84 protein-coding genes, 5 tRNA genes, 12 pseudogenes and 1 riboswitch are annotated in these 86,602 nt (G+C 49.1%); of the genes and pseudogenes, 91 read left to right on the forward strand and 10 right to left on the reverse strand.

Annotated features, from left to right (window positions below; all coding sequences use genetic code 11):
* Positions 1 to 117: 117 nt before the first annotated feature.
* The 3 genes and pseudogenes from ACGCCZ_RS09880 to secF form a co-directional block, all read left to right on the forward strand.
* Positions 118 to 1,116: pseudogene (locus tag ACGCCZ_RS09880) on the forward strand (aminotransferase class I/II-fold pyridoxal phosphate-dependent enzyme); the annotation flags it as partial.
* Between the two features lie 254 nt (positions 1,117 to 1,370).
* Positions 1,371 to 2,783, forward strand: coding sequence for a protein translocase subunit SecD (gene secD, locus ACGCCZ_RS09885; protein WP_085532879.1), 1,413 nt, complete (start codon positions 1,371 to 1,373; stop codon positions 2,781 to 2,783).
* Entirely contained in the window at positions 2,780 to 3,751 is a 972-nt protein-coding gene (gene secF, locus ACGCCZ_RS09890) for a protein translocase subunit SecF (RefSeq protein ID WP_411655925.1), read from the forward strand. The genes secD and secF overlap by 4 nt, the downstream gene beginning before the upstream one ends.
* Positions 3,752 to 3,931: 180 nt before the next feature.
* Here the strand turns inward: secF and ACGCCZ_RS09895 are convergent, their stop codons facing one another.
* The 3 genes from ACGCCZ_RS09895 to ACGCCZ_RS09905 form a co-directional block, all read right to left on the reverse strand.
* Positions 3,932 to 4,162, reverse strand: a complete 231-nt coding sequence (locus ACGCCZ_RS09895) for a hypothetical protein (RefSeq protein ID WP_054323392.1) — start codon at positions 4,160 to 4,162, stop codon at positions 3,932 to 3,934.
* 190 nt (positions 4,163 to 4,352) lie between these two features.
* Complete coding sequence (locus ACGCCZ_RS09900) at positions 4,353 to 5,735, reverse strand: sensor domain-containing diguanylate cyclase (RefSeq protein WP_054323391.1); 1,383 nt, start codon at positions 5,733 to 5,735, stop codon at positions 4,353 to 4,355.
* Positions 5,736 to 5,830: 95 nt separating this feature from the next.
* Positions 5,831 to 6,793, reverse strand: coding sequence for an RluA family pseudouridine synthase (locus tag ACGCCZ_RS09905; protein ID WP_411655926.1), 963 nt, complete (start codon positions 6,791 to 6,793; stop codon positions 5,831 to 5,833).
* A 241-nt stretch (positions 6,794 to 7,034) separates the two neighbouring features.
* Positions 7,035 to 7,135: riboswitch (TPP riboswitch) on the forward strand.
* Between the two features lie 92 nt (positions 7,136 to 7,227).
* Between ACGCCZ_RS09905 and thiD the strand changes: the two genes are divergently transcribed.
* The 27 genes and pseudogenes from thiD to ACGCCZ_RS10040 all read left to right on the forward strand — a co-directional run bounded on the left by thiD (position 7,228) and on the right by ACGCCZ_RS10040 (position 31,149).
* Positions 7,228 to 8,043 carry a bifunctional hydroxymethylpyrimidine kinase/phosphomethylpyrimidine kinase gene (gene thiD / locus ACGCCZ_RS09910; RefSeq protein ID WP_054323459.1) on the forward strand — a complete coding sequence of 272 codons (816 nt, stop codon included), beginning with the start codon at positions 7,228 to 7,230 and terminating at the stop codon, positions 8,041 to 8,043.
* A gap of 13 nt (positions 8,044 to 8,056) precedes the next feature.
* Positions 8,057 to 9,376: a phosphomethylpyrimidine synthase ThiC gene (gene thiC, locus ACGCCZ_RS09915; protein ID WP_054323390.1), complete on the forward strand. Its 1,320-nt coding sequence runs from the start codon at positions 8,057 to 8,059 to the stop codon at positions 9,374 to 9,376.
* Positions 9,373 to 10,023, forward strand: a complete 651-nt coding sequence (locus tag ACGCCZ_RS09920) for an HAD family hydrolase (protein WP_411655927.1) — start codon at positions 9,373 to 9,375, stop codon at positions 10,021 to 10,023. Before thiC ends, ACGCCZ_RS09920 begins: the two co-directional genes overlap by 4 nt.
* A 391-nt stretch (positions 10,024 to 10,414) precedes the next feature.
* Positions 10,415 to 11,293: a YicC/YloC family endoribonuclease gene (locus ACGCCZ_RS09925; protein ID WP_054323389.1), complete on the forward strand. Its 879-nt coding sequence runs from the start codon at positions 10,415 to 10,417 to the stop codon at positions 11,291 to 11,293.
* A 27-nt stretch (positions 11,294 to 11,320) separates the two neighbouring features.
* Positions 11,321 to 11,599 carry an extracellular matrix/biofilm regulator RemA gene (remA, locus tag ACGCCZ_RS09930; protein ID WP_054323388.1) on the forward strand — a complete coding sequence of 93 codons (279 nt, stop codon included), beginning with the start codon at positions 11,321 to 11,323 and terminating at the stop codon, positions 11,597 to 11,599.
* Positions 11,592 to 12,200: a guanylate kinase gene (gene gmk / locus ACGCCZ_RS09935; RefSeq protein WP_411655928.1), complete on the forward strand. Its 609-nt coding sequence runs from the start codon at positions 11,592 to 11,594 to the stop codon at positions 12,198 to 12,200. The genes remA and gmk overlap by 8 nt, the downstream gene beginning before the upstream one ends.
* Positions 12,193 to 12,414 carry a DNA-directed RNA polymerase subunit omega gene (locus ACGCCZ_RS09940; protein ID WP_054323386.1) on the forward strand — a complete coding sequence of 74 codons (222 nt, stop codon included), beginning with the start codon at positions 12,193 to 12,195 and terminating at the stop codon, positions 12,412 to 12,414. Before gmk ends, ACGCCZ_RS09940 begins: the two co-directional genes overlap by 8 nt.
* A complete protein-coding gene (priA, locus tag ACGCCZ_RS09945; protein ID WP_411655929.1) occupies positions 12,414 to 14,387 on the forward strand; it encodes a replication restart helicase PriA in 1,974 nt (657 codons plus the stop codon). The genes ACGCCZ_RS09940 and priA overlap by 1 nt, the downstream gene beginning before the upstream one ends.
* 5 nt (positions 14,388 to 14,392) lie before the next feature.
* Positions 14,393 to 14,863 carry a hypothetical protein gene (locus ACGCCZ_RS09950; protein WP_411655930.1) on the forward strand — a complete coding sequence of 157 codons (471 nt, stop codon included), beginning with the start codon at positions 14,393 to 14,395 and terminating at the stop codon, positions 14,861 to 14,863.
* A gap of 42 nt (positions 14,864 to 14,905) precedes the next feature.
* Positions 14,906 to 15,379, forward strand: coding sequence for a peptide deformylase (def, locus tag ACGCCZ_RS09955; protein ID WP_054323385.1), 474 nt, complete (start codon positions 14,906 to 14,908; stop codon positions 15,377 to 15,379).
* 26 nt (positions 15,380 to 15,405) lie between these two features.
* Positions 15,406 to 16,344 carry a methionyl-tRNA formyltransferase gene (gene fmt, locus ACGCCZ_RS09960; protein WP_411655931.1) on the forward strand — a complete coding sequence of 313 codons (939 nt, stop codon included), beginning with the start codon at positions 15,406 to 15,408 and terminating at the stop codon, positions 16,342 to 16,344.
* A 6-nt stretch (positions 16,345 to 16,350) separates the two neighbouring features.
* Positions 16,351 to 16,659 (forward strand): zinc metallopeptidase, encoded by a 309-nt coding sequence (locus tag ACGCCZ_RS09965; RefSeq protein ID WP_411655932.1) that lies wholly within the window; start codon positions 16,351 to 16,353, stop codon positions 16,657 to 16,659.
* Positions 16,646 to 17,056 carry a zinc metallopeptidase gene (locus ACGCCZ_RS09970; RefSeq protein ID WP_411655933.1) on the forward strand — a complete coding sequence of 137 codons (411 nt, stop codon included), beginning with the start codon at positions 16,646 to 16,648 and terminating at the stop codon, positions 17,054 to 17,056. The genes ACGCCZ_RS09965 and ACGCCZ_RS09970 overlap by 14 nt, the downstream gene beginning before the upstream one ends.
* Positions 17,056 to 18,390: a 16S rRNA (cytosine(967)-C(5))-methyltransferase RsmB gene (rsmB, locus tag ACGCCZ_RS09975; protein ID WP_411655934.1), complete on the forward strand. Its 1,335-nt coding sequence runs from the start codon at positions 17,056 to 17,058 to the stop codon at positions 18,388 to 18,390. The genes ACGCCZ_RS09970 and rsmB overlap by 1 nt, the downstream gene beginning before the upstream one ends.
* A gap of 114 nt (positions 18,391 to 18,504) precedes the next feature.
* Positions 18,505 to 19,544: pseudogene (rlmN, locus tag ACGCCZ_RS09980) on the forward strand (23S rRNA (adenine(2503)-C(2))-methyltransferase RlmN).
* Positions 19,519 to 20,250 (forward strand): Stp1/IreP family PP2C-type Ser/Thr phosphatase, encoded by a 732-nt coding sequence (locus ACGCCZ_RS09985; protein ID WP_242967276.1) that lies wholly within the window; start codon positions 19,519 to 19,521, stop codon positions 20,248 to 20,250. The pseudogene rlmN and the gene ACGCCZ_RS09985 overlap by 26 nt, the downstream one beginning before the upstream one ends.
* A gap of 21 nt (positions 20,251 to 20,271) precedes the next feature.
* Positions 20,272 to 22,344 carry a Stk1 family PASTA domain-containing Ser/Thr kinase gene (gene pknB / locus ACGCCZ_RS09990; protein WP_085532859.1) on the forward strand — a complete coding sequence of 691 codons (2,073 nt, stop codon included), beginning with the start codon at positions 20,272 to 20,274 and terminating at the stop codon, positions 22,342 to 22,344.
* Between the two features lie 4 nt (positions 22,345 to 22,348).
* Positions 22,349 to 23,239: a ribosome small subunit-dependent GTPase A gene (gene rsgA / locus ACGCCZ_RS09995; RefSeq protein ID WP_054323382.1), complete on the forward strand. Its 891-nt coding sequence runs from the start codon at positions 22,349 to 22,351 to the stop codon at positions 23,237 to 23,239.
* The gene (locus ACGCCZ_RS10000; protein ID WP_411655935.1) at positions 23,224 to 23,439 is read left to right on the forward strand and encodes a hypothetical protein; all 216 of its coding nucleotides are present in this window, start codon (positions 23,224 to 23,226) and stop codon (positions 23,437 to 23,439) included. The genes rsgA and ACGCCZ_RS10000 overlap by 16 nt, the downstream gene beginning before the upstream one ends.
* A 78-nt stretch (positions 23,440 to 23,517) precedes the next feature.
* Entirely contained in the window at positions 23,518 to 23,877 is a 360-nt protein-coding gene (locus tag ACGCCZ_RS10005; protein WP_411655936.1) for a hypothetical protein, read from the forward strand.
* A gap of 391 nt (positions 23,878 to 24,268) precedes the next feature.
* A complete protein-coding gene (locus ACGCCZ_RS10010) occupies positions 24,269 to 24,487 on the forward strand; it encodes a hypothetical protein (RefSeq protein WP_411655937.1) in 219 nt (72 codons plus the stop codon).
* A gap of 55 nt (positions 24,488 to 24,542) precedes the next feature.
* The gene (locus tag ACGCCZ_RS10015) at positions 24,543 to 25,844 is read left to right on the forward strand and encodes a DUF3794 domain-containing protein (RefSeq protein ID WP_411655938.1); all 1,302 of its coding nucleotides are present in this window, start codon (positions 24,543 to 24,545) and stop codon (positions 25,842 to 25,844) included.
* The gene (locus ACGCCZ_RS10020) at positions 25,781 to 26,080 is read left to right on the forward strand and encodes a LysM peptidoglycan-binding domain-containing protein (protein ID WP_411655939.1); all 300 of its coding nucleotides are present in this window, start codon (positions 25,781 to 25,783) and stop codon (positions 26,078 to 26,080) included. Before ACGCCZ_RS10015 ends, ACGCCZ_RS10020 begins: the two co-directional genes overlap by 64 nt.
* 57 nt (positions 26,081 to 26,137) lie before the next feature.
* Positions 26,138 to 27,616, forward strand: a complete 1,479-nt coding sequence (gene spoIVA, locus ACGCCZ_RS10025; RefSeq protein ID WP_054323378.1) for a stage IV sporulation protein A — start codon at positions 26,138 to 26,140, stop codon at positions 27,614 to 27,616.
* A gap of 275 nt (positions 27,617 to 27,891) precedes the next feature.
* Positions 27,892 to 28,739, forward strand: a pseudogene (locus ACGCCZ_RS10030) (sulfide/dihydroorotate dehydrogenase-like FAD/NAD-binding protein).
* Positions 28,732 to 30,129 (forward strand): NADPH-dependent glutamate synthase, encoded by a 1,398-nt coding sequence (gltA, locus tag ACGCCZ_RS10035; RefSeq protein ID WP_411655940.1) that lies wholly within the window; start codon positions 28,732 to 28,734, stop codon positions 30,127 to 30,129. Before ACGCCZ_RS10030 ends, gltA begins: the two are co-directional and overlap by 8 nt.
* Before the next feature lie 153 nt (positions 30,130 to 30,282).
* On the forward strand, positions 30,283 to 31,149 hold the full coding sequence (locus tag ACGCCZ_RS10040; RefSeq protein WP_411655941.1) for a VirB6/TrbL-like conjugal transfer protein, CD1112 family: 867 nt from the start codon (positions 30,283 to 30,285) through the stop codon (positions 31,147 to 31,149).
* A 53-nt stretch (positions 31,150 to 31,202) separates the two neighbouring features.
* Here ACGCCZ_RS10040 and ACGCCZ_RS10045 read toward each other — a convergent pair whose 3' ends face one another.
* The gene (locus ACGCCZ_RS10045) at positions 31,203 to 31,385 is read right to left on the reverse strand and encodes a YjzC family protein (protein ID WP_411655942.1); all 183 of its coding nucleotides are present in this window, start codon (positions 31,383 to 31,385) and stop codon (positions 31,203 to 31,205) included.
* A 121-nt stretch (positions 31,386 to 31,506) separates the two neighbouring features.
* On the opposite strand from ACGCCZ_RS10045, the gene ACGCCZ_RS10050 reads away from it, so the two are divergent.
* The 7 genes and pseudogenes from ACGCCZ_RS10050 (at position 31,507) to ACGCCZ_RS10080 (ending at position 36,724) form a co-directional block, all read left to right on the forward strand.
* Positions 31,507 to 31,818: a PrgI family protein gene (locus ACGCCZ_RS10050; protein WP_054323375.1), complete on the forward strand. Its 312-nt coding sequence runs from the start codon at positions 31,507 to 31,509 to the stop codon at positions 31,816 to 31,818.
* Positions 31,799 to 34,201, forward strand: a pseudogene (locus ACGCCZ_RS10055) (VirB4-like conjugal transfer ATPase, CD1110 family). Before ACGCCZ_RS10050 ends, ACGCCZ_RS10055 begins: the two are co-directional and overlap by 20 nt.
* A 25-nt stretch (positions 34,202 to 34,226) precedes the next feature.
* Positions 34,227 to 34,898: a hypothetical protein gene (locus tag ACGCCZ_RS10060; RefSeq protein WP_411655943.1), complete on the forward strand. Its 672-nt coding sequence runs from the start codon at positions 34,227 to 34,229 to the stop codon at positions 34,896 to 34,898.
* A 122-nt stretch (positions 34,899 to 35,020) separates the two neighbouring features.
* Complete coding sequence (locus ACGCCZ_RS10065) at positions 35,021 to 35,263, forward strand: hypothetical protein (protein WP_054323372.1); 243 nt, start codon at positions 35,021 to 35,023, stop codon at positions 35,261 to 35,263.
* A gap of 86 nt (positions 35,264 to 35,349) precedes the next feature.
* Positions 35,350 to 35,949, forward strand: coding sequence for a hypothetical protein (locus ACGCCZ_RS10070; RefSeq protein ID WP_152918303.1), 600 nt, complete (start codon positions 35,350 to 35,352; stop codon positions 35,947 to 35,949).
* Positions 35,950 to 36,014: 65 nt separating this feature from the next.
* Entirely contained in the window at positions 36,015 to 36,272 is a 258-nt protein-coding gene (locus tag ACGCCZ_RS10075) for a hypothetical protein (RefSeq protein WP_054323370.1), read from the forward strand.
* 50 nt (positions 36,273 to 36,322) lie between these two features.
* Entirely contained in the window at positions 36,323 to 36,724 is a 402-nt protein-coding gene (locus ACGCCZ_RS10080; RefSeq protein WP_411655944.1) for a hypothetical protein, read from the forward strand.
* Here the strand turns inward: ACGCCZ_RS10080 and ACGCCZ_RS10085 are convergent.
* On the reverse strand, positions 36,613 to 37,395 hold the full coding sequence (locus ACGCCZ_RS10085; RefSeq protein WP_054323369.1) for a hypothetical protein: 783 nt from the start codon (positions 37,393 to 37,395) through the stop codon (positions 36,613 to 36,615). The two genes, ACGCCZ_RS10080 and ACGCCZ_RS10085, sit on opposite strands and share 112 nt — an antisense overlap.
* Positions 37,396 to 37,467: 72 nt before the next feature.
* Between ACGCCZ_RS10085 and ACGCCZ_RS10090 the strand changes: the two are divergent.
* The 18 genes and pseudogenes from ACGCCZ_RS10090 (at position 37,468) to ACGCCZ_RS10175 (ending at position 51,829) form a co-directional block, all read left to right on the forward strand.
* Positions 37,468 to 38,450, forward strand: a pseudogene (locus ACGCCZ_RS10090) (DNA topoisomerase).
* Positions 38,451 to 38,634: 184 nt separating this feature from the next.
* Entirely contained in the window at positions 38,635 to 40,479 is a 1,845-nt protein-coding gene (locus ACGCCZ_RS10095; protein WP_016439436.1) for a recombinase family protein, read from the forward strand.
* A 399-nt stretch (positions 40,480 to 40,878) separates the two neighbouring features.
* Positions 40,879 to 41,157 (forward strand): hypothetical protein, encoded by a 279-nt coding sequence (locus ACGCCZ_RS10100; RefSeq protein ID WP_010708504.1) that lies wholly within the window; start codon positions 40,879 to 40,881, stop codon positions 41,155 to 41,157.
* A gap of 68 nt (positions 41,158 to 41,225) precedes the next feature.
* Positions 41,226 to 42,125, forward strand: coding sequence for an aminoglycoside O-phosphotransferase APH(2'')-IIa (gene aph(2'')-IIa, locus ACGCCZ_RS10105; RefSeq protein WP_016439437.1), 900 nt, complete (start codon positions 41,226 to 41,228; stop codon positions 42,123 to 42,125).
* Positions 42,126 to 42,168: 43 nt separating this feature from the next.
* Positions 42,169 to 42,705: an aminoglycoside N-acetyltransferase AAC(6')-Im gene (gene aac(6')-Im / locus ACGCCZ_RS10110; RefSeq protein ID WP_010708502.1), complete on the forward strand. Its 537-nt coding sequence runs from the start codon at positions 42,169 to 42,171 to the stop codon at positions 42,703 to 42,705.
* Positions 42,706 to 42,852: 147 nt separating this feature from the next.
* Positions 42,853 to 43,206 (forward strand): hypothetical protein, encoded by a 354-nt coding sequence (locus ACGCCZ_RS10115; protein ID WP_010708501.1) that lies wholly within the window; start codon positions 42,853 to 42,855, stop codon positions 43,204 to 43,206.
* Positions 43,207 to 43,229: 23 nt separating this feature from the next.
* Positions 43,230 to 43,475, forward strand: coding sequence for a hypothetical protein (locus tag ACGCCZ_RS10120; RefSeq protein WP_257268776.1), 246 nt, complete (start codon positions 43,230 to 43,232; stop codon positions 43,473 to 43,475).
* Between the two features lie 9 nt (positions 43,476 to 43,484).
* Positions 43,485 to 44,798, forward strand: a complete 1,314-nt coding sequence (locus ACGCCZ_RS10125; RefSeq protein WP_411655945.1) for a MobA/MobL family protein — start codon at positions 43,485 to 43,487, stop codon at positions 44,796 to 44,798.
* Positions 44,799 to 44,803: 5 nt separating this feature from the next.
* Positions 44,804 to 45,031, forward strand: a complete 228-nt coding sequence (locus ACGCCZ_RS10130; RefSeq protein WP_411655946.1) for a hypothetical protein — start codon at positions 44,804 to 44,806, stop codon at positions 45,029 to 45,031.
* Between the two features lie 64 nt (positions 45,032 to 45,095).
* On the forward strand, positions 45,096 to 45,254 hold the full coding sequence (locus ACGCCZ_RS10135; protein WP_080630487.1) for a transposon-encoded TnpW family protein: 159 nt from the start codon (positions 45,096 to 45,098) through the stop codon (positions 45,252 to 45,254).
* A gap of 26 nt (positions 45,255 to 45,280) precedes the next feature.
* Positions 45,281 to 45,945 (forward strand): annotated as a pseudogene (locus ACGCCZ_RS10140) (DNA topoisomerase); the annotation flags it as partial.
* 115 nt (positions 45,946 to 46,060) lie between these two features.
* Positions 46,061 to 46,207 (forward strand): hypothetical protein, encoded by a 147-nt coding sequence (locus ACGCCZ_RS10145; RefSeq protein ID WP_153802340.1) that lies wholly within the window; start codon positions 46,061 to 46,063, stop codon positions 46,205 to 46,207.
* A gap of 181 nt (positions 46,208 to 46,388) precedes the next feature.
* On the forward strand, positions 46,389 to 46,667 hold the full coding sequence (locus ACGCCZ_RS10150) for a hypothetical protein (protein WP_411655947.1): 279 nt from the start codon (positions 46,389 to 46,391) through the stop codon (positions 46,665 to 46,667).
* Between the two features lie 162 nt (positions 46,668 to 46,829).
* Complete coding sequence (locus ACGCCZ_RS10155; protein ID WP_411655948.1) at positions 46,830 to 47,330, forward strand: hypothetical protein; 501 nt, start codon at positions 46,830 to 46,832, stop codon at positions 47,328 to 47,330.
* Positions 47,327 to 47,470, forward strand: coding sequence for a hypothetical protein (locus ACGCCZ_RS10160; RefSeq protein WP_411655949.1), 144 nt, complete (start codon positions 47,327 to 47,329; stop codon positions 47,468 to 47,470). Before ACGCCZ_RS10155 ends, ACGCCZ_RS10160 begins: the two co-directional genes overlap by 4 nt.
* A 423-nt stretch (positions 47,471 to 47,893) precedes the next feature.
* Positions 47,894 to 48,454 (forward strand): hypothetical protein, encoded by a 561-nt coding sequence (locus ACGCCZ_RS10165; RefSeq protein ID WP_411655950.1) that lies wholly within the window; start codon positions 47,894 to 47,896, stop codon positions 48,452 to 48,454.
* The gene (locus ACGCCZ_RS10170) at positions 48,451 to 48,654 is read left to right on the forward strand and encodes a hypothetical protein (protein WP_411655951.1); all 204 of its coding nucleotides are present in this window, start codon (positions 48,451 to 48,453) and stop codon (positions 48,652 to 48,654) included. Before ACGCCZ_RS10165 ends, ACGCCZ_RS10170 begins: the two co-directional genes overlap by 4 nt.
* Before the next feature lie 73 nt (positions 48,655 to 48,727).
* Positions 48,728 to 51,829: an ABC transporter ATP-binding protein gene (locus tag ACGCCZ_RS10175; protein ID WP_411655952.1), complete on the forward strand. Its 3,102-nt coding sequence runs from the start codon at positions 48,728 to 48,730 to the stop codon at positions 51,827 to 51,829.
* Positions 51,830 to 52,048: 219 nt separating this feature from the next.
* Here the strand turns inward: ACGCCZ_RS10175 and ACGCCZ_RS10180 are convergent.
* The 3 genes and pseudogenes from ACGCCZ_RS10180 to ACGCCZ_RS10190 form a co-directional block, all read right to left on the reverse strand.
* A pseudogene (locus ACGCCZ_RS10180) lies at positions 52,049 to 53,391 on the reverse strand (relaxase/mobilization nuclease domain-containing protein).
* Positions 53,352 to 53,681 (reverse strand): plasmid mobilization protein, encoded by a 330-nt coding sequence (locus tag ACGCCZ_RS10185; RefSeq protein WP_054323454.1) that lies wholly within the window; start codon positions 53,679 to 53,681, stop codon positions 53,352 to 53,354. The pseudogene ACGCCZ_RS10180 and the gene ACGCCZ_RS10185 overlap by 40 nt, the downstream one beginning before the upstream one ends.
* A 241-nt stretch (positions 53,682 to 53,922) precedes the next feature.
* Positions 53,923 to 54,291, reverse strand: a pseudogene (locus ACGCCZ_RS10190) (helix-turn-helix transcriptional regulator).
* 188 nt (positions 54,292 to 54,479) lie between these two features.
* On the opposite strand from ACGCCZ_RS10190, the gene ACGCCZ_RS10195 reads away from it, so the two are divergent.
* From ACGCCZ_RS10195 to ACGCCZ_RS10235, 9 genes and pseudogenes are all read left to right on the forward strand, one after another.
* On the forward strand, positions 54,480 to 54,854 hold the full coding sequence (locus tag ACGCCZ_RS10195) for a GntR family transcriptional regulator (RefSeq protein WP_054323360.1): 375 nt from the start codon (positions 54,480 to 54,482) through the stop codon (positions 54,852 to 54,854).
* 1 nt (position 54,855) lies between these two features.
* Complete coding sequence (locus ACGCCZ_RS10200; RefSeq protein WP_054323359.1) at positions 54,856 to 55,716, forward strand: ABC transporter ATP-binding protein; 861 nt, start codon at positions 54,856 to 54,858, stop codon at positions 55,714 to 55,716.
* Complete coding sequence (locus tag ACGCCZ_RS10205; protein WP_411655953.1) at positions 55,713 to 56,357, forward strand: ABC-2 transporter permease; 645 nt, start codon at positions 55,713 to 55,715, stop codon at positions 56,355 to 56,357. The genes ACGCCZ_RS10200 and ACGCCZ_RS10205 overlap by 4 nt, the downstream gene beginning before the upstream one ends.
* A gap of 9 nt (positions 56,358 to 56,366) precedes the next feature.
* The gene (locus tag ACGCCZ_RS10210; protein ID WP_082402094.1) at positions 56,367 to 56,555 is read left to right on the forward strand and encodes a cysteine-rich KTR domain-containing protein; all 189 of its coding nucleotides are present in this window, start codon (positions 56,367 to 56,369) and stop codon (positions 56,553 to 56,555) included.
* 511 nt (positions 56,556 to 57,066) lie between these two features.
* Positions 57,067 to 57,342, forward strand: a complete 276-nt coding sequence (locus ACGCCZ_RS10215) for a hypothetical protein (RefSeq protein ID WP_411655954.1) — start codon at positions 57,067 to 57,069, stop codon at positions 57,340 to 57,342.
* Positions 57,343 to 57,567: 225 nt separating this feature from the next.
* A complete protein-coding gene (locus ACGCCZ_RS10220; protein WP_411655955.1) occupies positions 57,568 to 57,927 on the forward strand; it encodes a hypothetical protein in 360 nt (119 codons plus the stop codon).
* A gap of 69 nt (positions 57,928 to 57,996) precedes the next feature.
* Complete coding sequence (locus ACGCCZ_RS10225; protein ID WP_411655956.1) at positions 57,997 to 58,560, forward strand: site-2 protease family protein; 564 nt, start codon at positions 57,997 to 57,999, stop codon at positions 58,558 to 58,560.
* A 222-nt stretch (positions 58,561 to 58,782) separates the two neighbouring features.
* Positions 58,783 to 59,344 (forward strand): annotated as a pseudogene (gene ahpC, locus ACGCCZ_RS10230) (alkyl hydroperoxide reductase subunit C).
* 3 nt (positions 59,345 to 59,347) lie between these two features.
* Complete coding sequence (locus ACGCCZ_RS10235) at positions 59,348 to 60,988, forward strand: FAD-dependent oxidoreductase (RefSeq protein ID WP_411655957.1); 1,641 nt, start codon at positions 59,348 to 59,350, stop codon at positions 60,986 to 60,988.
* 522 nt (positions 60,989 to 61,510) lie between these two features.
* Here the strand turns inward: ACGCCZ_RS10235 and ACGCCZ_RS10240 are convergent.
* Together ACGCCZ_RS10240 and ACGCCZ_RS10245 are read right to left on the reverse strand one after the other, a co-directional pair.
* Positions 61,511 to 62,269, reverse strand: coding sequence for a succinylglutamate desuccinylase/aspartoacylase domain-containing protein (locus ACGCCZ_RS10240; protein ID WP_411655966.1), 759 nt, complete (start codon positions 62,267 to 62,269; stop codon positions 61,511 to 61,513).
* A complete protein-coding gene (locus ACGCCZ_RS10245; protein ID WP_411655958.1) occupies positions 62,152 to 62,472 on the reverse strand; it encodes a hypothetical protein in 321 nt (106 codons plus the stop codon). Before ACGCCZ_RS10245 ends, ACGCCZ_RS10240 begins: the two co-directional genes overlap by 118 nt.
* A gap of 277 nt (positions 62,473 to 62,749) precedes the next feature.
* On the opposite strand from ACGCCZ_RS10245, the gene ACGCCZ_RS10250 reads away from it, so the two are divergent.
* The 27 genes and pseudogenes from ACGCCZ_RS10250 (at position 62,750) to ACGCCZ_RS10380 (ending at position 86,590) form a co-directional block, all read left to right on the forward strand.
* A complete protein-coding gene (locus ACGCCZ_RS10250) occupies positions 62,750 to 63,085 on the forward strand; it encodes a metal-sensing transcriptional repressor (protein WP_411655959.1) in 336 nt (111 codons plus the stop codon).
* Between the two features lie 83 nt (positions 63,086 to 63,168).
* Positions 63,169 to 65,721 (forward strand): annotated as a pseudogene (locus ACGCCZ_RS10255) (cation transporter); the annotation flags it as partial.
* 577 nt (positions 65,722 to 66,298) lie between these two features.
* A pseudogene (locus tag ACGCCZ_RS10260) lies at positions 66,299 to 68,141 on the forward strand (TIGR03960 family B12-binding radical SAM protein).
* Positions 68,128 to 68,787 (forward strand): TIGR03936 family radical SAM-associated protein, encoded by a 660-nt coding sequence (locus ACGCCZ_RS10265; RefSeq protein WP_411655960.1) that lies wholly within the window; start codon positions 68,128 to 68,130, stop codon positions 68,785 to 68,787. Before ACGCCZ_RS10260 ends, ACGCCZ_RS10265 begins: the two are co-directional and overlap by 14 nt.
* A gap of 265 nt (positions 68,788 to 69,052) precedes the next feature.
* On the forward strand, positions 69,053 to 69,397 hold the full coding sequence (gene rplS, locus ACGCCZ_RS10270; protein ID WP_411655961.1) for a 50S ribosomal protein L19: 345 nt from the start codon (positions 69,053 to 69,055) through the stop codon (positions 69,395 to 69,397).
* Positions 69,398 to 69,490: 93 nt separating this feature from the next.
* On the forward strand, positions 69,491 to 69,817 hold the full coding sequence (locus tag ACGCCZ_RS10275) for a S26 family signal peptidase (protein WP_411655962.1): 327 nt from the start codon (positions 69,491 to 69,493) through the stop codon (positions 69,815 to 69,817).
* Positions 69,814 to 70,089 (forward strand): signal peptidase I, encoded by a 276-nt coding sequence (gene lepB / locus ACGCCZ_RS10280; protein WP_411655963.1) that lies wholly within the window; start codon positions 69,814 to 69,816, stop codon positions 70,087 to 70,089. The genes ACGCCZ_RS10275 and lepB (ACGCCZ_RS10280) overlap by 4 nt, the downstream gene beginning before the upstream one ends.
* Positions 70,090 to 70,113: 24 nt before the next feature.
* Complete coding sequence (gene lepB / locus ACGCCZ_RS10285; RefSeq protein ID WP_242967273.1) at positions 70,114 to 70,704, forward strand: signal peptidase I; 591 nt, start codon at positions 70,114 to 70,116, stop codon at positions 70,702 to 70,704.
* A gap of 23 nt (positions 70,705 to 70,727) precedes the next feature.
* Positions 70,728 to 71,609, forward strand: a complete 882-nt coding sequence (ylqF, locus tag ACGCCZ_RS10290) for a ribosome biogenesis GTPase YlqF (protein WP_054323351.1) — start codon at positions 70,728 to 70,730, stop codon at positions 71,607 to 71,609.
* 7 nt (positions 71,610 to 71,616) lie between these two features.
* Complete coding sequence (locus ACGCCZ_RS10295) at positions 71,617 to 72,234, forward strand: ribonuclease HII (protein ID WP_054323448.1); 618 nt, start codon at positions 71,617 to 71,619, stop codon at positions 72,232 to 72,234.
* Between the two features lie 100 nt (positions 72,235 to 72,334).
* Complete coding sequence (locus ACGCCZ_RS10300) at positions 72,335 to 72,592, forward strand: YraN family protein (protein ID WP_411655964.1); 258 nt, start codon at positions 72,335 to 72,337, stop codon at positions 72,590 to 72,592.
* Positions 72,579 to 73,505, forward strand: coding sequence for a dipeptidase (locus tag ACGCCZ_RS10305; protein ID WP_411655965.1), 927 nt, complete (start codon positions 72,579 to 72,581; stop codon positions 73,503 to 73,505). Before ACGCCZ_RS10300 ends, ACGCCZ_RS10305 begins: the two co-directional genes overlap by 14 nt.
* 130 nt (positions 73,506 to 73,635) lie before the next feature.
* Positions 73,636 to 75,147, forward strand: coding sequence for a threonine synthase (gene thrC, locus ACGCCZ_RS10310; protein ID WP_054323347.1), 1,512 nt, complete (start codon positions 73,636 to 73,638; stop codon positions 75,145 to 75,147).
* A gap of 46 nt (positions 75,148 to 75,193) precedes the next feature.
* Positions 75,194 to 75,889 carry a metallophosphoesterase gene (locus ACGCCZ_RS10315; RefSeq protein WP_054323346.1) on the forward strand — a complete coding sequence of 232 codons (696 nt, stop codon included), beginning with the start codon at positions 75,194 to 75,196 and terminating at the stop codon, positions 75,887 to 75,889.
* Positions 75,890 to 76,169: 280 nt separating this feature from the next.
* Positions 76,170 to 77,501 carry a trigger factor gene (tig, locus tag ACGCCZ_RS10320; RefSeq protein ID WP_054323345.1) on the forward strand — a complete coding sequence of 444 codons (1,332 nt, stop codon included), beginning with the start codon at positions 76,170 to 76,172 and terminating at the stop codon, positions 77,499 to 77,501.
* Between the two features lie 183 nt (positions 77,502 to 77,684).
* Positions 77,685 to 78,281 (forward strand): ATP-dependent Clp endopeptidase proteolytic subunit ClpP, encoded by a 597-nt coding sequence (gene clpP, locus ACGCCZ_RS10325; protein WP_411655967.1) that lies wholly within the window; start codon positions 77,685 to 77,687, stop codon positions 78,279 to 78,281.
* Between the two features lie 38 nt (positions 78,282 to 78,319).
* Positions 78,320 to 79,627, forward strand: coding sequence for an ATP-dependent Clp protease ATP-binding subunit ClpX (clpX, locus tag ACGCCZ_RS10330; RefSeq protein ID WP_054323344.1), 1,308 nt, complete (start codon positions 78,320 to 78,322; stop codon positions 79,625 to 79,627).
* A gap of 205 nt (positions 79,628 to 79,832) precedes the next feature.
* Positions 79,833 to 82,266: pseudogene (gene lon, locus ACGCCZ_RS10335) on the forward strand (endopeptidase La).
* A 39-nt stretch (positions 82,267 to 82,305) separates the two neighbouring features.
* A complete protein-coding gene (yihA, locus tag ACGCCZ_RS10340; RefSeq protein ID WP_085532814.1) occupies positions 82,306 to 82,905 on the forward strand; it encodes a ribosome biogenesis GTP-binding protein YihA/YsxC in 600 nt (199 codons plus the stop codon).
* Positions 82,906 to 83,111: 206 nt separating this feature from the next.
* Entirely contained in the window at positions 83,112 to 83,429 is a 318-nt protein-coding gene (locus ACGCCZ_RS10345; protein WP_054323342.1) for a YerC/YecD family TrpR-related protein, read from the forward strand.
* Positions 83,426 to 84,169, forward strand: a complete 744-nt coding sequence (locus ACGCCZ_RS10350; RefSeq protein WP_054323341.1) for a class I SAM-dependent DNA methyltransferase — start codon at positions 83,426 to 83,428, stop codon at positions 84,167 to 84,169. The genes ACGCCZ_RS10345 and ACGCCZ_RS10350 overlap by 4 nt, the downstream gene beginning before the upstream one ends.
* 15 nt (positions 84,170 to 84,184) lie before the next feature.
* On the forward strand, positions 84,185 to 85,072 hold the full coding sequence (gene hslO, locus ACGCCZ_RS10355; protein ID WP_054323340.1) for an Hsp33 family molecular chaperone HslO: 888 nt from the start codon (positions 84,185 to 84,187) through the stop codon (positions 85,070 to 85,072).
* A 1,114-nt stretch (positions 85,073 to 86,186) separates the two neighbouring features.
* Positions 86,187 to 86,263, forward strand: a tRNA-Val gene (locus ACGCCZ_RS10360).
* A gap of 6 nt (positions 86,264 to 86,269) precedes the next feature.
* Positions 86,270 to 86,346: transfer RNA gene (locus ACGCCZ_RS10365), tRNA-Asp, on the forward strand.
* Between the two features lie 5 nt (positions 86,347 to 86,351).
* Positions 86,352 to 86,427: transfer RNA gene (locus ACGCCZ_RS10370), tRNA-Phe, on the forward strand.
* A gap of 5 nt (positions 86,428 to 86,432) precedes the next feature.
* Positions 86,433 to 86,508: transfer RNA gene (locus tag ACGCCZ_RS10375), tRNA-Gly, on the forward strand.
* A gap of 7 nt (positions 86,509 to 86,515) precedes the next feature.
* A tRNA-Cys gene (locus tag ACGCCZ_RS10380) sits at positions 86,516 to 86,590 on the forward strand.
* The last annotated feature ends 12 nt before the right edge of the window (positions 86,591 to 86,602 follow it).

Here is an 86,602-nt window from a genome sequence, read left to right on the forward strand (position 1 = left end):
ATGTTATCATCTACTTCGTTGGTTGTCCAGCCGATATTAACCAGAAACGACTTCCATACTCGTGTGAGTTTTCGCATTTATAGTGAAATCGCTTGCGCATTTTCGTGCGCCGCTTGATTGTCGGGAAATTCGAGTTTGAACATGATGTTCGATGCGATCTCCTGTGCCATGACACACGGTTTTCCAGGTAGCAAGCCGTGGAGCCAACAGGGTCACTTGAAGTTCTTGTGCCCGTCCCCAGGATATGACCGGCACTTTGCCATTACAGAGTATTTTGGTTTTGAACTGGTCACGGTTCCCATGACATCGGAAGGCCCGGATATGGATGTCGTGGAGGAACTTGTTCAAAATGACCCGCACAATCAAAGGAATATGGTGTGTGCCAAAGTACTCCAACCCGACCGGTATCACATACTCCGATGAGACGGTTCGCCGGTTTGCAGCGTTGAAACCCGCAGCTCCGGATTTTAAAATCTTCTGGGACAATGCGTATTGTGTACATGATCTGACCGATACGCCCGACACCCTGCTAAACTTGTGGCATGAATGCCGCAAACAACACAGCATCGATATGCCCATCTTTTTTGCATCCACCAGCAAAATTACTTTCCCCGGCGCCGGCGTTGCAGCGATGGGAAGCCAGTGAACATAATTTGACTGTGTTCCGCGAGCATTACTCCTATCAGACGATCGGCCCGGATAAGTTGAACCAACTGCGCCATATCTACTTCTTTGGCAATTTGGACGGCGTAAAGTTGCAAATGGAAAAACATCGAGCGATCTTGGAACCGAAGTTCCAGGTGGTGCAGGAGAAGTTGGAAACAGAGCTCGGTGGAAAAAATGTTGCAGAATGGACCCAACCGAATGGAGGTTATTTTGTCAGCGTAGATGTATTGGATGGTTGCGCAAAGCGTGTGGTTTCGCTGTGTAAGGAAGCTGGTGTTACCTTGACAGGAGCGGGTGCGACCTTCCCCTATCAGAAAGACCCGAGGGATCGTGAATATCCGTGTGGCGCCCACCTATCCGCCCGTTTCTGAGTTGGAACTGGCGATGGACCTATTCTGCATTGCAGTACAGCTTGCTGCGGTAGAAAAGCTTCTTTCGGAAAGGGCATAAAGAAATGTATGAAAAAGCAGCGGAGGTGTTGTTGAACACATCTGCTGCTTTTTTTCGTTTTTTATTCATAAAGGGGAGGACCGACATATTCTGTTCATGTTTTCTGGTTGCTTTAGGCAAAAAAATGGACAAAAAATAATTTTATTGGCCGATTTGCACCAAATTCGTTGACTTTTTAGAATAAGAAATCTATAATAGTCTTTGTTACGTCTGCGGGGCAGCGCAGAAACCATAAGACATTGGAGGATTTACGCATGAAGCGAGTAGGAAAACCAGTATTTTTCATCGTCGCCCTCCTTATCTTGGTTTTTACCTATACCTCTTTATTTGGGGTACACGGTCAAAACGGAGATAACACCATCACCTACATAAAAGGTGCGAGCGACATTCGATGGGGAATCGACATCAACGGTGGCGTAGAGGCCACGTTCAGTCCGGATACCGAGGGCGTGAAAGCCACGGAGGACCAGCTGAATTCCGCAAAGGCGATCATTGAGCTTCGCATGGTCAACCAGAATATCACGGACTACGAGTTGTATGTGGACTATAATCAGGATCATATCATCGTTCGTTTCCCGTGGAAAAACGATGAGACGACCTTTGATCCGGAAGCCGCTATTGAAGAGCTCTCTGCAACCGCTATGCTGACGTTCCGTGAAGGCAACGAGTATGCGACGCAGGAGACGGATGCGGATGGCAATCCGGTCTATAAGACGCCGACGGGTACAACGGCCGACACGGTTATCTTGGAAGGCAGCGACGTCAAAAAGGCAGAGGCGCAGATGATTCAAGACCCGACTACTGGCGCAACCGAGTATGAGGTAGGCTTGGAGTTGAGCGATGAAGGCGCACAGAAGTTTGCAGAAGCGACGGAACGCCTACAGGGACAGATCATCTCCATTTGGATGGACGACGTGATGATTTCGTATCCGACCGTCAATGCCGTGATTTCGGATGGTAAGTGTTCCATTACGGGCGGCTTTACTGCTGCGGAAGCCTCCGATCTGGCGAATAAGATCAATGCCGGTGCGTTGCCCTTTAAGCTTGTTACAACCAATTTCAGCACGGTCAGCCCCACGCTGGGTGCTTCGGCTCTGAACGCAATGGAAATTGCTGGCATTATTGGATTTATTCTGGTGTGCCTGATTATGTTGATTGTCTACCGCCTGCCCGGCTTTGTAGCAATCATCGCATTGCTCGGACAGATCGGCCTCTGCTTTGCGGCTGTGTCCGGCTATTTCCCATTCCTCAACAGCTTTACGATGACCCTGCCCGGCATCGCAGGTATTATTCTATCGATTGGTATGGGCGTTGACGCGAACGTCATTACGGCGACCCGTATTAAAGAAGAAGTGAACTCCGGTAAGACGTTGGACGGCGCCATTCAAAAGGGTAATGCCAACAGCTTCTGGGCAATTTTTGATGGCAATATCACCACGATCATGGTGGCGCTTATTCTGATGATGGTCTTTGGACCGACCAATATCCTGTCTTGGATCTTCGGACCGTCTACGACGGGTTCTGTCTATTCCTTTGGTTACACGTTGCTGGTTGGCAACATCGGCAACTTCATCATGGGCGTCGGTGCTTCCCGCTTGATGTTGAAATCCATCTCCGGGTTCAAGTGCTTCCGCAATAAATGGTTATATGGAGGTGCCGCGAAATGAGAACGTTTCACATCAAATTCTGCGAAAAGAAAAAGATTTTCTTCGGAATTTCGCTGGCCATTCTAGTGATTGGCGTGATCTGCAACATTTTCCTCGGTACCAAGTTGGACATCCAGTTCACCGGTGGTGCGGTAATCCGTTATTCTTATAATGGCACCATCCAGCAGGAGGACGTGGAGCAGATTGTTAAGGATGCCAGTGGGAAGGATGTCTCTGTCCGTATTCATGAGGATATGTCGACGGTAAATGATCCAACCCAGGCGAACAACAGTGTATCCATCTCCTTTGCGGGGATCGATTCGATTTCCCTGGATCAGCAGCAGAGCATTGCAACCGCGCTGGATGAAAAGTATCCGGATGCAAATTTTGAAGTGGTCGAGTCGAACTCGGTGAACCCGACGATGGGCCAGAGCTTCTTGCTGAAGTGCGCGATTGCCGTGTTAATTGCATTTGTACTCTTGCTGATCTATGTTGGTTTCCGTTTCAGAAAGATTGGCGGTGTCACTGCGGGCCTGATGTCGATCGTTGCGCTGTTGCACGACGTATTGATTGTTTACTTTGTTTTCGTCGCCTTCCAGATGCCGATTAACGACAGCTTTATGGCGGTTGTATTGACAATTTTGGGATATTCGTTGAACAATACGATCATCATCTATGACCGTATTCGTGAAAATCGCCGCCTTATGGGACCGAAGATTTCCTATGCGGATCTGGTAGATACCAGCATTAATCAGACGTTGACCCGCTCCATTTATACATCTCTGACGACTTTTGTGGCGATCGCGGCTGTATTTGTGGTGGGAAGCATTTATGGCTTGACTTCTGTTACAACGTTTGCCCTTCCGATGATGGTGGGTATTGTAGCTGGATGCTATTCTTCCGTTTGCATCGCAGGACCGCTTTATGTAGCGTGGGAGGAGCGCAAGGAAAAGAAGAGCGCTCCGGCGGCTTCTGTCGAGAACAATTGAGTTGGTTTGAGGAGTCCGTCAGGGTTCCCTAAAACAACGCCGTTGAACGTAGATTCAACGGCGTTGTTTTTATATCGATGAATTTTCTGGTGGGGTATTCCCCAACAAATGATACGGAATGCAAGCATGAATAGGGCTGGGTTCTTTTTTACAAAAAGAACCCAGCCCTATTTTGCAAGTTTATTGGCCTTCAGAGTGGAATTGCGTTAGCCATTCCTTTGGCGTTTTTCCAGAAGCCTTGACCGCTGCATAGAGGGATTCCATTTCGGTCTTTTCAATGGCAGCGCAAAGTTTCTTTCGATGCACTTTTAGATTGGATAACTGTTGCTTATAATATGCAATACGGTCATCCACTTTCGTAAGCTCCTCCGTGAGATTCTCAAGCGTTTCTTTTTTTCTTCCGCGTGGCATTTATCTCCTCCTCTCGCATGCAGAATGGGATAGAGTTAGTATACGCGGAAAAAGAGAAGAAAACACGGGAAAATACGGACATGCGGAATTTATACATCTGCCGGTGATAGAAATATGAAGGACAGATTGCGCCGGATAGGGAGTTTCACCACAAAGGCTTTACTGGATGAACGCCACACGGGCCAATTTCCTACGCCTTTGGTTCCTGGCTCAAGGAGGAATCCCGTGGGCGACGGGTCAATGGATTTGGTGTAAGTGTTGTTTCATAAAAGCGTTGCTTGTCCTCGTACATGGCACGATCAGCTAATGTGATTAAATTTCTTAGGTTTTCGGCGCTTTCCTGCCACTGAGCACCTACGGCTACAGGAAGCTGTTCTTTTGCAAGAGAATCTTTTAGGGTACGGACCAGCTTTAAAAATTCCTCTTGGGATTTCTGTGAGGAGATAATTACAAACTCATCCCCGCCGGTTCGGTAGAGGTTTGCTTCCTCGAAAACCAAACGCATACACTCGGAACAACGTTTTAGAGCCTGGTCGCCATAATAGTGGCCGTAGCAATCATTGGTCTCCTTAAGTCCATTGAAATCCAAATAAACCACACCGATCGGCCCCCTGGATTTTGTGATCTCTGGAATATCCAGTGTATATTTATTGCGGTTATAAACCCCGGTCAATGTATCGTGGAGACTTAAATGCTGTAGCCGTTGTTCATCGGCATGTCGCTGAAAAGTAACCATGATGAAATACCGAAGCGTCTCCAGCAGGGAGACGATGTTTCGAATTTTTTCATGCGGCGGGTTGTCCACCCCAAAGTATCCATTGATCCGTCCGTTTTCCTCCAGAGGAGCAATCACCATATTTTGGATGTCCTGCGGGGAGAGAACATCATAGACCCGTTCTCCTTTAATATCTTCAATATCTTTCATGATGATGCACTGGTGATTGTCCAATTCATTTTGCCATGGAACAACAATGGACGGGTCCAGCCCCTGCAAGAAATCGATTTGCGGGAGGACGCCCTCACGACACCATTCGTAGGTATTGTCCATTTTGTCACCACGAATTTGAAAGATGTAAGCGCGGTCGGCTGAAAGATATTGTCCAATCATTTGCAGGACACAGTTGATCGCTTTGTCTAAATCTCGCTCCTGATAAAGAATTTTGATACAGTCCAAGACAATCTGTTGCGAGTCCAACGCATAGCGAAGCTCGTTCTTTTCCTTTTCATAGTTGGTTACATCAAAAGCAATTTCCAAACGGGCAAGACGTCCCTGCCATTCGATCAAGCGGTCTTTTAGAAAATAATGCCGGCCTGTAACCGGGTTTGTAAATTCCCAGCCATAACTTTTATCGGTATGTAACACTTGATTTGTACAAAATGGGCAGGGAGAATCACGCTTTTGGAGAACCTGATAACATTTTCCGCCGGCAGCCGCATTAGAAGAGAACGCTTTTCTTCCCGCTTTATTCATATATAAAAGATCGTATGTCTCCAGATCAGATACATAGATCAGCTCTGTAATCTCGTCAATTGAATTGAGAAGACCCGTGAAGTCCTCTGATTTATCCGCCATATCCCATTCTCCTCACAACAATATAAAGAAGCTACAACCTACTCCTCAAAATATCCGGTTAAACCGGACGAAATGCTTTACTAAGAGAAAGCCGCCTAGTCTGGCCAGCGATAGAAATCATCAAGGAACCAAATCTGTTTTGCTTCGAAGGTTTGCCCATTCAAATATTCCAGAATACCGGCAGGGGTTGAAAAATGAAAACGTAGTTTATAGGAATACAATGCTTGGTATTTAAAACCACAGTCTTTGTTGATGGCATTGGTTCCATATTTCCCATCGCCGGCAAGGGGATGCCCAATAGAAGCAAGATGCGCCCGAATTTGGTGCGTACGTCCAGTCAAAAGCTCAACCTCCAGCAGGCTATACCGCGCACGCTCGGCCAATACACGGTAGCGTGTCCGAATGCTTTTGGTATCGCTGGTAGGACGCCGGGATATATAGACTCGGTTTTGGCTCTCGTTTTTTTCTAAAAAACCTTCTAAGGTTTCCTCACGCTTAGGCATATGCCCATGGACAATGCAGAGGTACAGTTTTGTGAGTTCCCGTTGTTTGACCTTTTCGTTCATAATGCGCAAAGTTTCTGCGATTTCAGCCGCCATCACAATACCGCCGGTGTTGCGGTCGATTCGATTAATCAATGCAGGGGCAAAAGACGCTTCATTTTCCGGCTTAAATTCCCCTTTCTCATAGAGATAATGTTGCACCCGCGCAATCAAAGAATCGAAATGATAGTGCTCATCTGGATGCACAATCAGACCGGGTTTTTTATCCAACAGCATCAGATTTTCATCCTCATATAGAATGTTTAACTGATTGGGCGCTTTCAGAAAATCGTATTCTTTTGGTGCTTGTTGGAAAAATTCGTCTTTTAGATACATAGTTAGCACATCCCCCGCAGACAGCCGGGTGGATATTTCGCAGCGTTTTCCGTTGCACTTGATGTCCTTTTTTCGGATACTTTTGTACATCATGGATTGCGGCAAATTAGGATATGTTTTTGTTAGAAATTTATCAAGCCGTTGGCCTGCATCATTTAAGCCGATGGTCACCTGTTTCATAAATGTCCTCTTTCTGTGAAAGGATTGGAACTTGAGTTGAGGCTTCCGCGCCTAGGACGCGGGCTGCAAGAAAGGACAGAGGGATTCCGTAAAAAAGCATAAATTCCCCCTGATTCATCAATCCTTTCAAATGAAATATACATAGTTATTATAGCATGAAACTTGTCCTAAAGAAAGACCGCCTTTCATTGACAGAAACTGTCAGTGGTGCTATAATCTTTATCAAAAGAAAATGAAATATGGACGTTTGCGGGGGAACTGCTTTTGCGGTTGAGAAGGTAAAACCTGACCCTTAGAACCTGTCGGTTAATACTGTCGTAGGGAAGCAAAGCCAATGAAGATTGGAATGGGAGCGCTTGCCGGGAGGCAGGCGTTTTTTTGTGCCTGTTTTCACGAACAGGGGGCGAACGGCCGAAAGAAAGGAAGGATGTCTGTTGAAAAAAGCATTGACAATCGCCGGCTCGGATTGCAGTGGCGGCGCAGGAATTCAGGCGGACTTAAAGACTTTTTCCGCGCACGGTGTCTATGGGATGAGTGTGATCGTCTCCGTTGTAGCGGAGAATACCAGCCGTGTCATCGCCATTGAGGATGTGTCCCCGGATGTGATTCGCCAGCAGATCGATGCGGTGTTTGAGGATATCCGGCCGGATGCAGTCAAGGTGGGAATGCTTTCCCAGCCGCCGTGCATGGAAGCGGTGGCAGAAAAGCTACGGGAGTATCGGCCGGAACATGTGGTGATTGATCCTGTGATGTATGCCAAAAACGGATGTCCGCTCATGGACCCTTGTTCGGTAGATCGGCTAATTCAAACAGTCCTCCCGTTGGCTACACTTCTGACGCCGAACATTCCGGAAGCAGAAAAAATCGCAGGATGTTCCATCCGCTCTATCGAAGAGATGGAAGAGGCTGCCCGGCGAATTCAGGCGATGGGGCCGAAAGGGGTATTGGTCAAGGGCGGCCATGCACAGGGGGACGCGGTGGACGTGCTATTTGATGGAAAACAGATACACCACTATACCGCGGAACGAATTCCAACCAAGAACACCCATGGCACTGGATGTACCTATTCCTCCGCAATTGCCGCAAATCTAGCGTTGGGATTGGAGATGCCGGTCGCGGTAGAACGTGCAAAAGCTTATGTCACCATGGCGATTCGCCACGCGTTGTCTATTGGAAAGGGATATGGCCCCACCAACCATTTTTACGACGTCTATAGGAACGGTTTGACCAATGGCGCGGAGATTGAATAAAGGAGACAGAAACATGGAATATAAGACGCAAATGGAAGCAGCGAAAAAAGGAATTGTTACCAAAGAACTTTCTGTTGTAGCACAAAAAGAAGGGTATACGGAGGAAGAACTTCTTCCTCTGGTGGCGGCAGGGCGGGTAATCATTCCCGCAAATGTACGGCACAAGTCTCTGAACCCGAATGGAGTGGGCGAGGGGTTGCGGACAAAAATCAATGTGAATTTGGGGATTTCCGGCGATTGCGCCGACTATTGTGCAGAAATGCAGAAAGTTCAGCTGGCGGTGCAATTCGGTGCGGAAGCCATCATGGATTTGAGTAACTATGGGAAGACGCGTGAATTCCGCGAAAAACTGATCGAATATTCCCCTGCAATGATTGGGACCGTCCCGGTTTACGATGCCATTGGCTACCTGGAAAAGGACCTGATGGATATGACAGCGCAAGATTTTCTCAAGGTTGTGCGCGCCCATGCGGAAGAGGGGGTGGACTTTATGACCATCCACGCAGGCATCAATCGCCGTGCAGTGGAAGGTTTTGAGCGTTCCAAACGGAAGATGAATATCGTGTCTCGCGGCGGTTCCTTGTTGTTTGCCTGGATGAAGATGACTGGAAACGAAAACCCCTTCTATGAATACTACGACGAAGTGATGGATATCCTGCGGGAATACGACGTGACCATCAGTTTGGGGGATGCGCTTCGCCCCGGTTGCCTGGACGATGCGACCGATGCGGGGCAGATTGGCGAACTGATCGAATTGGGAAATCTGACCCAGCGCGCTTGGGAGAAAGACGTACAGGTGATGGTAGAGGGGCCAGGCCATATGGCCATGGATGAGATTGCAGCCAACATGAAGATGGAAAAACGCCTTTGCCACGGAGCCCCGTTCTATGTGTTGGGGCCGCTGGTGACCGATATTGCTCCGGGATACGATCATATTACATCGGCGATCGGCGGCGCGATTGCAGCAGCAAATGGGGCGGATTTTCTGTGTTATGTGACCCCGGCGGAACACCTGCGTTTGCCGGATCTCTCCGACGTGCGCGAGGGGATTGTCGCATCTAAGATTGCGGCTCATGCGGCGGACATCGCGAAAGGGGTACGCGGGGCGCGCAAGCAAGACGATGCTATGGCAGAAGCCCGCCAGCGCTTTAATTGGGAGGAGCAGTTCCGACTGGCAATCGATGGGGAGAAAGCCAAGGCCTATTATGAGAGTGTTCCGGCCTCCGATAAGCACAGCTGCTCGATGTGCGGCAAGATGTGTGCAGTCCGCACAACCAACCGCATTCTCAGCGGGGAGAGCGTTGAGATTCTGCAAAGCGAGATTAAGAAATGATGGGGATTGAAAACGTACAGGCAGCCATTTTCGATCTGGACGGGACTTTGCTCGATTCGCTGCATGTCTGGGAGGAAATCGACGAGGAGTTCTTGCAGAAGCGCGGCTTAACCGTACCGGATGGATATTGCGAGTGCATCGCTTCGATGGGGTTTCTCGATGCAGCGGCTTATGCCAAGGAGCGGTTTCACTTTCCGGAGACTCCGGAGGAAATTGTGGCAGAGTGGAACAGAATGGCGATCTATCGGTATGGAAATATTATCCAGATGAAACCTGGCGCACGGGACTACTTAGAGAAGTTGCGCGGGCAGGGGATTGTGCTGGCAATAGCGACGGCGCTGCCAAAAGAGCTTTATTGGCCCGCTTTGTGCCACCATGGAATTGAAGGATGGTTTGGTGCAATAGCATCGACGGAGGAAACCAGCAGGGGAAAGGGATTCCCCGATGTCTACTTATTGGCAGCGAAAAAATTGGATGTTTTGCCAGAAAGCTGTGTGGTATTTGAGGATATACTCCCCGGAATTCAGGGGGCACGCACAGCCGGCATGCATACGGTTGGCGTATACGATGCTTGTTCTGGAAGTACGCAAGGGGAATTGAAAAAGTTGGCGGACGTTTATATCCGTAGCTTTGAAGAACTCTTGTAGAGAGGCTACGGAATGGGCGCGCCATCGATCCTAGAGATGGTGTAAGAGTTCGATATGGAGAGTAAAAGCGGGAATCTTCTTTCTACAGAGGAAGTCCCGCTTTTTCTGTGTTTATGCGTCTTTTGCCATATGTAAACTTATATTGCCCATAAAAAAGAGAGGGAAGAATCTGTTCCCACAGGATATATGCAAAAGAAGAAATAGTAGTCATCCCTTCCCCGAACAGGCTGTTTTTATTTTGAGATTATGGCATGGCAAGAAGATTCCCAGTGTTTTCCTTGACAAGCTGATAGGGAAACTGTTAAAATAAGAATACTTATGAAAAAAGGCCTTCCGAGGCCGAAAAAACAAGAAAACGGCAGAGAATTGCCAGTTGAATTGAGATGATAATGTGATCAAAAGCATGACCGGCTACGGCCGGTTCGAAGGGGTCGTTGAGGGGCGGCAGATTACGGTGGAGATCAAATCGGTGAACCACCGTTATTTCGAATTCTCTTCCCGAATTACCCGTGGATATGGGTTTCTGGAAGAGCGGCTCAAGGGGTATTTGCAGGAACGGGTTTCGCGTGGGAAGGTGGATGTGTATGTATCCATCGAGACTTTGGAGGATGCAGATGCTCAGGTGCAGGTGAATCATTCCCTGGCGGCGGGATATGTCCATGCGCTGCATGAACTGGCGGAGCGCTATAACTTGCGGGATGATCTCTCGGTGAGTACGGTATCCCGATATTCAGAGATTTTTTCCGTGCATAAAGCGCCGGAGGACGAGGATGCGATATGGGCAGTGGTCCAAAAGGGGGCGGATTGTGCGATGGAGTCCTTCCTTGCCATGCGCGAGCGGGAAGGCCAACGCATGAAAGAAGACGTGATCTCCCATGCAGAGCGAATCCTTCGGTTGGTCGACCAGATCGAAGAACGCTCTCCACAGACGGTGTTGGAATACCAGCAAAAACTCCAGGCCCGGTTGGAGGAGATGTTGGCGGATGCCAAGATTGACGAGCAGCGGATTTTAACTGAGGCGGCGATTTTTGCGGATAAAGTTGCAGTAGCAGAAGAGACTGTCCGGCTGCGCAGCCATTTCGATCAAATGCACCAGATGTTGGAATCTGCCGAGCCGGTGGGCCGTAAGCTGGATTTCCTGGTGCAGGAGATGAACCGAGAGGCAAACACCATTGGGTCTAAGGCGGTGGATTCACAGATCGCCTATCTGGTGGTAGACATTAAAGCAGAGATCGAAAAAATCCGGGAACAGATTCAAAATATTGAATAAAGATTGGCGATAGGAGGCATTTTCAACATGAAGCTCATCAACATCGGCTTTGGCAATATGGTTTCTGCAAACCGGCTGGTTGCCATCGTCAGCCCTGAGTCTGCGCCAATCAAGCGTATCATTCAGGATGCCAAAGAGCGCGGCTCTTTGATTGACGCAACCTATGGACGCCGCACCCGTGCGGTGATTGTGACCGATAGCGACCATGTGATTCTTTCTGCGGTGCAGCCGGAGACGGTTGCAAACCGCCTGAATGACCGCGATGAGGACCTTGAGGACGAGGAGGAGCTCGACGAAGATGACTAAGGGATCGATGGTTGTACTTTCCGGCCCTTCGGGTGCAGGAAAGGACACGATTCTCCATATGCTTTTGCAGCGGGACCCGAGTATTAAGCTCTCCATCTCCGCCACGACACGCAAACCGCGTGAAGGGGAAGTGGATGGGCAACACTACTATTTTGTTACGCGGGAACAGTTCCTTGGTATGCGAGAGCGCGGTGAAGTGCTGGAAAGCGCTGAGTACTGTGGGAATTTTTACGGTACACCGGAGAAGCCGATCCGCGACTGGATGGAAGCAGGAAACGACGTGATCCTGGAAATTGAGGTTCAGGGTGGCGCACAGATCAAACAGAAGTGTCCGGATTGTGTGGGAATTTTTATTCTACCACCTTCGATTCGGGAATTGGAACGCCGCTTGCGCGATCGCGGAACAGAGAGTGAAGAGGCGATTCAAAAGCGTCTGGATGCAGCGCGTGGGGAGATCTTACACGCGAAAGAGTATGACTATGTGGTCATTAACGACACGGTTGAAAACGCCGTTGAGGCGATTCAGCAGATTCTCCGTGCGGAGAAATACAGCAAACGCAGAAATTTCGATACAATAGAAGGAGTCCTGAACCATGATTAAACCGATTGAAGATTCCAGCCTTGGCCCAAATCAGAGCCGCTATTCCTTTGTAGTGGGGATTGCAAAGCGCGCCCGCGAAATCGCTGGTGAAGCAGAAGAGAAGGGGGATATTTTAATCGAAAAACCCGTGGACCTTGCTCTGGAAGAGTATGCGGAACACAAATTTAAGATCGTCGAGACCCCGGAACCCAACGATGATGATCTGGAAATGTAATGTCCATTCTTTTTGCACGGGTGGCGGTAGAGAATACCGCTTATCACTTCGACAGAACGTTTGACTATCTCGTTCCAGAAGCACTTTTGGAGCAGGCGAAGCCAGGGTGTCGGGCGTTGGTGCCGTTTGGCGCGGGAAATTCCCAACGGCTGGCGATGATTTTAGAGATTTCCCCGGAAAAGAAAACCCAAAACGAGATGAAACAAGTGGTGGCGGTGCTGGATGAAGCGCCGCTTCTTACTAGTGAAGCGATTTCGTTGGTCTATTGGCTAAAGGATCGTTGTTTTTGTACGTTATTTGAGGCGGTGAAGCTACTGCTTCCTGCGGGAATCAATGTTCGCTTAAAGACCGAGTACACTTTGGTGCAAGGAAAAGCGCAGGAAATGGAGACGTTTTCTGTAGAAGAGCGAACCGTTCTGCAATATCTGGCAGGGTGTTCCAGGCCGGTTGAGCGGGAAAAACTATTGAAAGCAACGGGACTTCCGGTGGAGAGCACCGCTCCTGAAAAGCTCTTTAAACGTGGTTTTTTGCAAAAGACAGGTGCTGCTGTACGGCAGATTAAAGATGCGGCACAGAAGATGGTGCGCCTTACCGATGAAGAGCCTCTTTCTAAATTGACGCCCAAGCAAAGAGCAGTCTGCCGGATTTTACAGGAGGCCGGCAGTGCGTCTTTGAAGGAAGTCTGTTATTTTGCAGGGGTCACGCCTGCTGTGGTGAATACCCTGGTGACAAAAGGCGTGGCCTGTTATTACGAGACGGAGATTTACCGCAATCCATATGACCAAGTGCAAAATCCAGTGGTGCAGCAGGAGCTTCTTCTCTCAGATGAGCAACAGAGTGCTTATCAACACCTGTTGGCGCAGTACCGTTCAGGGATGGGCGGTGTTTCTCTGCTGTTTGGGGTGACTGGAAGCGGTAAGACCTCGGTCTTTATGCGGTTGATCGATGAGGTGCTTGCTGATGGAAAACAGGCCATCGTGATGGTGCCGGAGATTTCTTTGACTCCACAAAGTCTAGCGCGGTTTCATCAGCGATATGGACGGCGTGTAGCGGTGTTTCACAGCGGTCTATCGCTCTCTGAGCGGCTGGACGAGTGGAAACGCGTGCGTCGCGGAGAGGTTTCCATCGCGGTTGGAACGCGGTCCGCGGTTTTTGCACCATTTGATCACCTGGGTTTGGTCGTTATGGATGAAGAGCAGGAGCACACTTATAAATCGGAATCTTCGCCTCGTTACCATGCACGGGATGTTGCAAAATTTCGATGTGCATACCATAAGGCGCTTTTGGTGCTGGCTTCTGCGACGCCATCGATTGAGAGCTATTACTTTGCGCAGGTAGGGCGTTATACATTTAACCGGTTGCCCAGCCGCTATGGCGGTGCAAGGCTTCCTCAGGTTCGTTTTGTGGATATGAACCGGGAGCTTGAGGCTGGAAATGAGAGTATCTATAGCCGCGCTCTGTTGGCAGAATTGGAAAAAAATATAAAAATTCATAAGCAGTCCATCATTTTGTTAAACCGGCGTGGTTACAATACGTTTGTGTCCTGCAAATCATGTGGAAATGTAGTTACCTGTCCCAATTGCAGCATATCCTTGACTTATCATGCGGCTAATCAGCGCTTGATGTGCCATTACTGCGGGTACTCGGTGCCGTTTTCCACAGAGTGTCCAACCTGCCATGCGGACAAAGTTCATTACGCGGGATTCGGGACGCAGAGGGCGGAACAGCAATTGTTGGAACTTCTTCCGGAGGCACGTGTTTTGCGGCTTGATACCGATGTGGCGATGACGCGCTTTGCCTATGAGGAAAAGTTGCAGAGCTTTGCCCGTGGGGAATACGATGTGATTGTTGGCACGCAGATGGTAGCAAAAGGATTGGATTTTGAAAATGTGACACTGGTGGGCGTTCTCTCGCAGACCAGGCCCTTTATGGGGATGATTTCCGCAGCTATGAGCGCGCGTTTGATCTACTGACCGAAGTGGCCGGGCGGGCCGGGCGCGGTCAATATGCAGGGGAAGCCATCATCCAAACATTCACACCGGAAAATTCCGTGCTCGCCTTAGCCGCCCGGCAGGATTACCCTGCCTTTTACGAGGGGGAAATTGCCGTACGCAAGGGGATGCTGTATCCGCCGTTCGCCGACCTGTGTGTGGTGGGATTTGTCGGTATACATGAGGAAAAAGTGGCACGCGCAAGCGAAGCTTTTTTGCAAATGTTGCGTACTTTGGCCCAAGCAGAATATCCGCAGGAGCCGATGCGGGTTTTAAATCCTTCTCCCGCATTAATCGGCAAGGTCAGCAATAAATATAGGTATAAATTAATCGTGAAATGCCGGAACAGCCGGAGTTTCCGCCAGATGATTTCCCGGCTGTTGATTGCCTTTGCAAAAGAACGGACGTTTCGGGATGTGACCGCCTTTGCGGACATCAATCCGGATAGGATCTTATAAACGACGGCTCAAAAGCAAGAGTATGATATTGGAGGAATAAAAATGGCAATTCGTAATATTGTAAAAGATGGGGACGAAATCTTGACAAAAGTTTGCCGGCCCGTCGATAAATTCGACGAAAAATTGGGCATTCTGTTGGACGACATGATCGAGACCATGAAGTCCGCGGATGGAGTCGGCCTTGCAGCGCCTCAGGTGGGCATCCGCCGCCGCATAGTGGTGATCGACGTGGGGAGCGGGCCGATTGAGATGGTCAATCCGGAGATCGTCGAACAGAGCGGCGAACAGGAGTGCGTCGAAGGATGCCTGTCCTTCCCAGGACAATATGGGATCACAAAGCGCCCAATGCGTGTTTTGGTGCGCGCCCAAAATCGCGAGGGAAAAACGTTTGAACTGGAAGGGGAAGAACTGCTGGCGACCGCATGTTGCCACGAGATCGATCATCTCAATGGCGTGGTCTTTAAATCCCACGTTGTGCGGATGCTTTCCCCAGAGGAGCTGCAAAAGCTTCAGTAATCTCACCACGGATAGGATGATGAAAATTGCGGATTCTATTTATGGGAACGCCGGACTTTGCCGTTCCATGCTTGCAAAGTCTATTGGATGCAGGGCACGAGGTGTGCGCTGTGTTTACCCAGCCGGATAAGCCAAAAGGAAGAGGATATGCCATGACGCCGCCGCCGGTCAAGGTGCTGGCGCTTGCGCACAATCTGCCGGTTTATCAGCCAACAACATTGCGCACGCAGGAGGCAGCGCAGCAGATTCGAGAAATGCAGCCAGAGTGCATTGTAGTGGTAGCTTATGGGAAAATTCTTCCGAAAGAAATTTTAGAGATCCCGCCGTATGGCTGTATCAATGTGCATGCTTCTCTGCTCCCAAAGTATCGCGGAGCAGCCCCCATCCAATGGTCGGTGCTCAACGGCGACGCAGAGACCGGTGTCACCACAATGTATATGGCAGAAGGATTGGACACAGGCGATATGCTTTTGAAGGCCCGTACAGCCATTGGGCCTGAGGAGACAGCCGGGGAATTGCACGACCGCCTCGCAAAGATGGGGGCCGAATTGATTGTTGAAACCCTTAGGGCCGTTGCAGAAGGGACGATTCAACGTATACCGCAGGGGGATGCAGAAACCTGTTATGCCTCCATGTTGACCAAAGAGCTTGGAAAAATCGATTGGAATCGCCCGGCAAGAGAGCTGCACAACTTAGTGCGTGGGCTTTCCCCCTGGCCGGTTGCCGAAACCGTTTACCGTCAAAAACGCCTAAAGGTGCACCGGGCAACGGTTGTACCGGGGTTTGGCGGTGCACCAGGCGAAGTTGCCCGCAGGAAAGATCGTTTTGTGGTGGCCTGTGGGGACAACACCGCTTTGGAATTGGAGATTGTCCAATATGAGGGCGGAAAACGTATGGGTGGAAAAGAGTTCCTCTGTGGGCACCGGCTCGACCAGGGCGCAGTGCTCGGTGAGGCAAAGGAGTAACAATTTATGGGATTGTATTATTTTGATTACTCGTATTTCCTTTTTATGTTGCCAGCGCTGCTCATTACGATGTATGCGCAATTTCAGGTAAATTCCACGTTTCAAAAGTATTCGCGTGTGAACACCTACCGCAACATGACAGGAGCGGATGCGGCCATGCGCGTGATGCAGTATGGCGGCGCACAGGGTGTACAAATCCGTCACATCGGTGGGAATCTGACCGACAATTTCAACCCCTCCACTGGAATCATTAGCCTGTCTGACCCAGTGTATGCCGCGACGTCTGATTTCGGCAGTCGGTGTGGCTGCACATGAAGCGGGCCATGCGGTTCAGCATGCACAGGGGTATTTTCAAAACAAAATTCGAGCGGCGTTGGTGCCTGTGACACGGCTCGGCTCCAATCTGGCGATGCCTTTGATTTTGATTGGCCTGATTTTGCCGGTACAATACGACTTTGTCGTAAATATCGGAATTGGGCTGTATAGCCTGTGCGTATTGTTTCAGCTGGTTACTTTGCCAGTGGAGTTCAATGCGAGTGCGCGGGCTTTGCAGGCGTTGGATGCAACCGGAATTTTATATCCGGAGGAATTGGAAGGGGCCAAGAAGGTTTTGCGGGCTGCTGCAATGACCTATGTGGCGGCGACGTTCACGGCGTTGATGTCCCTTCTACGTCTGCTACTGATCTTTGGAAATCGGAGGAATGATCATTGATGGCGGATGCGAGAGCAGCCGCATTGGCGGCTTTGCTACATGTGGATGAAAACGAGGGCTTTTCCAATTTGGTGTTGGATAAAACCCTTGCCCAATTTGCCTTGGAGCCGCGCGATGCGGCCTTGGCATCCGCCATTTTTTATGGGGTTTTGGAACGCCGCCTGACCCTGGACTATTATATTGGACAATTTGCGAGTATCCCCATCCGTAAGATGTCGCCGCAGGTGCGGGAGATCCTGCGTATTGGCGCTTATCAGATTCTATATTTGGAAAAAGTTCCTCCAAGCGCTGCCGTAAATGTAGCTGTTGAGCTGGCAAAGCAGAATAGAGCTGTAAAGGCTTCGGGCTTTATCAATGCGGTGCTGCGGAATTTGCTCCGAAACCTGGAAAAGTTGCATCTTCCGGAGCAGGAGGCAGATCCGGTGCACTTCCTCAGCTTGAAATACTCCTGCCCTGAATGGCTGATTTTGCTATGGCAGAAGGCATATGGGCAGCAGTGTACAGCGGATCTGCTGGATTCCTTGTCCGAGCATCCTCCAATCTATGTTCGTCTGAATAATACGAAGGGCGATGAGGAATACTTACTGCGTCGGCTGATGGAAGAAAATGTAAAGGCAGAAGCCATTACATGGGTTCCGTGGGCTGCAAAAGTGGAGGTAGCCGGTTCGATATCGTCGTTGGGGGCTTTTCAAGAGGGGCTGTTCCATGTACAGGACCTTTCGTCGCAGTTGTGCGCGGCGTTTTTGGGGGCGAAGCCGGGGGAACGTGTGGTGGATGTCTGTGCTGCGCCCGGTGGAAAGACCTTTACCATTGCAGAACAGATGCAGAACACCGGCGAGGTCCTGGCTTTTGACCAATATAAAGGAAAAGTGCGCTTGATTCGCGACGGAGCCAGCCGGTTGGGTTTGACATGTGTACGCGCGGATCTGCGTGACGCGCAAAAGCCCACAAAGCCGTTAGAACCCGCAGATCGGGTCCTCTGCGATGCACCGTGTTCCGGTCTGGGAATTCTTCGGCGTAAACCGGAAATTCGATATAAATTGCCTTGTACCCTTGACAGTTTGCCGGATTTGCAGTACGGTATTCTGAGTAAAACCTCCGAATTGGTAAAAAGCGGGGGCGTTTTGTTGTACTCCACCTGCACGCTGAATCCGGCGGAAAATGGGGAGGTGGCGAGACGCTTTTTGAAAGAACATGCGGATTTTGTGCCGAGGGCATTGCCTGCGCCATTGGGGTTGCAGCATGCAATTGAGGAACCGGAGAACGAATGGACGTTCCTGCCGCATGCACATGGGACGGACGGATTTTTCGTCGCATCCTTTCAGCGGCGATAATTCGGAAGAAAGCAACAATCGGACAGAGGGAAAAAGCATTTGGAAGTTGGGGGCCTGCCCGATTTTCCGGATGGCTGGGAGAGTGTAAATTTGACTTTACAGGACATAAAATCGATGACGCTGGAAGAACTGCGTGCGGACTTTATTGCGCAGGGGCAAAAGCCCTTCCATGCGCTGCAGGTGTACCGTTGGCTTCACCGGGGGTACGTTCCTTTGCGGAGATGTCGGATCCGAATCGAAAGCTTTCCGCCAAACGCTTTCCGAGCGGTATTACATAGCTGTGGCGGAAATCGAACAGCGGCTGGTTTCCAAGTTGGACGGCACGGCCAAGTACCTGCTGCGTTTGCCGGACGGCGAACATGTGGAATGCGTGCTGATGGAGTACCACCACGGCTATTCCATCTGTATTTCCAGCCAAGTGGGCTGCAAAATGAATTGTTCTTTTTGTGCCACGGGCAAGAGCGGGTTTTCACGGAATCTAACCGCCTCCGAAATGTTGGCGCAAATCCAGACGGTCCAACAGGACCAAGGCATTCGCATTTCGAATGTGGTGTTGATGGGGATGGGGGAGCCGCTTGACAATTACCAAAATGTGCTCCGTTTTTTGGAATTGGTTTCCTCGGACGAGGGGATGAATATTGGAATGCGGCATATTTCTCTTTCCACCTGTGGGATTGTGGACAAAATTTACGACTTGGCAGAGAGGAAGCTCCAACTGACGCTGTCGGTTTCGTTGCATGCGCCGAACGATGCAATTCGCTCTCAAACTATGCCGGTCAATCACCGGTGGGGAGTAGACGAGCTTTTTGACCGCATGCCGCGCATATGCACAGGCAACCGGCCGAAGGATCTCCTTTGAGTACGCGATGATCAGCGGCGTTAACGATACTGCCGCTTGCGCGAAAGAATTGGCGATGCGGCTGCATGGGATGCTTTGCCATGTCAATTTGATCCCTGTGAACGAGGTCAAGGGGAATTCCTATCGGAAGAGTACCAATGAACAAATTCAGAAGTTTATCCGGATTCTCTCGGAAAAGGGAATCACTGCAACCGTGCGCCGGACGCTCGGTTCGGACATCAATGCTTCCTGCGGGCAGCTGCGGCGCAGGTATCAAGAGGAGGTGGCCAATGTTGCAGATTTACATGAAAACTGATATTGGCCTTGTGCGCCATTCCAACCAGGATGCGGTAAAGGCAGGCGTGCTCTCCGGAAATACCGCGTGGGCGGTTGTATGCGATGGAATGGGCGGCGCAAACGGTGGAAACATCGCCAGTGCGTTGGCGGTTGACTTGATCTCGGAGCAGATTCTCAGCTCTGGAAGCGAGCACATCACGGACCAATCCATCAAGAACTTGATGATTTCTGCAATCTACAACGCCAATGTGGCGATCTATGACCGCGCGGTTGCGGATGAATCTCTAACGGGGATGGGGACGACGGTGGTGGCGGCGATTGTTTCCGGTGGGGTCGCACATATTGCCCATGCAGGGGACAGCCGCGCCTATCTACTTACGCGGGATGGACTGCGGCAGATCACGACAGACCATTCGATGGTGCAGGAACTGGTAAACAGCGGGGACCTGACCTCACAGCAGGCCAGGCGCCATCCGCAAAAGAATATCATCACCCGCGCGCTGGGCGTGGAATCCGGCATCGAGATCGACTACTGCGAATGTAAATTTTCCGGCGATGACCTGTTGCTTCTCTGCACGGATGGTCTAACCAACTATGTGGAAGAAGAACAGATTGAGCGGCTCGCCCGGGAACTGGAAGTCCGGCTTTTGCCGGACCGGCTGATCGCTTTGGCAAAAAGCGGTGGCGGCGGGGACAATGTCACAGTCGCTGTTATCAGACACTAACGGTATTGGAGTTGATGTTTCATGGATAAGTATACAGGAAAACGGCTTGACGGGCGCTATGAGATTCACGAGCTGATCGGCGTGGGAGGCATGGCGTATGTGTACCGCGCTTACGACATTATCGATGACCGAACGGTAGCGATCAAAATACTCAAGGATGAATTTCTGGGGAATCAGGACTTTATCCGCCGCTTTAAGAACGAGTCCAAGGCCATTGCGGTCCTTTCCCATCCCAATATTGTGAAGGTATACGATGTTAGTTTTGGCGACCGCATCCAGTACATTGTGGAAGAATACATCGACGGTATCACCTTGAAGGAATATCTGGACCAGCAACGCGAACTCAAATGGAAAGAGGCTGTTCATTTTACCCTGCAAATTCTGCGTGCGCTGCACCATGCCCATAGCAAAGGTATTGTTCACCGGGATATTAAGCCGCAAAATATCATGCTGTTGCAGGATGGCACGATTAAGGTGACGGATTTCGGCATTGCCCGTTTCTCCCGCAGTGAAACGCGCACAATGACCGATAAGGCGATCGGTTCTGTACACTATATTGCTCCGGAGCAGGCGCGCGGCGAGGTAGCCGACGAGCGTGCAGACATTTATTCTGTGGGCGTAATGTTGTACGAGATGCTGACCGGTGCGCTGCCTTTTGAAGCGGACAATGCGGTTTCTGTTGCCATTATGCAGTTGCAGGCAGATCCCAAGCCGCCGCGCGACATCAACCCTGCCATTCCTGAGGGATTGGAAGAGATCACGATGCGGGCCATGCAAAAGAACCCAGACCAGCGGTATCAATCCGCGGCGGAAATGCTGGAAGATATTGAGGCGTTTCAACGCAATCCCAGCATCAGTTTCCAGTATAAATATTTTATCGATGAAAAGCCAACCAAATACGTAAATGCAATCAGTGCTGTGCGAAACGGCCGTGCCCCGTCTTATAACGATGGATACGACTACGACGATTACGAAGAGGAGCCTCCGCGCCGCCGTCAGAATGGCGGAGGAGGAAACAACAAAAAAACCATGATGGTGGTTCTGGGAATTTTGGCGGCCTTTTTGATCGTTGCATTGAGCATCGGAATTGCGGCCATTTTCCGCAGTTGCAATGCACAACCGGATGATACCATCGATATGCCGAACTTGGTTGGACAATTGTACACCGATGTCCAAAACAACGAGGAATACGAATTTAAATTCTCCGTGGAGACAAAAGAGGATTCCACGAAGGAGACGGGCATGATCCTGGATCAGAAACCAACCGCTGGTATGCCGGTTAAGAAGGACGGCGAGGTGTTGTTGGTGGTTAACAGCGGCGCACAGGCGATAACGGTGCCCGATGTGACCAATTATCTCCAAGCGGATGCAGAGCAGACGCTGAAAAATGCAGGCTTTGAGACCACCGTGATCGAGATTCCCGATGATGAGATTGCCGCTGGTTATGTCACCAGCACAGAGCCCAAGGGGAATGCAACCGCACCGCAGGGCAGTACGATCAAGATCTTGGTCAGCACTGGACCGGAAAACGAGCAGATCCCAGTGCCGAACGTCATTGACAAGAATATTGAAGCAGCAAAATCCGAGCTTGTGGCTGCAGGGCTCCAGGTAGGCGATGTCACGCTTCAGGATGATAGCGACAAGCCGGAAAACACCGTCATAGAGACAAATCCGTTGCCGGGCGTGCCGGTAGATAAGGACAGCAAGGTTAATATTGTGGTCAGCTCTGGAAAACAGTCCGAAAAGACCCTGGAAGCCAATATCCATCTGCCGCTGAACGTCTCACACGATATTCAACTCAAGGCATACTTGGATGGCACGGTCATGGAGGACGGTGTTCGGACTGTGAATCCGGCGTATAACAACCTTTGCACCATCAAAGTCACGGGGACCTCAGGCCAGAAGACACTGGTCATTGAGTTGGACGGCAGCAAGTACGCGGTGTTCATTATGGACTTTGACACTGGGAAGCCGAGCCAGGTGGAAAGTTATCCGTATGTCGACCCAGGGACGACTTCGGAACCTTCCGGGACCGACACAGAGGAAACTTGGGGAGATATTCCGACGGATCTTCCCATTACCCCGACGGAATGAGCATATGAAAGAGATACGAAACGGACGAATTATCAAGGGGATTGGCGGTTTCTACTACGTAGAGACAGAAGAACAGTTATATTCCTGTAAAGCGAGGGGCGTGTTCCGCAAAAAGGGGATCACGCCCCTTGCGGGTGATCTGGTGGAGATTCGCCTCGGAGAGGATGGGACTGGATATGTGGAGGAAATCCTCCCTCGTAAGAACTTTTTGACCCGCCCGCCGGTGGCAAACATCGATCAATTGATTGTGGTTACGTCAGTATGTGACCCATCCCCAAACACCTTGTTGATTGACGAAGCAATTGCAGCGGCCGAGGATAAGGAGATCGAGCCGGTAGTGGTGGTATCCAAGACAGATTTGGAAAGCGGCGAATGGTTGCGGGATATTTATGAAAAGGCCGGCATCCCCTTTTTTGCCGTGTCTTCGGTGACAGACGAAGGGATAGAGGCGGTCAAGTCGCTTCTGAAAGGGAAGGTTACCGCGTTTACCGGAAATTCCGGTGTGGGGAAGTCTTCCCTGTTGAACCGCATTGATCCGCGTCTGGCACTGGAAACGGGAGAGATCAGCCAGAAGCTCGGCCGGGGAAGGCATACCACCCGAAAGGTGGAGTTGTTAAAGCTGGGAGACGATACCTATGTGGCGGATACTCCGGGGTTTTCTTCGATCTCCCTGGAGCAGTGCGACTTAGTTCGAAAAGAAAACCTACAGTTCTGTTTCCGGGAATTTGAGCCGTACCGGAATCAGTGTAAATTTCCCTCCTGCTCGCACACATGCGAAAAGGGCTGTGCCGTGTTACAAGCAGTGCAGGAAGGGGAAATTCATTTATCCCGCCATACCAGTTACGTCGCCATGTACAACGAAGTAAAGGACCTGAAAGAATGGGAAATGAAATAAAGCGTTGTATCCTGTTGGGATCTGCTCCGGTAGAGGATGGCGCTGTTTTCGATGCTTTTGACGCGAAGAATGCGTATCGGATCTGCGCGGATGGCGGTCTGGATACCGCACGAAAATACGGCATCTTACCGGACTTGCTAATTGGGGACTTTGACTCGGTACGGGGGAGTTGCCGGAAGGCATCGAAACGATCCGCTTGAAGCCGGAAAAGGACGACACGGATCTGCTGGCCGCTGCTCGAGAAGGCCTTCGCCGCGGGTGTCGGGAATTTATTTTGCTTGGAGCACTGGGGGGAGCGGTTTGAGCACTCCTATGCCAATCTTTGTGTGCTGCAATTTTTGGCGCGCGAAGGATGCCGTGCGGTCATGGCAGAAAAGGGCACGCGGGTGTTTCTTCTGCAAGCGGGAGAGACGCAACCGCTTCTTCAAATGTGCGGTGCAATGTTTTCTGCATTCCCATTTGGTTGCCCAAGCTGTACAGTGAGTTATACAGGGATGCAATATCCCTTAAAGGAGTATCCGCTTCGTTCGGATTTTCCGCTCGGCGTGAGCAACCGCATTGTGACCGAAACAGCATCGGTGACGGTTCACACGGGCGAAATGCTCGGTGTATTGTACCAACCGCGTGCTGACTTGTAGCTGGTCTGAAATATCTGATCGCTGTGTCCCTAAACCGTGGAAATGGAAACCCGGTTTAGGGACGTTTTGTTTTATTTCTACCGTGGTTGGGTTGTATTTTTCCCGGAACCAAAACGCCCCTTCCCGTATATACTGGTACTACAGCGGGAATCCAAAAGGTTTCTGTTGGAACACATAGGGGAAACGAGGCGATGGAACATGCGTTGCAGAGGAAACTGCTGTAAAGGTGAATTCTGCTGTCGGGTGGGGCAATATGCCGTCACATTTGGCCTGGGCCTTGTTTGCTCTTGCTTCTGCCCGGTCGGTTTAATCATGTTTGTGGTGGCGGTCATACTGGTCGTACTGGGAATCGCGCTCCTACGGAGCGGAACATAACTGGGAGGTTTTCGTTATGAAAGTCGTCGTTGTAAAGGGTTCGAAATTCTGGGGCTTTGTCCTGCGCAAGATGTTCCATATCAAAAAAAGAAGCGTGACAGGCAATTTTGAGCAACTTATCAGAAAAAGCCAGCGGGGGATTCCCGCTGGCTTTTTTGCTGAAAAGGGATTGCTTGTTGGCAACCTTAGAAGACATGCAGAGGTTTTTCTCCTGTTTCTTTCAGCACAAGCATAAAATGGACAGGAACCTCATACCTATGGGATAGAAACAGGAAAAGGAGAGAGCCTGAATGGATTATATGCTTAACCGCGAGGCGCTGGCCGCCGGCGAGGTGCTCTATGACGGGTGCCAGGAACAGCCGGTGGACCTGGACATTAGCCTGCCGGATTACTGCCCGGACATACAGCGTATCCTGAAATGCCAAGTCTATCCCCGTATTACGGGACGGAACATCATGGGGGATCGCTTGGAACTGGAAGGAACGTACAGTGTCAAAGTCTTTTACCTGGACGCGGGCGGAACGGCGTTGCGCTGCTGTGAGAACAGCAGCTCCTTCTTTGCCGCAATTACATTGAAGCAACCGGCCGATGGTGCACATGTGTCTGCGTTTACTCGAGTGGAGTACATCAACTGCCGGGCTACTAGCCCGAGGCGCCTGGACATTCATGGGGCGTTTTCGGTGTGCGCAAAGGTTGTGGGGCGCACGGACAGTGAAGTTGTGTGCGGTATTGAGGGGGAGGAGATCGAGCAAAAACGGCAGGTTATGCCATACAGCCGCTTGGCTGGATTCTGTGGCCAGCAGTTTCCGTTAGAGGAAGTTTTGGAGCTGCCGGCGTCGAAACCGGGGGCGGACAATATCTTACGGACCACCGCCTTTGCCAGCCTTCAGGATAGCAAGACGGTGGCGGGTAAACTGATGGTGAAGGGCGAGGTCACGCTGAAAATCTTGTACACTTCCGTCCTTGATGAGACCATGCTGGAAACAATGGAATATGCGATTCCATTCAGCCAGATGCTGGACGGAAGTGATTTTACAGACGACTGCCTGTGCGAAGTAAGGCTTCAGATTGCGGGCCTGACCATTCAGGTGAAGAACGATTACTCCGGTGATAAGACCTTTTTTGATGTACAGATGAACCTCTATGCGGAGGCGGTAGCTTTCCAACCGGCTGAGATCACGGTGGTAACGGACGCATATTCGAAAGCCTATGAATTGGAGATCGGTTATCAGCAAAAGACCTTGGAACAGGTTGTCGAATTGTTGAACGACTCGGCCATTCAGAAGAGCAGTATTGCACTGGAAGGCGCTGGAATTTCCAAGGTATTTGACGTTTGGAACGAACTTTCCGCGGTAACCGCTGCAGAGCAGGATGGCCAGATCGTTTACAAAGGAAAATTCAATGTGTGCATCCTGGCGGCCAATAAGGAGAATCGTCCGTTTTACACCGAGCGTATGATCGACTTTGAATACGCCCATCCGTGGGGGCGGAGAAACCCAAAGGAGTCAAATGTACGTCATGGCTCTATGTGGCGGGGATCAGTTACCGCATCACCGGAGATGGCATCGAAATCAAGGCCGAACTGCGCCTAGAGGCCCAGGTCATCACACAGAGCAGTCTGAAGATTATTTCGGAGATTCGCGCGGACGAAGACCGGCCGCGCGCTAGGGATACCTCTGCCGCGCTCAGCATCTATTACGCAGACCCGGGCGAGAGCCTGTGGGACATCGCGCGGGCGTACTGCACCTCTGTGGACGCCATCCGGCAGGAAAACAATCTCGCCGGGGAGTTCGTGGAGAGCAGGGGGATGCTGTTGATCCCCATGTGACCGCCGGATTCCGCAACGGAGTAAACCCACAAATTCTCTGCCTGAGGGGGAGGTAAAATGGAAGAACGCAATATTTACCATGACATTTCGGAGCGCACCAATGGCGATATTTATATTGGGGTTGTCGGTCCGGTCAGAACCGGTAAATCCACCTTTATCAAGCGCTTCATGGACACCATTGTCATACCGAACATAGATGGGAACTACCGCCGGGACCGTGCCATCGATGAGATGCCGCAGTCTGCTGCGGGGCGCACCATCATGACCACCGAGCCGAAATTCGTGCCGGAACAGGCGGTCACAGTCAACATTGAGGGGAACGCCAGTTTTGCTGTCCGCATGATCGACTGCGTGGGATACATTGTGCCGAGCGCGCTGGGGTATGTGGAGGACGACATGCCCCGGATGGTGATGACGCCGTGGTATGATGAACCTATTCCGTTCAATATGGCGGCGGAGATTGGCACCAAGAAGGTCATCACGGAGCATTCCACCATCGGACTGGTGGTGACGACCGATGGCAGCATCAGTGACATTCCCCGTGCGGAATACGAGGAAGCGGAAGAGCGGGTGATCTCTGAACTCAAGGAGATCAACAAACCGTTCATTGTATTGTTGAACAGCACCTATCCGAGCTCGGAGGAGACACTTTCGCTTGCCCGTTCTATGCAGAAGAAATATGAGGTGCCAGTTCTGCCGGTCAACTGCCTGGAATTGGAGGAGGAGGAGATCCGCACCATCCTCTCAAAGATTCTCTTTGAGTTCCCTGTGAAGGAAATCAAGGTGGATATGCCGCATTGGGTTTCCTCACTGGAAAAGGATCACTGGCTGCGCACTTCGCTTTATACGACCATTCAGCAGGCGGCGGGAAAGATCACGCGAATCCGCGAGATCGAGAATGTAGTGAAAGAGGTAACCTCCTGCGAATATGTGTCTTTTGCAAAGACCTCCACGGTGGATCTCGGCACGGGCCACGCGCGTATCACGGTGGGGTTGCAGGCCAATTTGTTCTATAAAGTGTTGGGAGAAAAGACCGGCCTGTCCATTGAGGATGAAGGGGCTCTTCTCGACTGCATGATGCGCTTTGCAGAAATGCAGAAAAAATATGATAAGATCAAGGATGCCTATGAGGAAGTGCAGAGTACTGGGTATGGGATCGTGATGCCCGGCATCGAAGAACTTTCTTTGGAGGAACCGGAGATTATCAAGCAGGGAGGTAAGTATGGTATCCGCTTGAAAGCTGCTGCACCATCCATTCATATGATGAAGACGCGTATCACCACGGAAGTGACGCCGATAGTCGGTTCGGAGCAGCAGTCGCAAGAATTGGTGATGTATCTACTCAAAGAGTTCCAGGAAAACCCGGGAAAGATCTGGGAGTCAAACATCTTTGGCAAGAGCCTGCACGAGCTGGTCAACGAAGGCTTGCACAACAAGCTCTATCGGATGCCTGGAGATGCGCGTGACAAGGTACGGGAGACCATTGAGCGGATCATCAACGAAGGTTGCAATGGGCTGATTTGCATTATTCTTTAAATATGTGGCGTGGCCTGCAACGGGGGCCGCCGCAGAAAAGGTGGAGGGCACGGGCACTTCGCGTTCTGCGGCGGCTATGCGCTTTTCCAGTGGGAAAAGGTGGTCTTGCAGGAAAAACATGGATAGGCTGCATAAAATTTTTATTTCTGGGACTGTTTTTTCTGCGTTCTGTTTCGCGCTTTACTGCAAAAAATCTTGAAAAATGGAGATACATTCGATATAATGGTGCATGTACCTGTAGATTTATTGCTTTGTATAGGAAGTAGGGAAGTAACATGTTTTCGATTGTAGAAAAGCGCAGGCTGAACGACTCCATGACCCTAATGTCTGTGGAGGCGCCCTTTATCGCGAAAAAGGCGCAGGCGGGTCAGTTTATCATTTTGCGTGTAAACGAATATGGGGAACGAATCCCTCTGACGATTGCGGATTATGACCGCGAAAAGGGAACCGTTACCATCATTTATCAGAAGGTGGGCAAGACCACTTTGCTGTTGGATACGCTCGAAGTGGGCGATGCGATTCTTGACTTTATTGGACCTTTGGGGAAAGCCTCCGAGCTGGAAGGCCACAAGAAGGTGGCGGTTGTCGGCGGAGGTGCAGGCTGTGCAATTGCCTATCCGCAGGCAAAAGCGTTGCACAACATGGAGCCCAGGTGGATGTCATTGCAGGCTTCCGCAACAAGGACATCATCATTTTAGAGGATGAGATGCGCGCCGTGTGTGACCAGCTCTATCTGATGACGGATGATGGCTCCAATGGGCACAAGGGATTTGTGACCGCTGCATTGGAAGATAATATCAAGAATGGCGCGAATTATGACTTCGTAGTTGCCATTGGGCCTCTGCCGATGATGCGCGCTGTATGCAATCTGACTAAGGAATATAACATTGAAACGATGATTAGCATGAACCCGATCATGATCGACGGTACAGGAATGTGCGGCGGTTGCCGTTTGACCGTAGGTGGAAAGACTAAATTTGCATGTGTGGATGGCCCGGACTTCAATGGCCACGAGGTTGATTTTGATGAGGCAATGAAGCGTCTGCGCACCTATCGGGAACAGGAGCAGGAAGCCACGCGCGAGTTCAATTGCCGTTTGATGGAGGGTGCAAAAAATGCCTAATATGACACCAAAAAAGACGCCGATGCCAGAACAGGCGCCGGATGTCCGGAATAAGAATTTCGAAGAAGTTGCGTTGGGATATACCGACGAGATGGCTATAGAAGAGGCACAGCGCTGCCTTAATTGTAAGCACAAGCCCTGTGTAAACGGGTGCCCTGTAGGCGTGCCGATTCCAGATTTCATCGCTCATGTGGCTAAAGGGGAACTGGAGGAAGCATATCAAACCATAAAGACGATGAATTCCCTCCCAGCTATCTGTGGACGTGTTTGCCCGCAGGAGAATCAGTGCGAGCACAACTGTGTGCGCGGCATCAAGGGCGAGCCGGTTGGCATCGGCCGTTTGGAGCGCTATGTCGCAGACTGGCATATGCGCCACAGCAAGGAACAGGTGAAGAAGGTCCCCTCGAATGGGCACAAGGTTGCGGTGGTGGGCGCTGGCCCGGCTGGACTGACCTGTGCAGGTGATTTGAACGCAAAAGGTTATGAAGTGACGGTTTTTGAAGCGCTGCACACAGCTGGCGGCGTCTTAATGTATGGAATTCCACAGTTCCGTCTGCCCAAAGAAATTGTTCAGAAGGAGATTTCTGGCTTGGAAGAGCGCGGTGTGGAAATCAAAACCGATATGGTGATGGGAAAAGTTCTCTCCGTGGACGAGCTCTTTGAAATGGGGTATGAGGCGGTATTCATCGGTACCGGAGCAGGGCTGCCGAGCTTCATGAATATTCCGGGTGAAAGCCTCGTTGGTACATACTCTGCCAACGAATTTCTTACCCGTGTAAATCTGATGAAGGCGTATAAACCGGAATATGACACGCCGATCATCCGGCCGAAGGATGTGGCGGTTGTGGGTGGCGGAAACGTGGCGATGGATGCCGCGCGTACCGCAAAACGTCTGGGCGCGGAAAATGTATATATTGTATATCGCCGCGCAGAAGAACAGATGCCGGCGAGAAAAGAAGAAATTCATCACGCGAAGGAAGAAGGGATTCTTTTCCGTCTGCTTTGCAATCCGGTGGCGATCGATGGCGATGACGACGGGAAAGTGCGGGCCATCGAATGTATAGAGATGGAGCTAGGTGAGCCGGATGCGTCTGGGCGCCGGAAGCCGGTGCCGAAGGAAGGCTCCAACTTTGAGCTGCCGGTCGACTGTGTTATCATGGCTATCGGCAATAGCCCGAATCCATTGATCCGTTCGACAACTGAGGGATTGGAGGCCAACCAGAAGGGATGTATCATTGTGGATGATGCAACCAAGGCGACGACACGTGAGGGCGTCTATGCGGCTGGTGACGCGGTCAGCGGTGCCGCAACGGTCATCTTGGCTATGGGCGGAGGCAAAGAAGCTGCAGCCTCGATTGATACGTATATTCAGAATAAAGCAAAGAAATAATTCTGTTTCTTACAGGAGCAGAATGGGTCAGAACGCCGGTTCGGAAATTTTTCCGAACCGGCGTTCTGCATGATATGAGCCAAAAGAACTGATTTATTGCTCGGAACGGATTGGCAGTGCCCAATAGTTCTGCCGCTTAGGAGGTGATCTCCCTTGATATTGGATATGATCCAGGAGTGGTTCAAGGAACTGCTCATTGACGGTATCATTTCAAACCTGACCGGGATGTTTGATACCCTGAACACAAAGGTGGACGAGATCGCCGGGGAGGTCAGCATGACGCCCGCCGCCTGGAACAGCAGCATCTTCAACATGATCCGCAATCTCTCGGAGACGGTGATCGTCCCCATTACGGGCATCATTCTCACCTTCGTCATGTGCTACGAGCTGATCCAGCTCATCATCGAGAAGAACAACCTCCACGACTTCGACACCTGGATTTTCTTCAAGTGGATTTTCAAGACCTTTTGCGTCGTGCTGATCGTCACGAACACCTGGAACATCGTCATGGCGGCGTTCGATATGGCGCAGAATGTGGTCAGCCAGTCAGCGGGAGGCATCATCTCGGACGCGGGTATCGACATTTCCGACGTGGTTGGCGATCTGGAGATCCAGCTTGCCGACTGGAGCGTGGGCGCCCTGCTGGGGCTGTGGTTCCAGAGCGTGTTTGTGGGGCTGTGTACGCAGATTCTTTCCATCTGCATCTTCCTAGTGATCTACGGCAGAATGATTGAGGTGTATTTGGTCATATCAATAGGACCCATCCCCTTTGCCACGATGGTCAACTGGGAATGGGGCTCCACGGGGCAGAACTATCTTCGCTCTTTGCTGGCCCTGGGCTTCCAAGCCTTCCTCATTATGATCTGTGTGGGCATCTACGCGGTGCTGGTGGAGGGCATCTCCACATCCGGCGACAACATATCCGCGGCCATCTGGGGCTGCATGGGCTATACGGTCCTGCTGTGCTACACCCTATTCAAGACTGGCAGCCTTGCAAAATCCCTGTTCGGTGCCCATTAAATCAGCAAAGCCACCTCTTACGAGATGGCTCAGCTGGTTAGAAGTATTCAGTTTTAGGGACGGCCAGACTTGTTTTTCGTGGGGTCATTCATCACATAAGTCTGACCAGGTTTCTTGGTCGGAGGCATCGGTTCACCCTTCACAACGGTAACTTCATGGTCGATCTTACCGCCGCGGGGACCCACAACGCCGTACTGACCGGAAGCAGGCGCCTTTTGACCGGGTTTCAGTCCCATAGACATTCTCCTTTCTTGCGAATATATCACTTGCTAAGTTTAAGTGCTAAATCAGTGTAATACCAAATTTTGAAATTGTCAATAGGATAAACCACAATATATTGTGATTGGAGGCACAAAATTGGCTTATGTAACGATCCCGAAGGACCTGAGCCGGATACAGAGCAAGGTCCTGTTCAGGCTGACCAAACGACAAGTGATTTGTTTCGGAGCGGCGGCGCTGTGCATGATCCTGGTGATGCTGCCCTTTTTCCTGTTCGCCATGTACGAGAAGAACGGGCAACCGCTGGAAGTGTTCCTGGGTCATCTGATCCAGAACAAATTCATCCGGCCGAAGGTACGCATCTACCAGACCAACAATCTCTATTCCGCCCTGGTGCGACAATCTGAGCTAGAACAGGAGGTGAAGCGGATTGCGAGAAAAGGCAGATAAACCGGCAAAGCGTAAGCTTACCCGTGCCGAGCGCAAGCAGATCGAGGCGGTGATCCGGCAGGCAAAGGGCGACGGAAAAGCCCATACGGTGCAGGACAGCATCCCGTTTCAGAATATGTTTCCCGACGGCCTGTGCAGGCTGGAGGGCGGGACCTTCTCCAAGACCATTGCCTTCGAGGATGTGAATTACCGCCTGGCAGGGCCGGAGGATCAGCGGAGCATCTTTGAAAGCCTTTGCGATTTCGATAACGGCTATGACCCCTCCATCGGCGTCCGGGTCACTTTGGACAGCCGCAGCGGAGGCAGCGCCGCCGATGAAATGTTCGGTATCACCCGGCAGGGCAACGACCTGGACCCCATCCGGGACGAGGCGGTGGACATCTTGCGGATGCAGTACAAGCGGGGCAACAACGGCTATGTGAAAACCAAGTATGTGACCCTGACCATCGAGGCGGAGAACCTTCCCGCGGCGAGGGCCCGGTTTGCCCGCATTGAGACCGATACCCTCAACCGCTTCAAGGTCATGGGGGCGGCGGCTCATGTGCTGGACGGAAAGGAACGGCTGGAGCTGCTTTACAACATCCTCCACCCGGAAGGCGGGCAGTTCGCCTTTGAATGGGACTGGCTCCCGGCCAGCGGCCTTTCAGTGAAGGACTTCATCTCTCCGACCTCCTTCCACTTCGGGGAGACCCGCACCTTCCGCATTGGCAGGCGGTACGGGGCGGTGTCCTTCCTGCAGATTCTGGCGCCGGAGATGCACGACCGCATCCTCACCGACTTCATGGAGGCGGATGGGAATATCATGGTGACCATGCACATCCGGGGCATCAACCAGAACGAGGCCATCAAAATGGTCAAGCGGAAGATCACCGACCTGGACGCCATGAAGATACAGGAGCAGAAACGGGCGGTGCGCAGCGGCTACGATATGGATATTCTTCCTCCGACCTCTCCACCTACGGCGACGCGGCGAAGGATTTCTCACCGACCTGCAATCCCGCAACGAGAGAATGTTCAACATGACCTTCCTGGTGCTGCACACGGCGGAGACCCGGCAAAAGCTGGAGATTGCCGTGTCCCAGGCGGCCAGCGTCGCCCAGACCTACAACTGCCTTCTGACCCGGTTGGATTTCCAGCAGGAGGACGGGCTTATGAGCAGCCTTCCCCTGGGGCTCAACCGTATCAAGATCGAACGGAGCCTGACCACTTCGGCCCTGGCGGTGTTCGTCCCCTTTGTCACCCAGGAGGTATTCATGGGCAGCGACGCCATGTACTACGGCCTCAACGCCCTCTCCAACAACATGATCCTGCTGGATCGCAAGCAATCCCGTTGTCCCAACGGCCTTGTGTTCGGCACCCCCGGCAGCGGCAAATCCATGAGCTGCAAGCGGGAGATCACTTTTATCATGCTGATGACCCAGGACAATGTCATCATCTGCGACCCAGAGGACGAGTATTCGCCCCTGGTGAAGCGGCTGGGCGGTCAGGTGATTCGGCTGTCCCCGTCCAGCACCGACTATGCGAACCCCCTGGACATCAACCTCAACTACTCCGAGGAAGAAAACCCGCTGGCGCTGAAAAGCGACTTCGTGCTGTCCTTTTGCGAGCTCATCATGGGCAGCAAGACGGGGCTGGAGGCCATCGAGAAAACGGTCATCGACCGGGCGGTGCAGATGATCTATCAGCCCTACTTTGCCAACCCCCGGCCGGAGAATATGCCGATTTTGGGCGACCTGATGAACGCCCTGCTGTCCCAGCACATCCCGGAGGCTGACCGGGTGGCCCAGGCATTGGACCTCTATGTGAACGGTTCGCTGAACTTCTTCAACCACCGTACCACCGCGGACATCTCTAACCGCCTTGTCTGCTTTGACATCAAGGGCCTGGGCAAGAACCTGAAAAGCCTGGTATGCTCATTGTCCAGGACGCGGTGTGGAACACCGTCACCATCAACCGGGCCATTGGCAGATCTACTTGGTATTTCGTGGACGAGTTCCACCTTCTGCTGAAGGAGGAACAGACCGCGGCGTACAGCGCCGAGATTTGGAAACGCTTCCGCAAGTGGGGCGGTATCCCTACCGGGGCGATCCAGAACCCCAAAGACCTGCTTTCCTCCCCGGAGATTGAAAATATCCTGGAGAACAGCGATTTCATCTATATGCTCAACCAGGCGGCAGGCGACCGGAAGATACTGGCGGAGCGGCTAAACATTTCGTCGGAACAGCTTGCCTATGTGACCAACTCCGAGCCGGGCCACGGACTGCTGTTCTTCAATAACGTCATTCTGCCCTTTGCGGATGACTTCCCGAAGGATACCGAACTCTACAAACTGCTCACCACCAAGCCCAGCAAGGTGGAACATGACAAATCGGAAGGGAGATGATATACTTAAACTAGAGGTGAATGTAGTGGGTAAAAAGGATAAGTGCCAGAACTCCAAATTATCAATAATAAGAAGAAAAATAAGTGCAAGATGGCCGATATTTGTATGCCTTGGCATTTCATTTGCAATTGGTGTAGTATTGCTTCGTTTGGGTTTACAGTATGATAATGATAATTGCTTAAATTTAGGGATTTCTTTTTTGAGTGGCACAATAGTTGGAATATTTTGTAATATTTCTATAACCCAATACTATAGGGTGAAAGATAAAACTATTCAGGCAAACAACGAGCAACTGCTTGCTAAAAAAAGTGCCTATTTAGAACAAGTCGACTCATTAACTGCCTTTGTATCAATGTATGAAGATGTTATAGCAAGTCTCAATGCTTTTATATGTTCAAACCCTAATTTAACAGATGGCGAACGGGCTGATGGATACTACGATGTGTGTAAGTCTTTATGGTATTTACCAGATGCCATGCATCCAGATGAATCCATATTATCCCAAGAGCAAATTAAACTTATGGAAGAAGCTCGGTTTCACCTTATTACTATACGGAATCATATAGAAAAGAAAGAATATTCTCAGATTAAACTGACTGATGAGGCACTTTTTGCTACAAAGCTCTTTGGTGTATGTTTAACGATCAACGGTAGTATTAAGGTAAGGGTACGCGAACTTGAGGCGAAATTAAAATAATGACAAACCCGCCAATTGGGGCGGGTTTTCTTATGCCCAAAATTCAAGAAGGAGCATGAAATGGAACAGGAAAAGCTGTATGTCATCGAGGAAAAACCTACGAGGCGCACATTGACGAGGAAGTGTATCTCTACGGGCTACTCCACCAGCTGGCCTTCCTTGCCGGGAAGATCAAGGACCGCCGGGACATGGAGAACCTGATCGATACCGCCCGGCGGTACGGCGAAATTACCGACCAGATGTTTGACCGCTGGAGCATCCCCGACCACTACCTGGTGTTCGGAGACAAGGCCGACCTTGCCCGGCTGAAGGCCCTGGAGCTGTGCGAGCTGGACGCCTTCTATGTGGAACATGAGGACGAGTAGATAATAATATTTCTGCTTATGCCCTTTTATTAAGTACGAGGAGATGATATTATAAACAATAATGTTTGTATGAACGGTGGGATATTATGCCATGCATTAACTTTTGCGAAATACCCGAAGCTCATATTGCATCGGGTAATCAAGACTCATTTGAACTATTTGCTAGGGATTTCCTTACTGAAATCTTGAGTTTTGAAATTTTATCTGAACCAAGCCGTGGAGCAGACGGTGGCAAAGATATTCTTGCTGAGGAACGACAGCTTGGTACTCTCAGCGAAAATCGTACAATATGGCTGGTCAGTTGCAAGCATAAGGCTCATTCAGGGAAATCTGTTACGCCTGATGATGAAACTAATATATCGGATCGGTTAGGACAGTTTAAAGCTAATGGTTTTATCGGGTTTTATTCCACACTAGCAAGTAGTGGATTAAATGCTCGCCTTGATTCTTACAATGATCGATATAAAATTCAAATCTTTGATAAGGAAAAAATAGAGGCGTTTATACTAAATCATAAACGCTATGAACTATTTAGACGATATTTCCCGGTTTCGTATAAGGCTTGGCTTGAAACCGAAATACGCCCTCAAAAATACTGGCAATATATCAACCTCTTAATTGTGCTGTATGTGGACAAGATATACTGGATTCCAAGCACTCAGATCATGGTATCATCGGTTTTGTGATGGATCCCCATGCGCATAAGTGCGTTCACTGTTATGCTGCGTGTCGCGGAAATTGTGACTACAAAATGGAGGCCTTTTACGCTTCGCGTGGTACTTATACAGGATGGAATGATGTAAATGATTTGATGATACCAACGATCTATTTGCAGAAAAATATGGCAATAATTAACCAGCTACATAGCAATAATCTCGAGTTTGACGATCAAGGACTTGAGGAATACAAACAAATCTTGATTGCAATATCTCAGTATGTATTTAGACATCAATCTGAGGAGGAATTAGAAAGAGTAAGGCAACTGTCTATGCTACCCGAAGGCATATAAGAAAACCCGCTTCAAAATGAAGCGGGTTTTCTTATGCTCAAAATCAGGAGGTGAGATACAAAATCAATACCACATTGACCCACGTCAGCCTCTTTTCCGGCAGCGGCGGCGCCCTGGTGCTGATCCTGCTGCTGGCGGCCCTGGGCGGCGGAGCTTTCGCCTACATCAAGTTCATCAAGCCCAAACAGGGCGCAAAGGTCAGCGCCAACCCGGACGATTATGAGTTTGAGGACGAGGAATACGAAAACGAAAATGTTTCTGAAATTAGCAGAGAGGGGGACAAGAATAACAGCGAGAGCATGAAACCCGCCGTCCGTTTCGGACGGCGGGTTAGGTCTGTCTACTCGTTATTGAGGTATGTGGTGCGAATGTGTGACAAGGCAGCTATATCCAATGAGTATTCCAGAGAAATCAGTGTTTGTCGATTTTTGGATGCCGCTTTTGAAATATAATCGACTAGCAACTTTTCGCTGTTATTAAGAGCATCGCTGTCATCTTTTTCCCAGTTCAATTTATCTATACGCGCAATTACCTTTGCAAAATGTATAGGACAATGTAGGGTGTTGACGACTTGGTTTATAAGTTTTTGTTTCCATTCTGGTGTGTTTTTCAAAACAGTTTCAACATTGATGCTCTCTTCGAATTTTGCTTTGCATTTTCGAAGTTGTTCAAAGTCATGAGTTGTCATCTTTTTGAAAAATTCCACAGGGATGCACAATACTTGCGAAAAAGTCTTTATCCGTTTGGCCGGAGTACCAACACTCCGTGCACGATACATTACACCAAAAGTGACATTGAGCAAAACAGCTAAATCAACAAGACTCAAGCCATATATTTTCCGTATTGCATCAAATATATTGACTTCGATAGCCTCTCCAGCTGCATCAGCTTCAAATAGTTTTTCAAATGTTGAGTAGTCTATTCTAGAATCTCGATATGGCTCTCTAATATACCAGGGAGCATTTTTTGTTATCTCTGCAAAATAGTCAAACCCTACGCTCCAATCATCACAAGAGAGGGTATCATCTGAGATGGCTTCTCCATATTTGTATGTATTACCGTGTCCTGCACATATTCCAGAAAAATTAAATTCACATGTTTTGCACTGTTTGAGAACTTCCAAAACAAGCCCCCTTTCTATAATTTATATTATACCAAAAAATTCTCTGTAAAACAACACAGAGGAGGAGAAACTATGTTGCTTATAATCTGCGAAAAACTGAATGTAGCAAAGAGTATCGCGTCGGCCCTGGATGTCACATCCAGGGCCGACGGCTATTTTGAAGGAAATGGGTATCTCATTTCCTGGTGCATCGGGCATTTGGTGGGGCTGGCAGACGCGGCCGCCTACGATGACCGATATAAAAGTGGTGGTATGAGGACCTTCCCATTCTGCCCAACCCCTTCCGCTATGTGGTGTCCGAGGAAAAGGCCACCCAATTCCACATTTTCCGATCCCCGATGGAACGCCCCGATGTGACGGAGCTGGTCAACGCCTGCGACGCGGGGCGCTAGGGCGAGCTGATCTTCCGGCTCGTCTATGAAGCCGCCGGATGTTCCAAGTCTTTCTCCCGCCTCTGGATTTCTTCGATGGAGGATGCGGCGATCCGGGAGGGCTTTGCCGACCTGCGCCCCGGCGGGGACTATGACCCGCTGTATCAGTCGGCGCTCTGCCGCCAAAAGGCAGACTGGCTCATCGGCATCAATGCGAGCCGCTTGTTTTCCGTCCTCTACCACCGCACCCTGGCGATGCTGGCCGACCAGGACAGTAAGATCGTCCTGGTCCGCAAGGAGAAATACCATCATGTGCGCTTGGCGCTGGAGGGGGCTGAGGCGGTCAGCGACCGCATTGTTTCCCCGGAGAACGCCCAGGCCATCCGGGACGCCTGCTCGGAGTTTTTCCCCGATGTTGCGGCGCGGGTGAACGATAAGGAGGTATCCGACCACCATGCGATCTTGCCGACGCTGGAACTGGAGAAAGCGGATGTGCCGGGGCTGCCTGTGGGCGAGCGTAATATCCTTCTGTTGGTCTGCTGTAAGCTGCTGTGTGCGGCGGAACCCTTTGTGTACGAGACGGTCACGGCCGCCTTTGACTGCGGCGGACATACCTTCACAGCAAAGGGAAAGCAGGTGCTTTCCCAGGGCTGGCCATCCCGGAGATATTCCGTTCCTCCCTGAAGGAGAAACCGGAGGATGAAGATACCGAGAGTGTCCTCCCGGCCTTGACGGATGGGCAGGTTTTTGAACCGGTCTCCGCCTCCATCACCGAACACTTCACTTCGCTCCCAAAACCCTACACGGATGTAATACACTTTGAGAGTAGGCAGTGGAAATATTCAAAATGCAAAGGAGCAGGATAGCAATGAAAATCAAGGATAAGAGATTTAAAATCACAGCTTTATATGAGCGACTTTCAAAGGATGATGAAGTGCAGGGAGAGTCAAACAGTATCGTCAATCAGAAGCGTATGCTGACACAGTATGCGGAACAGCATGGATATGAGAATATCGAGCATTACACAGATGATGGATGGACTGGCACTAATTTTGACAGACCCGACTGGAAGAGAATGCTTGCGGATATTGAAGCTGGCAAGGTAGGAACTGTCATTGTAAAGGACATGAGCCGTATCGGTAGAGATTATTTGCAAGTAGGATTTTACACAGAAGTCATGTTTCGGGAAAAGGGAGTACATTTTATAGCAATCTCCAATGGTGTTGACAGCGAACGTAGAGAGAGTGCAGAATTTGCTCCATTCTTGAACATTATGAACGAGTGGTATGTGCGTGATACCAGTCGAAAGATAACAGCGGTATTAAAGACGAGAGGAATGAGTGGCAAGGCACACACAAACAATCGTTGTTGCTATGGTTATAAAAAGAGTGCTGACAATCCCGATAAGTGGGAGATTGACGAAGAAGCAGCCGAAGTTGTCCGCAGAATATTTAATATGTGTCTGAATGGAAAAGGACCTTACCAGATTGCAAGGGAACTGGCAGAGGACAAGGTGGAAAGACCTGAGTATTATTTGGGTATGCGTGGCAGGGGAGCTAATGTAAAATCTTTCGACATGGAACATCCCTATGCGTGGAGAGGCGGTACAGTTAAGACCATTTTGACGAGAATGGAATACATCGGGTGTACTGTCAATTTCAGAACAAAAAAGGAGTCATACAAGGATAAGCGACCTACTAAAGTGGACTCATCCGAGTGGGTAATCTTTGAAAATACCCAAGAGCCAATTATTGATAAACATACATGGGAAACAGTGCAGAAATTGTTAGATACACCGAGAAGAATAGGAGTATTTGAGGAAAGCAATCCTCTTACCGGCAAGGTGTTTTGTGCTGATTGTGGAGCAAAAATGTATAATCACAGACACTCAAAAGGGGTATGGAAGAAAAACTATTTTAAGGCAGGGGAAATGGTATATCATGCTCCCGAGGACAGATACTCTTGTTCTAATAATGCGTTGGGAAAACAGATGTATGAGAAAGTGTGTTCCAGCCATAGCATTTCTACAAAGGCATTGAAAACGCTTGTGTTGGAAACCATAAAAAGAACTTGTGATTATGCAGTGGAGAATGAAGCAGAGTTTAGGGAAAAGGTATGTAGTATTTCCGAAGAACAGCAGGGAGAGTTATCAGTCAGACTGGAGAAAAGGCTTGCCAAAAAGCAGAAACGAGTGAGTGAAATCAATCGTCTGATAAGGAAGCTGTATGAGGACAATATCAGCGGTAAATTGAACGATAAACGCTTCAATGCAATGCTTAGTGATTACGAGTTGGAGCTTGAAGCATTAGAAGCGGATATTGACAGAGATAATGCTGAATTAGAGGGCATGAGTGCAAAGAAAACGGATGTGGATGTGTTCATGGAGCTTGTAAAAAAGCATACGACATTCGAGGAACTGACACCAGCCATATTGAACGAATTTGTTGATAAAATTATGGTTTATAAGGCAGTTGGAAGTGGTGCAAACAGAACGCAGGATGTAGATATTTATTTGAATTATATCGGCAGATTTGTAGTTCCCGAAGTGGTTGTGGAGCTGACGGAAGAAGAGAAGCTGGCAGAAGCTAAAAGGCAGGAAAAACTGGAGAAAAAGCGAGCAAGCAACCGCAAATATATGGCACGAAAAAGAGAAGAAGCGAGGAAAGCGTGGGCAGAAATAGAAGCGGAGAAAGCAAAGGCAGTAGGGCAATAATTATCGTGAATTTGCGATTGTGAAAATGGCAGACGAGGAAATTATCAAGTGAATAATAAGGAATGGTTTTGCTACGATATTTAACGAGCAAAATCAGAATAAAAAGGCATTCAAAACGGACAGTGAATATGTTTGTTGCGGATGTCTTTTTTGATGGTCTCGGCAGTGCAACCTTCCCTTCCCCTTCCTTCTCTTCCTCTTCCTAGAGAAAAAGAGAAAAAGAAAAGCAGAAAAGAAAGAACCAAAGAAAAGAATAAAATAAAAAGATAAAAAAGAGATATACCATCTCTATCTTATCCTATCCTATCCGCCTGCCTACGGCAGGCTTTATTATTTGCCCGTCAAAAGTACGAGTCTAGAGTCGCCCAAAATACGAGTCAGAGAGAAAGGAGTGGTTTAATGGGCAGTTTATCCAAGTATGAGCAGGAAACGGTCATCAATTTTAATGCAGGGGAGCAGACAGCAGTTGTTTATACCCGAGATAAGGCAGTTATGAGAAAACTTGACGCATTAGTTATCGCATTCCCAGAGGTTTATAAGCTGGTAGGCGAAACAGATATTGATAAGACCTATTCCATGCCTAAATCATGCGTTAGTTATCGTAAGCCGAGAAAACTGGATGATAAATACAGAGAACAAAAAAGAAGGCAAATGGCACAGTATAATATGCAAAGGTAAATCGTTGAAAAAATGTATGTTCAATGATATAATTCTCTCTACTGAAGGTATGTGTAAAGGAGACTAAAATGGTTAACTTGGACGCTGAGATATATGAGCACTTAAATAAACAGATAAAAATAAATGAACTCCGTTATTTATCGTCCGGCGATGATAGTGATACTTTTTTGTGTAATGAACAATATGTTGTGAAAGTTCCTAAACGAGATTCTGTTAGAATTTCTCAGAAACGAGAGTTTGAATTGTATCGTTTTTTAGAAAACTGTAAGCTATCTTATCAAATCCCTGCGGTAGTGTATCAAAGTGACCGATTTAATATTATGAAATATATTAAAGGGGAACGTATTACTTATGAGCAGTATCATAAGTTGAGTGAAAAGGAAAAGGATGCCCTTGCATATGATGAAGCGACGTTTTTGAAAGAGTTACATTCCATAGAGATTGATTGTTCTGTCAGTTTGTTTTCAGATGCTCTGGTGAATAAGAAAGATAAGTTTTTGCAAGATAAAAAATTACTTATAAGTATTCTGGAAAAGGAGCAGCTGTTAACTGATGAGATGTTGGAACATATCGAAACAATATATGAAAACATATTAAACAATGCTGTTTTATTTAAATATACCCCTTGTTTGGTACATAATGATTTCAGTGCAAATAACATGATTTTTAGAAATAATAGACTGTTTGGAGTTATTGATTTTGGCGATTTTAATGTAGGTGACCCGGATAATGATTTTTTGTGCTTGCTGGATTGTAGTACAGATGATTTCGGGAAAGAATTTGGCAGGAAGGTATTAAAATACTATCAGCATAAGGCGCCGGAAGTAGCAGAAAGAAAAGCAGAGCTTAATGATGTATATTGGTCGATAGACCAAATTATTTATGGTTATGAAAGAAAAGATAGGGAAATGTTGATTAAGGGTGTTTCTGAATTGCTACAAACACAAGCAGAGATGTTTATATTTTAGCAGGAAAAGATGATGTGAAATTATATTATGGAAGAGGTGAATTATGTTGGAAAAAAAGCGAGTTTCCTTTCGCCCGATGAATGAGGATGATTTAGTTCTAATGCTAAAATGGCTGACAGATGACCGTGTTCTTGAATTCTACGACGGTAGAGATAAAAAACATACACAGAAAACGATTCGTGAGCATTATACAGAGCAATGGGCGGATGAGATTTATCGAGTCATCATTGAATATGATACAATTCCTATCGGTTACGCACAAATATATAGAATTCAGGGGGAACTTTTCGACGAATATAATTACCATGAGACGGAAGAAAAGATTTATGCGATGGACCAATTTATCGGTGAGCCGGAATATTGGAATATGGGAATCGGTGCAGAATATTGCAGAGTAGTATGCCAATATCTACGAACGGAAATGGATGCCGATGCGGTGATTCTTGACCCACGAAAAAATAATCTACGAGCAGTACGAGCATATCAGAAGGCAGGATTTAAAATTATTAAGGAACTTCCCGAACATGAGCTACACGAGGGGAAAAAGGAAGATTGTGTGCTGATGGAATGGAGAGTGTAATGCTAAAAGATTCCCGCTTATGTAGGGTTAAATTTTCAGTTCCATAAAGCAGTTTATTTAAATATCGAACACCCAAAGGTGGCATGGAAATTAAAACCATGACCACCTTTTTTATTATACAAAATCAAGGAAAAGGAGATTGAAAATATGTTACAGAACAATGAAAAATCAGCAGAGGTTTTAAAAGCAGAGAAGATTGTGGAGCAGGCTAAGGCAAGACTGGCAGAAGCCAAGAGAAAGGCAAGTCAGCAGAAGCGAAAAGAGGAAAATCAGCACAAGTACATGATGGGTGGCATTGTTCACAAATATTTCCCAGAGTGTTATCAGTTTGATGAGCAGGAGCTGAACAGAATTATTGCTTCGGGGATGAAGTCGGAGCAGTGCCAGCGCATTATTGAAATCGTGAAAAAGGAAAGTGCTGACAAGCGTGAGAATGCAGTTGTAAAAGCTGAAAGTGAGGTGGCAGGGGATGAAGGTACTGGCAAAAGTGAAAATGCCTAAGACCAGTCAACGAGATTTTCTCGTTGCGCACAGATATACCATCTGCGATGGTATGTGCGCTCTCCGAGGGGTCTTGCAGACAGCTGTTGCCTGCCGAAGGCAGTCAAAAGGGAACACTGCGTTTTCCCTTCGGTGCAGAGGGCGCACCTACCCATTTGCATACTTTGCGTTCAGTGAAGCTCCAAAGAGCGGAGCTGCACTGCCCACAAAGTCAACCGATACCGCACAATCCACAGTATCGGTCTGCCACAGCCTATGCAGGAGAGTGAGGTGTGGCTATGGCAGTTAAAAACCTAAGTACCCGAGTTGCCATTATCGGAAGAGGTGCAAAGTGCAGAGGTGGTTCATCCGCAGTTGACAAGTCTGCATATATCAGCCGTACCACCATGTACTCTGAATATGACGGAACAACCTATTACCCGAAGTATACCGAGGATTTGGTGCATAATGAGGTCATGCTTCCGGTCAATGCACCAGCAGAATATTCAGACCCATCGGTGCTATGGAACTCCGTTGAAATGAGGGAGAGTAAATCTGCCAAAGCACAGCTGGCGAGGTCATATAAAATCAATCTGCCGAATGAGTGGAGTTATGAGCTTGCCATAGAGGTAATGAGGGATTATGTGAAAAGGAATTTTGTGGATGATGGAATGTGTGCGCAGTTTGCCATCCATGACTCCGAAAACCCGAATACGCACCAGCGCAATCTTCACTGTCATATTATGCTTACCATGCGCCCGATTTTGGAAGATGGTTCATGGGGAGATAAGCAGAAGAAGATTTATGCACTGGACGCAGACGGAAACAAGATAAGAAAAAAGAATGGGCAATATAAATGCACCACGCAGGATGTGACTGGATGGAACAGCAGGGAGAATGCCAGGAAGTGGCGCAAGGATTTAGCTGACACCATAAATGCGGTCAATGATAAAAACGGATTAAGGGAGAATTTTTGGGAGCATAGGTCATTTGCGGAGCAGGGGCTTGATACCATACCACAGATACATTTGGGAGAGAAAGCCAGTGCGCTGGAAAGGGCAGGAATACAGACAGAGAGAGGGAATGTCAACCGCAGGATAATGGAGCAGAATAAGGCTATTCTTACTGCAAAAATGCTTGTGGCAAAAGCAGAGGAACAGTTGCAGAAGCTTGTTAATTCCAAGCCAGTTGAAGCAGTACGCAATACTGCAAATGAAGTCCTTGATATGATTAGGGCAGTTGTCGGCAAAAAGGGCAGACTGGAATTGCCAGTAATCAAGAGCAAATATTTGAGGAAGATTTCTCAAAGACAGGCATTGCAGGAGCAGGAGAGAATGGAGCGTTTTGTTGTGGTAAATCAGATTGAGAGCTTTGAGCAGTTGCAGGAGTTTAAGGAACAGCGAGAGCCAGCCTATGAGAAGCTGTCAGCGGAGCGACAGCAGATTGCAGAGCAGATAGCAAGACTGGAGCAGTTGCTTGTGGCATACAGCGAGTATGAGCCTTATATCGTGTATCATAAGACAAGTAATTCGCTGAAAGGATTTGCCAAGCGTAAATATGATAAGGAGCATGAAACAGAGCTAGAGAATACGACAGTTATCGTGCGAAATTAAAGAAAATGCTGTCCTCTGATGAGAAGATTACACCGAAGAAATGGACAGCGGAAAAGACGAAGCTGGAAGAACGATTGCAGGAGAGCAATCCCGACTATGCAAGAGTGGTTACGGAGCTTGCGTCAACAGAGGTTATTGAGCATAACCGTAAAATGCTTGCAATGACCCGAGAAGCCGAGCAAAATCAACGCAGTCAGATACACAGCAGGAAGAAAAATGAACAGTCATTATAACAGCGAGAGGGCAGTTTACAAGCAATGGTTTGTAGCTGTCCTTTTTGCGTGAAGGGAGAAGAACATGGAAGAAAGCAAGAAAGTGAATACAGAGCATTTCAAGAAAAAGATAGGTAATACCACTTATCGGGTAAGAGTGCATTTTCCGCAGAATACCAAGCGGACTTTTACGGACAGCGTGAATACGCTGATTATGAATGAATGTACCAGCAAAAAGAAATAATCCACATCCTACCTTGACAAATCCTCACAGAGGACACCCTTTTGTCGGCCATGGAGAACGCAGGCAAAGAAGATATGCCGGACGAGGCAGAGCGCAAGGGCCTGGGCACCCCGGCGACCAGGGCAGCCATCATTGAAAAGCTGGTATCCGGCGGATTTGTGGAATGCAAGGGCAAGAACCTGATCCCCACAAAGGCAGGTGTCAACCTGGTCACGGTGCTGCCGGAACTGCTGACCTCTCCCAAACTCACAGCGGATTGGGAGCAGCGATTGAATGAGGTGGCAAAGGGCCAGGCGTCGCCGGAGGACTTCATGGACGGGATCGAGGCGATGGCGGCGGAGCTGGTGCGGGAAATACTCCCACATTTCCGAGGATGGGCAAAAGCTGTTCCAGCCGGAGAAGGAGATGGTGGGCCTCTGCCCCCGCTGCGGCAAGCCGGTCTATGAGGGCAAGAAAAACTTCGCCTGTTCGGACCGGGCCTGTCAGTTTGTCATGTAGAAGAATGACCGCTTTTTCGAGCAGCGTGGGAAGGCATTTACTACTAAAATCGCCGCCGCTTTGCTCAAAGATGGAAAGGCAAAGGTCAAAGGGGCTGCGATCCCTGCGTACCGGGAAACTCTATGACGGGACAATCGTTCTGACCGACACTGGCGGGAAGTATGTGAATTACCACATCGAGAAACAGGGTTGATAAACATCTGCTGGTCATCCTCATCCATGGATTCGACAAGTTTACAATTTATCTGTTTCAAAAGCCGGAACCTACAAGTATAATAAAACTGAACATTTGCAGGGGGTGGCCGTAAATGGATCAGTATATTGAACGGTTGGAAAAAGGGTTCTCGCAAGTATCCAATGGCTTCAAAAATGGAGAACAGAGAGCCAAGACCGATTTTGATACCAATGACAAATCCTATATAAAAGAACTGGCTTACGCAGCTTATCGGTCTTAGGTCTATCAGGTCAGAATGTATGGTGTCTTTCTTTTTGGACATTTATCAGAGGATGTAGAAATCCTGAATTTTATGTGGGAGAGTGTATCCAAAGACGAAAATTGGAGGGTTCAAGAGGTTTTAGCAAAGGCCTTTGATGAATTCTGCAAAAGGACCGGATTTGAAAAGTCCCTTCCAGTGATTGACTCATGACTGCAAGACAAAAATCCCAATACCAGAAGGCTTGAGAATATGGAACTCAAGGCCATATTTCAAGGAAAATCCCGAAGAAGCAATTCGAAGATTAGCTGATCTGAAAAATGATCCCAGTGAGTATGTCAGAAAATCAGTCGGTAATGCCTTGCGGGATATAAGTAAAAAACATGGTGCGTTGGTTGGAGCGGAATTAAGCGCATGGGACTTGTCATCAAAAGAGATTCACCAAGTTTATAAACTGGCAAGCAAATTTATTGAGAAATAGACCTTCCAACCAATTACTCTTCTATCAGCGATTCAAAATTATCAGCCGCTTCCCAGCGGCAACATCGAGCAGGAAACCTTTCCGGGTTTCCTGCTTTTCTTTTATCCATTTTCAGAAAGGATGATGTCTTTGAGAAACACCGAACCCAATTTCATGGAACATTTGAAATCACTGCTCCCCGCAGGCGGTAACGCAAGCGAACTGGAGGCAGCGGCCCAAGCGCTTGCCGGACTTTCCCCGGAGGACCGTGACCTCCTGGCCGCTGTCCAGGGAGTCGCCCTATCGTTTGACCACCCTAGAGCAGTTCTGGGAGTTTCCCGCAAACACCGAGTATTTTGTCCTGGAGCCCAACATCCGCAAGGTGGAGGATGTGGGCTGGCGCAGCATTTGGATGTCCTTCTGCCCTCGGAGCTGTTGGATGCCAGTGATCCCGTTCCCTTCGGCAACCACGCCATGCGGGAGGAACAGGACTGTTTTACGAGCCGAGGCTATCTCACTCTCTCCGGCGACGAGTGGGAGCACGAGCGCCCTAGGGAGAGGCAGACGGAGAAAGCTCTCCATCCGGGAGCGGCTGGAGGACGCAAAGCGGGAGTGCGCGGAACGGAAAGGCCCGGACAAGTCCACCCCGCAGCAGAACCCCCCCCGGAGCTGAGCGACTTATGAGCCGTAGCAAGAAATGGCGTTTGGAATGGGCGTTCTTCCTGGGCGAGAACGGCAGGCGCCAGTACAACAAGCTCTGCAAAGGATGCGTCCATCCCTGCAAGCAAAGTTTCCGGGCAGTGGTGGTGTCCTGTCCGCACTAACTTTCCCGCCGCTCCAAAAAGTGCAGGAATTAGGGTTCAAAATGGGCAAAGAAACCGCCTGTGGCGGCTTTTCCGTGTAGGGGCAGTATGATTTCCCGTGTGGAGCGGCAGGGCGTTTCTGCATAGGGGAAATGCCGAATTTTCACCTTTTGCAAATAAAACGAAAGCGCCATCATCGGATGTTGTCCGGTGGTGGCGCTCCTTTTTTGTTAGCTGTGAACTACGGTATACGGTAATGAAAACACCTCTTTTATTGTGTCAGTGCGGAGGAAGAGATATAATATACGAAAGATTATCTTACAAACTAAATTGCAAAACCCTTGTTCAATGTAGATTTATATAACATGTTAGAAATAGTGTATAATTTACGGTTTTCAAATTTATAGGGCGTCTTCAACGAAAAGCAAAAAAGAGGTTATCAACATGGGAAAGAAAAAGAAAGAAAGAACAAATAAGAAGCTTGCTGCTAAAGTTAATCTTCAGGAATTGCAAGAATCAAGAAACGGAGGTCAAGCTGCATTGAGGGGCTATTCTTATCAATTCTTGTATTCGTGCAATTTGATATTATCTTCTGACGCTGATACAGTTTTTATTCTCGAAGGAATTGAAGATGTCGATGCTATAAAATGCAGTGATGGCCGTAAAACAATTACACACATCCAGGTAAAATACTCTACTCAGCACCAGGATGCCAGCTTTATGGATAGTGTGTTGAAAAACTATCTCGAGGCATATCTAATTGATAAGGATAGATATTTTAAATTAGTGTATGATTTTTCGGTTGCATCCGGAAATTTAAGGAAACTGTTTTTGGGAAATCTTGATAAAAACTCAAAAGAGTTTTGGAAGACTAAAATTGATAATATTAAAAATGAAACTGCTTCATGGAATTGGAGTGATTTCAATTTCGAAGATTTTATGCATCGGTTATCTTTCATAAATGTTAAAAAGGACTCTCTGAGAAAAGTATTGAGGATTTTTTGATAAAGAATTTTGAAATTGAAACCGATAATATTTCTTTGTTTGCCAATGGCATCAAATTGCTGTGCCTTGACAAAATGGAGAGCCGTGCCAAAGTAACACGTAGTGAGATAACTCAATGCATAGAAAAAATAAAATTTGATGTAAGTAAAGGACCACAAAATCCAGCTCTACGCTTGGATTCAAAGGCTTCAATTTTCTAGATCTGATGAATATTCTTCAGAATACTATGAAGGTAAAAAAGCCACCCCTTCAGATATTGCAAACAATCTACCGGTGATGCGCCCAGTTGTCGAAAATGAAATTATTGATTCTATCGCAAAAAATACAATCACTATTATAAAAACATCTAGCGGTCAAGGTAAAACCACGCTTGCGTTGAGGGCAATGTCCTTGTTAACTGGAGAATACACACCATATCAAATTACAAGGTGTAACGAAGATGCGGAGTTAGGGCATATCGTTGAGTATTTTCGTATGCGTACACGAATAGGTGAAAAGCCACTTATTTTACTTGATAATCTTGATGCCCATTTAAGCGAGTGGAATTTGTTAGCTCAACTCATGCAAACAAGCGTCACCTACCATTATAAACTCCTCGTTACTTCTCGTGAAAATGACTGGTACAATTATGGCGGTGACATAAGCACTCTTCGTCATTTGCAAGTTATTAAGCCTATTCTAAGCGAAAAAGAGGCCGAGGACATATATAATACTCTCAAAAAAGAGAAAAAGCTTCATGAAGATATTGCAGATTGGGAAAAAGCGTGGTCAAAGATCGGAGATCGCCGCCTTCTCATTGAATATGTATATCTTTTGACTCACGGTGAAATGATTGCTGAACGAATCTCTGCGCAAATGAAACAGATTGGCAACTCATCGGCAGGAGGCACGAAACTTGAAATTTTAAGAAAAGTTTGCTTTGCTGATATTTGCGGTATTAAACTTGAAACCAAGTCTCTAATTAGCAGCATAACATCTAAAACAGACTCGGATATTGGTGAAATACTTAAAAGCTTAGCTGATGAATTTCTAGTACATATTAGCTCGGAGGGTGACTATATCGAGGGATTGCATCCTGTACGCTCGCAGCATATTATTAATCGATTGCATGAATATATTTCTCTCGATGAAACAGCTCTTTCTATCGCAAAGATTGCATCTGTTTCAGACATATCAGTTTTGTTTTCTCACTATCCGGAGTTCGATTTAGACAAGGATAGATTTTACGCTAACATTGTTGATATGTGGCTGTATGGACCAGATTTATCACGCTTCGTTCAAGCAATTCGAGGTGCTTTTTCGGGAAGTGTAATGCAGTATTTTCAAACTCACAAGGCATTATTTGATGACGCATATGAGCACGGCGGATTAATGCTTGTAGCAACAGATCTTTGCCCCTTTACAAAATTTAAAGACTATGAACATGAACTGAATACACTTGAAAAAATGTCCGAAATGATGCCGGATAATACTAATATCCAGCACATGATTAAACTATGTGATTCGATTCCGAAATTTAGAGCTTCAAAAACTGACATCTATTGCTTGTGCTCTGCCCTATATTTTAAATTAAAGGAAATTGATTTTACACACATCAGAGATTTTGAATCATATGCAGTTATTGTGGATTGGCTTTACAATATTGATCCCTCAATGAATTTATCATCAAAAATTTCTCTGAATGATCTTTGGACCCAGGCCGAAAACCACTCTATTAAAACTGTATCATCATTAATGTATTCATCTTTTTGTGGAAATGAAAAAGAATACAGCAAGTTTGTTAAAAACAATTTTCCGAGAATCATTAGCTATCTCAAACATAAAACCAACTCTCACAAGATTCAAGTAAGTGACGATAATAAAGAAATAAAGGTCGAGTATTTACTTAGAGCAAGCGATCTTACAAAAGGCAATAATGAAAGTGTTACGAGGCTGACCGATATATGTCGTGCCCTTCCCATCTTTGAAACGTATTGTTCAGACGCAATCAAACCGCAAATCGATTTATTGGCAAGCTATCAAATTCCAAATGATACACATAAAGAAATGCCAAAAAGAAACATAATTATAACGTTCCATCAAGAGTTTAATGGTCTATGGTTAAGAACTATAGAAAGCAATTATGAGTTTGACACAGTATATGCATGGATTGATCATTGGCTTGATGTTCGTAAATATGCGTGTGATTTAATGGCTGCGAGTTCCGCATGTTTACACAAATTATTGGGTAAACGGAAACTTGGTGATACTGCTAGTCTATTTGACACCTTACATAATCGCTATAACAGTATAATGGTCGCACATTTGTCATATCCTAGAGAGCACCGCCCGTTTGAAAAGGAACCGGAATTACCGACATTGTTTAATAAAGCAAAATGGAATTACTTTGATGGGATTCAAAATTTTGCAAACCAATTAATTGGTTTTATTAAAAAAGAGGAAAATGCGAAGCGCCTGGCAATTTATAATTTAAAAACAGCATTAGTGGCACTATATAATGTTCAGAAATTTTTTAATGATATTACACTGGATAGCGACCTTCAAAGTAAACATATAGAACTATGTGCCCATGAAGAAAAAGTCATTTTTGAGACTTATATGTGTTGTGAATACTATTTATCTCATATACCTGATGCCAATTATAATAAATATCAAGTTAAAAGTTGGTTTTCATCATCCCGAAAAGCAGAAGTAGAGAAAGTGAATAGTGCTATGACAGATTTAATGGTATCATACGATGCCGTTCTACCTATAAGCGCATATCATGACAATATATTTGCGTGCTATCCAATATTGCTAAAAAATTTTGATCCAACAGATGAGGAGATGATAAACGATTTCTTAATTACCGCTATTCCATTTGCGAAATCTCCTTATGATTATTTGCTTTTATTGATGATAAACGATACTGGTGAAGTTATTCCGAATGCAATCAAGTTTCCCAAAAAGGCATTTCAATATCTCTACAATGCCATAAACTTAGGTCTCGAAGAAAAAATGGATCCTTTAGCTTCGCCATATCCTGTCGAGGTGACTCAAGAACTAGTAAAATGTTTCGATGGAGAGTACATACTTCAAGAAAAACAACCAACAAATATCGGGCTTAGTTGTATAGCTGATATGGGTGAAGAATTGTGGATGTATTCGAAAAATCGGGAGCTTCTTGTTGACGAAGAAGACAAGCAATATCTTTCCGAAAACCTCAATGAAATAAAAAAGCGAATTGATGTAATGATAAAATACATAGAAACAAATGCAAGTGCAGATATATTATCAGTGGCGAAAAAACTGTGCTCTACTGTTTATCATGGTGATTCATTTGATGATGAAAAATACAATGAATTGATATCCTATATTCAAACAGTAGGTTCCTGATTACATGCACGCAATGTCAAATTGTTCATACCCCTATGTGGTAAGATAGTTGTCAGTTCTCCAAAAACGAAATATTATGATATTCTATAGAAAAGAAGGGGATGCAGAAATGCGATATATTATTTAGCCGTGAAACTTCTCGTTATGTCCATAATATATGTCTACGGAACTACACTACCCCTAGATTTATCTCTGAAAAAGTGTGCCAGCTTTTCGATTTTATTCTCGTTCGAATTCTTTTTCCGCTTTTCTAATTTGATTCTCATTGCACAACATATTTATATTTTTTCGGAGTTTATCATACTCACTTTCCTCCCGCTGTATCTTCCGAAGTTCCGCTTGCAAGGCAGTCTTGCGGGCAGAGAGTCCGTCCAGTTCCGCTTTCAGCTTTTCGGAGGAAGGAAGTTTAGTGAGCCCGGCCTTCTTGATCTCCCTGGCTGCTGCCTCGAACAAGATGATCTCACTCTCAAACCCACGCAGGAATTTTTCCTTGTCCCTTGAGGTCTTATAGCGATCATAGACGGGCTTCAGCTTTCGGTAGGTGTCGATCTGCTTTCCCAGGAGGGCAAGGTCGGCAATCCGTTGTTCCGTATCCCGCAGGCTTTCCCTGGTACGGATGGAGGCGGTGGAAACGGCGTCGCATCGTTCCACCAATTCCTCATAGCTGCCGATGCCGTGTTCGGTGAGAAAATTCATAGTGGCGGCCGCCCGTTTCAGATTCTCAATGGTCGTCCACCGCTGGTATCCGGCGCTCTGCCGGGCCTTGATATTGTTCTGAATGTCAATGAGCAGGCTAATCTTCCCGTTGCGCTGCCGGGCTGTCTGGATGGCCTGGGGCCTCCGGCGATGCGAGAGGCAACGGCTTCTTCCGTGTAATCGGCGCCCAGAGTTTTGAGCCGGGTAAACCGCTCCTGATCTGGCGCCCTGGCGGAGACATACTTTCCCCGCTTGATTTCATATCCTTCCCGCTGTAACCGGGCAAGCAAATCATCCAGGCTGGAGGACACGGGGATCAGCCGGTTGATGGCGGCTTTCAGCTTTGCCTTGTAGCTGGTACCGTTCTGTGCGGCCTGATGCTCAATGTAGCTCTTGCCCTTGTCCCGGCCTAGGACGATGACGGACAGGCCGTGTTCTCGACACAGCCGGTCACTGGCCCGGCGTATCTCGTGGTAGCTGCGCTTGTTGGAATGGTAGTGTTTGTGGTCGGTAAAACTGACCGCATTGAAAATCAGACGGTTATGAATATGCCCCTTATCAATATGGGTGGTAAGTACAAACTCGTACTTGCCACCCAATATTTCTTTTGCCAGTTGTATCCCAATCTCATGGGCTTTCTCTGGCGACACCTCCCCAGGCTCAAAGGCTTGTATCACATGGCGGCCCAGGTGCGTGCCCTTGTCGATGGCATGGCGGCGCGTCCAGCTAAACTCAATGTCGGCGGTTTCGGCGGCGCAGCCAAAAGAGGACACCAGCAGCTTCCCGTCCGTCTTGTCAGGGTTGCAGATATAGTCAATGGCCGCTTTCAGCGTTGACTTAATAGGATGCGTCTTTGTAACTGCCATATCTGATCCAGCCTTTCCCGGATTTCCTCCATGTCGGCCTGATAGGTGGGGCCTCTGGCGTTGACCCGCTTGGCGATCTGATTGATGTTCCGGCCAATGGCGGACAGGAGTTTGTTCATCTCCTTGATGTCCCTGGTGTCCACATAGATGATATATCCGTCAATCGCCATCTTCCGTAGGTAGGCACTGATCCGCTTTGTCTGGAGCTGGACCATCTTCTGTTCAATCAGGCTTCGTTCTTCTGCCGTCACCGGACAGCGCAGGATGATGGAGCGTTTGCGATTTGCCATAGGGCGGCACCGTCCTTTCTGTATAAGGGTTTGGGAGCATCCCAACAAGCAATTTTGTGTTTAGGGGCAAGGGGCGCCCAAAAGTCAAAATTCGCAAGTATGGCCACACTTGCTGTGCTTGCTCTACGCTCCTTCCCCCGTAAATACAATGCCGGAAACACCTTCATCCGCCCACAAAATCCCGGATTTTCAAAAAGAAAAGGGCAGCATAGCTGCCCTAAAAACGAAAACGGAGGATGCTTTACGCACCCTCCGTTTCATCCGCTGATTCTTTAGTTTTCAGCGCCCCGTCAAGCGCACCCTCGATGGCGGTCAAATACTGCTCCGGACAGAGTTTCAGTTTGTGGCTGATACGCTGCCGCTGTGCACTTCCCTCCCGCATGACCTCTGGATTGAAGTACCGTTCTACGGGAAGTCCACATACTTTGATAAGCTGTATGATAACCGGCAAGCTGGGGATCGTACCCTCGTTCTCGATATTTGCGAGCTACCGGGAGTCGATGTTGACGATCTCCGCCAATGTCCTGCGCGATAGATGCTTTGCGCTCCGTGCAGCTTTTACATCGGCACCGAAAGTTTCAAAACCAGGGCAATCTTTGATATTCGCCATATTGCATCACCCACTTACATTGTATAGTTCATATTTTGTCCGTGGAATGTTGCTATATGCTATAATTCTACATTTTATAATTCGTTATTTTGGCCGCAAGAGAAGCAGGCGAGGCATTGACTTTATTGTGATGATAGTGTATAGTGTGTATTATAGAACAGCACATAAGAACAGGAGGTGATAGTCCTGTGAAGATCGTAATCTCAAATACTTCTGATACCCCCCTATACCAGCAAATCAAAGATCAGATTAAAGATGCTATTTTGAAAGAGGAATTGGTGGAAGGTGATCCTCTTCCGTCCATCCGCACCTTTGCGAATGACCTGTCTGTAAGCGTTCTAACAATACGACGGGTTTACGAAGAACTGGAGCAAGAGGGATTTGTAACCAGCCAAGTTGGTATAGGAACCTTCATATCAACAAGCAATCTTGAGTTGTTGCGGGATTCCAAACGCCGACTCGTGGAACAGAAGATGCAGGATATGATTCAAACAGCGAAATCACTTAAAATCACAAAAGAAGAACTGAACATGATGATGGATATTTTGTATGAGGAGGTCTAATATGCAGCCGCTTTTAGAGGTGGAAGGTCTTAAAAAGACATATCCCGGTTTTCAGTTGAATGGAGTGTCCTTTTCAATTTATGAAGATTGTATCACAGGTTTTATCGGTGCAAACGGCGCTGGAAAAACTACTACCATACGCTCCATTCTTCACCTAATCTCACATGAGGCTGGCACCATAAAATTTAAGGGTAAAGACATATCGAAAACAGAAAAATCTTTCAAAGATTCTATTGGAGTCGTCTTTGATGAGGGATTCTTCTATGATGAATTAACCTTGACCCAGATGAAGAACTTGATTGCTTCTTCCTACTCCCATTGGGACAACGGGGCATATACGCATTACTTAGATGCTTTTTCTCTTAGGCCCGATCAGACCATTTCTTCTCTCTCTCGTGGCATGAAAATGAAGTTCTCATTGGCATTGGCGCTGTCCCACCATGCAGAGCTGCTGATTATGGACGAACCCACAAGTGGCCTTGACCCTCTGGTGAGAAAGCAATTCATTGAAATCTTGAAAGAATTCATGGATCAGGGCGGAAAGGCTGTATTCTATTCCACGCACAACACTTCTGATTTGGATAAAGCTGCGGATATGCTGGTGATGATCGACAACGGCAAAATTCTGTTCGAAGAAGATAAAGATATGCTGTTGGAAACCCATCGGCTCGTAAAAGGAAAGGGCCTGTTGCCCGCCGAAACCGAAAAGCTGTTCTTGAAAGTGGAGCAAACGAAATACGGTTTTACGGGAGTTACCAACCAAGTGGAAGAAGCAAGGAGGATATTCCCGGATGCTGTATTTGAACGAGTGACGGTCGAGGACATCATGCTTTCTCACATGAAGGAGGGTGAACCCGCATGATTTTACAACTGTTGAAGAAGGATTGCATTATTGCAAAGAACTATGTGGCTGCGGTTATTCTCATTGGGGTGGGCCTGCCGGTGCTCTTGGTCTGGAAACAACCTCAAATGCTTGAAGTGTTTGCACTTCCGGGAGCTGTCTTTATCTCTTCTGTTGCGTTCAATCTTGCGGTTTCCGAAAAGGAAAATATGTACCCTAAAGCAACGGCGCTGCTTTGTGCCACCCCTTATAACAGAGAAAAACTTGTAGAGGAAAAGTATCTGCTCTACTTTTTAATTTACCTTTATTGCTGTGTGGTATTCCGGATCGAAATGCAAGTTATTCCCCAGCTGTCTGCTGTCGATTTCGTGCGGTCTGTTGTCGTTGTTTTTTGGATTCAGGTTATTTGTATGGGCATATTTCTTCCCATTCAATACCAATTCGGATATGAAAAAACAAAACTGTTAGCGATGCTGCTGGTTGTTGCTGGTCCTGTACTTATGAGCGTGGCTAATTCTGTCGTAGTACCGGCCACAGTTACCCAATCGTTCTCTGCCGTTCCTGGTGCAATGTATATCGTGCTCTGGATGATCGGGGGCGCACTTTGGCTTTTCTCGATGTTTGTATCCAAGAAAATCTTTTCAAGTATTGATCTGTTTTGAGGGTTTGGCATGGGTGAAACTCAATGGATTATGTGTCCCGTGTGCGGCAGTAAAACACGACTGCGTATTCGATATGACACGGTGCTTGAACGGTTTCCGCTGTATTGTCCGAAATGTAAACAGGAAACGCTAATCAGTGTACGACAACAAAATATTTCAGTTATTAAAGAGCCAGACGCTAAGACGCAGAGCCGATAACGCTGAGGTAAAACCTCGTAAGTTATCGGCTCTGTTTTTATATTCTCCATGATCTGTCCGGCGGCAGAAAAGAAAAAACCGCCACGGGGCAGTCGGTTTTCTGCGCGCAAAAGCACTTTCTTCACGGCGCTTCGATTCGAGCCGCCGTTTTTTCTTTGTCCTGACAGCTTCCACGGCGGCATAGAAGGAGGATGCCGCTATGCTGCGCCGGATACTATCCCCGCCTGATCTGACAAGGACTAACCGCTCAAAAAAAGCCCGTTCCAGTCGGCGGAGATGTTCGGCCATGAGTATGAACTATACCATGTAAACAATTTACTATTGCGCCCGGTGGGTCTGTGACCTGCCGGGCGCTTTTTGTCGTTTCCTGCGGTCGGGATAGCTGGCCGTTGCTTTTCCCAAATTTTCTTCAAAAGGAGGCGTTTAGCGGGCAGAACACGCTCTCGCAGGATTGGTAGTAGCGGAAAGGGAGAGAACTACCTGATCCTCCCATAGAAAAGGGGTGAAACTGATGGAATCTAACCCCCGCGACTATGGCGAGCAATGCCGGTTCGATGCTTTTTGCAAGAAGGTATTGCGAAACGAGGCCAGGGCCTACCTGCGGAACATGAAACGCCAAAGAGAGCGTGAAGCCTTCTTTAGCGACTTGTCCCAGGCGGAACTGGACAAGCTCTGCGTCGTGGATCGTTACCCCAGCGACAGCATTGTGTCCTCGTCGCACGGCTACGATCTACATATCGACAACAAGATTGCTAATAAATCACAGAAAATAAAACTTTCCTTTTAAGATAGTGGAGTTTTTACTATTTGTCCCGTCCAAGCAGACGGATCATTCTATAGTATTAGGAGTATTAGGGGCTAGAGCGATCATCTTGATATATCTCAACGTGTTGGAGGAGTACCTATTATGCAGAAGATTAACGCGTAAACAGGGGGATAAATGGCCTATGTTCTTTTTTGATCCCTGTCCGCATATAAGTGTACAGGCAATCAAAAACAGGGGGATGGGAGAATGGATGAATTTTATTATGATGAAGAATATCAAAGGGATCTACACGATGTTGGACAGACATCGGAAGAGCGAGGGCTATACGATTCCTTGGAAGAATCACCGAAGAAAAAAGCGAAACGTGCCAGTTCTTGGCTATTGACCGTTGTACAAGTGTCTGTATGTGGAGGATTAGTTGTGGCGGCATTGGTACTGAAGGTATTTGGTGGGGAACTATATACCAATGTGCGAGATTGGTATGTTAAAAATATTAACAATTCGATTGTAGCAGAGGAGCAGGCGGAATCAATTCCGAACCAAGGTGTTGGAATTTATGCCGAAGGCATCCTCTGCACCGGAATCATCGGAAGTGGAGAGCAATGAGGTCTCCGAAACGGAGAGTACATGACCTTTTCAATTGGAGGATGTCGCGTAACAATTAGCTTTCTTTTTGTGGCGGTGCTTGCTTTTTTTCTATTGTTGGATACCAACGGAATGGCTATTCCAGGAATTGTAGCTGCAGCTCTGCACGAGGGTGGACACCTGGCTGTCCTGTTAGCAGTCAGGTGTCCACCTAAGGCAATCCGACTGACTCCTTTTGGGGCAGAAATTGTACGCCAGGGAGAACCACGCGGTTATTTAAGAGAGGCAGCCGTAGACCTCGCTGGACCCTGTGCCAATCTGATGACTTTGGGAGGATGCTTGTTGGCAGGTGCTGGTACAGGGAAATTTGCGGCGGCCAATCTTTTGATCGGCTCCATGAATCTTATGCCAGTGGACCCACTCGATGGAGGGCAAGCATTACACGCCATACTCTGCTTGCGGTTGCAGGAGGAAACTGCTGAACGTCTGGTGACGGTTATTTCGATCTGTACATTACTTCCGCTAGCGGTGGCTGGATTCCTGTTGCTGCTTCGTTCGCGTTATAATTTCTCGCTGTTACTGGTGGGATGTTATCTGATGCTGTTGCTTTTACTTAAGAAGCACCGTTTTTGCGGCTTAAGTAATTTACGATGATTTTGTGTTATCCTGTGGATGGCGCTGCAATGAATAACGCAGTTGCTGTCCACAGGCTGTAACAGAACGATCAACCCGCTATACGCTCTAGTAGAAAATTTTTGTGTATAGGTTTATATATCGCGGTATAGATCTTGACAAATATTCCAAAAATACGTATAATGTTCTATAAGGTTAGCGATTGCTAACTCTAAAACAATAAATCATAAAGGAGGCTTTTATATGTCCATGATCCAAAAGGAAGTCACGACTTTCGGTGCAAGCGTACCAAAATAATGCATTTCATACGGTGACAAAACAAGATATTCTCGGGAAGTGGAGCGTCTTTTTCTTCTATCCTGCAGATTTTACCTTTGTTTGCCCTACGGAACTGGAAGATTTGGCGAACAAATATGAGGAGTTTAAAGCTGTGGGCTGTGAAATATACTCGGTCTCCTGTGATACTCATTTTGTACACAAGGCTTGGCACGATGCCTCTGACCGTATCAAGAAGATTCAGTATCCTATGTTGGCCGATCCGACGCATGCTTTGGCAAAGGATTTTGAAGTATATATTGATGCAGATGGCGTTGCAGAACGCGGTAGCTTTATTGTAAATCCAGAGGGAAAGGTTGTAGCGTATGAAGTGATTGCGGGCAATGTTGGCCGTAATGCGGACGAGCTGTTCCGCCGCGTACAGGCGAGTCAGTTTGTCGCGGAACATGGAGACGAGGTTTGTCCGGCAAAGTGGCAACCTGGTGCAGAAACGCTCAAGCCGAGCCTGGATTTGGTAGGGCAACTGTAAATTATGGCAGAGATGAATATAGACAATCTGTATGACGTTGTTGTCATTGGCGGCGGTCCTGCTGGATTGACGGCCGCTCTGTATTTGGCCCGCGCCCGATACCGTGTGTTGGTGATTGAAAAGGAACGTTTTGGTGGACAGATTACCATCACTTCCGAGGTGGTCAATTACCCCGGCGTGGCACGCACCAGTGGAACAGAGCTCACAGAGACGATGCGTAAGCAAGCGCAAAGCTTTGGAGCAGAGTTTTTATTGGCTGAGGTAGAGCGTTTGGAATTGGATGGCGATGTCAAAACCGTCCAGACAAGCCGCGGAGCACAGAAGTGTTTTGGAGTTCTCTTGGCCACTGGCGCACATCCCCGCATGGTTGGGTTTGCGGGTGAAGAGGAATTCCGCGGGCATGGTGTGGCTTACTGCGCGACGTGTGACGGAGAATTTTTCACGGGAAAAGAAGTCTTTGTAGTGGGGGGCGGATTTGCCGCTGCTGAAGAGAGCGTTTTTCTTACGAAATATGCGCGGCATGTCACAATCCTGATCCGTGAGGAAGATTTTACCTGCGCCAAAGCGACGGCAGATGCGGCGAGAAGCAATGAAAAAATTACGGTCCTGACAAACACACAGGTGGAATCAGTATCCGGAGACGCCTCTCTGCGGATTCTTCGCTATCGTAATTCCAAAACGGGAGAGGTAACAGAGTACCGGTCCCCGGAAGGGGAGACCTTTGGCGTATTTGTATTCGCCGGGTACGAACCCTCCACAAGTCTGGTTAAGGGGATAGCCGAACTGAATGAGCAGGGATATGTGGTCACCGATTCACAACAAAAGACCAATGTGGATGGCCTCTATGCGGCGGGAGATGTATGCATCAAAAGCCTGCGTCAAGTTGTCACTGCAGTAGGTGATGGAGCTCTTGCCGCAACGGAGTTGGAAAAGTATGTGGCAGCAATGCAGCGAAAGACGGACCTGCATCCAGTTCCTCCGGTGACAAGAGTTTCGAAGGCAGAGCCGGAGAAAAAAGGACCTGCAAAGGACGAAGGCCTGTTTTCTGAAGAGATTCGAGTACAGTTGGATGCTGTGTTTTCAAAGATGGCCCAACCGCTGCTCTTGAAACTCTATCTGGATGAGCGTCCAGTTTCAAAAGAACTGGAGCAATATATGACGGCCATGGCAGCGTTGACGGACAAGCTTTCTGTGGAAACAGACCGGCAGGCGGATACTGCGCAAGAGCGCCCCTGTGTCCGTGTCTGCAAAGCGGATGGAACAGAAACTGGATTGGCATTCCATGGAGTGCCTGGAGGCCATGAGTTTACCTCGTTTGTTTTGGGATTGTACAATGCTGCTGGTCCAGGACAGGCGCTAAATCCGGAGACCAAGGAAGAAATCCAAGCAATCTCTCAACCGGTTTCTATGAAAGTTTTGGTCTCCCTTTCCTGCACAATGTGTCCAGAACTGGTCACTGCGGCTCAAAGAATCGCCTCTTTACACCCTCAGGTGACCGCTGAAGTATATGACCTTAACCATTTTTCGGAGTTAAAGGACCGTTATCAGGTGATGAGTGTGCCTTGCCTGGTTGTTAATGACACGCAGGTGTCGTTTGGAAAGAAAAATATCCGCCAGTTATTGGAGCTCCTACAAGAGAAATAATCTATATGGTCAATGGACTTTTGCATAGTGCCGCCTGGCCCCGTAAATCTGGGGTTGGGCAGCCCTTTTAGCCTCCAATCCGTTTTTCATGACCCTTGTTGAAAAAAGGTGCGGCCATAGAAGCGAGAAATATGTAGATTTTACGCCCGTGTGGCATTCGCTTCTGCGAAGGCTGCTTGGACAAACGGGCGGCTTAACAGTACACCACTTCTGCTACGTTTTTTGCTACTTTTGAACGCCAAGTGAGGCTCTGAAATGCCGGGTTATGCGGGGTGTCTTCCGAAACGCAAAATGCCGGAACTGCTTGATATTCCAAGCAGTTCCGGCCATTGCGAAGATTCGAAAAGATAATTAGAAATCGGGAAAACTTTTTATAGAAAATATAGGTCAGTAGAAAGATTTCGAATCCTTCTCGCTCTGCTGTGCAGGAGGACAACAGAAAATGATGATATTTTGATGGGTCATTTGGCTTTTTTGTCGTAAACCCAAGAGCAACTGCCTTTGTCTGGGGAAAGGAATCGATTATACATGGTATGGTTTTCCATAGGCGATCAATGCGCCACCCTTTTGGACCCCAAGGGAATGGGTAAAATATAGGACAACGCCATCAAAGTTTGCGCGGTAGTCGATGGTTTTACCATACCGGTCTACCAATTTTCCCAGCAGCTCTCCGCGGCGGCATGGAGAATCAGGCGTTTTGTAACAATACCAAAATCCATCTTCCGGCGCTTCTTCATAACGCACCTGTTCCAGTTCGACGGAGGGGGAGGTTATCGGAGAGGCAGGACCTATTCCCAGGAACCCCATAAGCTCATAGATGTTCTGTTTACAAGCCGCCACTTCATCCGAATGCCAGGTTCCCCCGCCGCCGCGTTCCACCAAGAGGGAAGGAATCTGTAGCTGCGCCGCGTAGCTGTAGAGGCCGTTTTTGGCAACAGATGGAACCCGATAAGACAGCGAAAGACAGGAAGCAGCACGGCGGGCCTCTCTTTCTATTTTTTTGCCGGCTCCAACCGGAAAGAACACCAGAGGAGTCATAGACTCACCACTTCCACCGCCGTGCAGATCGAGTAGAAAGTCCGCTTCCTTATAGAGAACCTGTTCCAAAGCATAAGCCATTCGCTGGGTGACGCCCCCCTGAGCAGAACCCGGAAAACAGCGGTTCAGATTGTTTCTGTCTGCGGGAACCAAGTCTGTTCCGGCATAAAATCCCGCTGCGTTAACAAGGGGAACGAGCAGAACGCGGCCGAAAAGTTCCTGGGGCCGGAGTTCTTGAAGGATTTCTGTACAGCTTGAATGCCGACGTATTCACAGCCGTGGACCCCAGCTGTAACGACAAGCGTTTTTCCGGGGAAAGCCCCCTGTACAATCACCGCTTCGATAGCATCCGCGTCGGGGACAGGAATCAAAAAATGTTTCTGTTCCCCAGGGGAACAGTTGAGAGAAAAATCCATAGTGGTTTCCTTTCCAGCACACAGGAACATAAAGAACTAACGCGCTTTTGCAATTGAGTTTGTTTTTGCTAACCAAAGGATAGCATAGCGGATTTTGGTGGAAAACGCAAGAGATTGAATTCCTATGCGGATCGATCTTTTTCGCAAAAGGATGCGTATGAGAGCTTAGTTCGTTTTAACAGGAAGGATGGTGCGAATCCAAATGAAAGAAAAATCTTCAAAAAGGGCTTGAAAATACCCTAAGGGGGTATTATAATAGAGGTAAATTCAAAATACCTGTAGGGGGTATTTGAAAGGGGAGATTTCCATGGACCGTCAACAAGGTTCTTTGCAACCACCCAACGAAACGATGGAATGTGGTTGTCATTATAAAGCAACGCCTCGTGGGGATATGGAATTACGCCAACTGCAAAACCGTCTAAAACGAATGATTGGGCAGCTCAATGGAATTGGAAAGATGCTAGAGGATAACCGTTACTGCGGTGATATTCTGGTACAGGTTGCAGCAGTTGAAAGTGCTCTTCAGGCGTTTGGTTATCTTGTTTTGCAAGATCATCTGGAAACCTGTGTAGTAGAAGAAATTCGCAAGGGCAATACACAGGTGGTGGATGAAGCGTTGGAATTAATCAAAAAGCTGAAATAGTGAAGGGAGGAAGAACCTGTGAAAACAGAAAAATATACCGTCACCGGTATGACCTGTGCTGCTTGCCAGGCAAACGTGACCCGGTGTGTGCAAAAACTGGAAGGCGTCGAGGATGTGAATGTCAGTTTGCTGGCAAACCAGATGACTGTCATCTACGACGAAGCCCAGCTAGAACCGAATGAGATCATTTCGGCTGTTCAAAAGATCGGTTATGGTGCGGCGTTGCCAGAGCAGGCAGGCGCAAAAGATAACAGCTTCCGGAGTGAATGGCAGGCCAGGAAAGACCGGGCGGAGGAGAATCGAAAAAGCATGAAGCGCCGGTTGGTGTCTTCGATTGTTTTATTGATTCCATTGATGTATATTGCGATGGGACCGATGATGTATCTGCCGGTTCCCAGCATTTTTGTTGGAATGGACAATGCCCTAATTTCGGCTCTGACACAGTTGTTGATTACCATTCCGATTCTTTTTATCAACCGGCATTTTTTCCAGAATGGGCTGAAGTCACTGTTCCACAGAGCCCCCAATATGGATTCTTTGGTAGCGATTGGTTCAGGGGCGTCCCTTGTCTACGGTATTTTTGCCATGTTCCGTATGGCCTATGGTTTTGGTCATGGGGATATGGCAGTAGTACATGAATACGCGCATGCGCTGTATTTCGAATCTGCCGCGATGATTTTAACCTTGGTGACAGTTGGAAAATATTTGGAAGCAAAATCCAAGTCCAAGACCTCGGATGCGCTTGGAAAACTGGTGGATCTTGCGCCCAAAAATGCTGTGGTTATCCGCGGCGGCGTGGAACAGACGATCCCTGCGGAACAGGTCATCGCGGGAGATATCGTAGTCATCCGACCGGGTGAAGGGATTCCTGTAGATGGGGTTGTGACCGAGGGGCACGGCTATGTGGATCAAGCGGCGATCACGGAGAGAGTATTCCAGTTGAGAAAAATCCCGGCGATCCGGTGATCTCAGCAACCATCAACAAGAATGGAACCTTTCGCTTTCAAGCGTCCAAGGTGGGAGAGGACACGACATTATCGCAGATAATCCGCCTAGTTGATGAGGCGGGGAATTCCAAGGCGCCGATTGCGCGTCTGGCGGATAAGGTCAGTGGTGTATTTGTGCCAACCGTGATTGGAATTGCCATAGTAACGGCCATTGTCTGGCTCCTCATGGGTCAGAATTTTGAATTTGCGCTATCAAATGCTATTTCTGTCTTGGTGATCTCCTGCCCCTGCGCATTGGGGTTAGCTACGCCGGTTGCCATCATGGTCGGGACTGGAAAGGCTGCTGAGATGGGAATTTTGATTAAATCTGCGGAAAGCCTGGAAAATCTTCATGCGGTGGATACAATCGTGCTGGACAAAACAGGAACCATCACCTCCGGACACCCGTCGGTCACCGATGTGGTTGTCATAGATTCCCATATAACGGAACAGACTTTGTTGGAGGAGGCAGCAGCGGTCGAGACCGGTAGCGAACATCCTTTGGCGCAGGCAATTGTGGAATATGCCAAGCAAGTGGGAATATCCATCCCGAAAGCAGAGACCTTTGAAGCACAGGCTGGACGTGGAGTCAAGGCAACGGTCCGCGGGCATGCCTATCTTGCAGGAAACACGGCATTTATGGAAGAAAGCCACCTCTTGGCAGCGGATGTCCGTGCCCAAAAAGTTCGGGATGCAGTGAAAAAACTGGCAGAGGAGGGGAAAACCCCACTCCTTTTTGCAAGAGACGGGACGATCGTGGGAATTTTCGCCGTGGCAGATACCATCCGTGCATCCAGCCGTGCTGCAATTCAGCAGTTCTCAAAGATGGGGCTGCATGTCGTTATGTTGACCGGGGACAATCGTGTGACGGCAGAAGCGATTCGCCGGGAACTCGGAATTGAAAAAGCCATTTCAGACGTACTTCCCACCGAAAAGGAGGCCAATATTCGCGCTTTGCAGGAACAAGGGCATAAGGTCGCTATGGTTGGCGATGGTATCAACGACGCTCCAGCGTTGACACGCGCTGATATTGGCATCGCAATCGGCGCTGGAACGGATATTGCCATTGAATCAGCCGATGTAGTGCTGATGAAGGATTCCTTAGAGGATGTGGCCACGGCGATTGATCTGAGCCGGGCGGTGGTTCGGAATATTCATATGAACCTATTTTGGGCGTTTTTTTACAATATTTTGGGGATTCCAGTTGCAGCCGGCGTCTTATTCCCGGCGTTCGGCCTGCGTCTAAGCCCGATGATTGGCTCAGCGGCCATGAGTTTGAGTTCGGTCTGTGTGGTTACCAACGCTCTGCGGCTCCGTTTCTTTAAGCAGAAGGGGAAGGAGCAGCACAGCGCGGAACATCTGGCGGCTTTGCCAGAGATAAAAGAAACTCCGGTTCCTGCGGAACAGGGCCCGGTAGAACAGAAAGGAACGATTTTGATGAAAAAAGTATTGATTGTAGACGGTATGATGTGCGCACATTGCCAGATGCATGTGCAAAAGGCTTTGGAAGGCGTGGACGGCGTACAAGAGGCAGTGGTTGACCTGGAAAAGAAACAGGCGACCGTTTCCCTCTCGAAGGAAGTATCCGATCAGGTATTGATGGACGCTGTGCAGGAGGCAGGTTACACGCCGGTCAGTTGCGCGAAAGAATAAGAAGGCTGTAAAAGGCTCCGGAGAAAAGAATATCCGGGGCCTTTTACAATCAAAAAAGAACAGGAAGTTAAAAGGTTCTTATGCCAGTTTCCATCCAATTGCCTCTTTATGAGCATGGAGGAAATCCGTATATAGGCCGGACTGCTGGGAAGAGCTCCTCATGGGTTCCCTTTTGTACAATATGACCGCCGTCCAGCACGAGGATTTGACCCGTTAGAAAGGGATTTGTGCCGGTTTTGTTACCGGGCGAAAAGAGGCTGTCGGGTGGAAACTTCGCGTTTTGCAGAAAAAAAGCAAATAAACGCTTGACTTTTTCCCGCATGAACTTTAAAATCAGTTTAAACTAAGGAAGAGCGAATAGAGGATCTTTTGAAGGTCCAAACAAGAAGGGCGTTCCTGTCGCACAGTTGGCGGAGGAACGCCCTTCTTGCCGATTGAGGTTGAACTCTCAACTTCCTTGCGGATACGGCTGGTGCGCAGCGGATTAAACATTGCATTGCAAGCAGAAGTACAGTATAATAAAAATTCGAGATTGCGATATAGTTGTAAATGCGATAGAACGGGAGAAAATGGAATGAATCCAGAGCTTGAAAAATTATTGATGAAGGTGCAGAAGCCGGGAAGATATACCGGCGGCGAGCTAAACAGCGTTGTAAAGGACAAGCGTGCGGTGGATGTTCGTTTTGCGTTTTGCTTTCCAGATACATACGAGGTCGGGATGTCCCATCTGGGCATGAAGATTCTGTATGGATTGCTCAACGAGCGGGAGTATATCTGGTGTGAGCGCGTGTTTGCCCCTTGGGTGGATATGGAGGAGCAGATGCGCAAAAGCGGGATGGAGCTCTTTGCCCTAGAGAGCGGAGACAGCATCCACGACTTTGATATGCTCGGGTTTACGCTCCAATACGAATTGAGTTACAGCAATGTCCTGAACATGCTGGATTTGGCGAATATTCCGCTGCGGAGCGCGGACCGGAAGGGGCTGTCGCCGCTCGTTGTGGCGGGGGGGCCCTGCGCCTGCAACCCGGAACCATTGGCCGATTTTGTCGATCTGTTCTTCCTCGGCGAGGGAGAAGAAGTCGATCTGGAAGTGATCGACTTGTACCGCGCTTACAAAAAGGAAGGGCGCTCCAAAGAGGAATTCCTGCGGGCGGCAGCCCAGATCGAGGGGGTGTACGTGCCATCCCTGTACACGGTCGCCTACAATGAGGACCACACCATAGCTGCCATAACACCGGAGCCGGGGATTCCCGCCACGGTGAAAAAGCGCCTGATGCTCGACATGGATCATTCCTATTTCCCGGACAAATTTGTCGTACCTTATATTGAAATTGTCCATGACCGGACTGTGGGGGAAGTATTCCGGGGCTGTATCCGAGGATGCCGGTTCTGTCAGGCCGGTTTTATCTATCGTCCGGTGCGGGAGAAGTCTGTGGAGGTTGTGGACCGGCAGTGCCATACGCTTTGTGACAATACCGGATACAACGAGATCTCACTTTCATCCCTGAGTACCAGCGACTATACAAAGATCGATGCGCTCTTGGAGCAGCTTTTGAGCTGGGCGCGGGATGAAAAGACCAGCGTATCCCTGCCGTCGTTGCGTGTGGATGGCTTTTCCAATGAGCTGATGACCAAAATCAAATCCGTGCGTAAAAGCGGCCTTACCTTTGCGCCAGAGGCCGGTACGCAGCGCCTGCGTGATGTAATCAACAAAAATGTCAAAGAGGAAGAGCTGATGAAGACCGTCAACATGGCGTTCTCCGGAGGTTGGAATACCATCAAGCTTTATTTTATGATCGGCCTGCCAACTGAGACGTTGGACGATGTGGCGGGGATCGCGGAGTTGGGGCAGAAGGTGGTCAACGCCTACTATTCCAATCCCAACAAGCCGAAGGGGCGCGGGGTGTCGGTGACATTGAGCGCGTCCTCTTTTGTTCCGAAACCCTTTACACCCTTTCAGTGGGAACCACAGGACCCGATCCCGCTGCTGCATGAAAAGCAGCGCCATCTGCTGCATTCGGTCACTACGCGGAAGATCACTTGTAACTATCACGACGCAGATACCAGCTTTTTAGAGGCGGTCTTTGCGCGCGGAGACCGGCGGCTCTGCGCTGTGTTGGAAGAAGCGCATCGGATGGGGTGCAAATTTGACGGCTGGAACGATTATTTCTCCCTTCCCCGCTGGTTGGAAGCCTTTGAGTCCTGTGGGGTCGATCCAGCTTTTTTATGCAAACCGGCGCAGGGGCTTTGATGAAGTGTTGCCCTGGGATCATCTGGACTATGGGATCCGCAAAGAATTTTTGATTCGAGAGTGCCAGCGGGCATATGCCGATACCACGACGCCGAATTGCCGCGAAGCGTGTTCGGCTTGCGGTGCAGCCTGTTTTAAGGGAGGAATCTGCTATGAGGACCGTTAGAATTTGGTTTCAAAAGATCGGCACCGCACGGTTTATCTCCCACTTGGACCTGACACGCTGTATGTCGCGCGCCATTCACCGGGCTAAAATTCCACTGTGGTATACACAGGGCTTTAATCCTCGGGCGTTTTTGACCTTTGCTCTGCCGCTGTCCCTTGGCGTGGCGGGCGAGCGCGAGAGCGTCGACATCAAATTGGAGGACGACGGCCCGTCCAATGAAGAATTGGTTGTGCGGCTGAATGAGGCATTGCCGAACGATTTGCCGGTGCTTGCTGTGACAGAACCGGTGATGAAGCCGGGAAAGATCGCGTACGCATCCTTTGTGATGTTGATAGATCCCGAGGGAAGGGACGCCGATACATTGGCTAAGGAAGTGACCGGGTTGTTCCGTCGCGAATCGCTTGTGGTCCCCAAGCATACAAAAAGCGGCTTTGTCGATTTTGATATCCGGCCCTACTTGGACCGCGTAGAGGTACTGCCCATCGAGGGAAAGGTGGAGATTCGCGCGGTGCTTCCCGCGGGCAGTGAAATGAATATCAATCCGCATCTGCTGCTGGAGGCAGTCCAGCGGGAGTTGGGGTTGGAATTGTATGCACAGATCCGCCGTACCAACCTCTACGATGGACAGTTCCATGAGTTCCAGTGAGGGAAGCCGGACGGGCTCATATCTGTGTAGAAAAAAGAGGCATATTGCTTTGCAATCCAATGGGAAAAACATAGAGAGGCTGCAAGAAAATTGAAAAAATCCTTGCACCTTTTGGCGGATTGTGGTATGCTATATAAGCATTTGGAAACCGCACGCACTCTTTCGGTGGGGTTCAGTGCCCGGATGATTCCGTGACATTGAAGCGGACAGTCCTCTGCCATGGTTCTCGTGGCATGAATGTCTGAAAAATTTAGGAGGATCTAACATGGACGCATTGAAATTGATTGCTCAGGATTCCGTGAAGGCGGAAATTCCCCAGTTTGAGGTGGGCGATACCATCCGCATCGACGTAAACATTCGTGAAGGTGACCGCGAGAGAATCCAGGTCTTTGAGGGCACAGTGATTGCACGCAAGGGTTCCGGTATCTCCGAGACATTTACCGTTCGCCGTGTTTCCTATGGCGTCGGCGTGGAGAGAGTTCTCCCGCTGCATTCCCCCAACGTCAAGGGCATCAAGATTGTTCGCAAGGGCCGTGTGCGCCGCGCGAAGTTGTATTTCCTGCGCGACAGAGTCGGCAAGGCTGCGAAGGTCAAGGAACAAATCAGATAAGCATTGGATTGGAAAAGGGACAGATGATGTCCCTTTTTCTTATCGCGCGGGCGTGTTGCGGCCCGTAAGAGTCGAGAAAGCAGGTGATTGGCTTTGGAGCGGCAAAATTTATCCTTCCCAGAGGAGGAGCGCACCGGGGACGAGGGCCCTCTGCAGGGAAAAGCGGTCAAAGGTTGCTACGAATGGATGGAGGCGATCATCCCCGCCTTGATCCTTATTATGGTGTTCTTTACATTTGTCATCCGCAGCATTACAGTTTCCGGGCCGTCGATGGAACCCACGCTGATGGATCAATATAAAGTGTGGGTATCCTGTATAGGTTACGCTCCGCAGGCGGGGGGATATTGTTGTTGTAGATGGTTCTGGTACAGCGCTCGACGAGGTGATTGTCAAGCGTATCATTGCTACAGAAGGAGATGACCGTAGACATTGACTTTGATAACGGCTATGTTTATGTGGATGGCCAGCAGCTTGACGAAAGTGCGTACATTCAGAATGGAATCACGCGGGATCAGTACGATGTGGAATTTCCACAGACGGTGCCGGAAGGGCATGTGTTTGTGCTGGGCGATAACCGCATTGTTTCCAAGGACAGCCGTGACTCTGAAGTCGGTATGATCGACCAGCGCTGCATCATTGGAAAAGTGCAGATGATCTATCAGCCGTTTTCTGCGTTCGGATGGGTAGCATAATGAAAAAAGGAGCTCTGGTCCCTGTTGAATGATCGGGAGGAATTGGGATATTCTGGCGGCCCACGCCATATTGCATCGCCGGCGACACGGTTGGTGACGCACTGCTACGAGTGGTTGGAGGCTCTGTCCTCTTCGCTGATCGTAGTGGTGCTTCTATTCACGCTGTTATTTCGTATTGTCAATGTGAGCGGGCCATCGATGCTGCCGACGTTACAAGATAACGACCGCGTTTTGTTGACCAGTTATTTTTACCGTCCACAGCCCGGTGATGTGGTGGTGATTACCCACACTGCGAAGCTGCAAGAGCCCATTATCAAACGTGTGATTGCCCTTGAGAATCAGACGGTCGATATCGATTTCGAGACCGGTACGGTCTACGTGGATGGACAGGCGCTGGATGAAAGCGCCTACATTGCGAATGGGATTACGACGCAGCCGTCCGACTACACATATCCGTTGACGGTTCCAGAGGGGCACCTCTTTGTACTGGGAGACAATCGTGCGGTCTCTAAGGACAGCCGCAACAGTTCTGTGGGAATGATCGACGAGCGCTATGTTTTGGGAAAGGCGGAACTCGTTGTATTTCCCTTTAGCCGTTTTGGAAAGATTTTATAAGAAAGCCCGACAGGAGGGATTTTATGAGCGAAGCACAGTCGATTCAGTGGTTCCCCGGTCATATGACGCGGACCAAACGGCAAATTGAAAAGAGCCTCAAGTTGGTGGACGCAGTGGCGGAGATCATCGATGCGCGCGTGCCGGTCAGCAGCCGGAATCCGGTCTTGGATAAGCTGATTCAAAACAAACCGCGCGTTATTTTGATGAATAAGTGCGATATGGCAGATCCCGTGCAGACGGCTCGCTGGATCGCTTATTTCCAGTCGCAAGGAATCCCGGCGATTGCCATCGACTGCAAGACCAACCGAGGTCTGAATGGTTTTATTCCATTGGTTAAGGAAGTCCTAAAAGAGCGCATTGCGGCTTGGGAGGCCAAGGGAATGGTGTGCCGTCAAATTCGTGTGATGGTGGTGGGGATTCCCAATGTGGGGAAAAGTTCCCTGATTAACCGCCTTTCCAAGGGTGGAAAGGCAAACGTGGAGGATCGCCCAGGCGTTACGCGCTCCAATCAGTGGTTTTCCATTGCCAAGGGGTTTGAACTCCTGGATACCCCCGGCGTGTTGTGGCCAAAGTTCGAGGACAAGGAGGTCGGTGAACGCTTGGCCTTTACGGGGGCGGTCAAGGACGAGGTGGTGGATACCGAACATCTTGCTTCCCGCCTGCTGGAGGTCTTGCGCGACCAGTATGCGGATGCGGTTAAACAGCGGTATAAGCTGGGCGATATGGACCTTTCTGGGATGAAGGGTTATGAAATTCTGGAATGGATCGGCAAAAAGCGCGGTATGTTGATCTCTGGTGGCGAGATCGACACAGAACGCGCCTCCATCGCCGTGCTGGATGAATTCCGTGGCGCGAAGATGGGGCGGATTACGCTGGAGGCGGCCCCCGCCCCGGCGAGAAAATGAGGTGCGTATGGAACAGATCGACTGGTTTGCATACGAGTCGGCGGCGCATCGGCGGGGCTTTGTACAGGTATGCGGCATCGACGAAGCGGGACGTGGCCCTCTGGCCGGCCCGGTGTTCGCTGCCGCTGTTCTTTTGCCCGTGGGTGCAGAGATCGAAGGCCTAAACGACTCAAAGAAATTGACGGAAAAGAAACGGGAACAGCTTTTTGATGTGATCCAAAAGACCGCATTGAGCTACTCGATCGCGTTTGCCACCGAGCAGGAGATCGATACGATCAATATTTTACAGGCAACTTTTTTGGCGATGCGCCGTGCCTGCGAAGGGCTTTCGGTTCGTCCGGATTATGTTTTGGTCGACGGCAACCGGATGCCGCCGCTGGACATTCCAGGGGAGACGATTGTCAAGGGGGATGCTTGTTCTGCGAACATTGCTGCCGCTTCTATCCTGGCAAAGGTAAGCAGGGACCGCTTGATGCTCGAATTGGACAAGCTGTATCCGGAATATCAATTTGCCAAGCATAAGGGATATGGAACGAAACTGCACCGGGAATGCCTTTTACAGTATGGTCCGTGCCCTATCCACCGGCGTTCTTTTTTAAAGAAGATTTTGGGGGAGACCTTTTGAACCGCGGGGCCTATGGCGAAGAACAGGTCGCCGGCCTTCTGCGGGGAAAGGGTGGAAGCTTCTGGAACAGAACTATCACAGCCGCTACGGCGAGATTGACATGATTGCTGTGGATGGTCCGTATATTGTTTTTATAGAGGTTAAAACCCGTGCGCAGGATGCGGGGACCGGTCCTTTGGAAGCGGTGACACCGGCTAAGCAGAGACGGATCATCCAAACGGCCCTTTGTTATTTACAGGAGCATCCATCCCGTTTGCAACCGCGTTTTGATGTAGCTGCCGTTGTAGTCGGAGAGGAAGGACTGGCGATTGAATACCTCAAAGATGCATTTGATGGAGGCGGGTATGAACTATTTTGATCTGCATTGCGATACCATCGCAGAGTGCTGGAAACAGGGCAAGGATCTTTGGGACAACGACCTGCACCTTTGCTTGAAACGCGGGGCGGCCTACCATCCGTGGTTTCAATGCTTTGCGGTTTGGATTCCCGATGAACTGCGCGGAGAAGAGGCATACCGCTACTACGAGGCGGTGTACCGTGAGCTTTTGCGGCAGGAACAACTACACAGCGACAAGTTGAAGATCTGCCGGTGCGCATCGGATTTTCAGGAGGTACAGCCGTCCGGCAAATGCGGCGCACTTTTTACCGTAGAGGGTGGAGCGGCGCTCGGTGGGAAGGTAGAGCGTGTAGCCCGGTTAAAAGCGTGCGGTGTGAAAGCGGTCACCCTTACCTGGAACGCTTCCTGTGAGATTGGAGATGGCGCAGAGGTGGTTCACCCAAAAGGATTGACGCCGTTTGGGCGCGAGGTGGTGCGCGAACTGGAGCGCAACCGCATTGCCGTGGATGTTTCCCATGCGAGCGAACCTCTTTTTTGGGATGTGGCCGAGCAGATCGAGGGGCCGTTCCTTGCCACGCACTCCGACTCCCGTAAGCTTTGTGGGAGTTTACGGAACCTGACGGATGAGCAGTTCTGCACCATCCGTGACCGGGGTGGTGTAGTTGGCGTGACCTTTGTGCGCCGGTTCTTGGATGATTCCTGGCAAGCGGGCATCGAGGACGTCATGCGGCATATTGAACACTTTTTGGCATTGGGCGGCGAAAACACCGTAGCCATCGGTGGGGATTTCGACGGAACGGATTTGCCGGATGGAATGACGGGTGTGGAGTCCGTTGAAGCGTTGGCAGAATGTTTGTTGCGTCATAATTACCCAGAAACCTTGGTTCAGGCGATCTTTTTTGACAATGCGTACCGTTTTTTCACTTCTCTTTGACAACTGTAGATTTCTATTATAAAATAGAACGGCGACAAGAGCGCGGCTGAAATTCGTCAAGTGCTCCCGCGTCTGCTTGGGGGCTTTCAATCGCGCTTTGGGACGGCGGAAAACAGAAGGAGGAAACAACATGAACTATCAATGCACAAGGAACAGCGCCGAACAGGTCTCCGCGGCGCAGGCCATTGCGCAGGGAATCAGCGGGGATGGAGGCCTTTTTGTGCCTGAAAATTTGCCGCAGTACGACTCCTCCGTGCTGGAGGAGTTAAGAGATGGCACCTATCTCCAGCGCGCAGAGCGGATTCTCGGCGACTTTTTGACAGACTTTACCGCAGAAGAAATCCGTGAGTGTGTGGAAAAGGCCTATGGTGGAGAAAAATTTTCCGGTGGGCATCCCGCGCCCCTGGTGGAGCTGCCAAATTGCCCGGCTCCCGTCTATTTGCTGGAATTGTGGCACGGGCCGACCTGTGCATTTAAGGACATGGCGCTCCAAATTCTGCCGCACCTGTTGACAAAATCGCTGAAAAAGATCCACTCGGATAAGACGGCGGTGATTCTGGTGGCGACTTCCGGAGATACCGGCAAGGCCGCGCTGGAGGGCTTCCGCGATGTGGAGGGGACGAAAATCCTGGTATTTTATCCGCAAAACGGTGTAAGCGCCATGCAAAAGACGCAGATGACCACTCAGGAGGGCGGCAATGTAGCGGTATGTGCCATTGAGGGGAATTTCGACGATGCACAAACCGGTGTGAAGCGTATCTTCACCGATCCAATTATGAAGGAAAAGCTGGAGGAAAACGGTATGATGTTCTCCAGCGCAAATTCGATCAATTGGGGACGCTTGCTGCCGCAGATCGTCTACTATTTCTCTGCGTACAGCGATCTTCTGAAAGAAGGAAAGATACAGCTGGGTCAGGAAATCAATATCGTGGTTCCCACGGGCAACTTTGGCAATATCCTGGCTGCCTATTATGCAAAGAAAATGGGGCTGCCAGTTCATAAGCTGATCTGCGCCTCCAATGCGAACAATGTACTGACGGAGTTCCTGCGCACGGGTGTATATGACCGCAACCGTCAGTTCTTCACAACGATCTCGCCGTCCATGGATATTTTGGTATCCAGCAATCTGGAACGCCTGCTGTACGATCTTACCGACCGGGACAGCGCGCGTGTGGCAGGTTGGATGAAACAGCTCTCTGAAACCGGGCGTTATGAAGTGGGGCCGGAGATCCTGCAGAAGCTGCATGAAATCTTCCACGCAGGTTTTTGCGACGATACGCAGACAGGCGAGGCAATCGCTGAAGTTTATCATATGTCCCACTATGTGTGCGATACCCACACGGCGGTAGCGGTACAGGTGTATCGTCATTATCTGGCGGAGACACAGGATGAAAAGACGCCCACGGTAGTCGCATCTACAGCAAACCCATACAAATTTGCAACCAGCGTTTTGTTGTCCATCGATTCGAAAAAAGGGGACAGCAGCGACCTGGAAAATGTGCATACCCTCGAAGCGCTCACCGGCGCGCCGGTACCGGCGCCGATCTCTGCTTTGGAGGGTAAACCCGTCCGCTTTACACAGTGTTGTACGCCAGATCATATGAGCGATATGGTGCTCAGCGGATTGGGAATTTCCAGATAAAGCAAGCAGCAGGCCCTCGCGGCCTTCCATAGAAAGGACGATTACAATAGCGGTATTTGCAATTGCGGACCTGCACCTTTCCTTGGGGACGGATAAGCCAATGGATGTCTTTGAAGGTTGGCAGGGTTACGTAAAAAAACTGGAAAAGAACTGGCGTGCCGTTGTCTCGGAGACAGATACCGTCGTGATTGCTGGAGACATCTCTTGGGCGATGCGGCTGGAGGAGACAGAAAAGGACTTTGCGTTCATTCACTCGCTCCCGGGCAGGAAATGGCTTTTGAAGGGAAACCACGACTATTGGTGGTCTACCCGCAAGAAGATCGAAACTTTCCTAGCAGAAAAAGGTTTTGACAGCATCGGCGTGATTCATAATTCGGCGGTTCTCGCGAATGGTATGGCACTCTGCGGCACGCGCGGATGGCTTTATAACGCAGAGAGTGAAGAGGATGTCAAAATTGTCAATCGCGAAGTTGGACGATTGAACGCTTCTATCGACGATGGAATTCGCCAGGGAGGTGAACCGGTGGTGTTTTTGCACTATCCGCCGGTGTATGATGGTGCAGAATGCCGGGAAATCCTCGACACGCTGGTCAAGCGTGGAATCAAGACCTGTTATTTTGGGCATATCCACGGCAGCCAGGCGGCGCGGCGCGCCATCACCGGCGAGTATGCCGGCATCAAGATGGTGTTGATTTCGTGCGATCATTTAGGGTTTATGCCACTGCTTGTACGAGGGGCGTAGACTTTCTTGAAAGAGGTCCCACGGATCTGTAAAGCGAAGAAACCGTGTATGCACAAAGGTGCTCTGTGTTTCTCGCAGAAATATCTCCTTTCATGTCTCATTGGGAGACGCCTGCAGGAGAAGGGCCATCTACCGGCTTTGGCTGTTTTTTCGGATGGCCTGTGTTCTGCCTTCCATGTAGCCGTGAATAAATTTTGAATATTTTTACAATGGGTGGAATATCCTGAACTGTTGTGCTATAATAACTAAGATAATTTGCAATTTTGCAGGAGGAATAAAAATGGCTCTGAAATCAAGCAACAAGGTTGACACCAACCGTTACCAGCTGGAAGTAGAAATCGACGGCGCATCCTTTGAAAAAGCGGTGGATCAAGCATATCGCAAACAGAATAAGAAGATCATGATCCCCGGTTTCCGCAAGGGCAAGGCTCCGCGTGCTTTTGTGGAAAAGTACTATGGGGCAGAGGTCTTCTATGAGGATGCCATCAATGCGCTCTATCCGGACGCGCTGGAAGCGGCTGTCAACGAAGCGAAGCTTGACATGATTGAAGATAAAATTGATTTTGATCTCGTTTCTGCCGGCAAGGATGGCCTGGTATTCAAGGCTACCATTACCACGAAGCCGGAGGTACAGATCGAAGGCTATAAGGGCATTGAGGCGAAGAAGGCCAAGGTCGCTGTGACCGATGAGGCCGTTGACGCTGAAATTGCAAAGGTACAGGACCGCAATTCCCGTATGGTGACGGTTGAGGACCGCGCTGCACAGAACGATGACATTGCAGTGATCGATTTTGAGGGTTTTGTGGACGGCGTTGCATTTGAAGGCGGTAAGGCGGAAAACTTCAGCCTGACACTCGGTTCTGGACAGTTTATCCCTGGTTTTGAAGAGCAGGTGGTCGGCCATACCACGGGTGAAGAGTTCGACGTGAACGTGACGTTCCCGGAGGATTACCAGGCAAAAGAGCTCGCCGGTAAAGAGGCGGTCTTTAAGATCAAGCTGCATGAGATCAAGGTGAAGGAACTGCCGGAGGTCGACGACGATTTTGTGAAAGATGTCAGCGACTTTGATACGCTCGATGAGTACAAGGCCGATGTTCGCAAGAAGCTGGAAGATGCTGCGGAAGCACAGGCGAAGGACGGTGTGGAAAATCAGCTGATTGATAAGCTCGTAGAGCTGGTCCAGGCAGAGATTCCAGAGGCGATGTATACCAACCGCATCAACGACGATGTGCGCGATTTTGCCTATCGTTTGCAGTCTCAGGGTTTGAACCTGAATACATACCTGCAGTACACGGGTATGAATATGGATGGGCTGCGTCAGTCCTTCCGCCCGCAGGCAGAGCGCCAGGTCAAGGTTCGCCTTGCGTTGGAGAAGATTGCTGAACTTGAAAACATTCAGCCAACAGATGCTGATCTGGAAGCAGAGTATGAGAAGCTTGCTAAAAACTACGAGCTCGAGGTTGATAAGGTGAAGTCCTTTATTCCGAAGGAAGAGCTTGTGAAGGATATTGCGGTTGAGAAGGCCATCCAGGTCGTGCGCGATACTGCCGTTGTGACAGAGGCCGATGAGGCGAAGGAAGCAAAGGCAGAGGAGGCCAAGGACGCAGAATAAAATTTTTGTATAACCGGCGGAAAAGCGGCCAAAGCTCTGTACGTGTTTGTCATCAAGGGGCGTGAGCCTTTCTGCCGGAGAGGCCGCCGTGCTTCCCACGCGGAACACGGCGGTAGTCCTATATCGATTTTCGCGTGGAGAACCGAGGATTCTAGGATGATTTTTGGAAATAGCTATACCGATATGAGCTTGGTCCCCTATGTGGTGGAGCAGACGAGCCGCGGCGAGCGTTCCTACGATATTTTTTCCCGCTTGCTCAATGACCGCATCATCATGTTGACAGAAGAGGTAAATGATACCACTTCCAGCCTGGTGGTCGCGCAGCTGCTCTATCTGGAGGGGCAGGACCCAAGCAAGGATATTTCTCTATATATCAATAGCCCCGGCGGATCGGTGACCGCTGGCCTGGCGATCTACGACACAATGCAGTATATCAAATGCGATGTGTCCACCATCTGCATGGGCATGGCAGCCAGTATGGGGGCGTTTCTTCTGGCGGCCGGTGCAAAAGGCAAGCGCCTTGCTCTGCCAAACAGTGACATCATGATCCATCAGCCGAGCGGCGGCGCCCAAGGCCAGGCGACGGATATCCAGATTCACACAAACCACATTCTACAGACCAAAAAGCGCTTGAACCGAATTTTGGCGGAACGCACGGGCCAGCCGCTGGAAGTCATTGAGCGGGATACAGAACGCGACAATTTCATGACCGCAGAACAGGCGATGGAATATGGCTTGATCGACAAGGTCATTGAACACCGCTTACCCCTTGCCATGTAGACAAAACCTTTTTTGAATGAGATAGGTTGGTGATACGAATGCCCAATAACGACGACATCAAAGAGAGAGGCATTTGCTGTTCCTTTTGTGGGAAGCCGCAGAGCGAGGCGCGCCGGCTGATCGCCGGACCCGGCGTCTATATCTGCGATGAGTGTATCGAGCTGTGTATGTCCATTTTGGAGGATGAAAACAGCCTGAACGCCCGCAAGAGCAGTTACAGCGAGACCTCCGCCGTGCTGCCAAAGCCGCAGGAAGTCAAAAAACAGCTTGACGAATATGTGATTGGGCAGGACGAGGCCAAGATCGCGCTGTCTGTGGCGGTTTACAACCATTATAAGCGCATTTATTATGGAAAAGACGATGTGGAACTCACCAAGAGCAATGTGCTTTTGTTGGGGCCTACGGGTGTGGGAAAGACGCTTCTCGCACAGACGCTGGCCAAGATTCTGGATGTGCCGTTTGCCATCGCGGATGCTACCACACTGACAGAGGCCGGTTATGTGGGTGAGGACGTGGAAAACATCCTTTTGCGCCTGATTCAGGCGGCAGATTATGACATTGAACGCGCTGAACGCGGGATCATCTATATTGATGAGATCGACAAGATCGCCCGCAAGTCGGAAAATCCCTCGATCACTCGCGACGTGAGTGGCGAGGGGGTCCAGCAGGCGTTGTTGAAGATTTTGGAGGGGACCGTCTCCAATGTACCACCACAAGGCGGACGTAAGCATCCTCAGCAGGAGTTCTTGCAGATCGATACCTCCAACATTCTGTTCATCTGCGGTGGAGCCTTTGACGGTTTGGAAAAGGTCGTGGAGAAGCGCACTGCCTCCTCTTCGATGGGGTTTGGCGCAGAAGTGCGCAGTAAAAAGGACTTGGATACCACGGCATGGATGCAGGATGTAATTCCGCACGATTTGGTAAAATTCGGCTTGATCCCCGAGTTGGTGGGCCGTTTGCCGGTCATTGCCGCGTTGAACGGCTTGGACGAGGATTCGTTGGTGCGGATTCTCACAGAGCCGCGGAACAGTCTGCTGAACCAGTATAAAAAGCTGTTCCAGCTTGACAAGGTGAATTTGGAATTTCAGCCGGAGGCCCTGCGGGCGGTTGCGCGCAAGACGATTGAGCGTAAAACCGGTGCACGCGGGTTGCGGAGTATTATGGAGGAGATACTAACCCCGCTGATGTACGAGGTTCCCTCGGACTATACAGTGGAGCAAGTGACCATTACACCGGAGACAGTGGAAAAGGGCGAACCGCCTCTGCTCACTTATAATCCGGACCGCAAGCCCGTCAAGATCAAGATTACAACGTCGAGAAAACGCGGTAGAAAAGATACCGCATGATGCGCAGCCGGGGACGGTTTAGCGCAGTCGATTCGAAAAACGATGGCTGTTGCAGCGGGGCGGCTGAGAAGCCCTCCGCCTTGCGGCAGCCATTTCTGCTAGGCGTGGCTCCGGAGCCATCGATATCTGGAGACCAACGCCTTCATAAGCGCCAAAGGCAACCGCATTTTTCGGGATGCTTTTGCGCACTTGGAGGGATACACACATGAGTACAACACAGTTGGCAAATAAACGAGAGGAAAATATGGTGCTGCCGGTGCTGGCCCTGCGCGGGCTGGTGGTGTTCCCGGGGATGATGCTTCAATTCGACGTGGGCAGGAAGAAGTCCATTCTGGCGCTCTCTAAGGCGATGGACGAAAATCAGATGATCTTTCTGGTGGCGCAAAAGGATCTCGGCGACAACGAGCCAAAGCTACAGGGACTGTACCGTATCGGCGTGGTAGCAAAGATCAAGCAGGTGGTGCGCCATCCAGAGGATGGGGTACGAGTATTTGTGGAGGGCTTGTACCGTGCGGAATTGGCCAGCCTACAGGAAAGCGATCCATTCCTGGTGGGAGAGATTTTGCCGGTGCGGACCCGTGCCTATCGCAGAACCCAGCGCAGCGAAGCCTTGATCCGCTTCACGCAGACGTTATTCGAGCAGTATCTGCAAAATTATAGCCGTGTGCCTCCGGACATTGTGGTGGGCGTGGTGCAGAAGAAGGACTGCGGGGAACTGGCGGACTTTATTGCAGCCAACATCATGTTCGATTATGAGCAGAAGCAGCGTGTTTTGGAAGAACTCTCCCCGGTTAAACGCCTGAATAAGTTGGTAGAGATCTTACAGCGTGAAGTACAGGTGCTTGAGATCGAGAGCCAGATCAGCGAGAAGGCCAAGGAGCAGATCGACCAAAACCAACGGGAATATTTTCTGCGCGAACAGATGAAAGCAATCTCCTACGAGTTGGGTGAGGACGACAACCCGCAGGAGGAAGCGGACGAGTTCCGCGACCGCATCGCTAAACTGCAGTTGCCGGAATTGCAAGAAAAAAAGCTCCTCAAGGAGTGTGACCGGCTGGCTAAGTTGCCGGATGGTTCCCATGAGGCGGGCGTGATTGTCGGCTATTTGGAAACCTGTTTGGATCTGCCATGGAATACCGTCAGCAAGGAGCACATCGACTTGGAAAAGGCCCGCAAGATCTTGGACCGGGATCACTACGGCCTGAAGAAAGTCAAAGAGCGCATTTTAGAAGTGTTGGCAGTCAAAAAGCTTTCCCCAGACATCAAGGGGCAGATCATCTGTCTGGTCGGCCCGCCGGGCGTCGGCAAGACCTCCATCGCGCGGTCAATCGCTGAAGCCATCGGGCGGAAGTACGTGCGGGTGTCCCTTGGCGGCGTGCGGGATGAGTCCGACATCGTTGGCCATCGCAAGACGTATGTGGGAGCGATGGCCGGCCGCATTATTTCAGCCGTCAAGCAGGCGGGCACCAAAAATCCACTGCTTTTGCTCGATGAGATCGACAAACTCAGCCACGATTTCCGAGGAGACCCGGCCTCTGCTCTTTTGGAAGTGCTCGATTCCGAGCAAAATGCCACCTTTTACGACCATTATATCGACATGCCGTTCGATCTGAGCGATGTGATGTTTATCACAACAGCGAATGATTACAGCACGATTCCAGAACCGCTGGCAGACCGCATGGATGTGATTACCCTGGAAGCTACACCCACGAGGAAAAATTCCAGATTGCGACCAAGCATCTGATTCCCAAGCAGATGAAAAAGCATGGGATTCCCAACAAGCAGGTACGTATCCAGTCCGCCGCTGTACATGCACTGATCGACGGCTATACCAGAGAGGCCGGCGTACGCAACCTGGAACGCCAGGTTGCCGCCCTGTGCCGTAAGTGCGCGGTCAAACTCGTGGAGGATGGGGAGGCAAAGATCACCATCGCCCCGAAGGATTTGGAGGGGTTGCTCGGCCCGGCCAAATTCAAAAATGACGATCTGCATAAAACGGACGAGGTAGGGCTGGTCAACGGATTGGCGTGGACAAGCGTCGGCGGCGAATTGTTGCCGATCGAAGTTGCCGTTATGGAGGGAACTGGAAAGATCGAACTGACGGGTTCTCTGGGCGATGTGATGAAGGAATCGGCGCGCACAGCGATTAGTTGTATCCGGACACGCGCGTCCTTGTTGGGGATTGATCACGATTTCCATGCAAAATACGACATCCATATCCACGCACCGGAGGGGCGATCCCCAAAGACGGCCCTTCCGCTGGAACTGCGATGGCTACCGCGATCACTTCGGCGCTATGCAATATCCCGATCCGCCATGATGTGGCGATGACCGGGGAAATCACGCTGCTGGGCCGTGTTTTGCCGATCGGCGGCCTCAAAGAGAAAACCATGGCGGCTTATCGTGCGGGTATTAAGACCGTGATAATCCCGTCGGACAATGTTCCAGATCTCGCAGAGGTGGACGATGTGGTCAAGAACAGCGTTCATTTTCTGCCGGTTCAGAAGGTGGACCAGGTATTAGAGGCGGCGTTGGTATGTATGCCGGAGCCAAAGCCTGAATCTGCACATGCCCCGTCGGGAATCCTGTCCACTGCGGCGGGACAAGCTGCCGCTACAGCGCCGCAACTTCCGCAGTAATGGCGGTGGGTATCAAACCAGTTGAAAGGGGAATCCCAAATGAATTTCCAAAATGCCGTGTTTGAGTCTGCCTCGGGCCGCGTAGAGCAGCTTCCCCCTTCCAGCGTGCCGGAGATTGTCTTCTCCGGCCGCTCCAACGTGGGGAAAAGCTCGCTCATTAATAAACTGCTGAACCGCAAATCGCTGGCGCGTGTCAGTGCAAAACCGGGAAAGACAGGAACGGTCAACTTTTATCGCCTGCCGGATTGCCGCTTGGTGGATTTGCCGGGGTACGGTTATGCCAAGGTTTCTGCTTCAGAGAAATTGCGCTGGGCAGAACTGGTGGAAGGATACTTAAATGCGGGGCGTAACATCCGTTTAGTGGTGCAAATTGTGGACTTTCGCCACATGCCCACCCGCGATGACCTTCATATGATCGAGTTTTTGGCCCAGGCAGGGTTGCCCTTTCTAGTGGTGGCTACAAAGAGCGACAAACTCAATAAGACGCAGCGAACCCAGCAGATGGATGCTTATTGCGCACTTTTTGAAGAACTGCCGGATACCATGTTGATCCCTTTTTCGGCTGTGAACGGTGAAGGGGTGGAGGACATGCGTCATCAAATTGAGTTGGCTTGTGCAAATACTGTGCAAAATTTATAAAATTTTTATAAGATCACTTGCTTCCCTAGGGAGTATGCTGCTTGCCTCTTTACTTTTTGACTTTTATATGCTAAAATCTTATCTTACTAATAGTGGTTTCATAAGGGCAGAGGAAAGTCTGAATTTTAAAATGGAACGGCTTTTTATGAGGATTTTGTCGGTTTACTTTGTGAGATTGCTAAAAATACGATAGGGAAGTGACTTTTTTGAACTCTAAAATCAAAGATGAGAGTGTTGATTTTCTGTTTGAGGCGATTCTTTCTCTAAAAACGGTAGATGAGTGCTATAATTTCTTTGAGGATCTCTGTACCGTTCCAGAGATCAAGGCGATGTCGCAGCGCTTGCTGGTGGCCCATATGTTGAGTACGAAGCGCGTCTATAGCGACATTGTGGCGGAAACAGGGGCCTCTACAGCCACTATCAGCCGTGTCAATCGCTCTCTCAACTATGGCTGTGACGGGTACGCCCTGGTCTTTGACCGCCTAGATCAGAAAAATGGCGATCATAAGGAAGCGGACAAATGAGTTACGCTTCCTTTGCACAATATTATGACAGTCTGACACAAAACGTCGAATACGCCCGCCGTGCGGAATACTTATGCGCACTGATGGAACATCTGGGGCATAGGCCGGGTCTGACGCTTGACCTTGCCTGCGGCACTGGCAGCCTGACGATTGCACTGGCAGAACGGGGAATCGATGTTTACGGGATTGACGGGTCCGCGGACATGCTCTCCGTTGCAAGGCAAAAAGCAGCTGAGAGCGGCCTGGACCTGTTGTTTCTGTGTCAAAAAATGCAAAAACTTGACCTCTATGGCACGGTGGATACGGTGATCTGTGCCCTTGACAGCATCAATCATTTGACGTTAGAGAAGGATGTACAGGCCGCGTTTGATCGGGTTTCCTTGTTCCTGAACCCTGGCGGGTGGTTCCTCTTCGATGTCAATACTGTGTACAAACATCGCTATGTGTTAGCCAACAATGTATTTCTTTATGATACGGATGAGGTCTACTGTGTTTGGCAGAACCACTATGAGGAGAAGAATGATCGTGTTGGCATTCAACTCGACTTTTTTGGCCGGGAGGGGAGTCTCTATCGAAGAAGCGGCGAACACTTCTATGAACGCGCCTATCCACCGGAACAACTGCTCCACATGTTGGAAGAGGCGGGGTTCGACAAAGTTTACCGCTTTGGCGACTTGAGTTTACAGGAGCCGGGCGAGCGAGAGGAACGTGTGGTCTATGCTGCACGCAAAATGAAATAGGATGGTTTCGATTGTATGGATAGAATGATCAGATGTATCACCTCGAATGGGGCAATTATGGCTGCAGCAGTAGATTCCACGGTTCTTGTGGCGACAGCTCAACAGGTACATGATACCAGCCCTGTAGCGACAGCGGCGCTTGGACGCTTACTGACGGGCGCCTCGATCATGGGAGGCATGCTCAAAAAGGATGACGCCTCGTTGACCTTGAAGATCAACGGTGGAGGGCCATTGGGGTCGGTTGTGGCGATTGCAGATAGCCGCGGGAATTGCCGTGGTTGGGTGGAACATCCTGGGGTGGATTTGCCCCTCAAGCCGAATGGAAAGCTCGATGTCGGCGGTGCAGTGGGGCGTGACGGCCTGTTCGGCGTGTTGCGCGATTTTGGCTCTGGGCAGCCTTACATTGGGCAGGTAGAGATTGTTTCTGGCGAGATTGCAGAGGATATTACCAACTATTATGCAGTCAGTGAGCAGATCCCCACGGTCTGTGCTCTGGGGGTGTTGGTCGATAAGGCCGATCACAAACTCCTTTTGGCTGGCGGCATGTTGGTGCAGGTGCTCCCTGGAGCGACCGATGCGGACATCAGCCAATTGGAAAGGAATGTCGCGGTGTTGGAGCCGGTGACGACCATGCTTGCCAAGGGAATGTCAATTGAAGAGATGTGTAAAACAGTTCTCCAAGGTTTTGAAATGGAGATCTTAGACGAATTCCCGGTAGCATATGCCTGCAATTGCAGCAAGGAGCGTGTATCAAACGCATTGGCAACTCTCCGTCCGGAGGAGATTCGCACATTGGCGTTGGAGGATGGTTTTATGGAAGCGAAGTGCCAGTATTGTAATCGTGCATATCGTTTCTCCCAAGAAGAGCTGAATCAGTTGGCAGACAGCGTGGCAAATAAATGAGATGTATTTCTGATTCGAGAGGATGGAATAAGAGTAGGGACGGCCTGTCGGAGAGCAGGCTCGGATTGGAAAGCTGCAAAAAGCATTTTACCTTACAATCTGCAGTAGAGTGGGGCGTTTTCAACCCCAAATAGAAGCCATATTTCTTTAGAGCCTGATAAAACGTGCATGGGGGCAAAGCCTTTCATGCACGTTTTTATATCCTTAAGGGACAGAAATGCTACGCGTGAAGAGATTTTACTCTTTACGCAGAAACGGTTTTGGAGGCAGTGGTGTGTATAAAACAATTTTTCCAACAGTGGGCCTTATGTATGGGGTGAACGCTTCTTGTTAGGTTTTGAGGCGTAAGATGAGCTGTTTTATAGGTCAAATAGATCAAAGCCGGAAAAATAATGATAACCTGAAGCAAGGGATGCATATGTCTTGAGGGAAGGAGAATGGACTACATCAAAAGGTAAGCTGAATTTTGGTTCATCACTTTTTGAAGTCGGAAAGGGAAAAATTGTTTTCCTGGGAAAAGAAGTGTATAGCCCCACGCAACCTTTGCCAGCGTGATGGGAATGGAATCTATAAGTCCGTATTGAAAGAGGGACTCCGCCTCCATTACGATCGTGATGATGAAGACTACAGGTGTACTTCGATGATCCCTGGATGCAGATGGAGGACATGTGGATGTATCCCTCCTACAAAAAGGGTGAATGAAAAGGAAATAGCCAGTATATGATATCTATTTGAGCGTATTGAGCGAATATCGTCCTATCTGTAAGGGAAGGTATTGAAGCGGATCGGATGGCGGTTCGAGAGGATATCGTCTTTTTAGAGGAGGATGGATAGGAATGTCACAAGGAAAGAAAAGAGGCTGAGAGGACAAAGAACATACGGAAAAACAGAGGAGTTCCCTATTGTTGCTTATGTTGTAAGGAACTTGCACAAGAAGTGTCAAGAAGCAATCTATACGAATACAATTTGAGGGAAGGAAGGTAGTTTTACCCTTAAAAATGAACCTCCAAAAACGATCAAAAAAAACTTGAAAAAAATTGAAAAAAGGTATTGACTTTTGATAGATCATATAGTATTATATAACACGTCGCTGATGAACAGCAGCAAACAAAAAGGGGGTATAGCTCAGCTGGTTAGAGCACCTGCCTTACAAGCAGGGGGTCATAGGTTCGAGTCCTATTGTCCCCACCAATATCCGGCTCGGTAGTTCAGCTGGTTAGAACGCTAGCCTGTCACGCTAGAGGTCGACGGTTCGATCCCGTTCCGAGTCGCCATATTTGCCTCTGTAGCTCAGTTGGTAGAGCAGGGGACTGAAAATCCCCGTGTCGATGGTTCGATTCCGTCCGGAGGCACCATTTATGCGAACGTAGCTCATCTGGTAGAGCGCCACCTTGCCAAGGTGGAGGTAGCGAGTTCGAGCCTCGTCGTTCGCTCCAATTTTTTGGCGTCATAGCCAAGTGGTAAGGCATGGGTCTGCAAAACCCTGATTCCCCAGTTCAAATCTGGGTGACGCCTCCAATTTTGAAAGCC

The sequence above is a fragment of the Anaeromassilibacillus sp. SJQ-1 genome (assembly GCF_046693725.1).
Classification (GTDB): domain Bacteria; phylum Bacillota; class Clostridia; order Oscillospirales; family Acutalibacteraceae; genus Anaeromassilibacillus.

Coding starts and splice junctions, on each gene's coding strand:
- secD (WP_085532879.1), top strand. CDS start 1,371: ATGAAGCGAGTAGGAAAACCAGTATTTTTCATCGTCGCCCTCCTTATC.
- secF (WP_411655925.1), top strand. CDS start 2,780: ATGAGAACGTTTCACATCAAATTCTGCGAAAAGAAAAAGATTTTCTTC.
- ACGCCZ_RS09895 (WP_054323392.1), bottom strand. CDS start 4,162: ATGCCACGCGGAAGAAAAAAAGAAACGCTTGAGAATCTCACGGAGGAG.
- ACGCCZ_RS09900 (WP_054323391.1), bottom strand. CDS start 5,735: ATGGCGGATAAATCAGAGGACTTCACGGGTCTTCTCAATTCAATTGAC.
- ACGCCZ_RS09905 (WP_411655926.1), bottom strand. CDS start 6,793: ATGAAACAGGTGACCATCGGCTTAAATGATGCAGGCCAACGGCTTGAT.
- thiC (WP_054323390.1), top strand. CDS start 8,057: ATGGAATATAAGACGCAAATGGAAGCAGCGAAAAAAGGAATTGTTACC.
- ACGCCZ_RS09920 (WP_411655927.1), top strand. CDS start 9,373: ATGATGGGGATTGAAAACGTACAGGCAGCCATTTTCGATCTGGACGGG.
- remA (WP_054323388.1), top strand. CDS start 11,321: ATGAAGCTCATCAACATCGGCTTTGGCAATATGGTTTCTGCAAACCGG.
- gmk (WP_411655928.1), top strand. CDS start 11,592: ATGACTAAGGGATCGATGGTTGTACTTTCCGGCCCTTCGGGTGCAGGA.
- ACGCCZ_RS09940 (WP_054323386.1), top strand. CDS start 12,193: ATGATTAAACCGATTGAAGATTCCAGCCTTGGCCCAAATCAGAGCCGC.
- priA (WP_411655929.1), top strand. CDS start 12,414: ATGTCCATTCTTTTTGCACGGGTGGCGGTAGAGAATACCGCTTATCAC.
- def (WP_054323385.1), top strand. CDS start 14,906: ATGGCAATTCGTAATATTGTAAAAGATGGGGACGAAATCTTGACAAAA.
- ACGCCZ_RS09965 (WP_411655932.1), top strand. CDS start 16,351: ATGGGATTGTATTATTTTGATTACTCGTATTTCCTTTTTATGTTGCCA.
- rsmB (WP_411655934.1), top strand. CDS start 17,056: ATGGCGGATGCGAGAGCAGCCGCATTGGCGGCTTTGCTACATGTGGAT.
- ACGCCZ_RS09985 (WP_242967276.1), top strand. CDS start 19,519: ATGTTGCAGATTTACATGAAAACTGATATTGGCCTTGTGCGCCATTCC.
- pknB (WP_085532859.1), top strand. CDS start 20,272: ATGGATAAGTATACAGGAAAACGGCTTGACGGGCGCTATGAGATTCAC.
- rsgA (WP_054323382.1), top strand. CDS start 22,349: ATGAAAGAGATACGAAACGGACGAATTATCAAGGGGATTGGCGGTTTC.
- ACGCCZ_RS10000 (WP_411655935.1), top strand. CDS start 23,224: ATGGGAAATGAAATAAAGCGTTGTATCCTGTTGGGATCTGCTCCGGTA.
- ACGCCZ_RS10010 (WP_411655937.1), top strand. CDS start 24,269: ATGAAAGTCGTCGTTGTAAAGGGTTCGAAATTCTGGGGCTTTGTCCTG.
- ACGCCZ_RS10015 (WP_411655938.1), top strand. CDS start 24,543: ATGGATTATATGCTTAACCGCGAGGCGCTGGCCGCCGGCGAGGTGCTC.
- spoIVA (WP_054323378.1), top strand. CDS start 26,138: ATGGAAGAACGCAATATTTACCATGACATTTCGGAGCGCACCAATGGC.
- gltA (WP_411655940.1), top strand. CDS start 28,732: ATGCCTAATATGACACCAAAAAAGACGCCGATGCCAGAACAGGCGCCG.
- ACGCCZ_RS10045 (WP_411655942.1), bottom strand. CDS start 31,385: ATGGGACTGAAACCCGGTCAAAAGGCGCCTGCTTCCGGTCAGTACGGC.
- ACGCCZ_RS10070 (WP_152918303.1), top strand. CDS start 35,350: ATGCCATGCATTAACTTTTGCGAAATACCCGAAGCTCATATTGCATCG.
- ACGCCZ_RS10075 (WP_054323370.1), top strand. CDS start 36,015: ATGGAGGCCTTTTACGCTTCGCGTGGTACTTATACAGGATGGAATGAT.
- ACGCCZ_RS10095 (WP_016439436.1), top strand. CDS start 38,635: ATGAAAATCAAGGATAAGAGATTTAAAATCACAGCTTTATATGAGCGA.
- ACGCCZ_RS10100 (WP_010708504.1), top strand. CDS start 40,879: ATGGGCAGTTTATCCAAGTATGAGCAGGAAACGGTCATCAATTTTAAT.
- ACGCCZ_RS10115 (WP_010708501.1), top strand. CDS start 42,853: ATGTTACAGAACAATGAAAAATCAGCAGAGGTTTTAAAAGCAGAGAAG.
- ACGCCZ_RS10125 (WP_411655945.1), top strand. CDS start 43,485: ATGGCAGTTAAAAACCTAAGTACCCGAGTTGCCATTATCGGAAGAGGT.
- ACGCCZ_RS10130 (WP_411655946.1), top strand. CDS start 44,804: ATGCTGTCCTCTGATGAGAAGATTACACCGAAGAAATGGACAGCGGAA.
- ACGCCZ_RS10135 (WP_080630487.1), top strand. CDS start 45,096: ATGGAAGAAAGCAAGAAAGTGAATACAGAGCATTTCAAGAAAAAGATA.
- ACGCCZ_RS10145 (WP_153802340.1), top strand. CDS start 46,061: ATGGATCAGTATATTGAACGGTTGGAAAAAGGGTTCTCGCAAGTATCC.
- ACGCCZ_RS10160 (WP_411655949.1), top strand. CDS start 47,327: ATGAGCCGTAGCAAGAAATGGCGTTTGGAATGGGCGTTCTTCCTGGGC.
- ACGCCZ_RS10165 (WP_411655950.1), top strand. CDS start 47,894: ATGGGAAAGAAAAAGAAAGAAAGAACAAATAAGAAGCTTGCTGCTAAA.
- ACGCCZ_RS10185 (WP_054323454.1), bottom strand. CDS start 53,681: ATGGCAAATCGCAAACGCTCCATCATCCTGCGCTGTCCGGTGACGGCA.
- ACGCCZ_RS10200 (WP_054323359.1), top strand. CDS start 54,856: ATGCAGCCGCTTTTAGAGGTGGAAGGTCTTAAAAAGACATATCCCGGT.
- ACGCCZ_RS10205 (WP_411655953.1), top strand. CDS start 55,713: ATGATTTTACAACTGTTGAAGAAGGATTGCATTATTGCAAAGAACTAT.
- ACGCCZ_RS10210 (WP_082402094.1), top strand. CDS start 56,367: ATGGGTGAAACTCAATGGATTATGTGTCCCGTGTGCGGCAGTAAAACA.
- ACGCCZ_RS10215 (WP_411655954.1), top strand. CDS start 57,067: ATGGAATCTAACCCCCGCGACTATGGCGAGCAATGCCGGTTCGATGCT.
- ACGCCZ_RS10220 (WP_411655955.1), top strand. CDS start 57,568: ATGGATGAATTTTATTATGATGAAGAATATCAAAGGGATCTACACGAT.
- ACGCCZ_RS10235 (WP_411655957.1), top strand. CDS start 59,348: ATGGCAGAGATGAATATAGACAATCTGTATGACGTTGTTGTCATTGGC.
- ACGCCZ_RS10245 (WP_411655958.1), bottom strand. CDS start 62,472: ATGTTCCTGTGTGCTGGAAAGGAAACCACTATGGATTTTTCTCTCAAC.
- ACGCCZ_RS10250 (WP_411655959.1), top strand. CDS start 62,750: ATGGACCGTCAACAAGGTTCTTTGCAACCACCCAACGAAACGATGGAA.
- ACGCCZ_RS10265 (WP_411655960.1), top strand. CDS start 68,128: ATGAGGACCGTTAGAATTTGGTTTCAAAAGATCGGCACCGCACGGTTT.
- rplS (WP_411655961.1), top strand. CDS start 69,053: ATGGACGCATTGAAATTGATTGCTCAGGATTCCGTGAAGGCGGAAATT.
- lepB (WP_411655963.1), top strand. CDS start 69,814: ATGACCGTAGACATTGACTTTGATAACGGCTATGTTTATGTGGATGGC.
- ylqF (WP_054323351.1), top strand. CDS start 70,728: ATGAGCGAAGCACAGTCGATTCAGTGGTTCCCCGGTCATATGACGCGG.
- ACGCCZ_RS10295 (WP_054323448.1), top strand. CDS start 71,617: ATGGAACAGATCGACTGGTTTGCATACGAGTCGGCGGCGCATCGGCGG.
- ACGCCZ_RS10300 (WP_411655964.1), top strand. CDS start 72,335: ATGATTGCTGTGGATGGTCCGTATATTGTTTTTATAGAGGTTAAAACC.
- ACGCCZ_RS10305 (WP_411655965.1), top strand. CDS start 72,579: ATGAACTATTTTGATCTGCATTGCGATACCATCGCAGAGTGCTGGAAA.
- thrC (WP_054323347.1), top strand. CDS start 73,636: ATGAACTATCAATGCACAAGGAACAGCGCCGAACAGGTCTCCGCGGCG.
- tig (WP_054323345.1), top strand. CDS start 76,170: ATGGCTCTGAAATCAAGCAACAAGGTTGACACCAACCGTTACCAGCTG.
- clpP (WP_411655967.1), top strand. CDS start 77,685: ATGAGCTTGGTCCCCTATGTGGTGGAGCAGACGAGCCGCGGCGAGCGT.
- clpX (WP_054323344.1), top strand. CDS start 78,320: ATGCCCAATAACGACGACATCAAAGAGAGAGGCATTTGCTGTTCCTTT.
- yihA (WP_085532814.1), top strand. CDS start 82,306: ATGAATTTCCAAAATGCCGTGTTTGAGTCTGCCTCGGGCCGCGTAGAG.
- ACGCCZ_RS10350 (WP_054323341.1), top strand. CDS start 83,426: ATGAGTTACGCTTCCTTTGCACAATATTATGACAGTCTGACACAAAAC.
- hslO (WP_054323340.1), top strand. CDS start 84,185: ATGGATAGAATGATCAGATGTATCACCTCGAATGGGGCAATTATGGCT.